The organism is Novosphingobium cyanobacteriorum (assembly GCF_029436685.1).
Classification (GTDB): Bacteria; Pseudomonadota; Alphaproteobacteria; order Sphingomonadales; family Sphingomonadaceae; genus Novosphingobium; species Novosphingobium cyanobacteriorum.
In genome coordinates this window covers 1-85231 of the sequence record NZ_JAROCY010000018.1, presented here as the reverse complement: position 1 = coordinate 85231, position 85231 = coordinate 1, and the positions used below count along the sequence as shown (strand labels likewise).

76 protein-coding genes are annotated in these 85231 nt (G+C 63.4%); 33 read left to right on the top strand and 43 right to left on the bottom strand.

Features of this window, described 5'->3' with window-relative positions; all coding sequences use genetic code 11:
- Window positions 1-79 precede the first annotated feature (79 nt).
- Both POM99_RS17305 and POM99_RS17300 read right to left on the bottom strand, forming a co-directional pair.
- Entirely contained in the window at window positions 80-979 is a 900-nt protein-coding gene (locus POM99_RS17305) for a cytochrome P450 (RefSeq protein ID WP_277279739.1), read from the bottom strand.
- Window positions 980-1332: 353 nt separating this feature from the next.
- Complete coding sequence (locus POM99_RS17300) at window positions 1333-2577, bottom strand: cytochrome P450 (RefSeq protein WP_277279738.1); 1245 nt, start codon at window positions 2575-2577, stop codon at window positions 1333-1335.
- A gap of 232 nt (window positions 2578-2809) precedes the next feature.
- Between POM99_RS17300 and POM99_RS17295 the strand changes: the two genes are divergently transcribed.
- Both POM99_RS17295 and POM99_RS17290 read left to right on the top strand, forming a co-directional pair.
- Window positions 2810-3907, top strand: a complete 1098-nt coding sequence (locus tag POM99_RS17295) for an acyl-CoA dehydrogenase family protein (RefSeq protein ID WP_277279737.1) — start codon at window positions 2810-2812, stop codon at window positions 3905-3907.
- Window positions 3907-5109 (top strand): acyl-CoA dehydrogenase family protein, encoded by a 1203-nt coding sequence (locus POM99_RS17290; protein WP_277279736.1) that lies wholly within the window; start codon window positions 3907-3909, stop codon window positions 5107-5109. Before POM99_RS17295 ends, POM99_RS17290 begins: the two co-directional genes overlap by 1 nt.
- An 80-nt stretch (window positions 5110-5189) precedes the next feature.
- Here the strand turns inward: POM99_RS17290 and POM99_RS17285 are convergent, their stop codons facing one another.
- The 12 genes from POM99_RS17285 to POM99_RS17230 form a co-directional block, all read right to left on the bottom strand.
- Window positions 5190-6530, bottom strand: coding sequence for an aromatic ring-hydroxylating oxygenase subunit alpha (locus tag POM99_RS17285; RefSeq protein ID WP_277279735.1), 1341 nt, complete (start codon window positions 6528-6530; stop codon window positions 5190-5192).
- Between the two features lie 181 nt (window positions 6531-6711).
- On the bottom strand, window positions 6712-7515 hold the full coding sequence (locus tag POM99_RS17280) for an enoyl-CoA hydratase/isomerase family protein (protein ID WP_277279734.1): 804 nt from the start codon (window positions 7513-7515) through the stop codon (window positions 6712-6714).
- A 191-nt stretch (window positions 7516-7706) separates the two neighbouring features.
- Window positions 7707-8459, bottom strand: coding sequence for a nuclear transport factor 2 family protein (locus POM99_RS17275; RefSeq protein ID WP_277279733.1), 753 nt, complete (start codon window positions 8457-8459; stop codon window positions 7707-7709).
- Window positions 8460-8486: 27 nt separating this feature from the next.
- Window positions 8487-8930, bottom strand: a complete 444-nt coding sequence (locus POM99_RS17270; protein WP_277279732.1) for an acyl-CoA thioesterase — start codon at window positions 8928-8930, stop codon at window positions 8487-8489.
- A gap of 11 nt (window positions 8931-8941) precedes the next feature.
- The gene (locus tag POM99_RS17265; RefSeq protein ID WP_277279731.1) at window positions 8942-10132 is read right to left on the bottom strand and encodes a cytochrome P450; all 1191 of its coding nucleotides are present in this window, start codon (window positions 10130-10132) and stop codon (window positions 8942-8944) included.
- Window positions 10133-10248: 116 nt separating this feature from the next.
- Entirely contained in the window at window positions 10249-11268 is a 1020-nt protein-coding gene (locus POM99_RS17260; protein WP_277279730.1) for a zinc-dependent alcohol dehydrogenase family protein, read from the bottom strand.
- A gap of 56 nt (window positions 11269-11324) precedes the next feature.
- A complete protein-coding gene (locus POM99_RS17255; RefSeq protein WP_277279729.1) occupies window positions 11325-12230 on the bottom strand; it encodes an SDR family NAD(P)-dependent oxidoreductase in 906 nt (301 codons plus the stop codon).
- Window positions 12230-13126: an enoyl-CoA hydratase-related protein gene (locus POM99_RS17250; protein ID WP_277279728.1), complete on the bottom strand. Its 897-nt coding sequence runs from the start codon at window positions 13124-13126 to the stop codon at window positions 12230-12232. Before POM99_RS17250 ends, POM99_RS17255 begins: the two co-directional genes overlap by 1 nt.
- A 113-nt stretch (window positions 13127-13239) precedes the next feature.
- A complete protein-coding gene (locus tag POM99_RS17245) occupies window positions 13240-14880 on the bottom strand; it encodes an MFS transporter (RefSeq protein WP_277279727.1) in 1641 nt (546 codons plus the stop codon).
- Window positions 14881-14953: 73 nt separating this feature from the next.
- Complete coding sequence (locus POM99_RS17240; protein ID WP_277279726.1) at window positions 14954-15463, bottom strand: nuclear transport factor 2 family protein; 510 nt, start codon at window positions 15461-15463, stop codon at window positions 14954-14956.
- On the bottom strand, window positions 15460-16656 hold the full coding sequence (locus tag POM99_RS17235) for an NADH:flavin oxidoreductase/NADH oxidase (RefSeq protein ID WP_277279725.1): 1197 nt from the start codon (window positions 16654-16656) through the stop codon (window positions 15460-15462). Before POM99_RS17235 ends, POM99_RS17240 begins: the two co-directional genes overlap by 4 nt.
- A 209-nt stretch (window positions 16657-16865) precedes the next feature.
- Window positions 16866-18092: a CaiB/BaiF CoA transferase family protein gene (locus POM99_RS17230; protein WP_277279724.1), complete on the bottom strand. Its 1227-nt coding sequence runs from the start codon at window positions 18090-18092 to the stop codon at window positions 16866-16868.
- 207 nt (window positions 18093-18299) lie between these two features.
- Between POM99_RS17230 and POM99_RS17225 the strand changes: the two genes are divergently transcribed.
- Both POM99_RS17225 and POM99_RS17220 read left to right on the top strand, forming a co-directional pair.
- Window positions 18300-20384 carry a 3-hydroxyacyl-CoA dehydrogenase NAD-binding domain-containing protein gene (locus POM99_RS17225; protein WP_277279723.1) on the top strand — a complete coding sequence of 695 codons (2085 nt, stop codon included), beginning with the start codon at window positions 18300-18302 and terminating at the stop codon, window positions 20382-20384.
- The gene (locus POM99_RS17220; protein WP_277279722.1) at window positions 20381-22039 is read left to right on the top strand and encodes an AMP-binding protein; all 1659 of its coding nucleotides are present in this window, start codon (window positions 20381-20383) and stop codon (window positions 22037-22039) included. Before POM99_RS17225 ends, POM99_RS17220 begins: the two co-directional genes overlap by 4 nt.
- 26 nt (window positions 22040-22065) lie before the next feature.
- Here POM99_RS17220 and POM99_RS17215 read toward each other — a convergent pair whose 3' ends face one another.
- Genes POM99_RS17215 through POM99_RS17195 form a run of 5 tightly spaced genes read right to left on the bottom strand, consistent with a single transcriptional unit; the run spans window position 22066 to window position 26911 of the window.
- Entirely contained in the window at window positions 22066-22965 is a 900-nt protein-coding gene (locus POM99_RS17215; RefSeq protein ID WP_277279721.1) for an NADP-dependent oxidoreductase, read from the bottom strand.
- 41 nt (window positions 22966-23006) lie between these two features.
- On the bottom strand, window positions 23007-24104 hold the full coding sequence (locus tag POM99_RS17210; RefSeq protein WP_277279720.1) for an acyl-CoA dehydrogenase family protein: 1098 nt from the start codon (window positions 24102-24104) through the stop codon (window positions 23007-23009).
- Window positions 24105-24110: 6 nt separating this feature from the next.
- Window positions 24111-25271: an acyl-CoA dehydrogenase family protein gene (locus POM99_RS17205; protein ID WP_277279719.1), complete on the bottom strand. Its 1161-nt coding sequence runs from the start codon at window positions 25269-25271 to the stop codon at window positions 24111-24113.
- Window positions 25272-25286: 15 nt separating this feature from the next.
- Entirely contained in the window at window positions 25287-26072 is a 786-nt protein-coding gene (locus tag POM99_RS17200) for an enoyl-CoA hydratase (RefSeq protein WP_277279718.1), read from the bottom strand.
- Window positions 26073-26113: 41 nt separating this feature from the next.
- Complete coding sequence (locus POM99_RS17195; protein ID WP_277279717.1) at window positions 26114-26911, bottom strand: helix-turn-helix domain-containing protein; 798 nt, start codon at window positions 26909-26911, stop codon at window positions 26114-26116.
- A gap of 190 nt (window positions 26912-27101) precedes the next feature.
- Here POM99_RS17195 and POM99_RS17190 point away from each other — a divergent pair, with 190 nt between their 5' ends.
- Window positions 27102-27905 carry a crotonase/enoyl-CoA hydratase family protein gene (locus POM99_RS17190; protein WP_277279716.1) on the top strand — a complete coding sequence of 268 codons (804 nt, stop codon included), beginning with the start codon at window positions 27102-27104 and terminating at the stop codon, window positions 27903-27905.
- A gap of 37 nt (window positions 27906-27942) precedes the next feature.
- Here the strand turns inward: POM99_RS17190 and POM99_RS17185 are convergent, their stop codons facing one another.
- Window positions 27943-28704 (bottom strand): GntR family transcriptional regulator, encoded by a 762-nt coding sequence (locus POM99_RS17185; RefSeq protein WP_277279715.1) that lies wholly within the window; start codon window positions 28702-28704, stop codon window positions 27943-27945.
- Window positions 28705-28778: 74 nt separating this feature from the next.
- The gene (locus tag POM99_RS17180) at window positions 28779-29885 is read right to left on the bottom strand and encodes an epoxide hydrolase family protein (protein ID WP_277279714.1); all 1107 of its coding nucleotides are present in this window, start codon (window positions 29883-29885) and stop codon (window positions 28779-28781) included.
- Window positions 29886-30051: 166 nt separating this feature from the next.
- Here POM99_RS17180 and POM99_RS17175 point away from each other — a divergent pair, with 166 nt between their 5' ends.
- From POM99_RS17175 to POM99_RS17160, 4 genes are all read left to right on the top strand, one after another.
- Window positions 30052-30930 (top strand): metal-dependent hydrolase, encoded by an 879-nt coding sequence (locus POM99_RS17175; protein ID WP_277279713.1) that lies wholly within the window; start codon window positions 30052-30054, stop codon window positions 30928-30930.
- A gap of 51 nt (window positions 30931-30981) precedes the next feature.
- The gene (locus tag POM99_RS17170; RefSeq protein WP_277279712.1) at window positions 30982-31752 is read left to right on the top strand and encodes an SDR family NAD(P)-dependent oxidoreductase; all 771 of its coding nucleotides are present in this window, start codon (window positions 30982-30984) and stop codon (window positions 31750-31752) included.
- Between the two features lie 69 nt (window positions 31753-31821).
- Complete coding sequence (locus POM99_RS17165; protein WP_277279711.1) at window positions 31822-32622, top strand: enoyl-CoA hydratase/isomerase family protein; 801 nt, start codon at window positions 31822-31824, stop codon at window positions 32620-32622.
- Between the two features lie 88 nt (window positions 32623-32710).
- Window positions 32711-33718 (top strand): alcohol dehydrogenase catalytic domain-containing protein, encoded by a 1008-nt coding sequence (locus POM99_RS17160; protein ID WP_277279710.1) that lies wholly within the window; start codon window positions 32711-32713, stop codon window positions 33716-33718.
- Between the two features lie 84 nt (window positions 33719-33802).
- Here POM99_RS17160 and POM99_RS17155 read toward each other — a convergent pair whose 3' ends face one another.
- From POM99_RS17155 to POM99_RS17140, 4 genes are all read right to left on the bottom strand, one after another.
- Window positions 33803-34267 carry a nuclear transport factor 2 family protein gene (locus tag POM99_RS17155; protein WP_277279709.1) on the bottom strand — a complete coding sequence of 155 codons (465 nt, stop codon included), beginning with the start codon at window positions 34265-34267 and terminating at the stop codon, window positions 33803-33805.
- A 15-nt stretch (window positions 34268-34282) separates the two neighbouring features.
- The gene (locus POM99_RS17150; RefSeq protein WP_277279708.1) at window positions 34283-35059 is read right to left on the bottom strand and encodes an SDR family oxidoreductase; all 777 of its coding nucleotides are present in this window, start codon (window positions 35057-35059) and stop codon (window positions 34283-34285) included.
- 78 nt (window positions 35060-35137) lie between these two features.
- Window positions 35138-36547, bottom strand: coding sequence for an acyl-CoA reductase (locus POM99_RS17145; protein WP_277279707.1), 1410 nt, complete (start codon window positions 36545-36547; stop codon window positions 35138-35140).
- On the bottom strand, window positions 36544-37884 hold the full coding sequence (locus POM99_RS17140) for a hypothetical protein (RefSeq protein WP_277279706.1): 1341 nt from the start codon (window positions 37882-37884) through the stop codon (window positions 36544-36546). Before POM99_RS17140 ends, POM99_RS17145 begins: the two co-directional genes overlap by 4 nt.
- A 95-nt stretch (window positions 37885-37979) precedes the next feature.
- On the opposite strand from POM99_RS17140, the gene POM99_RS17135 reads away from it, so the two are divergent.
- Window positions 37980-39002, top strand: a complete 1023-nt coding sequence (locus POM99_RS17135) for a GlxA family transcriptional regulator (protein WP_277279705.1) — start codon at window positions 37980-37982, stop codon at window positions 39000-39002.
- Window position 39003: 1 nt separating this feature from the next.
- On the opposite strand, the gene POM99_RS17130 is transcribed toward POM99_RS17135, so the two are convergent.
- Window positions 39004-40212 (bottom strand): DUF1214 domain-containing protein, encoded by a 1209-nt coding sequence (locus POM99_RS17130; protein WP_277279704.1) that lies wholly within the window; start codon window positions 40210-40212, stop codon window positions 39004-39006.
- Complete coding sequence (locus POM99_RS17125) at window positions 40209-41504, bottom strand: sulfotransferase family protein (protein ID WP_277279703.1); 1296 nt, start codon at window positions 41502-41504, stop codon at window positions 40209-40211. Before POM99_RS17125 ends, POM99_RS17130 begins: the two co-directional genes overlap by 4 nt.
- A 297-nt stretch (window positions 41505-41801) precedes the next feature.
- Here POM99_RS17125 and POM99_RS17120 point away from each other — a divergent pair, with 297 nt between their 5' ends.
- The 3 genes from POM99_RS17120 to POM99_RS17110 all read left to right on the top strand — a co-directional run bounded on the left by POM99_RS17120 (window position 41802) and on the right by POM99_RS17110 (window position 44120).
- Window positions 41802-42197, top strand: a complete 396-nt coding sequence (locus tag POM99_RS17120) for a Zn-ribbon domain-containing OB-fold protein (protein ID WP_277279702.1) — start codon at window positions 41802-41804, stop codon at window positions 42195-42197.
- The gene (locus tag POM99_RS17115) at window positions 42194-43345 is read left to right on the top strand and encodes an acetyl-CoA acetyltransferase (protein WP_277279701.1); all 1152 of its coding nucleotides are present in this window, start codon (window positions 42194-42196) and stop codon (window positions 43343-43345) included. Before POM99_RS17120 ends, POM99_RS17115 begins: the two co-directional genes overlap by 4 nt.
- 94 nt (window positions 43346-43439) lie before the next feature.
- On the top strand, window positions 43440-44120 hold the full coding sequence (locus POM99_RS17110; RefSeq protein WP_277279700.1) for a FadR/GntR family transcriptional regulator: 681 nt from the start codon (window positions 43440-43442) through the stop codon (window positions 44118-44120).
- 169 nt (window positions 44121-44289) lie between these two features.
- Here POM99_RS17110 and POM99_RS17105 read toward each other — a convergent pair whose 3' ends face one another.
- The 6 genes from POM99_RS17105 to POM99_RS17080 form a co-directional block, all read right to left on the bottom strand.
- The gene (locus tag POM99_RS17105) at window positions 44290-46617 is read right to left on the bottom strand and encodes a TonB-dependent receptor (RefSeq protein WP_277279699.1); all 2328 of its coding nucleotides are present in this window, start codon (window positions 46615-46617) and stop codon (window positions 44290-44292) included.
- Window positions 46618-47183: 566 nt separating this feature from the next.
- Window positions 47184-48236, bottom strand: a complete 1053-nt coding sequence (locus POM99_RS17100) for an NAD(P)-dependent alcohol dehydrogenase (RefSeq protein ID WP_313792147.1) — start codon at window positions 48234-48236, stop codon at window positions 47184-47186.
- A gap of 216 nt (window positions 48237-48452) precedes the next feature.
- A complete protein-coding gene (locus POM99_RS17095; protein ID WP_277279697.1) occupies window positions 48453-49874 on the bottom strand; it encodes an MmgE/PrpD family protein in 1422 nt (473 codons plus the stop codon).
- An 11-nt stretch (window positions 49875-49885) separates the two neighbouring features.
- Complete coding sequence (locus POM99_RS17090) at window positions 49886-51310, bottom strand: MmgE/PrpD family protein (RefSeq protein WP_277279696.1); 1425 nt, start codon at window positions 51308-51310, stop codon at window positions 49886-49888.
- A gap of 69 nt (window positions 51311-51379) precedes the next feature.
- Entirely contained in the window at window positions 51380-52318 is a 939-nt protein-coding gene (locus tag POM99_RS17085; protein WP_277279695.1) for a LysR substrate-binding domain-containing protein, read from the bottom strand.
- A gap of 135 nt (window positions 52319-52453) precedes the next feature.
- Window positions 52454-53053, bottom strand: coding sequence for a TetR/AcrR family transcriptional regulator (locus tag POM99_RS17080; protein ID WP_277279694.1), 600 nt, complete (start codon window positions 53051-53053; stop codon window positions 52454-52456).
- Between the two features lie 369 nt (window positions 53054-53422).
- Here POM99_RS17080 and POM99_RS17075 point away from each other — a divergent pair, with 369 nt between their 5' ends.
- Window positions 53423-54709 carry a cytochrome P450 gene (locus POM99_RS17075; protein WP_277279693.1) on the top strand — a complete coding sequence of 429 codons (1287 nt, stop codon included), beginning with the start codon at window positions 53423-53425 and terminating at the stop codon, window positions 54707-54709.
- Between the two features lie 83 nt (window positions 54710-54792).
- On the opposite strand, the gene POM99_RS17070 is transcribed toward POM99_RS17075, so the two are convergent.
- The 9 genes from POM99_RS17070 to POM99_RS17030 form a co-directional block, all read right to left on the bottom strand.
- Window positions 54793-55530 carry an SDR family oxidoreductase gene (locus tag POM99_RS17070; RefSeq protein ID WP_277279692.1) on the bottom strand — a complete coding sequence of 246 codons (738 nt, stop codon included), beginning with the start codon at window positions 55528-55530 and terminating at the stop codon, window positions 54793-54795.
- Between the two features lie 39 nt (window positions 55531-55569).
- Window positions 55570-56529 (bottom strand): TauD/TfdA dioxygenase family protein, encoded by a 960-nt coding sequence (locus tag POM99_RS17065; RefSeq protein ID WP_277279691.1) that lies wholly within the window; start codon window positions 56527-56529, stop codon window positions 55570-55572.
- 119 nt (window positions 56530-56648) lie between these two features.
- Entirely contained in the window at window positions 56649-57647 is a 999-nt protein-coding gene (locus POM99_RS17060; protein ID WP_277279690.1) for an NAD(P)H-dependent flavin oxidoreductase, read from the bottom strand.
- A 125-nt stretch (window positions 57648-57772) separates the two neighbouring features.
- Window positions 57773-59950: a molybdopterin-containing oxidoreductase family protein gene (locus POM99_RS17055; RefSeq protein ID WP_277279689.1), complete on the bottom strand. Its 2178-nt coding sequence runs from the start codon at window positions 59948-59950 to the stop codon at window positions 57773-57775.
- A gap of 2 nt (window positions 59951-59952) precedes the next feature.
- The gene (locus tag POM99_RS17050) at window positions 59953-61188 is read right to left on the bottom strand and encodes a cytochrome P450 (RefSeq protein WP_277279688.1); all 1236 of its coding nucleotides are present in this window, start codon (window positions 61186-61188) and stop codon (window positions 59953-59955) included.
- An 86-nt stretch (window positions 61189-61274) separates the two neighbouring features.
- Window positions 61275-62069 carry an aspartate/glutamate racemase family protein gene (locus POM99_RS17045; RefSeq protein WP_277279687.1) on the bottom strand — a complete coding sequence of 265 codons (795 nt, stop codon included), beginning with the start codon at window positions 62067-62069 and terminating at the stop codon, window positions 61275-61277.
- Window positions 62070-62082: 13 nt separating this feature from the next.
- Window positions 62083-62847 carry an SDR family NAD(P)-dependent oxidoreductase gene (locus POM99_RS17040; protein WP_277279686.1) on the bottom strand — a complete coding sequence of 255 codons (765 nt, stop codon included), beginning with the start codon at window positions 62845-62847 and terminating at the stop codon, window positions 62083-62085.
- A gap of 125 nt (window positions 62848-62972) precedes the next feature.
- A complete protein-coding gene (locus tag POM99_RS17035; protein ID WP_277279685.1) occupies window positions 62973-63749 on the bottom strand; it encodes an enoyl-CoA hydratase/isomerase family protein in 777 nt (258 codons plus the stop codon).
- A 6-nt stretch (window positions 63750-63755) separates the two neighbouring features.
- Window positions 63756-65324: an AMP-binding protein gene (locus POM99_RS17030; protein WP_277279684.1), complete on the bottom strand. Its 1569-nt coding sequence runs from the start codon at window positions 65322-65324 to the stop codon at window positions 63756-63758.
- A gap of 243 nt (window positions 65325-65567) precedes the next feature.
- Here POM99_RS17030 and POM99_RS17025 point away from each other — a divergent pair, with 243 nt between their 5' ends.
- The 15 genes from POM99_RS17025 to POM99_RS16955 all read left to right on the top strand — a co-directional run bounded on the left by POM99_RS17025 (window position 65568) and on the right by POM99_RS16955 (window position 80056).
- Window positions 65568-66455: an isocitrate lyase/PEP mutase family protein gene (locus POM99_RS17025; RefSeq protein WP_277279683.1), complete on the top strand. Its 888-nt coding sequence runs from the start codon at window positions 65568-65570 to the stop codon at window positions 66453-66455.
- 1 nt (window position 66456) lies between these two features.
- Complete coding sequence (locus POM99_RS17020; RefSeq protein WP_277279682.1) at window positions 66457-67344, top strand: alpha/beta fold hydrolase; 888 nt, start codon at window positions 66457-66459, stop codon at window positions 67342-67344.
- Window positions 67345-67481: 137 nt separating this feature from the next.
- Complete coding sequence (locus tag POM99_RS17015; RefSeq protein ID WP_277279681.1) at window positions 67482-68393, top strand: SDR family NAD(P)-dependent oxidoreductase; 912 nt, start codon at window positions 67482-67484, stop codon at window positions 68391-68393.
- Window positions 68390-69034, top strand: a complete 645-nt coding sequence (locus POM99_RS17010) for a glutathione S-transferase family protein (protein WP_277279680.1) — start codon at window positions 68390-68392, stop codon at window positions 69032-69034. Before POM99_RS17015 ends, POM99_RS17010 begins: the two co-directional genes overlap by 4 nt.
- Window positions 69035-69138: 104 nt before the next feature.
- A complete protein-coding gene (locus tag POM99_RS17005; protein ID WP_277279679.1) occupies window positions 69139-69822 on the top strand; it encodes a TetR/AcrR family transcriptional regulator in 684 nt (227 codons plus the stop codon).
- Between the two features lie 134 nt (window positions 69823-69956).
- Window positions 69957-71372, top strand: a complete 1416-nt coding sequence (locus tag POM99_RS17000) for an FAD-dependent oxidoreductase (RefSeq protein ID WP_277279678.1) — start codon at window positions 69957-69959, stop codon at window positions 71370-71372.
- 13 nt (window positions 71373-71385) lie between these two features.
- Window positions 71386-72216, top strand: a complete 831-nt coding sequence (locus tag POM99_RS16995; RefSeq protein WP_277279677.1) for a fumarylacetoacetate hydrolase family protein — start codon at window positions 71386-71388, stop codon at window positions 72214-72216.
- Window positions 72213-73190, top strand: coding sequence for a cupin domain-containing protein (locus POM99_RS16990; protein WP_277279676.1), 978 nt, complete (start codon window positions 72213-72215; stop codon window positions 73188-73190). The genes POM99_RS16995 and POM99_RS16990 overlap by 4 nt, the downstream gene beginning before the upstream one ends.
- A gap of 32 nt (window positions 73191-73222) precedes the next feature.
- Window positions 73223-74878 carry an FAD-dependent monooxygenase gene (locus tag POM99_RS16985; RefSeq protein ID WP_277279675.1) on the top strand — a complete coding sequence of 552 codons (1656 nt, stop codon included), beginning with the start codon at window positions 73223-73225 and terminating at the stop codon, window positions 74876-74878.
- Window positions 74879-74980: 102 nt separating this feature from the next.
- A complete protein-coding gene (locus POM99_RS16980) occupies window positions 74981-75775 on the top strand; it encodes an enoyl-CoA hydratase/isomerase family protein (RefSeq protein WP_277279674.1) in 795 nt (264 codons plus the stop codon).
- A gap of 146 nt (window positions 75776-75921) precedes the next feature.
- Complete coding sequence (locus POM99_RS16975; protein ID WP_277279673.1) at window positions 75922-76704, top strand: helix-turn-helix domain-containing protein; 783 nt, start codon at window positions 75922-75924, stop codon at window positions 76702-76704.
- Window positions 76705-76721: 17 nt separating this feature from the next.
- The gene (locus tag POM99_RS16970; protein WP_277279672.1) at window positions 76722-76943 is read left to right on the top strand and encodes a hypothetical protein; all 222 of its coding nucleotides are present in this window, start codon (window positions 76722-76724) and stop codon (window positions 76941-76943) included.
- 107 nt (window positions 76944-77050) lie between these two features.
- On the top strand, window positions 77051-78082 hold the full coding sequence (locus POM99_RS16965; protein ID WP_277279671.1) for an aldo/keto reductase: 1032 nt from the start codon (window positions 77051-77053) through the stop codon (window positions 78080-78082).
- Window positions 78083-78117: 35 nt separating this feature from the next.
- Window positions 78118-78849 (top strand): enoyl-CoA hydratase/isomerase family protein, encoded by a 732-nt coding sequence (locus tag POM99_RS16960; protein ID WP_277279670.1) that lies wholly within the window; start codon window positions 78118-78120, stop codon window positions 78847-78849.
- Window positions 78815-80056, top strand: coding sequence for an oxidoreductase (locus tag POM99_RS16955; RefSeq protein ID WP_277279669.1), 1242 nt, complete (start codon window positions 78815-78817; stop codon window positions 80054-80056). The genes POM99_RS16960 and POM99_RS16955 overlap by 35 nt, the downstream gene beginning before the upstream one ends.
- A 113-nt stretch (window positions 80057-80169) precedes the next feature.
- On the opposite strand, the gene POM99_RS16950 is transcribed toward POM99_RS16955, so the two are convergent.
- Entirely contained in the window at window positions 80170-80820 is a 651-nt protein-coding gene (locus tag POM99_RS16950) for a helix-turn-helix domain-containing protein (protein ID WP_277279668.1), read from the bottom strand.
- Window positions 80821-80892: 72 nt separating this feature from the next.
- Here POM99_RS16950 and POM99_RS16945 point away from each other — a divergent pair, with 72 nt between their 5' ends.
- From POM99_RS16945 to POM99_RS16930, 4 genes are read left to right on the top strand one after another with little or no spacing between them, the layout of a single operon-like run.
- Window positions 80893-81936 carry a phosphotransferase family protein gene (locus tag POM99_RS16945; RefSeq protein ID WP_277279667.1) on the top strand — a complete coding sequence of 348 codons (1044 nt, stop codon included), beginning with the start codon at window positions 80893-80895 and terminating at the stop codon, window positions 81934-81936.
- Window positions 81933-82670 carry an SDR family NAD(P)-dependent oxidoreductase gene (locus tag POM99_RS16940; protein WP_277279666.1) on the top strand — a complete coding sequence of 246 codons (738 nt, stop codon included), beginning with the start codon at window positions 81933-81935 and terminating at the stop codon, window positions 82668-82670. Before POM99_RS16945 ends, POM99_RS16940 begins: the two co-directional genes overlap by 4 nt.
- Before the next feature lie 15 nt (window positions 82671-82685).
- A complete protein-coding gene (locus tag POM99_RS16935) occupies window positions 82686-83912 on the top strand; it encodes an acyl-CoA dehydrogenase family protein (protein WP_277279665.1) in 1227 nt (408 codons plus the stop codon).
- A gap of 18 nt (window positions 83913-83930) precedes the next feature.
- The gene (locus tag POM99_RS16930) at window positions 83931-84968 is read left to right on the top strand and encodes an alcohol dehydrogenase family protein (protein WP_277279664.1); all 1038 of its coding nucleotides are present in this window, start codon (window positions 83931-83933) and stop codon (window positions 84966-84968) included.
- Window positions 84969-85231 lie beyond the last annotated feature (263 nt).

Here is an 85231-nt window from a genome sequence, read left to right as displayed (position 1 = left end):
AATTGTCGCTCGACGGTTGCTCCTCGCAACAGCAAATGGTAGCCAGAATTCACCAACCGGCGCGGCCACCTATCGGCCATCAAAATTGACGCCGACCGGACACCGTAATCGTCGCGCTACAGCCGTTGACCATGCCGGTCGCCATTTCCGGCGAGGTTCCCGGCTTGATCCGGAAGTCAGGAATGCGGCTGAGCCATTCTCGCAGGAAAATGCGCAACTCACGTCGCGCCAGAATCGCCCCAGGGCAGGCGTGCGGCCCGTTGCCGAAGGCAGCGTGAACCCCGCCGGTGCGCGCAAAGTCAACGGTGAACGGATCGCTGTTCAGCCGATCGTCAAGGCCGACCAGCAGGTTGGGCGGCAACAGGCGGTCCCCCTTCTTGAAGGTCAGGCCCTTGTACTCGAAATCGTGGGTCACCACGCGGGCCGTGTTCGCCATCCCGTGGCGCCGGATCAGTTCTTCGATTGCCGTCTTGAGAAACGCATCGTCATCCAGACGGGCCACGATCTGGCGGCGGTGTTCTTCATGCGTGGCGAGGAACCGCGCGAAGAACGAGAGCATTCCCGCAACGGTATCAAGACCGCCGAACAGGACCAGCGCGGCATAGGAAATTGCATCGGGGAACGAGATCCGTTCACCGGCTATTTCAACGTTCACGATCTGCGAGAGCAGATCATCGCCCTTGGTCTCCCTCCGTTCCGCCACCCATCCCTGCAGGTAGGCACCCATGGCCTGTTGCGCCTTTGCCCGTATCTCGGCAGTCCGCCCGCGCACGGAATCCTCGGCGATCGGCAGAAGAAGTGCCTTGTCCTCCAGCGGGAGATTCACCATCCGCAGAAATACGTGAATCGGGAGGACCTTGGCAAAGTCTTCAACGAATTCGCATTCGCCGCGCGGAACCAGGGCTTCAATGGTGTCGACGGCAACCCGGTGAACGCCATCTTCCAGCTTCGCCACGGCGGCAGGGACCAGCGCCTGCATCAGGGGCCGCCGATAGTGTGCGTGGATCGGAGGATCGAGTTCCAGCGGGATCTGGATCGGGGCATCTTCCGGCATCGGCGGCAGGGTGATGTGCCGATAGGAAAAGCGGTGATGATCCTTCTGCATCACAAGAATATCTTCCGCACGGGTGGCGACCCAATGTCCGCCATTCCGGGGCGTCCAGAAGATGTCCGGTGCCGATCCCTGATATGCGGCATAGGCCGCCTGGATATCCTTGTCCGAGCCTGGAAGGTTGTAGAAATCGAAATCGACAACCGCCTCCGCAGGCACATGAGCAGGGCGTTCAGCCAGCTGCATTTCCATGTGTACCTCTCTCCCGATTACAGCTTTTCTTATGCCGAGCGATCAAACCTGACGTGGATATGGGCCGGCACGCGCATCATGATGCCCCGGATTTCCGGCGCGGGCTTGTCCGGATCGAGGCGCAGGTTGTGCAGGTTGTCCATTACCGCGTGAAGCGCACGAGTCATTTCCACGCGGGCCAGATGCTGCCCTACGCAAATGTGTGGCCCGCGCGAGAACGCATAGTGCGCACGGCGAGTGCGGAAGATGTCGAACTTGTCGGGGTCCGGGTAAATCTCGGCATCGCGGTTGGCGGCGCCGGCCACCACGTCGACATAGGCCCCAGCGGGGATCGTCACCCCGCACAGTTCGGTATCGTTGATCGCGCAGCGCAACTGGGAAACCACAGGCCCATCCCAGCGCAGCGCTTCCTCGATGGCGGCGGGGATAAGCTCGCGATCGTTGCGGATGGCTTCGAATTGGTCAGGGTTCTGTAGCAGCGCCGTGAGCAGGACGCTTGTACCGCGATAAGTGGTATCGCCCGCGGCGTTCATCAGCTGTCGCAGGAACGATACGAGCACCAGTTCAGGCAGATGTTCGCCGTCCACCTCGGTCGTGGCAAGCATGCTGACGAGGTCGTCGCCCGGGTTTGCGCGGCGGGAGTCGATCAGCGACTTGAAGTATTCGCCAAGCTTGACCCCGGCTTCCTGCGCCTTTGCCATGTTCACGTAATCGGTCTGCCCGATGGCCAATCGCTGGAACGTGTGGACGTCGGTTTCAGGCAGGTTGAGTTGGTGATAGATCACCTCGAACGGGTAGCGCTGGGTAAACTCTACAACCAGATCGGCCTCGCCCCGGTTGATGAACTTGTTCATCAGGCCATGCACCACCGGATCGACGATCGTACCGCCCCAAGTGCGGACATATTGCGGCAGGAAGATCTTCTGGAAGATCTTGCGCCAGCGCCCGTGCTCCGGATTGTCGAGCGTGCTGATGCTGCCCATGCCGAATGTGGCGCCCAGCGTCGGGCGATAGCCAGAATTGGAGTACTTCGCCGTATCGGTCAGAACGATTTCGGCTTCCTTGTTGCCAAGCACGGTGAACTTGGGGACGCCGCTGTAGAAGCAGGGATACCCCATGTTCTCGCGATAGGAGCCGGGCAGTACAGCGCCCTTTAACCTCAGAGCATGGATACGCGGATAAGGATCGAGATCATCTCCGAAATTCACCTCGTCCGAAAGGAACGGGTCATAGGTCGGGTCGTCGAATTCCTGGATCTGAAAGGCAGTCGCCATGTTCGCGCATCCTATTATGTAGCGCTCACTATATAACTACTAACCTCGCCCGGTCAATCGTATGTGAGACAGATCGCAGGCTTCGCCACGCTACTATTCCCTTATTGTGCCACAAGTTGGCCAACGGGCGCTTCCGCCGGGCGATGCATCGGTCCTGCGATGGCTGAGGACTCATGCTTGTGGCGGTGCAGCAAAGACCCATTTTCGAACGTGAACATTTTCTGGGGGTCCGATGGACGAGACGATCGATCTTGGCGCACTGCGTGACAGCATACGCGACGTGCTGAACGCGGAATGTCCGCGTGAACTGATCGTGAAACACGCGCAGCATAATGACGGAATGGACCGCGAATTGTGGTCCAAGGCCGTCGAACTGGGCTGGACCATGCTCACGATTCCCGAAGATCACGGCGGGCTTGGGCTTGGCATTGAAGCACTGGCCGTTCTTCACGAGGAACTTGGCCGTGCGGCCGCACCGCTGCCATTTCTCAGCTCGCTGCTGGCCGCAAAGGCGATCTCGGATTCAGCAGATGCGGCGATCTGCGAAGCCTGGCTGCCACGTCTTGCCGCTGGCGCAGTGGCATCGTTATCCCTGCCGATGCCCCTTGGGAGTACAAAGCTTTCGGTAAACTGCGTGGGCGACAGTCTGGTCCTGACCGGCGCTGTGCTCAACTTGCTGGATGGAGCCGACGCCGAGATTCTGGTGTTGCTGGCCAAGGACGAGCATGGCGAGCTTGTGCGTGTGGTCCTTGACGTCACCGCCGACGGGATACAGCCCGCACGGACCACGCTGTGGGACCGCGGCCGCAGCCTTGCGAATCTTGGATTGGACGGGCTGCATATCCCTGCCGAACGCGCGTGGCCGGCAACGGGCGCGCAAGAAACTGCCCTGGCCAACCATGCTGCCATCGCCCTGGCTGCAGACAGTGTCGGTGGACAGGCAGCTGTGCTGGACATGACGATAGACTATCTGAAGACACGCCAGCAATTCGGGCGTCCGATCGGTTCGTTCCAGGCCCTGAAGCATCGTGTTGCAGACCACCGTACCCGGTTTGAGGGCGACATCTGGCTATTGCGCAGCGCGGTAAGCGCCGTGGCGGGCGATATGGACCATCGTGCCACCGAAGCATCAGCGGCAAAGGCGCTTGCAACGGCCAACTACGTCGGCCTCGGTCGCGATGCCATTCAGCTTCACGGTGGCATCGGCTTTACGGCGGAATATCCCATCCACGTCTTCGTCAAACGCGCGCTCCTCAATGAGCAACTGCTTGGCAACCAGGCCGCGCACCTGACCCGCGCTGTCTCCCGGATCGTGGAAGGAGCCGCATGATGACTGCGCCGATTGACAGCCCACTTGCCGCTGCTGGCGATCTTGATGCCTTTCGCCGGGCTCTGAGGGGCTGGCTGCCCAAAGCCATTCCACACGATTGGCAGGAACGCATCCGGCAGGGCGGTGAACCTGCATATGTGGACGTGCAGCGCGAATGGTACAGGGCGCTGGCAGACGCTGGACTGGCCACGGCGCACTGGCCGTCCGCCTGGGGGGGAGCGGACCTTTCGCTCGACGCCCAGATCGTGTTCTATTCGGAGCTGGCCCGTGCAGATGCGCCCATGGCCGTGATGTATGTGGTGGCGCTGTACCATATGCCCGCCACCATGTTCGCCTATGGCACGCCCCAGCAGCGTGACCGCTACCTCGAAGGCGTGCGAACCGGGGGCGTGGTCTGGTGCCAAGGCTTCTCCGAGCCGGGATCGGGGTCTGACCTTGCCAGCCTGAAGACGCGCGCGGAGCGTCGCGGTGACAAGTATATCGTCAACGGCCAGAAGATCTGGTCGTCCGGCGGGCAGAACTCCGATTTCTGCCTCCTGCTGGCGCGGACCGATTCAAGTTCTGCACGCAAGCAGGACGGAATTTCCTATTTCATCTGCGATCTGCGGACCCCGGGAATCACTGTCCGCCCGATTTCCCAACCGACGACGGAATCTGAATTCAACGAGATCTTCTTTGACGATGTCGAGATTCCGGCAGAAAACCTGATCGGCGCAGAAGGTCAGGGTTGGCAGATCGCGCAGACCACCTTGACCACGGAGCGCGGGCTGCTGATCTTCGAATGCGTCGAGCGGTTGGCTCAGGCCTATATCCGCGATGCTGCGGCGGGACAGGACACTTGGTTGGCTGACCCGATCGTCGCGCACGAATTTGCGACCTTCTACCCGCGCATTCGGGGCATTCAGGCAATGGTTGCCCAGCTGCTGTCCGAACTTCGGGATGACCCTCACGGCGGTGGGGTCATGGCAACATACGTGAAGCTCTACTGGGGCCCGCTGCTGCAGGATTACACCCTGTTCCTTACGCGGGCCCAAGGCCTGGCGGCGCAAGTCTTTGTAGAACCGCAGCGCTGCGCCGGGCACAACAGCGGCGATGCCTTCGTCGACTTCATGTGGAGCTATGGCTGGACGATCGCCGGCGGGTCAAACGAGGTGATGCGCAATATCATCTCCGAGCGTTTCCTCGGGCTGCCCAAAGGCTGATCCGGGGCACATCGCAGCTGTTGCATGCAAAAGGGCCGGTCCGCTTGGCGGGCCGGCCCTTCTTGCAACTCAGCACCCGATCAGGGCCGGCGCTGGCCCAGCACGTACTGCTCCAGCGTGCGGTGGAAATTCGTGATTTCCTCCTCTTGCACGGGGTTGGGCCGCGCGTACGAGAAGGCCCGGCTTTTCATGCCCTTCTGCACCAGCTTCATGTTGGCAATGTCCTGATCGACGATCAGGCCGAAGCTCTTGCCGGTGATATCTTCGTGCACTTCGGTTTCCACCTTCGGCTCCTTGCCGGGGCCGTAGCGCTTGAGGGACCAGATGTTGAAGATGCACTTGTCCGGGTTGTCACCATCGGGCCGCGCACGATACCAGACGGCACCGTCGAAATAGGGTAAAGTCACGCAGTTCGGGAACACGTGCCAGTCGGTCCCGGCCTTGAACATGGCCTCGGGCGTGAGGTTCGGGGGATAGCCACAGCCCTCCTCTTCGGCAGCGCGGCGGCCCAGTTCGATCGCCATGCCGAACACGGTCATCGGATCGGCATCGGCCGGAACCTCGTCCATGATCTTCTTGGCCGCCTCGAAATCGCGGTCGGTGAAGATCGCGGCGAAGTCTTCTTCCATCTGGCGGAAGAATTCGATTACCCCGGGCCGGGTGTCCGCAGGGGTTTCCCGCTTCAGCCGCGGTGAAGGGGTGCCCGCTGCCTGGGTCGCCTGCCAATAGCCGAAGTGGGCGTGCTTTCCGTGCGAAGCGCTCTGAGTGTAATCCTCACCCTGAACCGGTAGAAGCTGGGTGTGCGTAGCCGCTACGTGATAGCCTTCCATGAAGGCTTCCAGCGCGACCTTCCAGTTGCACGGCAGATGCAGTTCCAGCGCCCAGCGGAAGCGCATGTTCTCGTACTCGAACGGATCGAGGTAGTCCGGAACCGGGCTCAGGTATTCTTCCAGCGATTCGGATTCCGGGTCCATGTTGATCCACACGAACCCACCCCAGGTCCCGGTCTTCACCCGGTGAAGGTCGATGTTCTCACAGTCGAGCGTGCCGTTCCAGTCTTCCTTGTCCTGCACCACCACGTTCTTGCCTTCGAGATCGAAAGTCCAGTTGTGGTACTGGCAGCGGAAGTTCACGGCATGGCCGCAGCCTTCCATGATCTGGCGGCCGCGATGGGGACAGACGTTGAAAAAGGCGCTGAAACTCTCGCCATTCTTGTCGCGAACGACGATGATGCTTTCATCGGCGACGTCGAACACGATGTAGTCACCGGGATTGGGAATCTGTTCGGCACGGCAGGCGACCTGCCAGACTTTCGGCCAGAGGTTCTGCTTTTCGAGCTGCACGAATTCGGCAGACAGATAGTTATCCCGCGATACGCGTATGACATCCTGGGTGCGGGGCTTGTCCGAAACGGTCGCCATCTTGATCTCCATCTCCACTTTATGCAGTACTTACACCACAGGGGTGTCTGACGCAACTTGCAGCGTCGGTGCACCATGAACATCGGGCAATTGCTTCAGGCCGAAAGAGGCCTTTAATGCCTGTCCCTGAATTGCTGCTCGGTGAATTCAGGACGATTCCCAAGTGCCTAGGCGCCTTCGCTCAGTCCCCGACAAAGCGCGGCTTGCGGCCCTCGCCTCGGGCCTTGCCAGCTTCCTGCCGGTCAACGGTGGTCGAGTTCAGCGCCTGTCCGGCCATCTCCTCGCGCATCATGGTGTTGAAATCGGCTTCGAGCGACCGGCGGTAGTGACGCTTGGCCAAGCCTAGGCTGCGTGTTGGCTGGTCTGCCAGTTTGCGGGCAAGTTCCATCGCAGTATCGAGTTCAGCCCCTGGCTCGACCAGCCGGTTGATCAGGCCCCATTCGCTCAGGGTATCGGCCGTTACGGCATCGCCCAGCAGCGCAATCTCGTTCAGGCGGTGAAAGGGTATGATCCGGGGCAGGAAGAAGGAATCGCCAGCGTGCGGGATCATGGCCTGGCGGACGAAGACATGGGTCCAGCGGCTGCCCTTGGCGGCCACAACCAGATCCGCCAGCAATGCCAGCAGCCAGCCCACCCCGGCTACCGTGCCGTTCACGGCGCTGACCACCGGTTTTTCGACTTCCCAGATTGCCTTGAACATGGCGATGTGCGGCAGGGACGTGAACCGGTAATCCATCTGCGTGCGGGCCGGCGGTTTGGGGACGAGACCGGGCGCGCCGCCAATGCTGAAATCCTTGCCGGTGCTCGTCAGCACGATGGCGCGTACGTCCGGGTTCTGGTTCGCTTCCTCGAAGAACCCGGCATATTCAAGCGCCACATCCTCGCGGATGCCGTTGCGGATCGATGGGCAATCGAGCGTCAGGGTGGCAATCCCGTCCGCAATGGAAATGCGCAGGCCCTCTGTGTTCTCGCTGGCGTCTGCCATGATCTGATCCTGCCTTTCCTGCTTATGCCAATGTTCCGGGGCCAGCTTTAGGTTTCAAGTGCAAGGGCAACAATGGAGGAGAGGGCGCGGGCGCCAAGATCAGATAGACGATCACATCGGCGGCTCCGTGGGGCGTGAGTGGATCAGCCTCGCTGATCTCGCGTGGAGATAAGGCAATGCGATCCACCGCTTCAGGCGTCACGCCGTTTGCTGAACGCGAAGTCCATGGCCACCACACGCCGTTCGCCACGGCGCATCGAATCGATGAAGGCATCGCGCGCAGGTTCGGGCGCAATGGCAGTGTCCGGCGCGTCATCCTTTTCCCAGAATTCGGCCCATGATGGGAAATGGGCATGCCATGACCCGAACCGGTCTGGCGCCCCTGGCCAATGAATGATGCCCGGTTGCGGCCGCTCGAGAACGTCGGCTCCGTAGAGTTCGCTCGGATTGCGCCGACGGAAGTACCAGCGGCCGTTCTCGCGGCGATAAAGGTCAAGATAGTAGAGATAGACCGGCACCCACTGGCCGCCAACCTCATGCTCGCACCGACAATATACGATGCCGTGGGCATTGTCGGGATCATCGAACTCGATCACGTGGCCACCGATGTGATGAACCGATGCCCGGAACGATCGCAGCACGGTCGCGAACGAAGCCTTCAATGCCTCTCGTCCGCTGGAGGATCGCGTAACCTTCACGTCGGCTACGTAAAGATTCACGATCGCGTCGAGGTCGCGCATGTCAACGGCGAGCGCATACTTGGACGCAAGCTGACGGATCGCATCGAGCGACTCCATCCGGTCCAGTCGTTCAGCCAGATTCTCGGTCATGCGCTTACTCCGGCCAAGCCGGGACGGATGATTGGATATCGGCTCAGCTTGTACAAGCGAATCGCGCTTAGGCGGCGGATCAATTGCCTGCGTGATAAAGCTCTGGCTTGTCATCTGCCGCACGGAGCCGGCAGGATTCGATCAAGTCTCCGGAACGAGCAGAGGCGCCAGACCAGCCCGCTGTTCGGGCGTGAGCGAGACCGGCCGGCGTGTCTGCCGATCCACATAGACGTGGACGAAATGCCCGGTCGCCGCCGGGTCGTCATGTCCGGGCCGGAACAGGCCGATCTCATAACGCACGCTCTTGTCGCCCAGCCGCCCCACCCGCAGACGAGCGTCGACCACTTCGGGAAATTCGATCGACTGGTGGAAATCGCAGGCGCTGGCCACGCACAGGCCGATCGACGGCGAAATGCCCATCGCAATGACGCCTGCCTCCACGATATAGACCGTCACGACCTGATCCATCATCGCATAGTAGACGGCATTGTTGACGTGCCCGTAGGCGTCCAGATCCATCCACCGGACCGGGATCGATATGGAATAGCGGTAATCGTCGCGCGTGTCGGTCTTGCGGTCGGTCATGAGGGTCCTGTTCAGTTCCAGGCGGCGGGAAAATGGCGCACGATCCAGAAGTTGATCGCATCGTAATACTGTACCGGCGCGGTCAGCCGCAACTTGGGCAGGCGCTTGATGAAGATCCGCAAGGCAATTCCCGCCTCGAGCCGCGCGGTCCAGGCGCCCGGGCAGAAATGCGGGCCGATGCCGAAGGCGATGTGCCGTTCGCCCTTCCGGTCGAGCCGGAACGTGTCAGGGTCCTTGAAGTACTGCGGATCGCGGTTGGCGCTGAGCACCGAAAACAGCACCCGTGCGCCTTCCGGGATCGTTTCACCGGACATCTGCACCGGGCAGGGCGTGCCCCGGAACATGCCCATGGCGGGCGGCTGCAGGCGTAGCGATTCCTCGATCGCGGCATCGACGAGGTCCGGATCGTCCTTCACCTGTTCCCACAGCTCAGGCTGTTCGAGCAGGCTGTTGAGCGTGTTGAGCATCAGCGCGCCGGTCGTATCCACCCCGCCGACGAAAAAGCCGCGGATGGTCCGGCGCAGTTCGTCGTTGGTAAGGTAGCGTCCCTGGTAGGGGCTGGTCATCAAGACCGAAGTCAGGCTGTCATCCAGCACGGTGCCGACATGTTCGCGGCTCGGCTCGGTTATCCCGGCATCGCGCAGCTTCTGCCGTTTCATTTCGAACTGCTCGTCAAAGAAGGCGTACATCTCGGCGATGACGCGCTGCTGTTCTTCCGGATCGCGGATCATCGCGTCGAGGAAGGAATCTGTCCAGCGGCGGTACATCTCCACCGGTTCTTCCGGAAAACCGATCGCACGGGCAGCCACCTTGGCGGGCACGGGCTTGCCAAACAGCTGCTGGAGATCGCCTGATCCCAGATGCTCGAAGCCGTCGATCACTTCATTCGCGATCCGGGTGCAGTCAGCCGCCCAGCGCTTTACCCCGGCAGGAGACATGTAGGCGTTATAGATGCGCTTGAATTCATTGAACGTCGGCGGATCCTGGTTGAGCGCGATGCCGCGCTCCATCGGCGCCAGCTGGCTGCCCCACTCCTTGGAGAAATGCTGCGTGTTTTCCAGAACTTCCTTCACGTTGTCGAAGCCGGCGGCATAGTAGTATTCGCCGCCCTGCGCAGCTGACACGCCATACTGACGCAGCTGGTGGTGAAAGGACGGACGGTCTGCAAGAGCAGCCGGGCTGTTCGGGTCTACCGTTTGCATCGCTCTCTTTGCCTCCTTGGCCCAGCACCGGCGCAAGGTAGAAAGCCAGCCCGGCGCCGGTGCAACATCTTGCGCACAAACATCGCGACAACGATGCTGCAAAGGAGCGGTTGCCCTCAGTCGACCCGGATCACGACCTTGCCGATCCGCGATGCCGAAGCGAAATAGTGAAACGCCTCGGCAGCTTCGTCAAAGCCGAAGACCCGGTCGATCACCGGCACGATCCGGGCCTGCGTGATGGCGCGGTTCATCTGTTCGAACTGTTCGCGGCTGCCGACCCGGGTGGGGTTGAGGTTGATGCCTCGCCGCATGAACAGCGAGGGCATGTCGCCCATGCTGCGATCCAGCGCGCCGACAAGGCTGATCCGCCCGCATTCGCGCGTGGCCTTGATCGTTTCGGCCCAGCCCGAGGGTCCACCCACGTCCAGCGCGATATCGACGCCCCTGCCGCCGGTGGCATCCAGGATGCCCTGGCTCCACCCTGCCACCGAACTGTCGATGACCACATCGGCGCCCAGTTCGCGCAGCCGGTCCTGCTTTGCCGGGGTCGTGGTGGTGGCGATCACGCGCGCGCCTGCCGCCTTGGCCAGTTGCAGCGCGATGACGGCAACCCCGCCGGTGCCCATGACCATCACGTCGTCGCCGGGCCGCAGGCTGACCTGCCCCTGCAGCGCCGCCCAGGCGGTGACGCCCGCACAGGGCAATGTGGCCGCTTCCTCGAACGAGAGGTGATCTGGAATGATCACGATCTCGCTCTGATGCACCTTGGTGAACTGGGCAAGCAGGCCATCGTTAAGATGGCAGCTGCGCCCGAGCACGTTGAAATCGTCCGGAATGCGGCCAGCAATCCAGGTAGGATGGAACGTCAGGGCGACCCGGTCACCGGGTCTGGCGCGGGTTACCCCCTCGCCCACGGCCACCACTTCGCCGGCGCCATCGCACATCGGGATGTGGTTAGGGGCCATTCCGGTTCCGATCTGAAGCAGGCCTTGGAGCCCGATCAGGTCACGAAAATTGATCGAGGTGGCGCGGATGCGGACAATGACCTGGCCGGCAACCGGGGGCGCCGGATCCGGCTCTTCGCAAAGCGTCAGGCTATCCGGGCCGGTGAACTTGGGAACACGATAGAGTTTCACTTTGCTTCTCCGGGAATGGTCGAAATGGCGCAGAGGCTCCGCATCCGGGTAGGACCTCAGCCGTTCATGGTTGCGCCAAGCTCGCTCAGTATTTCGATTTTCTGCACTGACCGGCCCAGAGGCAACTGGTGGTCGGCCAGACCTGCCTCGACCACACGGCCCACTTCGAACGGATCCAGGCCGGGCATCCATACGCTGGGGGTCGTAATCGCAGGATGGCTCATCAGCGCGACTTCGCCGTCCACCGCCATGAATACCTGGCCGGTAAAGCGCGAGGACAGGTCCGACAGCAGATAGACCGCCAAGGGAGCCACACCTTCGGGCGGCATGCCCTTGTTGGTATCGGGATGAACCACCTGCGCGCTGCGCGTGGCGGCGCGCGGGGAGATGGCATTCACCCGGATGCCATGCGGTGCCATGTCCATCGCCCAATTGTATGTCAGCGAAGCGATCCCGCCCTTGGACGCGCCATAGGCCGCCATCTCGAGCAGGCCCGACTGGGCGCCGGACACCGTGTTGAGGATGGCCCCGCCCGTGCCCTGCGCCTTCATTGCGCGCGCCGCAGCCATTCCCACGAAGGCCGTGCCCATGAGGTTGACTTCGATGGTCCGGCGGAATGTTTCAGGATCTTCGTCGAACGGCGTGGCCATGGTGAACACGGCGGCATTGTTGCACACCGCATCGATCCGGCCGAAAGCCTCGACGCAGCTGTCGATCAGTCCGCAGGCGGCGTCCCACGTCGAAATGTCGCCTGGGTGTGCAACGGCTTTGCCGCCTTCGGCGCAGATCGCCTCGGCAACGGCCCGTGCCACCGCGCCATCAACGCCGTTGACGACCACGCTTGCCCCTTCGCGGGCGGCGAGATGGGCGTAGGCAGCCCCGAGTCCCCGCCCCGAGCCGGTGATCACGATGGCCTTGCCCTCAAGCATCCCGGGGCGTCCCACCGTGCTATTGTCCTGCATCAGGCAATCCTCCCTGCCGCTCTTGCGGTTGAAGTCGGATCGTAGGGCGGCGCCTCCCACCCGACGAACTGCTCTTTGAGCGCTTCCGCGACAGACCCGGAAAACTCGGGTGGTCGCTTCTCCATGAAGGCGCGGGCGCCTTCGCGCGGGTCGCCGCTGCGCTGCATGTAGACCAGTGCCCGGCTTTCATGGCGGTGAGCGACCATCGGATGAGGCGCGGCCATGCCCTGCCAGACCATGTGGCGGGCCAATGATACGGCCAGGGACGAAGTCCCGTCGGCGATGCGGGCCGCCACCGCCAGCGCAGCCTCCATCAGGTTTACAGGGTCCACCACCAAGTCTGTCAGCAGTCCGCTCTCCAGCGCCTCCTGCGCCGGGACCGGGCGCCCTGTCTGAAACCATTCGAGCGCGCGGTTCACGCCCACGATCCGGGGCAGGAACCAGGAAGAGCAGGATTCAGGCGCAATTCCGCGCTTCACATAGGGAAAGATGTAGCGCGTCTCCGGGGTGCCGATGCGATAGTCCATCGGCAGCGTCAATGCCGCGCCCATTCCGGCGGCAATGCCGTTTACCGCGCCGATGACGGGCTTGTGGCAGTCGAACAGCCGCAGCACGATCTCGCCGCCCTTGTCACGAGGCGACAGTTCGCCCGGCGTTGGAGCCTCGGCAGAATCGCTGGAGATGCGGCTGAAGCCGGATGCGAGGTCAGTTCCGGCACAAAAGCCCCTGCCCGTCCCGGTGAAGATCAGGGCGCGGACCGCATCGTCACGGTCAGCCTGATCGATGGCGTCGCGAATGATGCCATGCATCTCATAGGTCAGGGCGTTCAGCTTGTCTGGGCGAGTGAAGGTGACGGCTAGCGCCGAGCCGATCCGTTCCACTGTCGCGTCCGCCATGCCCATCCTCCCGGTGACCTCTCTCGTCACTTGGGGATTGCAGGGGTTAAGCGGCAAATCAAAGGGCTGACTGCTCTCGCGTCAGTTCTGATCGTGAATATGATTGTCCCGGATCAGCCTGACTGCCCATTTATCGGCAGGATTAGGCCAGGGTCCTGGCTCTCCGCGCGCCACCGGACAGAGCCGACCGGCCGCTCCAGCAGGCGCCGGATGCGATCGGCCCGCTGGTCGAGGGTTTCGGCAGCGGCCCGGTCGAGAATCGCCTGTTCCCCGGCGGTCATCCGTTCGCGCTGGCGCAGGTAATCATGCCAGGTCGGGCAGGAGAACCGTTCCATCCAGCATTGCTCGTTGGCGATGTCCCTCGCCAGCGACCACATGAAGGCGCCATTGCGCTGCCGGAAACCCTGCACTTCCAGCATGGCGTCATAGAACTGGCGGGCATTGCCCGGATCGACCAGATACTCCACTTCGATCACGATCGGGCCGCTGCGCCCGGTCAGGCCCAGCCTGACTTCCGGTGTGGCAAGCGGCCTCGTACGTTCGCCGATGTTGGCGGCTTCATGATTGAGTGGCCAGATCCGGCTGGCGGCCACACAGGCCAGCATTGCCACGCCCGAACAGGCGATGGAATTTGCCGTTCCGATCAGCCCTCCGACATGGCCCCATAACCATGCGCCGCTGGCCAAGCCGCCAGCCATGGCTGCCTGAAAGGCAGCGAGCGCGCGCCCGGTGACCCAGCGCGGAGCCTGAGTCTGGATCACGATGTTGAACTGGGTCAGCGGTTGCATCCACAGGACGCCAGCGACAAACAGCACCGGCATCGCCGTCAGCCGTGAACGCGTGAATGACAGCGCGATGATGGCAAGTCCGAGCAGGGCCGTGCTGGCGCCGATGTGCCATTCGCCACGGAGCCGGTCACGCAGATGGGGCATCAGCAGGGCACCGCTGACTGCGCCGAGCCCGAACACGCCCAGCAGCAAGCCGTAGGTTGCCGCCGTGCCGCCGATCAGATCACGCGCGATCAGCGGCATCAGCGATGAAATCGATGCTCCGGCAAGGCCCGTCAGGATGGCACGGATTATGACCGAGCGCGTCGCGCCGGAATGCATGACATAGCGCACGCCAGACACGATCGCCCAGCCGATCCGTTCTGGCGGAAGGCGCGGCACATCGCGTTCCCGGCGCCACAGGAACAGTGCCAGCAGGATGGGCAGGTAACACAGCGCTACCGCGCCAAAGGCGGCGACCGACCCGGCAGTCGCCACGATCAGGCCACCAACCGCCGGGCCAAAGCTGCGCGCGATGTTGTAGCTGACCGAGTTCAGCGCTACTGCCGGCGCGAGGTCTTCGGCCGGCACCTGTTCGCTGACCGAAGCCTGCCACGCCGGACCGAACATCGCATTGGCGGTCCCGCTGAGGAAACACAGCAGCAGAAGCAGTTCAGGCGTCAGCACTCCGGTCAGCGCGACGCCGGTCAGCAGCAGCGAGCTGCACAGGGAGAAGCCCAGCATGCTCATGCTCACCAGCCGCCGGTCGTAGGTATCGGCAATGGCCCCTGCCGCCATCGCGAACAGCATGTATGGTAGCATAAGCGCCGTCTGCACCAGCGCCACCAAGTCGGCGCGCGCGCTGAGGTCGGTCATCGTCCATCCGGCCGCGACGCCATTGATGAGCAGGCCGAAGTTGGACAGCAGGCTGGCCAGCCAGATGCCCCGGAATGCCCGGTGCCGCAGCGGTGCGAACGATGATTTCATGCCAGCCCGACCAGGATCAACGCCAAAACTTCACGCAAACCGGGCGCATAGGTAACAGTCGGGCACTTAGCAATCACGCATTGGCCTCTAGCCCATTGGCCAGCAGGCTCCGGGCCAGTTCCGACCCGTTCAGCAGCCGGTTGACCCGGCGCTCCACGCGCCAGCCGCCATCGCTTGCGCGCACCAGTTCCCAGCGGTTTGCCGCCGCCCGCACCACTGCCCATGTGGTCCCATGGCGCTGGTAGACGCGGGAGTAATTCGTAGCCACCGCCGTGTCCCCTTGCAGGGTGACGACCGGGTGGCTCATCACATGGGCGCAGCCCGGTTCGACGAAGCCAAGGTGCATCGGGTCATCCACGATCGCACCAACCTCATCCGCGCCCCGGAACACGTGATGCTCGGTCTCGTAAGTGCCGTGTGGCGTCCACATCGCGCGCAGGGCAGCCCGCCTCATCCCGTCAACCGCCGGGCCATAGCGCGCGATCAGCTGGCATATGGCGGCGTGGTCCTCCAGTTCGCGGACCCTGGCCTCGAGCGCGGCCAGCCGCGCCAGGACGCCTTCATTCGCCCCCTCTCCGATCACGGTGCGAGCGTTTCATAGCGCGTCATCGGCGTCTCCCCTGCCTCCTTCAACTTGCGCAGCGCTCCGACCCGCTTGTCCAGCCACCAGCCAGATTCCTGCGGCCAGTCGTCGTAGCTTTCCCCGTTCAGCGCGCTGCGGGCATGATGAGGCCAATTGGGATCTTCGAGCAATTCGCGACCGATCGCCACCACGTCTGCATCCCCCGCCTGCAAAACCGCTTCGGCCTGGTGCGGATCAACGATCAGCCCCACGGTCGCGACAAGCCCGCCATCAAGATTCTGCCTCAGCTTGCGGGAATAGGGCGCGTGAAAGGCATAGCCGCGCCTCACGCGAACATCGCTCGATCGGTCGGAGATTGCGCCGCCGGACGAACAGTCGATCAGGTCCACCCCTCGTGCCAGCAGCTCGCGGCAGAACACCAGGCTGTCGTCCTCGGTCCAGCCGCCTTCGATTCCGTCCAGCACGGACAGGCGATAGAAGAGGGCGCAATCGTCCGGGATCGCTGCCCGGATCGCGCTCACCACCTCGAGGGGATAGCGCATCCGGTTCTTCAGGCTGCCGCCATAGGCATCGGTCCGATGGTTCGATATCGGCGAAAGGAACGCGTGCAGGAGGTAGCCATGCGCGCCATGCAGGTCGATGATCCGGAAGCCGGCCTGCGCCGCCCGTCGTGCCGCCGCGGCCCACAGCGCCACGTTCTGCACGATCTCCGCCGCCGTCATTTCCCGTGGCACCGACCAGCCGGACCCGGGCGAAATCGCGCTCGGCCCGATCGTCTCCCACGGCTCCTCGCCCCGCGCCGTGTCAGCCTCGGTCAGTGGCCCCATGCCATCCCACGGCGCCTGCATGGACCCCTTGCGGCCAGCGTGGACCAGCTGGATTCCGGGGATCGACCCCTGCGAGGCGATGAAGGCGGCGATGCGCGTCAGCGGAGCCACCTGCTCGTCCGACCAGAGCCCCAGATCCATGTGGCTCATCCGCCCGATCGGCTCGATCGCGGTCGCCTCGGCAATGACCATGCCCGCCCCACCCATCGCAAAACGGCCGAGCTGGACGAGGTGGAAGTCGCTCGCCCGGCCGCTGTCGTCACTGGCATATTGCTGCATGGGCGAGACCATCACCCGGTTGGGTGCGGTGAAGCCCCGGCATGTCAATGGAGTGAACAGCAAGCTGGCTTGGGCGGATTCAGACACGGACGGCGCTCCCGAAACAGATGCTGCCGGTTTCCCGCCTTGGCCAATCGACTGCAACCCTCCCGGGCACTGATCGGCAGGGCGATGCCTCTTCGCTTGGAGACTTGTCACGGGAGGGGGCATGTCATGGGGGCGCCAGCCGCCCGTGCGGAAGCCATGACGGAAGAGCCTTTCGATCACGTCATCGCGCTTGCCGCCCCACGGACCGCCTAAAGCACTGCAGCATCCTTCAGGGCCGCGATGCGCGCCTCGTCATAGCCGAGCAGGTCCTTCAGCACTGCCTCGTTGTCCTGCCCCAACATCGGTGGAGGGGTTGCCTCGCCGATCGGGGTTCCGGACATGCGGATCGGATTGCGCAGCAGCGGCATGTCGCCGGTCACCGGATGGTGGGCATGGGTCAACATCCCGCGATGCTGAACCTGCGGATTGTCGAACACCATCGACACGTCGTTGACCGCGCTGGCAGGCACGTCAGCCGCCTCGAGTTCGGCGAGCCACTCGTCGGCCGGACGGGTGGCGAACAGCGCATCGAGGATGGCCAGCAATTCGTCGCGGTTCATGATCCGCTTCTGGACCTGGTCGAAGCGAGGGTCTGTTGCGAGTTGCGGCTTGCCCAGCACTTTCATCAGTGCGCCGAACTGCTTGTTGGTGCTGGCAACGATGAAGATCTCACGATCGCTGCACTTGAACGTCTGCGATGGAATCCCGCCGAAGCCGCCATTGCCGCGCCGTTCCGGCACCACCCCGGAAATCAGGTAGTTCTGGACATAGTGCGACAGCGACGCCAGCCCGCAGTCGAGCAAGGCAAGGTCGATGAACTGGCCTTCCCCGGTCAGGTCGCGGTGGCGCAGGGCAGCAAGGATCGCGTTGGAGGCATAGAGCCCGGTCAGGATGTCGACCATGGACACGCCAACCTTCATCGGCCCGCCGCCGGGCACGCCATCGGGCAGGCCCGATACGCTCATCATGCCGCACATCGCCTGGAACACGCCGTCGTATCCCGGCCGCGCAGCAAACGGTCCGTCCTGACCGAACCCCGTGATTGAACAATAGATCAGGCGCGGGTTGATCGCCTTCAGGCTTTCGTAATCAAGGTCATACTTGGCCAGAACCCCGGTGCGGAAGTTCTCGATCAGGACATCGGACTTCGCCACAAGCTCGCGGATCAGGGCGGCGCCTTCCGCCTTGGAGTGATCGACTGTCATGCCGCGCTTGTTGCGATTGCAGCTCAGGTAGAATCCGGCGTCCCTCGTCGGATTTCCGTCCCGGTCATGCAGGAACGGTGGGCCATAGGAGCGGCTGTCGTCGCCAGCGCCGGGCCGTTCGACCTTGATCACCTCGGCACCAAGATCGCCCAGCAACTGCGCGCAGAACGGGGCGGCCAGAATCCGGCTGAGGTCGATGACCCGGATGCCATTCAAGGCTTGTGACGGCATGAACTCCCGCTCCCCGCATATCTCTCTGGCTTTATCCATCACCGCGTTTGGCGCGGCAGGACAACGTCGCAGGGCGGCACATCGTAACAGCGATATGTCCGGTCGGGCACCCTCGCACCGCTCGCCTTATCGGACCGGTATTGCCAAAGGAGCGCTCGAGGCCCCGTCCGGCCGCTCTGATCAAATTGATACCAACCGGAGACTGGCATGAGCGCAGTTGCATACGAGGTCGATGGCGAAGTCGCCGTTCTGACGGTCAACTATCCCCCCGTGAACGCGCTGAGCGCCGCCACCCGGACAGGCCTCGGTGAAGGGATCGAACGTGCGCAGGCTGATGAAGCGGTCAAGGCGATCGTGATCCTTGGCGGCGGCAAGACTTTCATCGCCGGGGCTGACATCACCGAATTCGGCACGGAGAAGAGCAAGGCCAAGCCCCAACTCAAGGATCTCCAGAAGATGCTGGAGAATTCGCCAAAGCTGACCATCGCCGCAATCCATGGCACTGCGCTAGGCGGCGGGCTGGAGCTGGCGCTCACGGCCCACTCGCGCGTGGCGGTGGCCTCGGCCAAGGTGGGCCTGCCCGAAGTCAACCTCGGCATCCTGCCCGGCGCTGGCGGCACGCAGCGCCTGCCCCGTCTCACCGGCGTCGAAGTCGGCATCGATCTCATCACTTCGGGCAAGCATGTCCCGGCGGCAAAGGCGCTGGACCTGGGCGTGGTCGACGCCATCGTCGATGATGTTCGCACCGGCGCCATCGCCTATGCGCGCGAAGCACTGGCGAGTGGCAAGACCTTCGTGCCGGTGATCGAACGCAACGAAAAGATCACCAATGTCGACCCCGCCGTCTTCGCCGAAGCACGCAAGACGGTGGGCAAGAAGGCCCGCGGCAAGATCGCGCCGATGGTGATCATCGACTGCATCGAGGCCGCCTGCACCCGCCCTGCCGTTGAGGCGCTCGCGTTCGAGGCGGAAAAGTTCCAGGAACTCTACGCCAGCGACCAGCGCGGCGCCCTGATGCATTACTTCTTTGCCGAACGGCAGGCGCGCAAGATCCCCGGCATCCCGGCGGATATTCAGCCCAAGCCGATCAATTCCTGCGCCATCATCGGCGCCGGGACCATGGGCGGCGGCATTGCGATGTCGTTCGCCAACGCAGGCATTCCTGTCACCATCCTCGACCTTAGCCAGGAAGCGCTGGATCGCGGCATGGGCGTGGTGACCAAGAACTATGGCATCTCTGTCTCGCGCGGCTCGATGAGCCAGGACAAGATGGACAAGGCCCTGTCGCTGATCACGCCGACCACGAATTACGACGATCTCGCCCAGTGCGACATCGTGATCGAGGCCGCGCTGGAACGGATGGACGTGAAGAAGGAAATCTTCGCCCGCCTCGACAAGCTGATGAAGCCGGGCGCAATCCTTGCCACCAACACCAGCTACCTGTCGATCGACGAGATCGCCAGCGCCACCACCCGCCCCGGCGATGTGGTCGGCTGCCACTTCTTCTCGCCCGCCAACGTGATGAAGCTGCTGGAAAACGTGCGCAGCGCCGTCACCTCGCCGGAAACCATCGTAACCGTGATGGAAATGGGCAAGCGCATCGGCAAGGTGCCGGTCCTCGCCGGCAGCACCGAAGGGTTCATCGGCAACCGCATGCTGCAATACTACACCGGCGAAGCGGAATTCCTGCTGGAACAGGGCGCCACGCCCGAACAGATCGACCGCGTCGCCACCCGCTTCGGCATGGCCATGGGCCCGCTGTCGATGCGCGACATGGCCGGGATGGACATGGCTGCCGTCTCCCGCAAGGAGCGCTCGGCCAACATGCCTGCGGGCGAACGCCTGTCGCCGATCCTGGAGCGTCTGGTCGCCGCCGGACGTTGTGGCCAGAAGACCGGCAAGGGCTACTACCGCTATGAAGGGCGCGAGAAGTTCTCGGACCCCGAAACGATGGAAATCATCGAGGGCGTGGCCAAGGAATTCGGCATCACCCGCCGCGAATTCACCGATGATGAAGTCGAAGCCCGCCTGTTCGCCCCGCTCGTGAACGAAGGAGCCAAGGAGATCGAGGACGGCACCGCCATTCGTGCCAGCGACATCGATGTCACCTGGGTCAACGGCTATGGCTTCCCCGTCCACCGGGGCGGACCGATGTACTGGGGTGAAAAGTACGGCCTCGACAAGATCTACGCGATGGCGCTCGAGGCTGAAAAGCGGAACGGTCCGCGCTGGGCACCGGGCAAGCTGCTCGAACGCCTCGCCAAGGAAGGCAAGGGTTGGGACGCGGCGTGACCGATCAGGCAGGCACGAATCCGATGGCGGTAACGGACTGGGACGAAAGCCGGTTTGATCCGCTGGACGGGCCTGCCACCATCCCCGCGCAGTTGCGGGAAACGGTCCGTCTGTGCGGTGAGCGCCTGTTTCTTGCGGGGGAAGACGGTCGCCGCCTGACCTTCGTCGAAGCCGAAGGCGCGGCGCGCCGCATGGCGCGCGCGTTCATCGCCTCGGGCCTCACGGCGGGCGATCGCGTGGCGATCTGGGCGCCGAACAGCATCGAATGGATCATCGCCACCCTTGGCGTGCAACTGGCCGGCGGCATCCTCGTCCCCCTAAACACACGGTTCAAGGGTGAGGAAGCAGCCTTCATTCTCGAGAAAAGCCGCGCGACCTTCCTCTGTACGGTCGGCAGTTTCCTCGGCAACGATTATGCCGCGATGATCCGCGCGGCGCGTGGGGGTTCCGGCGATGACCGTCCGGTCAACGGCCTCCCCCACCTGCGCGAGATCATCCTGTTCGATGCCGATCCGCTGAACGCATTCCTCGCGTGGGCCGAAAGCACGACCGAGGCCGAACTCGACCAGCGGATCGCCGAGATCGGCCCCGGCACGATCTGCGACATCCTGTTCACTTCAGGCACGACCGGCAACCCCAAGGGCGCCATGTTCAGCCACCAACAGGCGCTGGGCACCGTCCGCAGCTACAATTTCGTCAACCGGCTCGAGGCCGGTGAGCGGATGGTGATCGTCAATCCGTTCTTTCACAGCTTCGGCTACCGCGCCGGCTGGGTCAGCTGCATGATCGCGGGATTGACCGCCTATCCGGTGGCCGAGCTCAAGGCCGATGCCCTTTGCGCCTTGATCGAGCGCGAGCGGATATCCGTGCTGCCGGGGCCGCCTGCCCTGTTCCAGACTCTGGTTGACCAGCCCAGCACCCACGACATCTCGTCTCTGCGCATCGGAATCACCGGGTCGGCCAACCTGCCGGTGGCGCTGATGCAGGCGTGCAAGGACCAGCTCGGCCTCGAGCTGATCCTCACCAGCTATGGCCTGACCGAAAATACCGCCATGGGCACCAGTTGCCGTTTCGGCGACGATGCCGAAACGCTTGCCACGCGCGTTGGCAAACCCTTCCCCGGCTGGGAGATACGCCTCGTTTCGCCGGAAAACGCCCCGGTCGGAGTCGAGGAGCCAGGGGAGATCTGTTTCCGCGGGTTCAGCGTGATGCAGGGCTATTTCGAGGACCCTGCCGCCACCGCCGAAGCGGTCGATGCCGAAGGCTGGCTCCATACCGGTGACGTCGGTATCATCGATGAACGCGGTTATCTGCGCGTGGTCGATCGGCTCAAGGACATCATCATCGTCGGCGGTTTCAACGTCTATCCGGCCGAGGTCGAGAACATCCTCGTCAATGCTCCCGGCGTTGCCGAAGTGTCTGTCGTCGGCATGCCTGATCACCGCATGGGCGAAGTGGCCGCCGCTTTCGTGGTCCCCACCCCCGGCACCACGCTTGATCCGGTCGAGCTGACCCGCTGGTCGCGCGAGCACATGGCCAACTTCAAGGTCCCGCGCCGGTTCGTTTCCCTGGCAGAATTGCCCAAGACCCCACTCGGCAAGGTGCGCCGCGTCGAACTGAAGGCGGCGGCTAAGGCTCTCGTCGAAACGGATTGAACCGGCTCCTGACCGGTCCCGACCGGTCAGGGCTGCAGGATGATCTTGCCCCGGTTGCCTCCGGCAGCCACGGCCTGCTGCGCCTCGGCCGCCTGCTCGAGCGGAAGGACCTTGCCGACCGGAACCGGCAGCGCACCGCTTGCGACCGCCCTGACCAGTTCGGCCAGTTGCGCGCCATCGGGAATCACGCCGTCGAATTCCGGGGTGGCGGGCAGGTCGTCTGCCGGGATGGGCACGTCCGATGCCGTCACGATCCGTCCGCCGGGCCTGAGATGGCGCATCAGCGGCGCCACGTCCGCCCCGCCGATGGTGTCGATCGCGTGGTCGAACGGTTCTCCGGTCCAGTCTTCGCCGATCGCTGCTACTTCTGCTGCCCCCGCCGCCAAGGCTTCTTCGGCCCGGTCAGCCCGCACCGCCGCGATGATGTGCACTCCGCGCCGCGCCGCCGCAAACAGAGCTGAGCGCCCAACGTTCCCCAGCGCCCCGGTGATCAGCACGCGCTGTCCCGCTGCCGGCTGCAGGCGGGTCTCCACCAGTTGCAGCCCGGTGAGGTTGGCACAGGGAATTGCCGCCGCCGTGGCAAAGCTCATGTCGTCCGGGATCGTTGCAATGCTGGCCGCGCTGACCACGGCAAACTCGGCATAGCCGCCCTTGGTGAAAGGGTGCAGCATCGCCGCGACCCGCGTACCAGCGGCAAAGCCCTCCCCGGAAACGACCGTTCCGGCCACGTCATAGCCCAGAACATGCGGCATCGGCACCGGAGCAAAGGCCTGGTAGCGGCCTTCCCGCCACTTGCCGTCCGCCGGATTGACGCCGATCGCTTCAACCTTGACCAGCACCTCGCCTTCGCCCGGCTGGGGAACTGGAAGGTCGGTAAGCTTCAGGACTTCGGGACCACCATAAGCGGGAATGACAATTGCGCGCAACGGGCAGGCTCCCTCTCGTCCGGTTCGGTCAGGTCACCCTGTCAGGCGGCTGCGAAATGCGGCTCGGGACCGGTAAAGCCACCCAGTTTCGCCAGTCGCGCGATCTGGCTTTCCGTATCGCCGAGCAATATGCCGATTGCAGTGAGTCGGCGGAAATAGTGGCTGACAAGATGCTCTTCGCTGACGCCGATACCACCGTGCAACTGCACTGCATATTGCGCAATGAACCGCCCAGCCTTGCCGATCACAACCTTGATGGCCGCATAGCCTGCTGCCCGGACATGTTCGTCCTGCTCATCGGCCAACAGCGCCGCATACATTGCGGCAGACCGGGCCTGCTCCACTTCGACCAGCATTTCCGCCGCGCGATGCTGCAGCGACTGGTTGACGCCGATCGGCTTGCCAAACTGCTCGCGGGTCTTGAGATAGTCGACCGTGAGATCGAGCGCCGCCTGCATCGCACCCAGCGCCTCTCCGGCCAGCCAGGCGATCCCGGCCTCGACCGCGCGAGCGCCTGCGCCATTGCCGCCCAACCTGCTCTTCTCGGGCACCTTGACACCGTTCATTGCAAGATCGGCCGCGGTGCCGCCGCCGTGCAGCCGGTAGCCCCGGCACTCCAGCCCTGCCACATCGCTCGTAACCACGAACAGGTCCTCACCCGCCGGGACGACCAGCAGGCTGGCGCAATCGCCGCCGAGAACGACCTTGGCCGTACCGTCCAGCACCCAGTCGCCGCCGTCGCGGCGGGCGGTGATGGCGGAATCGGTCACCAGTGAGGCGATGGTCTCGCCCGTCATGATCCCCGGCAGCAGGCCCGCCTGCTGGTCCGGCGTTCCGGCCTCGCTGATTGCGGTGCCGGCCAGTACGATCGAGGGCAGATAGGGTTCGACCACCAGACCCCGGCCAAATGCCTCGGCCACGATCATGGTCTCCACCCCGCCAAGGCCAAGTCCGCCCTGCTCTTCCGAAAAGGGCAGCATGGTCAGGCCCAGTTCGGCAAAACTTTTCCACATTTCGGCCGACCAGCCATCGGGTTGGATCATGTAGCCGCGGCGCTGGTCAAGATCGTACTGTTCGGCAATCAGGCGGTCGACGCTGTCCTTCAGCATCCGCTGGTCGTCGGAAAGTTCCAGGTCCATCGTTCGTCAAAGTCCCAGCTGTGTCTTTGCCAGGATGCCCTTCTGGACTTCGCTGGACCCACCGAAAATGGAAGCTGCGCGCAGGATGCCGTAGTTGGGCATGACCGAGCCGATCCATTCGCCCGCGTCGTCGAGGGAAAGCGGCGCATCGTCATGCTGCACCTCAAGGGCGGACGGACCTGCCACGGACAGCAGCAGTTCCGAAGCGGCCTGGCGCAGTTCCACGCCTTTCAGCTTGAGGATGGAGGACCGCGGATCGGCCGCGGTAGACCGGCGCTGCCCGTCAAGTATGCGCAGCTGCGTGATCTCAAGGATCTTGAGTTCCGCTTCCAGCGCGGCGGTCTTGGCTAATACCGATTTGTCGCCCTTGGCCAGGCGCTTGATCCGGCGGATCAGGTGCTTGGTCATGCCGATCCGGGCGATCCCAGTCCGCTCGTTGGACAGCAGGAACTTGGTAACGTCCCAGCCCTTGTTCTCTTCACCGATCAGGCAGTCAACCGGGACGCGAACCTCGTCAAGGAACACCTCGTTCACCTCGTGCCGCTCATCGAGAGTGATGATCGGACGGATGGTCACGCCGGGCAGGCGAAGGTCGATCAGCAGGAAGGAAATGCCCATCTGCTTCTTGGGCGCCTGCGGATCAGTGCGCACCAGCGTGAACATCCAGTCAGCATGATGGGCCATGCCCTGCCAGATCTTGTGTCCGCTCACCACGTAGTGGTCGCCCTCGCGCCGGGCCGAGGTGCGCAGCGCGGCAAGGTCCGATCCGGCGCCCGGTTCGGAAAAGCCCTGCGCCCACCAGATGTCGAGATTGGCCGTGGGCGCAAGGAACCGTTCCTGCTGGGCCGGCGTGCCATACTGGATGACCACCGGACCAAGCATGGAAACATTGAACGAGACCGGCTCGGGCGCTGGCGCCTGATGCAGTTCGTCAAGGAAGATATAGCGCTCGACCGGGGTGAAGCCCGGCCCGCCATGGGACTTCGGCCACGAAGGAGTAGCCCAGCCCCGGCTGTTCAGCGTGCGCTGCCAGGCGACGATCTCTTCCCGATCGGGGATCCGGCCTTCCACCATCTTGCGGTGAGTGACCGGATCGAGATTGTCACGGATGAAGGCGCGCACGTCCTGCCGGAACGCCTCCTCTTCGGCGGTGAACCGCAGGTCCATGGCGGGTGCTGCCCCTTACTTGCCGGTGAAGACCGGCTTGCGCTTTTCTGCGAAGGCACGAATGCCTTCCTTGTAGTCTTCCGAAGCGTAGCAGATCTGGAACAGCTCTTCGCAGCGGTCGGTGTCGCGCTTGCTTTCGTCCTGGGCGTAGGTCCACAGCGTGTACTTGACGTCCTCGGCCGTCAGCGGCGCGCCGATCGAGATCGTTTTGATCATCTTGTCGATCCACGGCTGGAACTCCTCGTTCGGGAGCACGCGGCCGACCAGCCCCTTGATATAGGCCTCCTGAGCATCGAACCGCAGGCCACCCAGCAGCATGTCCTTGGAAGCACCGTAGCCGATGATGTCGACCATGCGGCGCAGCGAGGAATAGCGATAGCCAATGCCGATGTTCATGGCCGGCTGGCCGAAGCTGGACTGGGCCGAGCAGTACCGCAGGTCGCACACCAGCGCGACAGACACGCCGCCGCCGATGCAGTAACCATCGATTGCCGCAACCGTCACCTTCTTGGACCGGTAGATCGCCTGCAGCGCGTCTTCGCCGGTCTTGGCGTAATGTTCCTGCGCGTCCTTGTCGCCGCGTTCCTGTTCATACTTGCCCACGTCGGCCCCTGCCACGAAGGCCTTGCCGCCAGCGCCCGAGAACACGATCACGCGCACTTCGTCGTCGTTCTCGAACTGCGCCATGGCGTCGCTCATGCCCTGCCACATCTCAAGGCAGATCGCGTTCATCTTTTCGGGTTTGTTGAACACGACGTGTCCGATCGCGCCTTCCTTGCGCGTGACGATATACTGGGTCACTGGAAACCTTTCTGGAGATAGATGGGAAGGTCGCCCCGTCCTCAGTGGACGGCAGCGATCTGCGCCCGCTCGACTTCGCGCAGTTCAGGGCGGGTCCGAGGGACAAAGCGGTTGGCGATGGCCCCGCGTAGGGTCTGGACAAGCTGGCCGCACGATGCGTGGATCCGCTCGCTCGAACCGGCAATGCCGATAACAAGCTGCTCTTCGCCAAGGCGCTGCGGCAGCAGGACGACAACGGCGGCCACCCCGTTGCCCAACTCGCCAACGACATATCCCTGCTTGCTGGCGCGATTCAGCTGCACTTCGAGGTCGCTGTAACGGACGTGCAGCGATGGATCGCTCTCCGCGTTCAGCCGGTGGACCAGTGCACGCACGTTGCCACGGTACATGGCGGACAGCAGGGCAATGCCGAACGGCGAATGCAGCACGTGATGCTCGGTCCCCGAAGCGAGCGCTTCGGGCAGACTGTCGCCCACTACGTGGACGTGCTTGATGTCGAGCCCGATCATCGACGCCAGCACAACGCCTTCGCCGGTTTCTTCCTGCAGGCTGTCCATCATCGGCAGCAGGCGGCCATGGCGGAACAGTTGGGGCTGAACCCATGCGCCGAGCAGGGCGACTCGTGCGGTCGGCCGAAAGGTGCGGGCAGCACGGTCACGTTGCAGATATCCCCGTCGGACCAGAGAACCGAGCAGTTCGGACGTGCTGGACTGGGGAACGTTGAGCGTGCGTGCCACATCCATGACTGTCACTTCCTGACGGTCGGCCGAGAACATCTCGAAGATTTCAAGTACTCGGTCGGCGGACTTGATCTTCTTTTCGCGCAACACCGTAGCCATTAGCCGATCTCCCGCAAGGCACCAACCTGTCAGCAGTTGTTATGCCATGTTATGATGTCATCATATGCTACCAAGTTGGCACCTTGGCAAGCGAAACGTTCGCCCCTGCGATGATCGATCGCGAGGCTCGCAAAAATGCCACAACCGAATAGAAACGGCGCATTCCCGCCACTGCACAGGAACGCAGCACATGTCCTCATTTATCCAGATGGAGCGGCGCGGTCGCATTGCCATCCTCACGCTCAGCCGCCCCGATTCGCTCAATGCCATCGGAACGCATGACGATTGCCGCGACCTCGTGAATGCGATCGAATCGCTGACCGACGACCGCTCGATCTCAGCTGCCGTTCTCACCGGAGCCGGGCGCGCTTTCTCCGCCGGCGGCAACCTGAAGGCGATGAAAGAGAGGAACGGCATTGGTCCGCTCGACCAGCCAGACTCCACGCGCCACAACTATCGCCGTGGCGTGCAGAAAATTACCGCAGCCTTCATGGATTGCGAGGTACCCCTGATTGCCGCCATCAACGGCCATGCCGTTGGCCTTGGCTGCGATCTGGCGTGCCTCTGCGACATGCGCATAGCTGCAGAGAGTGCCAAGTTCTCGGCCAGCTTCATCAAGGTCGGGATCGTTCCAGGTGATGGCGGCGCCTGGTCGCTGCAGCGCGTCGTCGGGTATGCTCGCGCCGCTGAAATGTTCTTCACTGGCGACCGCTACACTGCGCAGGAAGCTCTAGCCTTCGGATTGGTCGGAAAGGTCGTGGCGGATGAATGCTTGCTCGACGAAGCAATTGCGCTGGCTGAAAAAATTGCCGCAAACCCGGCACGAGCTCTCCGCCTGACCAAGCGCCTTCTTCGCGAAGCGCAAACCCAGCGAATGTCGGAGATTCTCGAACTGTCGGCAGCCTATCAGGCTCTTGCCCACGAAACGGAAGACCATGCCGAGGCGCTTGACGCGTTCATGGGCAAGCGAGATCCAGTCTTTAAAGGTAACTGAGTTTGTGCGGCCCGCCGTCCCAACGGTGGGCCGCCGATCACACGCTGTACAAGCTGGCTTTGAGGTCCACTTCATAACGATAGCGTGCCGGATGGTAGCGTTGCCGCGCCACTTCGATCAGTTCACCGGCAGTCGTGTAATATTTGCGCTGTGTGCCCAGCACAGGTGTACCCTCTGCCAGGTCCAGATATTTCACCGTGGTACCGGTCACCTGATAGGGCTCGATAACCTGCGTTGCACGCCCCACTCGCACGCCCAGCTTGCGTTCGACAATGCGCACGATCGGCTCACTCCCGATAATATCGTCAGCCGTCAGCTTGCCTTTCATCGCGGGAGTGAAGAAAAACTCCGAGTGGGCTGTCGGCCCTTCCTTGGTCTGGCTGATCAGCTCAAGCCGCAGCAGAGATTCCCCAGGAGGCAGCCCGAAGTCAGCAAGAACCTCATCAGGAGCGACGCGCTCCTCGAGGGAGATAAGGGTCGGCTCAAGTTCATAGGCCGACATCAGGAATGCATCCAGCGACCCGCTCAACTGAACGGCGTGAAAGCCGGACGATCGCTCGGCAACGAACGAACCGACCCCGCGCCTGCGTTGAATCAACCCCTGCGCATCGAGCGCTTCAAGGGCACGGCGCACCGTGATGCGGCTCACACCATAAGCCGTGCCGATTTGCTCTTCTGTGGGCAGCATGGTTCCTGACGCAAACTCGCCAGAGCTGATGCGCGCCTTGAGATCCTGTTCCAGCTGGTGGTAAAGCGGGATAGGACCGACCGCGAGTTTCATGGCCGACAACTGGGTCATTCTTCAGCCCTTACCTGCAGAATAGAGGCAAGCCAAGCGTAGAGCCTGCAGGATCACCGGTGCGATAGGCTGGATCAACGCCCATATTCATCAAAGAAGGCGATGACGTCCGCCGCAAATGCCACCGGTTCTTCCATTGCGGCAAAGTGGCCACCGGCCTCCATCTTGCTCCAGCGCTTTACGTTGTATGCCTGTTCTGCAAGGCGCCGGCTCGGCATCGGATAAAACTCGCCCGGAAAATGAGCGAGACCGCAAGGCACCGTCACCGGCCCGGGATGCCGCGCTTCGTGATTGCTGGCATAGTACATCCAGAACGACGAGATGATGTTATCGGTGACGAGGTAAGTCATAAGGTTCGTGATCAGGTGGTCCTTGTCGAACCTGCTCTCAATGTCGCCTTGGGTGTCGCCCCAACGCCAGAATTTCTCTACCACCCAAGACGCCCAGCCGACCGGGTTGTCGTGCAGCGCAAGCCCGATCGTCTGAGGCTTAGTGCCCTGTTCGTGATGATAGCCACTCTCGGCCTGCATCAACTGACCGACTGATCGCCAATAGTCCGCAAGCTCCGGATCGTCACTCGATCCCGGCGGCGGCCCCATGAAGAAGTTGACGTGAATGGCCGCGACCACGTCGGCATGTGATGCGCCAAGCTGGAAGGTCACAGCGCTGCCCCAGTCACCGCCCTGCGCCAGGAAACGCGGATAGCCCAGCACGTCGACCATAAGCTTGCGCCACATGGCCGCTACGCTGGCAGGACCGAGAAAAGCCTTTGGCCTGCCCGAAAAGCCATATCCCGGCAGCGAAGGGACAACGAGTGTGAATCCCGCCTTCAGCAGCAGTGGAATGGCAGCCTGGAATTCCAGTACGGATCCAGGCCAGCCATGGGTCAGTATGATGGGCAGTGGGCGTGAACCATCGCCTTGTATGTGGTAAAAATGAATGTCGACCCCATCGACCTCGGCCATGAACTGAGGCCACTGATTGAGTGCGCGTTCATGCACGCGCCAATCGTAACAGTCCCGCCAGTAGTCGATCAGTTCAGCGAGATAGACGCTGTCCGTACCGTAGTCCCAGGGCCCGCCCATGTTTGGCGCATATCCGATCCGGGCATCGGCTACCCTCATCGATATTCGATCAAGGACAGCTTGCGGTACATCGACGCGAAAGGGGCGCGGACTCATCAGCATTTCTCCTTCAAACCGACTAGTAAGCGTCGGACCTTTCGCGAGCGATAGGCTAGACTTGGCTATCGCTGCTGCGATGATGCCACGCCAGGGCAGTTACTTTCCATCGAACCGGTCTATGCAAGAGGACCTCAGACCATGTCCGCTGGCAGGCACAAGACCGATGGCCCTTACTGTACGTTTTCCCAAGATCGATTATTCGGCTGTCCAAGCGCATTGGGCGCGCAGCCACGCATTTTCGCAACACCGCAATGCCACCTCGTTCATCCCGACGCCAATCGAACCGTGGCTTATCAAGGTGCTGCAGAATGCCCGGCCTCTGATTCCGGCGACCGAGACCAGGTTGCTTGAGGACATCGACGGTTTCATCGCCCAGGAGTCCCAGCATTTCCGCCAGCACCGCATGTTCAACAGGCGGCTGGTCGAACAGGGTTATCCCGAAATGGCGGTCATGGAGAAAGAGCTTGAGGACGATCTCGACGAATTCCTGAAAAACCGCTCACTGAAGTTCCAACTGGCCTATGCAGACGGATTTGAATCTCTCGGCGCGCTTTCAGGCTGGGTTTGGTTCGAAAAAAGCGACGAATGGCTGGCTGGGGCTGATCCCGAACTGACTGCGATGTGGAAATGGCACATGGCCGAAGAGTTCGAGCATCGTCACGTCTGCTTTGATCTCTACCACACAATATACGGCAAGGGGTTCTGGAACGCCATTTTGAACGGCTATTTCTACCGCATATACGGCCTTTTGTTCGCAATCCGGCACCTCACTACCGGCTACATGAACCGCATGTACGAATACCTCATGACCATCGACAGGGCAAAAATGAGCCCTGAGGAGCTCGAGGAGTCCAAAGCCGACGAAAAACGCTTCAAGAAATTCCTTATGAGCACAGCCTGGCCACTACTCGCCAACCTGCTACCTTGGTACAATCCAAGCCGTAAGCGGACCCCACGCGGCCTGATGGAGTACCTGAAGCGGTTTGAAACAGGCGGGGACTATTCTCGCACTTCGACGAGGGCAGAAGCTGCTACTGCCTGAACCCAAGTCGCATGATCTGCCTGGATCCATAATCTCCGAGAGACATTACCCATGGCTAACTTTCCCGATCTTTCCGGCCGAGCGGTCCTTATCACCGGCGCATCCTCTGGCCTTGGCATAGAGTTTGCCCGCGCTGCAGCCGCTGCGGGAGCGTCAGTTGCCCTCGCCGCCCGCCGGTTGGATCGCCTTGCAGCGCTCAAAGCAGAAATCGCCGCTGCAGGCGGCAAGGCAGTTGCCGTGGAAATGGATGTCGAGGACGAAGCGTCGGTAAGCCGCGGCTTCGATGCAGCTCAGGCCGCCTTAGGTCCGATCATGTCGGTAATTGCCAATGCCGGCATGAACCAGCCTGCCTCTGCTCTTGGCATTGCGATCGAAGGTTTTGACCACGTGGTGTCGGTCAATCTACGCGGTGTCTTCATTACGGCCCGCGAAGCGGCGAAGCGTATGATTGCGGCTGGCTCACCTGGAAGTGGGGCGGGCCGCATATTGTTCATCGGCTCGGTTGGCTCGCATCGCGTGCTTGATAAGCTGGTCGCCTACAATACGACAAAGGCTGGCGTTCTGATGATGGGCAAGGCCCTTGCTAAAGAGTGGGCGCTCAAGGGCATCAACGTTAACACGATCTGTCCCGGCTGGATCAAGACCGAACTCAATACGGATTGGCTCGAAAGCCCGGCAGGAGAAGCGCTGATCGCCAGCTTTCCGCGCAAGCGGGTCATGGTCCCGGCCGATCTTGCCGACATGGCCCTTTTCCTCCTGTCAGACGCAGCGCGCACGATCACCGGCGGCAGCTTCGAACTGGATGATGGCCAATCTCTCTGATCAGACAGGCGCTTTGATCTCAGGCGCCCTGATCATCCTGCACCACCATACCCGGAAAGAGGACGAGCCATGGACCATCTCCTGATTGACCGCCCAATCGAAGGCGTGGTCCGGCTCACGCTCAACCGGCCCGATACCCTCAACAGCCTGTCGCGCGAACTGGTGAAGGACTTTTCGGACGCGCTCGACGATCTGGCCGACGATGCCTCGTGCCGCGTCGTGATCGTCACGGGTTCAGGCCGCGCCTTCTGTTCCGGGCAGGACATGCGCGCCGCCGCGCACCGCCAGACCCCCGGGGTCAGCTCCAGCGTCGAGAAGATGGGCTGGCAAAGCCGCTTCGCGGGCATGTCGCAGCGAATGCGCCGAATGCCGCAACCGGTGATCTGCGCGGTCAATGGCGTTGCTGCGGGCGCCGGCATGGCGATTGCGGTCGGCGCAGACATCCGCATCGGCACGCCTCAGACCCGCTTCCTCGTCGCCTCGGTCCGGATCGGCCTCAGCGCGGGAGAAAGCGGTATCAGCTACTTCCTGCCGCGCTGGATCGGTGCTGCGCGCGCCTTCGAGATCATGCTGACCGGTCGCCCGATCGATGCCGAAGAGGCGCTCCGGACCGGCCTCATCTTGCGCATGGTCGAAGCCGAGGCCCTGGCCGAAGCTGCGCTCGATCAGGCCCGCGCAATCATGGCCAACAGCCCCTTTGCCGTGGCCCAGACCAAGCGGATCATGTGGCGCAATCTCGATGCGTCCAGCCTCGACCTTGCCCTGGATATCGAGAACCCGACCCAGATTGTCGCCAATACCACGGCTGACTACAAGGAAGCGCTGACCGCCTTCAACGAAAAGCGGGCGCCGCGATTCACGGGTGAGTGACGGACGGTCGCGCTCATCCCCAAGTGGGGATGTTTGCTGACCGACTGCTCCCTAACATGTCGGGCAAGATATAACGCGGGAGAGTTAAATGCGCGCAGCTGTATTCAAGGAAGCCGGCAAGCCCTGGGTGGTCGAGGAACGGCCCGATCCCACGCCCGGCGAAGGCGAGGCGGTCATCAAGGTCGGCCGCTGCGGCGTGTGCGGGACCGATCTCAACATGACCTCGGGCAAGGGCTACGATTTCCCCTGCGACACCATCCTCGGCCATGAATTCGCGGGCGAAGTGGTGGCGATCGGCAAGGGCGTGACCACGCTCAAGGTGGGTGACCGCGTGACCGCCCTTCCCTCGGCCGGCTGCGGCGAATGCGAGCTGTGCCGCGCCGGGCAGGTGGTGATGTGCCCGAACATGTCGCCCTATGCCGGCGGCTATGCGGAATACATGCGCATTGCTGAACGCACGGCGGTCAAGCTGCCCGCCGCACTCAGCATGAACGATGGCGCGCTGGTCGAGCCGCTGGCCGTTGGCCTGCACGGCGTACGCCTCGCCAATCTGCCGCTCGGGTCCAAGGTGCTGGTGCTCGGCGCCGGTGCAGTCGGCCTGGCCACCACCTTCTGGGCGCGTCGGCTTGGCGCAGGGCGCGTCGTTGCCGCGTCTCGCTCGGAACGTCGCCGCGACTTGGCCCTTGCAGTTGGCGCGCATGACTATGTGCAGACCGGCGAGGGCGAAATGGAGCGCGTGACCGAAGCACTTGGCGGCATGCCTGACTACGTATTCGAGGCCGCGGGTGCGGTCGGCCTGCTTCAGCAATCGGTCAACCTGGTCAAGCCCAACGGCCACGTGATCTCGCTCGGCTTCTGCATGGCGCCCGATCCGGTGATTCCCGGCATAACCACCTTCAAGCAGGTCAAGATGACCTTCTCGATGGCGTGGACCGTCCCGGAATTCCAGTACGCGGTCGATACCCTCGATGCCGGCCACGTCGAACCGCGCCACATGATCACCAGCAACGTCGGGCTCGATGCCCTGCCCGCGATGATCGAAAAGCTGCGCGGCACGCATAACGAAACCAAGGTCCACGTAGACCCCTGGGCCTGACGAACGAGCGCTGCGTGAGGGGCCGGGCGCTACTGCGTCCGGTAGCCTCCCCGACTATTTCAGCCCGGCGATGTCAGCGGCACTTCAGGCCGCAGGCCGTTCGCCCAGTACCCGACCCCAAAAGGCCTGTGCATTGGCATCGAGCATGTCTGCGCCATAGCTGATGAGGCCCTGCTCCACCCGGAACAGCATGGCCCATTCATAGCGTATTTCCTCGCCGCTGGCCTTGCTTTTCCGCCACGCCCGCCCGTGAACGAAGGCGCCTTCGGCATCGACTGGAACGATCGCGAGGATCTCGTCCGAACGATCGGCCAGAGCAGCGGCACAGCCGGTCACGAAGTCGACATAGGCCGCCTTGCCCACCAGTTGCTCCTTGGTGCCGGTGGGGCCGAACATGCTGAACCGCGCGTCGGGGTGAATATTGGCAAAGGGATCGGTGCCCGGTCCTGCATCATTGCCGAACGCATCGCGGGGCGGGATCCCGGGACCGAATCCGAACTGGCGGCACAGCATCTCGGTCGCCGCATTGCCCTTCGCTGTCCCGGTCATTTCCTCTCCCTGCGATCAGATGACGTCAGGCCGGAAGATCGCCTCGGTCCCGCCGTCGACATAGATGATCTGGCCCACGAGATAGCGTCCGGCAGGAGTGGCGAGGAATGCGATGACCTCGGCAACTTCAGCCGGATCGGCATGAAAGCGGCCAGGCAGGCTGATCGGCGTGACCTTGGCCATCATCTCGCGCCCTTCCTCGGTGGCGAAGAACTGCTCGGTCATCGCAGTCAGCACCGATCCCGGTGCAACGCCGTTCAGCAGGATCCCCGATCCGCCCCATTCGGCCGACACCGCGGCCTTGCGCAACCACTGCGCCAATCCGTTCTTGCTGGAGGCATAAGTGTTGCCCATCAGCGGCATGCCTTCGGCCAGGGCCAGCGCGCCTGCCTCGTCGCGCGCCAGGCATGCGTCCACCAGTGCCTGGTCATAGTCCATCAGCGCCGCCGTCGAGATCACCGCGACCGCGCAGGGCGCAGGGGATCGCAGCAGGAGCGGGCGCAGCAATTCCAGCGTTGCCACCGCGCCAAAGAAATTGACCGCAACCACGGTCGGGGGTGGGACCGGTGGGGAAACGCCGGCGACGGCGATCACGCTGTCCACGCCATCCGGGGCCAGCGCGGTGACCTGCGCCACCATGGCCTCGCGCCCTGCAGGCGTCGCAAGGTCTGCCACCACCTCGGCATTGCGCAGGTCAACCCCGATGACCCGGTGACCGGCAGACGCAAGCGCCTCTGCCGTAGCGCGACCCATGCCTGAAGCGGCACCTGTTACAACGATGGTTCTCTTCATGCCCGACACCATGACCATGTCACTGATGCGATCAATCCCGCCTGACCGGGCCAGGGCAATAACCGCACCTGTGATGGCTCAGCCTGCTGCGCTTGGCAGCCCGTCCTCGTCATTGACCCAGCGGATGAACCGCCCGAGCGGCAGGAACCCGTCATGCGGCAGCCCGGCCTCGACCGAGCCTGCCGCGCCCAGCGCGGTGACACGCTGCACCCCCTGCGATGCCAGCACGTCGCGCAGCTGGCGGCGGCGTTCGGCGGGCCAGATGCCCACGGTTTGCGTCGCGACATTGGCGGCGCCGATGGCATCATCCAGCCGGTCTACCCGCACCACGTTGACCACGCGTCCATCGGGATGGAAATCCACCGGCTCATCGGACCGGACCACGATGCCCCGCCCGTCGAACCGGCCGAACACGCGGTAATCGGGCTCCAGCATGGCCAGCGCCTCGATCTCGTCGCGCATTTCGCCCTGCGGCGCGGTGCTGCAGGCAGACGTCACGAAGCGTTCGACGCCAAGCCGCTCCTGCAGGGCGGCGCAATAGGCATCGACCTCTTCCACAGTGCCCTCCACGAACTGGAACCGGCTGGAAACGCAGGCCTGCTGGTCCATCACCGTCGCGTCTGCGGCGGCAAGATCGGCCACCTCGCGGCGTACAGCGTCGTCCGCGTGAACCTCGCGCCCGATCATGGAGATCGAGGTCTTGGGGTCGAACGACACCAGCTCGAAGCCCGGGCCGATGTATTGTTTGGCGGATCGCAGCGCCGCCTCCCCGCCCCAGGCGACCAGCTTGTCGAAGAACTGCGGGCGGAACAGCATCGATTCCACCCTGGCATCGCCACCGCGCCAGTATGCCGCAGAGAACGAACGCGTGACTGGATGGCCGGGCGCCACGGTGGCCAAGCCACCCAGCACGGCAGCGGCGGTGAACAGATCATTTGACGGCAATTTCAGCAGGTGGACGCCCTTGGTCAGCGCGCCGCGCGCCACGGTCATCGCGGTCACGCCAGGCGCGTTGCCCGCCACGATATGGACCAGACGCGGCGGAAAGGCGCGGATCGCGGCCTTGCGCCCCATCGGGGTCGTCACCTCGCGCCAACCGTCCAGCACGTCGGTCCCGCCCAGTTCCTGCTCCACCTGCCAGCTAAGCGAGGCCCGGTCAAAACAGTGGCTGAGCGACCGGAACGACCGTTCCAGCACGCCCTTCTCCAGCGGATTGGTGCCGGCCGAAGCCATGAAGGCCCGCTCCACCGCGCCCGCAGGATCACGGTCCAGCCAGCTGCCCAGCGCCTCGAGGATGTCGAGGATCTCGGCCACCGGCACATTGGCGGCAGGCGGCGGCGCAGCGCGGGACCAGACCAGCTGGTTAAGGTCCAGTGGCGGGGTGATGAAGCGGCCGTGGTCTTCCCCCGGCCCGCCCTGCCATTCGACGAGTTCGCCCTTGACGAAATGCGGCACCGCCGCGCGCAGTCCCTGATCCATCACGGTCATGACATGGCTCCTCGTACATAACTGTCGATCGTCCCGGCACAGCCGATGTGGTCTTCCTCCCCGGCCTGGGCAAAGCGGCTGATCGTATCGAGGATGGTCGGCCCGGGCCGCCCACAGGGGCAGGAATCGCTCCAGTCGATCTCCACCTTGTCACCGCTGATGCAACCGCCCCACCGGCCCGTGAACAGCAGGTCAAGGAAGGCAAAGCGCCCTTCGACCACGCCCTCCCTGGCATTGATCAGGTTCTCGCCCGGCTTGTCCAGTTGCAGCCAGATCAGCCCCGGTGGCCGGTGGTATCGCCCGCCCGGGCAGATCGGCATCGGCTGCGCCATCTCGGTCATGCCATAGGCGCCGGGGTAGCGGACGTCGCCATAGAACCGGCGCACCCGTTCCTTGTAGTCTTCGGGCAGGACCACGCCCTTGATCCCGCCGCCAGCGCTGACCCGGCTTTCCGGGTGGAATTCGCCGTCCTTGACCCCGCGGGCATAGGCCATCTCGATGATCTGCAGATGCTGCGCCCACAGGCCAGAGATCTGGATCGGTTCGTGGCGGTGGGCCAGCAGCGTGTCCACGAATCCCTCGATCCCGGCAGACATGCGCGCTGACGCGGCCTTGCTGCGCTCCTCGAAGGCGGCGATCTCGTCCGGGCTCGCCGTGCCGCTGCGCATCTTCTTCATGAAGGCAGCGCCCGCGCTCACGTCGGTGATCCGCAGTGGCTCGCTGATCAGGTTGTAGAACGCGCCCGGCTTGGCCCACAGGTCGCGCTGGATCTGCCCGGCCTCGATCGCGCTGTTCGGGCCCTCGATCGGCCCGGTCCAGAAGGAGATCATCTGGTTGTTCGCCACCGTGTTCGGCCACCCGGTCGAGTGCTTGAAGTGGCGCAGTTTCAGTGCCTTGTCTGCACTCGACGCGGGCAGGAACGAACACTTCCCGCTCGATCCGCTGGTCGCCAGCACCATGCAGCCGGCGGCCTTCAGCCGGCCCAGCCATTCGTCCGCGTCAGTCACCCCTGCCACGTCGATCCCGGTCAGGTCATCGGCCGAAAGCGTGGTCAGCCAGGCCAGCATCCGGTCCCAGCGGCCCTTCTCGATGAAGCTTTCGGGGTAGGACTTGTAGACCGTGTGGGCGAACAGCAGCGGGACGATGTCCTCGAACCGTTCGATCCGCTCGATCCCGGTCTCATTCGCCCGCCGGTCAAGCACCGGAATCCGTGCCCGCAGCATCTGGAACAGCTCGTCCGCCGCCTGCAGCTGAAGCGCCTCGATCTCGGCGCGGGGGTGGTCGAAGGCGTGGTCGGTTACGATCAGGTCGAGCAGCTCTTGCCGCGTGCTGGCCATGGGCAAATCCTCTCTCGGGCTCTGTTTTATGGCCCCATGCTATGCCTCGCTTTGCCTTGTCAGACAGTGACATATGGGGTTATCACCATGGCCATATGGGTCAGGCATCGGTCGGAGAGGTGATGAATGTGGCGGTGGTGGCCCCGCCGTCTGCCTGCCTGTCCAGCATTGGCGCCATGGTCGATTCGATCCGCCTCACCCGCCGCTACATCTATCGCCAATATGGCGCGGTGGACGTTCTTCCCGCGTCGGAACGATTTGATCTTGCCGAGTTGCATCTGCTCTCTATCGGCACGGAACGGACGGTCACGCTGGAAGGGATCACCCTTGCCGCCGAAGGCCGGGCCATTGCCGGGCAAGCGCCTGACCTGCTGTTCGTGGCGGACTACATCCCCCCGGGCGATCAACCGGAGATTGCCGCCGCTGCGTTCGCAGACTGGTTGCGCGAACGCGCCGGCGCTGGCGCGACCATCGCCGCGTCTGGCGCCTCGGTTGCGCTTCTGGCCAGCACCGGGCTGCTTGATGGGCGCCGGGCCAGCGCGCCGTGGTGGATGATCGACGCCTTGCGCGAACTGTACCCCAAGGTTGCCTTTACTGCAGCCGATGCCGTGGCCGAGGACGGACGCCTGCTCACCTCAGCCGGGGCGGCGGTTGATCATCTACTGTGCATCCGCCTGATGGACCGGATCGCCTCGCGCAATTCTTCGCGCTGGTTGCAACGTCGGCTGTTTCCGCAGGACACCATGCTGGCGCCCTCGCCAGCCATTGCCGACCACGACCTGCTGCTCGCGCGGGCGCAGCAATGGCTGACCGAGCATTTGTCCCAGCCGGTGACCGTGCTTCAGCTTGCAGAAGCGCTGCAGGTCAACCGGCGTACCCTGCACCGCCATTTTGTCGACGGTACCGGCCTTTCACCCCATGCCTGGCTGCAGATGTTGCGGATCGAGGCGGCCAAATCGATGCTCACCCGCTCAACCTTCAGCATCGAACGGATTTCCGGCCTTGTCGGCTATTCCGATGTGTCGTTCTTCCGCCAGATCTTTCGCCGCGAAACCGGGTCAAGCCCGCTCCGCTGGCGCAGCGATACCCGCCGCGCCGGGGCAGGACGACAGGGGTAGATCAATACCCCCACCGCGCCAGCGAAGCCCTGGCCCGGGCCAAAACCTCGGCCTTGCGCTCTGCCGGTGACACGCGCCGGGCTTCGGGCAACCGCCTCGCCACTTCGGCCAGGGCGACCTTCTCCACCTCGGGCGGCTCATCGACTGATCCATCGTACCAGCGCATCTGCACCAGCCCGCTTGGCGTGCCGATCGGGTCGAGCCAGTTGGCGATGCCGGGGTCCTCAAGGCTCAGCACCAGCCGCACCTTGCCATCCGGGTCGCGTTCCGCCTGATGGCCGTTGAGCCCGCTCTGGTGATAGCTGAAGTCCAGCGTCATCCACCACCAGTCCACCAGCTGGAACGACCAGTAGCGCGCCTGCGGTTCGTCCAGCGTGATCACCAGCGCCTCGCCCGGCGCGATGTCCCAGACCATGCCGCCATAGCCGGCCCGGCCAGATGCGCCGTGGTCGGTGGACCCGGCCCCGTTGACCAGCCCGAAGGCATTGTCCCGCCCGCCCGCCAACTTGCGGCTCATGTTGGCATAGCCGATCGCGCGGGCGACCATGCGTTCCAGCAGGCGTCCTGACCGCAGCAGGCGGACATGCGTTTCCGCCGTCGGCACGATCATCGAATCCGGAGCGGGATCAAGGCATTCGACGTGCAGCTCGGTCCCGCGCTCACCCGCCCAGTCCCACCAGGTATCGCGCAGCTGGCCGCAGATGAACGGCTCTGTGGCGTCAAGCGGCAGCCAGTCGCCCCCATAGCCAGTGGGCCGCTCGGCCGAGGCGATGAAGCTGAAGCTGCCATCGGCCGCCGTTGTCAGGCTGTCAAAATCGAGATTGCCGAGACCACGCTGGTCGTCCCGTTCGAAATAGCCGTTCCACAGCTGGAGATCGGTGAACCGGGTCGTCCCGCTCTTGCCATGGACGCGATAGGTACGGCGGCCATCCAGGAAGATCCACGCATAGACCATGTCCGACGAAGGCCCACCGAACGGCGTCTCGTAGGGGCTCCAGACCGCCTGCCGGTAGAAGGCCGGGTAGTCGGGGCGATGCAAGACATGGAAATGGTGGCACCCCGCCTGCATGGCGACGAGCGCATACTCCGCCTGATCGCGCACCTGCTTATGCGCGATCGCTTCGGGCCGGGCCAGCATCCGGTCACGCGCCTTCTGCACCAGCGCATTGTATTCGGTCCATACCAGCGCACCGGAATCGACATCGCTCATGACGGAAACCTCGGATCGGGAGTAATGCCGAATTTTTCGTAGTAGGGAGCGAGCTTCCTACGCAGCGCGGCCACGTCAATCCCGAAATCCGCCGGGGCGTAGCCCACCGGTTCGCGCGGCTTTTCGTTGTTGCGGGCAACATAATCGGCCATGCCGTTGGGTACCGCATCGGTCACCTCCAGCCCGGCGCGCTCCAGCACGTGGCTGGCCAGCGTCAGCGGGTCACGCATCAGGTCGGCGAAGGGCACGCTGACGAAGTGCGGATCGCCGTCCGGTCGGTCGCGCAGATAAGACAGAACCAGCCGTTCAATTATGCCGGCAGAAGCCTCACCGGCTGCGAATGGGTCGGGAGCATCGGTGCGCAGCCGCTGGCCATAGCAGCACAGGTTCGCATTGCTGGCCGCCGCCGTCAGCGGATCACGCAGCGTCTCGACGATCACCGCATCCGGGAACGCGCTGCGCAAGGGGCCAAGCTGCTCCATGTGCTGCGGCGCCTTCAGCAGCCAGCGCCGCCCACCGCCACGCATCCACTGCAGCGTCTGCAAGACCTGGCGAAAATGCTGGTAGCCCTTGGTGTGGTCTGCCGCGGCATACCACCGGGCAAAGGACGGCAGGATATAGACCCATTCATAGACCATCGAGGCGAACCCCGGTCCAAGCAGGTAAATCTCCTCTTCCGGCTCTTCGGCCGCCACCTGATGCAGCGCCAGCAGGCCCGGCGCAAACTTGCGCAAGCCTTCGACATTGCGCTCGGCCTGTTCGATCAGCGGGCGATCGTCCGGCGGGCGGATGGCCGGGTCATGCTGCGGCAGGGGGGCAAGGTTTTCCCAGAACGGAACTGCCCGCAGGCCCGGATGCTGGGCAAGCAATTGCTGGAGAAAGGTTGTGCCCGAACGCGGCAGGCCAACGATGACGATCGGCGCTTCGATCGGTTCGTCGAGGATTTCCGGGTGGCGTTTCCACAGGTCCTGAAAACGCAGCCGCTGAACCAGATGGTCAAGGATCTGGCCATAGAGGTTGCGCCGTCCGACCGGACTAAGTTCAAGGTCCTGCTCGGCCGAATGGCAGAGCCGGTCCAGCGCCTCGTAGAAATAGTCGCCGCCGAAGTCGGACAGACCAGTCTGCTCACGCGCAGCCGCGAGCAAGTGCGCGGGGTTGAACGGCCATCGGGCTTCGGCAACGTGCCGCAACCGTTCATTCGACGCACCCAAGCCTTCGGGCAGTTCAGGAAAGGCCAGCGCGTGCCCCACCTCGGTGAGCGCCTGCGGATCCACTTTACGATCCTTCAGCATTCATCGTCTCCCACATTCTTCCTCATCAGCCAAGCTAGACAGCACCGGGCATCCGGCAATGGCCGAGGCATTCGCAACGCAGGAGCGATGATACGGCTCACCACTTTGAAGCTTGTAGGAAAGTTTCCCCGGGGAAACTTTCCTACAAACTTCGTGATCTCCCCTCGTGGGCGAGCCAACATATCGGCATATCGATCATCGCTCGGTCAGGAAGCATCAGACCGTCTGCAACCTCGACAAGCGAACCTGGTAGAGACAAGGGTCATGGGTCGAAACAGGTGCGCAACAGGATTTCCGATGACCAACTCCTCCGCCCAGGTGAAACCGGACGAACAATTCACCGCCTTTCTGGCAGAAGGCCGCTTCATGATCCAACGGGGGGTGGACACCGGGACCCACGTGTTCTTCCCACGCGTTGTCGCGCCGTTGACCGGCGAGGAGCTTGAATGGGTGGAGGCGTCGGGTCTCGGAACTGTGCATTCGACCACCGTGGTGCGCAAGCGCCCGCCTGAACCCAGTTACAATGTTGCGCTGATCGACCTTGCCGAAGGACCGCGGATGATGAGCCGGGTAGAGGGAATCGATGCGACCGAAGTCCGCATCGGCATGGCCGTGCGCGCGCTCATCGTTGATGCAGAGGATGGCCCGCTGGTCGTCTTTGCCCCTGCCGACCAACCGGAGCAAGCCGCATGAACGTCGGCCTCTTCCCTCGCGGCACGACCGCCATAGTCGGCGTCAGCACCTTTGGCACCGGCCGGGCGCCGGGTTATGAAGCTCACGACCTTGCCGCCATTGCTGCCCGCAACGCGCTGCGCGAAGCAGGGCTGACCTTTGCCGACGTAGATGGACTGTTCTATACCAACAGCAGCGATACCTTTGGCGGCGGCACCAGCTTTGCCCAGTACCTCGGCATCCAGCCCAAGGTGATCGACAACAGCCGCCCCGGTGGCAACGTCTTCGAAACCTGGCTCGAGCGGGCGGCCTGGCTGCTCGATGCCGGACTGATCAATTGCGCGCTGATCGCGTTCGGCTCCAATCAGGCATCGGCTTCAGGCAAATTGGCCCGCACCTCTCAGCCATGGCCCTACGAGGCGCGGTACAATCCCGTCTTGCCAGTCAGTTCCTATGCCATGGCCGCAGCGCGGCACATGCATGAATTTGGCACGACCAAAAACCAGTTGGGCGAAGTGGCCGTGGCCGCCCGCCAATGGGCGATGCTCAATCCCGAAGCGTTCAAGCGCGATCCGATGACACTGGACGATTACCGCGCCTCGCGGCTGGTTTCAGATCCGCTTTCAGTCCTTGATTGCTGCCTTGTCACTGATGGTGGTGCAGCGATCGTGATGACCCGGGCGGACAGGGCTGCGGACCTGAAGGGCACGCCGGTCAAGGTTCTGGGCGCCGCCAGCAGCACCACACATCACAATATCTCCAGCATGCCCGACCTTACTCGAACCGCTCTGGCCGAATGCGCTCCACGCGCCTATGCTGCGGCCGGTCTGGGGCCAAACGATATAGACGTGGTTCAGCTCTACGACGCATTCACGATCAACACGATCCTGTTCCTTGAAGACCTCGGATTCTGCCCAAAAGGTGAAGGCGGACCGTTCGTGGAAGGGGGCGCAATTGCGCCGGGTGGCAGGTTGCCGGTCAATACCAATGGCGGTGGCTTGTCATGCACCCACCCCGGGATGTACGGACTTTTCACCATCATCGAGGCTGTGCGCCAGTTGCGCGGCGAATGTGGTGAACGCCAGATCGCGGGCGCTCGGACTGCTATTGCGCAGGGCAATGGCGGCGTCTTGTCCGCCCAAGCTCTGGCGATCTTGGCCACGGACTGAAAGGCGGCTACTGGGAGAAATGGCAATTCCGTCCGTATCGCCGGGACTTCAACCCGATTTCCGTCCCGTTCGATCGGTCCGGACATTCGAAGGCGTGGTCGAACGGATCCGCGCTATGATCGTCGAAGGGCATCTAAAGCCCGGTGACAAGCTTCCGCCCGAACGTGATCTAAGCGTGCGGCTTGGAGTCGGGCGCAATGCCGTCCGGGAAGGGCTGCGGGCTCTGGAGCAGGCCGGAATCGTCGATCTGCGGCCGGGCAAGACCGGCGGGGCCTTCGTCACATCCGGCCGCCCCAATGTAATCAGCGAAAACATGCGAGACCTGCTCTCGCTGGGAAACATCTCGTTTGACGACCTGTGGGAAACTCGCCTGCTGCTGGCCGACGTGGTGATCCGGCTTGTCGTTGAGAATATGACGGACGAGGACCTCGCCGCGCTGGAAGCCAATGTGGCGCGCGCAAGGTTGCACTATGAATCGGGGAGGCTGCGGGAGAAATCGCGTTGCAACATCGAGTTTCACGATGTTCTCGCAGCTGCCACACACAATCCATTGCTGGGCGTGTTCATGACCAGCATTGCCGATCTGGTGCGCCATTTCACTGAGCAGCTCGGCTCTGATCCGGGGCAGGAGACCCTGCGATCACGAGAACGCCTGCTTGTAGCGTTGAGGGCACGCAATGGAGATGCTGCCATCGCCGAAATGCGCCGCGACCTCATCCGGGTGCACGAATTTTACAAGAATCTTGCCCGCTCTAGTAGCGTGCCGCCAAGCTGATAATTCTCGGCCAGATTGCGCAGCGCCTATCGCACCAGCCTCGTTCAAGTTGGGTGAGCAATAACGCATTTCTCGGAACAAAAACGTCCCCTGACCAAGGCCAGAGGACGCTTCAAAGGCTTTCCATGTTTAACGGGTGGCGGCTTGGCTTGCCGCCGCCCCATCAAGATCAATAGGTGACGCGCAGTTCCACGCCGAACATGCGGGGTGGGGTGACGAACGCGGCAAAGCCCGCGCCCGATGCCGCCCCATCGAACCCATAGATGTAGTTCGTGTCATCGAGCAGGTTCTTACCCCAGACCGAAAGCTCAGCAGCGACACCGCCCATCTTGACGTTCTGCAGCGAGATGCGCCCGTTCATCATGTTCGTTTTGGCTTCAGGTCGCTTATAGGTCGGCCCGAGTGAAGCGACCAACAAGCCGCCAGGTGTTGCCATAAAGCTCGATGCGAACGAGTAATCGACATGGAGCGCAAGGTTCCCGATCCCAAAATCAGGTGTCTTGTAATCGGCTGCGACGTTGCCCTGTATTTCTGGTGACTGCACCTGATAGAAGCGTGTCAGTGGCGCTCCAGCTGCAATCGGGTTTGGAATTTCGAAGTACTTCGGTGCATCCATGTAGGCCAGTGACCCACTGAAGTTCAGGCCTTCGGCGGCACGGATGGTGGTTTCAAGTTCGATGCCCTTGATGGTATAGGCGAACGGCAGGTTCACCGTGTTGGTGAGAGAAGGATTGGTGGTCGGTGCTTCCTGAACAGTCTGCTGCGCGTTCTTCAGGCGGTTGCTGAATGCCGCGAGATTAAGCGTGACGCGGTTGTCTGCGAAGCGGGTCTTCAGTCCCAGTTCCCAGCTCTCCACCTCCTCCGCACCATACCCGAGGAAGTTCGACGAACGAACGTTGGCACCGCCTGCGCGGTATGCCGTTGCATAACGAACATAGGCGTTCACAGCCGGGCTGAAGTTGTACTTGACAGTGATCGCCGGATCCCACCGCTTGGCGGTGAACAGCGCCTGCGGCGGAAGTACGCCCGATGGCGTGGCTTCGGTATATGGCGGGAGAAGGCGAGGTGCGATGAAGGTGCGATTTGCCACCTTCTTGTCATCCGAGTAACGGATCCCCGCAGTCAGCTCCAGCTTGTCGTCAAGTAGGCGATAAGTGCCCTGCGCGTAGATGCCGTAGGAGTCGGAAGTGGCTTCCTGGATCGACTTCGCAGTAAGGCAACGCTCAAGCCCGACACAACCTGCCAAGGTAGCAGGGGCGATGCCGAGCGCACCGGCCGCAAGGCCTGCACCGGTGATGTAGCTGCGGCGGGCATCCGTGACATCTTCATGGAAATAGGTGCCGCCAACCGTCAGGTCAAAGTGCTCCCACGAGCCAATGGCCTGGATTTCCTGATACACCTGCCACTGATCCACGTCCTCGCGGGCGTTGGAATTGAGGATGCCCTTGGACGAACCACCAGCAACCAGCGCATGTCCAAGCGTGCTCGATCCGTGGCGACTGGCCTCGCGGTAAGAGCTGATCGATTTGAGTGTGATCTCGTCGCTCGCCTGGAACTGCGCGGTCAAGGCATGACCATTAGCCTTGGTCTTGAACGCTTCGTTAAAAAGCGGGCCGACCGTCTCGCGCGGATAGTAGAGGCCGGATGGCATGGGCGAGAACGGCGTGCGACCAACGATGTCTACCGGGAGCCATGACATGTAAGGCTGCGAGTCTGTCGTATCCGAATTGTCATAGGTATAGTTCAGACGGATACGGTCAGTCGGATTCCACTCTGCCGCTATCCGGAAGCCGTAAGAGTCCAGCAATCCATAATCGGTCTGGTTGCTATAGACGCCCTTGGGCACGTTCCTGGTAAAGCCATCATGCTGATTGTGCGTGAAGGCCACCTGCAGCTTGATGTTGGCGAACTCCGGGAGATCGAGCCGCACCTTCTGGTGGTTTAGATTGAAGCTGCCAAACTCGACGCTCGCCTGAGCATGCAGTTCCCCTGACGGGCGGCGGGAAACGAACTGGATCGCCCCACCTTCCGCATTGCGACCAAAGAGCTGGCCCTGAGGACCGCGCAGAAATTCCACGCGCTCCGGATCTATCAGCTCAAGCCCCAACCCCTGCGCGCGACCCAATGGAACGCCGTCAATGTAAAGCGGCACGACGAGTTCCTGGGTGCCCTGTGTCGGATCGGAAATACCGATGCCGCGTGCGGAAATGGCAAGAATGGATGGCGTTCCGGCGAACGAGGCGATCTGCATGCCCGGAACCGCGCCGTTGGCAAGATCGCCGAGGCCGTTCACGCCCTTGGCGGTCAGCGCTTCGGCCGAAACAGCCGAAACAGCAAGCGGAGTGGCCTGCAGGGTAGTTTCGCGACGGGTGGCGGTAACAATGATTTCAGCAGCATTGGGCTCATCTTGCGCAGCACTTTGCGCCCAAGCGGTGGAAGCATCGGTATAGTTCAATACGCAGCAAGTAGCCGCGCCGACAAGAAGCCGGTACTTCATGGTATTCCCTCCCAATTCCCTTCGTGCGCGCTGACCATGCCATTTGGACACGCTCTTGAACCGCGCCAAGGATAGCTGAGGGTAACGAAACTGGAGGCCTCACCACAAGGTTGCTGCAAATGCCGCCATAAATACGATATCGCCAACCTTGGCGACAAAAGCTCTTGACAGTTGAGAAACACTTCTTAGCAAATGTGCTAAATCAAATATTTTCTTTTAAAAGCATGTTGTTGCATGGGCCGTCCAGTCAAGGATAGCCCCCTCGACATGCTGTTTGGTTTCATGAGAATGTGAGGAAAATCCCAACTCACAAGCAGAGATCATAGAAATCAGGCTACTGCGACAGAAGGCTTTCCCCGTCGGATTCAAATCTGAATCAAGCCAGATCTCTCATGACCAGCCTTGAGTCCCAGGGACTTGTCGAATGCAGAATAGAATCGCAACGCTACGGCCGTCTGAAACGGGTCGCTGGGCGCGACTCTTGGTTGATAGGTGCCTCCTGCCCAACATTGCCTCCAGCTGGGTACTCATCGCTGCTCGAAGGGAGCCCCAGCAGGAGGCAGGCCTCACCTTTCTTGGAGAGTGTTCATGTCAATCACAAAACGGTACTTCACGTCGGATCGCTCCATCCGCTCAAACGCCTCATTGATTGATTGCATGCTGATCGTCTCGCAATCCGGCAGCACACCCTTTTCCGCGCAGAAGTCGAGCATCTCCTGCGTTTCGGCGATGCCGCCGATGATCGATCCGGCCAGTGTCTTGCGGCCCATCAGCAGCGACCCGGTGTGGAAGGACGGCAACATGTCGATCGCGCCCAGCACGACGGTCGCGCCATCGAGCGCAGTGATGCCGAGATAGGGTGCAACATCATGGCCGACCGGGATGGTGTCGAGCACGAGGTCGAAGCGATTGCGCGCTGCGGCCATCGCCGCCGCATCGGTTGACAGCAGTACGTCGTGCGCGCCGAGTGCCCGCGCGTCATCAGCCTTCGATGCCGATGTGGTGACGACGGTCACGTCGGCTCCCAGCGCGACGGCCAGCTTCACCGCCATGTGGCCCAGCCCGCCCAACCCGGCCACGGCCACGCGCTTTCCGGGCCCCGCGTTCCAGTGGCGCAGTGGCGACCACGTGGTGATCCCGGCGCAGAGCAGCGGCGCAGCGCGTTCCATGTCCAGCCCGTCGGGAACGGTCAGCACGAACTCCTCGCGCGTGACGATGTGATCGGAATAGCCACCATAGGTGAGGTCGCCGGTAACGCGGTCCTTGCCGTTGTAGGTCGCGGTGGCATATTGTTCACAGAACTGCTCCAGCCCGTGCTGGCAGGGCGAGCAGACGCGGCAACTGTCGACCAGACAGCCGATCGCAACCTTCGATCCGGGTGCAACTTTCGTCACCTCCGGCCCGACGGCGATCACCTCGCCGACGATCTCGTGGCCGGGAACGCAGGGGTAGGCGGTGTTGTGCCAATCGTTGCGGGACTGGTGCAGATCGGAATGGCAGACCCCGCAGTATTCGATCCGCACGGCCACGTCATTGCCCCGCAGCTCCCGCCGCTCGAAGTTGAAGGGCGCCAAGGGAGCGCCGGCCTCGTAGGCAGCATAACCAATAGCCTGGGTCATCATTCTCTCCTGTTGCCGTGTGCCGGGTGTGTGGTGCAGCCACTGCTTCCCCGAGTTATAATCTTGCCCGGATTACAATCGCCCTGCCTCGCAACAACAAGGGTCATATGGGCGACTTTCGCGGCCATCTGTGACAGACGCAAAGCATCACATCTGCGCACGGAAAAGGGCGGCGGCGCATCAGCGTCACCGCCCCTGTCATTCTGGAACAGGCATTCAGCCGCCTACGAACGGTGCCAGCAACCAGTCCACATCGGCCTCGCGTTCGAGCTGCATGACCCGGTCGCAATAGGTGGCAATATCTGTTGCACTCATCCGGTGGCCGACCAGCCGGGCGAACTTTTCGCGCACGCCCTGCTCGCCCAGCGGATTGTCCGGAGCGCCGCGCGGCGCCTTGCCTTCCACCGTCACCACCGCGCCATCGGCTTCCTCAACCTCGATCCGGCATTCGGCATAGTGGACGAACGAGGGCTCCAGCACGAGCGAGATGCGGCACATCAGGTCTGCCACGGCGGGCGTGAAGAAATCGTCGAAGCGGTTGCTGTGCTCGGGCAGGATCACGTCGATCCCGGTGCCGGCAAGGGCCGCGCAATAGTTGATGTGGAACCGCGCATTGTTGGGACTGGTCGGCGGCGCGGTCTTGACCACGGCGGGCATGATATAGGCCGGCACGGCGATGCGGATCGCCCGGGCGGCGGCAAGCCGTTCCGGCCCCATCTCGCGGAAAAGGCGGCCCATCAGGTCGATCGCCATGTGGGTATAGCCGCAGGACGCATGCAACTTGCGGCGCGGCTCGTCGAGGTGGAAGCCTTCAGGGTTGACCAGCGCCCAGCGCTTGTACCCGCGCCCGATCGTCGCATAGAGCCCGATGTCGCTTTCCATCAGGGTGCGAGGGCCCGTCATCCCGCCCATGGCATAGCGGGCCGAGGTCACGCCGACGCTGGCGGGCATCGATCCGTGCAGCATCGGCTTGACCGTGCCGCCATCGCCAAAGGTCAGTTCCGCCGGACCCCATGTGGCCAGGGCCATGCCGATGCCCATGGCATTGCGCACCTCTGCCTCGCCCGCGCCGGAGATGATCGCCGCTGCCGCTGCCGAGCCCATCGCATTGGGGATCGCGGGCGGCGTGATCGCCATCTCGGTATAGGGCTTCATGTGTTCGTAATAGGCGAAGTGGATGCGGGTGGTGGACTCGATCCCGGCGATGCAGGCCTTGAGCAGGGTCTTGCCGTCGGGCCTCTCCTCGTCGGCCACGGCCAGGGCGGCAGCGACGGTGGCGATGCTGGCATGGCCGCCGATCAGGTCATTGAGTTCGAACAGATCGCCGAGGTAGCCGTTCACGCGCGCCGCGCCTTCCGGGCTCATTGTCTCGGTCTGGCCGACGACCCGCGCCGCGCCGCCCGGATCGCCCGCCATTTCGGCGGCGAACAGGCGCAGGCCATCAGCCTCGGTCGCGCCCGAAACCATGCAACCGATCGTGTCGAGCAAGCACAGCTTGGTCTGCCATGAAACGCGCTCGGGCACGGCATCGGGCCCGACATGGGCAGCAAATGCGGCGATGTGATCGATCAGGGTCGGCTCGCCTGCGGGGAGCGTGGCGGGTGCGACGGGGCGGGTCAGTTCTGCCGGAGCGGTCATGCTGGCTTCCTTCACAGGGCGGCCGCCCGTTCGAACGGGCGATAGAGGGCGTCACAGTCAGGCAGGCTCTCAATATCGGCGATCATCGCGATATAGGCGTCCGCTTCGGCAGTGGAGAGCAATCCGGCGACATTGGCCCGGAACTTGGCTTCGACCATTTCCGCAGTCATCGGATTGGCGGGCGCGCCGCGCGGCGGCTTTCCCTCGCGGTGGATGGTCTCGCCAGCGGCAGTGACCACGTCGACCGCGCATTGTTCGTAGTGGGTAAAGCGTTCGTCCACGACGATGCGGATCTTGCCGAGCATGGCCTGCATGTCGGCGCGGGCCAGCCACTGCGCCACGTCGCGGCCGTGCTCGGGCTTCACCCCATCCTCGCCCAGCGCGCCAAGGGCTGCGGCGAAGGGCAGGTGGAAGCGGGCTTCGGTGGGCGTGGCAGGCGGCTGGGTCTTGGCCACGGCGCGGTGCGTGTAGAACGGGACGTGGATCACGATCTCGCGCGCATCGGCCAGCACCTTTCCGCCCAGTTCGCGGTACAGGGCGACCAGGGCATCGGCCCCGGCATGAGTGTAGCCGCAGGCCGCGTGATACTTGCGGCGGGGATTGGCGAGGTGCCAGACGCCGGGGTTGCTGACCGCCTCGGCCTCGTAATGGGTGGCGAGGGTGGCGAACAGACCCATCGGCGCCTCCAGCACGGCGACCGGACCGGTCATCCCGCCAGCGGCATAGCGCGCAGCCAGCACAGCGATCCCGGCAGGCCATGCCCCGTGCAGCAGCGGCTTGACCGAAGCGCCATCGTCATAGACCGCGCCGACCGGGCACCAGCCTGCAAGGCCACCGCCGATCGCCATGGCTTCCAGCGTGGCGGCATGGTCCAGCCCCATCAGCATGGCGCAGCCCGCTGCCGAACCGATCGTGTTGATGATCCCGGGAGGGGCGATGCCCACGTCCATGTAGGACTTCTTCCAGGCGTAATAGGCCACATAGAGCCGGGTGACGATCTCGGTCCCGGCGATATAGGCGCGCAGCAGGTCCGCACCGGTCGATCCACACTGGTCGGCCACGGCCATGGCCGCCGGGAGGGTGGCAATGCTGGCGTGGCTGCCGACCAGGTCGTTGTGCTCGCTTACATCACCGCAATAGGAATTGATCCGCGCCGCCACTTCGACCGGGAAACGCTCCTCGTGGCCGATCACCCGCGCGCGCGGCCCGCGCTGGGCCCGCCGTTCCATGGCGATCAGGCTGCGCGAATCCTGCTCCCTCACCCCGGCAGCGATGCAGCCCAGCGTGTCGAGGATATTGAGGCGGGATTGCCGCAGCACCTCGGCAGGCAGGGTGGCCAGATCCAGCCCATGGGCGAAGTCGGCCAGCGGCAGCATGAGCGTGGGTGCGCGCGTGGTGCGGCCCGTGGTGGACGTCGCCTCGGCGATGGCGGACATCGGCGTCTCCTCAGTTTTTTGCGTGTCTTTTCCCGCTGGATATGAGGCCGCTTAAGACTCAGCCAATATTTATCGAGCGGGCTGTGATATGTGGGAAGTATCAATGGCCGACGTCATCCCGCCCCGCCACAAGGCCGGGTCCTGCACCATGGCCAGCAAGGCGCTCAACACCGGCGGACGCACATCGCGGTGCCAGGCAAGCGAAACCTCGATTTGCGGAATGTCGTCAAGAATGCGCAGGTACACCACGTCGCTGACGCGGATATGGCTCACCGTGGCAGGGGCGATGGAAACCCCCAGGCCCGCGCCGACCAGGCTGATGATGCTGTGGATCTCGGCAATCTCGCGCGTGATATTGGGCACGATGCCAAAGCGGTCAAAAGTGCCCAGCACATGCTGGCGAAAGCTGGACTGGAGGCCGATCCCGGACAGAAGAAAGGGATATGGCGCCAGATCGGCGACGTGGATCGCCCCGCGTGAAGCCAGTTCGTGCCCGGCCGGTACGACTGCAACGATCCCTTCGCGAAACAGCAGCCGGGTCTCGATCCGCGCATCGTGGATGGGCGAGCGCAGGATGCCGACGTCGATCGTGCCGCTGGCCAGGGCGTCCAGTTGCTGCTGCACGGTCATCTCGGAAAGCTCGACCGAGATATCGGGATGCTGCACGGCAAAGGCGCGCAGCATCTGCGGAACCACGGCATAGATCGCGGAGTACACCGCACCCAGCCGCAGGGTGCCGCGTTGTCCGGTCCCGATCTCGCGCGCCAGGGCAACGCCGCGTTCGAGCACGCCCAGCACGCGCCGCGCCTCGATCAGGAACGCCTCGCCCGCCTCGGTCAGCTCGACCCGGCGCCGGGTGCGCAGGAACAGGGTGACCCCGATCTCCTCCTCAAGCTGGCGGATCTGCGTGCTGAGCGGGGGCTGCGCGACATTGAGCCGTGCCGCCGCCCGGCTGAAGTGCAGTTCCTCGGCCACGGCAATGAAGTAGCGCAGGTGTCGCAGTTCCATGGAGCGCCAGTAATTCCTGTGTAAAGGGGGTCACCATGATCCCCGCCCCGCCCGCTGACAAGGCATTGGGGGGCGGACCTCAAATTCGGGAGGATCACTGGCAAGTTGCACCGCCAGTGCCCAGTAGCACTGCTGCTACGCATCGTTCATCGAACAGGCCGTCTCGAACGACGCCAGATAGGCCGTCAGAACATCTGGAATGCGCTTGATGATCACGTCGGGCGCCAGTTGCCGGTGGTTTGCGACATATCTCAGCGTGCCGGTCGATACTGACACCAGCGTCTGCGCTACGTCTTCGCTGTTCTCACTGCTCATGCGATGCCGCAGCACTTTTGCGACGATCGTGCTGAAATGAGGGAAGCTCAGGTCGCGCGTGTCGGAATGAATGAAAACGGCATCAGGGTTCTGTGCGAGATATCCGAGCACGCGGCCAAACAGGCTGTCGATGATCTCTTCGGCCGACATGGACCGCCAGGGTTCTGGCGAATCCAGGGAATATGTCGGCATAAGCTTCACCAGTTCGGTCATGTGCCGCTCGAACAGCGCGTCCATCAGCTCGGCGCGATTGCTAAAGAAGTGATACATCGACCCGGTCGAGGCCCCGGCGCTCATCGCGACCGCCTGCATAGAAACGCCTTTTTCGCCTAGTTCTATAAGGATACGTGCCGCGGCATCGAGAATTTCGTTGCGCCGTTCGCGCCCACGATCCTGCTTTGGCAATTTCGCGTCACGCATCGATATCACACATGTAGAACCCCGGAAACCCGATCTGGTTTAAGATCAGAATCCTGTTGTTTTCTAGAGGCTGCTGTCTAGTTTTTCGTCATCCAGTCGGCAAGGCATGGCCCAGCGACCAATGCGCTCTGCGCGAACGGCTCGACCTTGCATGGCGAAAATACAGGACGCTGCCAAAATGCGTTCGTTCAAGGAGAGTAGCGTGAGCGCCCCAACCCTCACGAAGCACGATGTGCCAGCTCCTGTCCCGGCGAGCCTGGTGCGCGTGGATCAAGCTGCCAGCTTCGCAGACCTGACGATCCAAGGCGAACGTCCAAGCCGGCCGCGAGGCCGCCAGTCGACTCGACCTGAGTGAGGGGAACGCAAGCAATGAGTAGCAATCAGGCAAGCCATATCGACCAGATGGTCGCCGACTATGAGATGGTCACGCGCAGCAACACCGGGCGCTCCCCGGTCGATATCCATCCGCTGATGACGGAAATGCGCAACAAATGCCCGGTGATGCACGGCGACATCCAGCAGCAGCATGGGACACCGAGCCAGGCCGACTATACGCTGTCCGGTCGGCCAGTGGTGACGCTGTTCCGCTACAACGACGTGCACACCGTTCTGAAGAATGCGAAGGACTGGGAAAACCATCTCTTCGGTGACGGCTTTGGCGATGCGGTGGACAATCTCCTGATCGTCGCGATGGATGGTGAGGAACATGCCAAGCTGCGCGCGACGCTGCTCAAGCCCTTTACCCGGGGCGAGGTCCGCAAGCAGATGGACAGCATGATCCGCCCCGTGGTGATGGACGAGTTCCTTGCCAAGATGCGGCCGAAGGGCAAGGCGGACCTTGTCCGCGAATTCGCGCTGCCCTTCCCCATCCGTTCGGCCTACGCCTATTTCGGTTTCCCCGACGACGAGGAGCTGAGTTCCAACCTTGCCAGTTGGGCAATTCAAGTCGTCGGCGCGCCGCAGGTCGATCCTGAACTGGCAGCGATCACGGTGCCGCGTTCGATGGTCGCAGGCCAAGCCATGTATGACGCGATCCTGCCGGTGGTTCAGGCTTATCGCCAGCGCGGTGAGATGCGCCAGGACATCATCGGCCACCTGATGCAGGTGGAGCATGACGGCAGCCGCTTTACCGATGATCAGATCAGCAGCCTTGTCCGAAGCCTGCTGCTGGCGGCCGGGGAAACGACGACGCGCAGCTTTGCCAACATGATGGTGCAGCTGCTTGAGCATCCCGACGTGCTGGACGAAGTGCGGCAGGACCGTTCGCTGATACCCAAGGCCGTGTTGGAAACATTGCGGCGCGATCCGTCGACTGCCTCCATCGCCCGCATCGCCGCGCGCGACCTGGAGATTGGCGGTCACTCGATCCCCAAGGGGACGGGTATCCTGTGCGCCGTGGCATCGGCCAATCGCGACCCGGAAGTCTACGAAGATCCCGACCGCCTGTGGATCAAGCGGCCGATGCGTCCACTGCTTACCTTTGGTTTTGGCCCACACATGTGCCTCGGCATGAACCTGGCGCTGGCGGAACTGGAAGTGGCGCTTGATGCCATGCTGGACCTGCCCAACCTGCGGCTGGATCCGGCCTATCCGCGCCCCGTGATCCGGGGAATGAACCTGCGTGGACCCGACGCAGTTCACGTTCTGTGGGACTGATGGTGCCGGACGCCGTCCACAGTGACGGCACCAGATGGATCTGCAGCAATTGAGTGCCGTGGTTTGGGAGAGGATAGCGCCGCCTAGCGCCAGCGCCCCCCGGCAACGGTCAGCACCTCGCCGGTGACATAGCCGCTCTGCCGGGCGCAGAAATAGAGCACGGCATCGGCGATGTCGGCCTCCTCGCCCAGCCGGTCCATCGGGGTCAGGGCCAGCGCCCGCTCCTTGAGTTCGGCATAGTGCGGCAGGCTGCGCGGGCGTTCGCCATCACAGAACCCCGGCGCGATCGCGTTGGAGGTGATGCCCGACTTGCCCAGTTCCAGCGCAAGGGCCTGGGTCAGGCCGACCAGCCCGGCCTTGGCCGCCGCATAGTTGACCTTGTTCCTGTCCCCCTCCCGCGCGCGGGACGAGATATTGACGATCCGGCCATAGCCGGCAGCCTTCATTGCCGGCACCACGGCGCGGGTGACGTAGAAGGCCCCGGTCAGGCAGACGTCGAGCACCGATTGCCACGCCTCGTCGCTCATTTCATCAACCGGGGCATCGCGAGAAAAGCCGGCGCAGTTGACCAGGATCTGGATCGGCTCCAACCTTGCCACGGCTTCGCGCACCGCCGCACTGTCCGTGATATCAAGCACCAGTGCTTGCGCCGAACCGCCTTTCGCGACGATCTCATCTGCCGCGCTGCGGGCAAATTCGGCATCGCGGTCCAGCGCGATGACATGCACACCCTCTCCCGCCAGAGCCTTGGCAATACCGCGACCGAGCCCACGCCCGGCCCCGGTCACGAGGGCGTGCTGCCCTGCGATTCTGAGGTCCATGTCTGTCCTGTACCTGTCAGCTGGAAACGTGCGCGCCGATCAATAGTCGACCATCGCCATGGCCTTGTTGATTTCCTTCGACGTATCGGCATCCAGCCCGATCGTGTTCATCGTGCGGCGCGGATGGAGCGGGATCGGCACTTCGCCTTCGGCGGAGATGTGCCACATGATGCGCACCTTGTCGGCGTCCCAGCCCTGGCGGCTGTGGACCGTGGCGCTGTTGTCCCAGATCAGGAAGTCGTCCGGCATCATCGCATGGCCGACCTTGAACGGGCAGGTATCGACGAAGTCCCACAGTTCGGTCAGCAGGGCGCGGCTTTCCGCCTCGTCCATGCCGGGAATCAGGCTGTCACGCCGCGTCGGCAGGTAGAGGATCGGCTTGCCCGTGCCGAGATGGCGCCGCACCAGCGGGTGGAGAGTGCCGATCTTGCGGTCTTCCAGCGGCTGCGACGGGGCGTTCAGGTGGATTTCCGGCTCGATCTGGCGCGGGAACCAGTGATGGATCACGCGGACGTTGGCGATCCGGTCCTTCATCTCCTGCGGCAGGGCTTCATAGACCTTGATCATGTCCATGAAGTAGGTTTCCGGCGCGGGGTCCACCGTCTGGCGGCAATAGAACGCGATGTGGCCGACCGGCGCCTCCCACGGGGTGGAATCGGTGTGCCAGATCTGGGCCGAGCTGTTGCCATCGCCAAGCAATTGGCCATCGGCGGTCTTGCCGTTGGAAATGACCTTGATCCATTCCGCCTCAGGCACGTGCAGCGCACCGCTGCCCTGGCGCTTGATGTCAAGCAGCGGGCCGAAGTTGCCGGTGAATTCCTGCGCCGTCACCGGCTGGATCTTCTGCCCGCGGATCAGGACGAGACGGTGTTCGTCCAGCAGGCGCTTCATCAGGTCGATGAACGGGCGGGTTGGGGCCATCGCCTCGAAGTCCACGCCCTTAAGTTCAACGCCGATCCCGGCTGACAGCTGTTCGACGACGATCTGCTCGATGCCCATGCCCACACTCCCATCCGCGCCGCAGCGCGGGTTGTGATTCCTGATTGCCGCCAACCTAGGCCCTTCTTACGCGCGCGTATAATATCGTTTTGGCGGGACTAATACACCTGAAGTATCAATCAGCGCACCAGGGTGACCTGACCAATGCGCCGCGTGGCTGCTGCGGCATCGTCGATCAGGCGGTCGAAGATCGCCTCCACCGGCTCGATCCGGTCAGCGAACACCGCCGAATGGCCCCAGTCATAGGTGCCGGTCGAAAGGTTGCCGGTCTTGTAGCCTTCGCGGGTCAGGGCGCCGGTCACGTGTGGGCGATAGGCCTCGAAGTCTGTCACGCCCTGCTCTTCCAGCGCAAGCACGGCAGCGGTGGATTCGTTCGCCATGACGCGGTGGTTGTCGCGCAGGATCTTCTTGATCACGACGCTCTCGGTGCCGTTGGCGGCAACCATCTGTTCCTTGTAGGCGCGGCTGGGCCACATTTCCTCGGCCACCATCATGCGGGTGCCCATGACCACGCCCTCGGCGCCCATGGCCAGTACGGCGGCGATCTGGCTGCCGGTGCCGATGCCGCCGCCGATGATCACCGGCTTGTCGATCTCCTGCGGCGCCTGGGCCGCCTGGACCATCGAACCGATCTGGTAGATGCCGGGATGCCCGCCGCATTCGTTGCCGACAACGATGATCGCATCGACGTCGGTCTTCGCGACGGACCGCGCATAGCGCACGCCGGGCACCTTGTGGATCACCTTGATCCCCGCCTCGCGCAGGGCAGGCAGGATCGGTGCCGGGTTCTGCCCCGCCGTTTCCACCACCACGCAACCATGATCGACCAGTTGCGGGATGCGTGCGATGATCTTCTCGACCGAACCGGGCACGCGAGAGATATAGAGGTTGACGCCGAAGCCCTTGCCGCCGGTCAGCTCGCGGCAGGTACGCATCTCGTCGATGAACTGGTCGGGGTCCTCGTAACCGACATGGACGATGAAGCCCATGCCGCCGGCATTGACCACGGCTGCAACATAGCGGCCGTCCGATACGCCGGGGCCAAGTCCGCCGGCGAGAATGGGGTGACGGATGCCCAGGAGGTCAGTGAGCCGGGTCTTGAAGATCTGATCGCGCATGAGTCCTGCCTGTATTGGGTCGCGCCATGCTATGCGCGAAGTGATCCTCCCCTGTCATGATGCCTGCAGAACCCATCGTATATTCGTTGGGGCAAGCCGCACCGCCTTTTGCAAGGGTTGACGGGTCAGGCCTCGACCGGGGCCACCATGACGTCGAATGCCGTCAGTACCGGCATGGCGTTGATCGGATCGCGGCCGATCCTTGTGCTGGTCAGCCGGTTGACATTGGCCGCGCCTGATCCCGGCAGGTCGTCCCAACCGTGCGCCATGGCCAGTACCCCCGGACGCAGGTCGGGATCGGCCCGCGCCACGGCAATCACCTCACCATGTGCGGAACTGATGCAAATCCGCTCGCCCGGCGCGATGGAGCGGGCAGACAGGTCATCGGGATGAAGGAAAGCCGGGTTGAACGGCACGCGCTGCGCAATCGTCGGCAGGTGGTGGTAGGCGGTGTTCTGCACCTCGCGCATCCGGCGGCAGGCAAAGCGCAGCGCACCGGGAACAGGACTTGCCACCTCATCCCGCACCTCAGCCAGTTCGGCGATCACGTCGGCAGGGGCGAGCGCGAAGCGGCCCGTTGCGCCGGGCACGGCAGGCTCCACCCGCTGCGGTGGGACGGCGAACACGGCACCACGCTCAGCCGCCCGCACCACGTCGAACGGAATGGTGCTGCGGCGTGTCATCAGTTCCATCAGGGCGAGCGGATCGGGGCGGCGGGCCATGTCGATCGGCTCGCCATCGATGCTGAGGGACAGCCCCATCCGGCTCGCGATTTCCCACAGGATCGCCCAGTCGTCCTCCACCTCCGCGCCCTCGGGCGGCGAGAGAATCGGCGCGGTATAGTGCGCGAAGGGGGAGAACGTGACGATCGCCTCGTAATCGCGCCCGCTCAACTCGTGCCGTTCGAACACCATGCGCGGTGGCAGGACATAGTCGGCGAGGCGGGCCGTTGCAGTCAGGAACGGGTCGATCACCACCAGCAGGTCCAGCGCTGCGAAGGCCTGCTGCGCCGCCGCCGTTTGAGGCAGGGCCAGCACCGGATTGCCCGCCGCGACGATCATCGCGCGCAGCCGATTCGGCGCGTCGGTCAGCACATCGTCAGGCAAGGCGCCCGACATGCGCTCGCCAAAGATCCGCCCGAAGCCGGACGGGGCAGGCTGGGGATCATGCTCCCATCCGCGCCGCGGCGGCACCACTTGCGCAAGGCGCGGCTGGCGCGGCCCGACCACGCCGGGATTGACCACCGGATCGCCTTCACGCGCATAACGGCCGCAGACGACGTTGAGCGCTTCGACCAGATGTTCGGCCAGATTCGAATGCGGCGCCATGTTCGGCCCGGTCCCCGATGCGGCGGTGCCCCGCTTGCGGCGAAGGACCGCGCCATCGGCCACGGGCCGGGCAAACAGCTCTGCCGCTGCACGCAGCAACGCCGGATCGACCGCCGCCCGCGCCGCGGCATAGGCTTCGTCGAACGGCTCCACCGCCGCCCGCAAGGCCTCCAGCCCGTCGACATGGCGCTCGCAGAATTCAGGATCGTGCCAGCCTTCCGCCAGGATGATCCGCAGGATCGCGGCGAGCACGGTCGGGTCCTCGCCCGGCAGGGGCTGGATGAACAGGTCGGCATGACGCGCCGTCTCGGTCCGGCGGGGGTCGATCACGATCAGCTTGAGCCCGCGCGCCCGCGCCTCGCGCATGGACTTGACCGGGTTCTGCAGCTGGAAGTTGAAGGTGGAGAGCGAGACGATCGGATTGGTGCCGATCATCATCAGCACGTCCGACAGGACGAAGGGATCCTTGCCGCCGGCCCAGGCCCCCAACCGTTCGACATTCACCCACTTGGCCGACTGGTCGACCGTCATCGTCGAGTAATAGGCGGTCGAACCCAGGGCGGAGAGAAAGGCCGGGAGCATCGCGTTGGACAGGAAATTGCTGTAGTTCAGCGTGCCTTTGAACGCGCCCACGCTGTCTGGCCCATGGTCGCGCACCAGGGCGGAGAGGCGGGCCGCGATATCGTCGAGCGCCTCTGCCCAGCCAACTTCGGCAAAGCTGCCGTCCTCCTGCCGCCGCAGCGGGCGCAGGATGCGGCGTTCACTGTGGTGCGCCTCGTGCAGGGTCAGCCCCTTGATGCAGGCATAGCCGCGCGAGACCGGGTTGCGGCGATCCCCCCGGATCGCGACGGCCCTTCCCTGCGGGTCGATTTCCACGTCCAGCCCGCACATGCCCGCGCACAGCCGACAGGCTGACTGCGCGATCCGATTGCCTTCCGCAGGCCGCAGCGTTGAACCGGCGCGCTCCTCGTCCACGGTCAATCCCAGCGCAGCGGCAGCGACTTGCGGCCCCAGTACATCCAGGTCGCGATCCGCTCCCCTTCCCCGGCCAGGCGCAGCGCGGGAAAGCGGTCGAGCAGCATGTTGAGCGCAACCTGCGCCTCGAGCCGGGCGACCGGCGCGCCCATGCAGAAATGGATGCCGTGCCCGAATGACAGGTGCCGCCCCACTTCCGATCGCTTGCGGTCAAGGCGGAAGCGGTCGGGATCGGGAAAGCGCGCCGCATCGCGGTTGGCCCCGGCGATCGAGAACATCAGCTTGGCATGATCGGGCAGGGCATGGCCGTGCATCTCCACCGGGTGCAGGCTGGTGCGAAAATGGGCCAGCACGGGCGGGTCGAACCGCAGGCTTTCCTCGATCGCGATGGTCACCAGTGAACGGTCGGCCCGCACCTGCTCCCACAACTCGCGCCGTTCCAAAAGGCGCCAGATCATGTTGCCGAGCAGGTTGGTCGTCGTCTCCTGCCCTCCGGTCAGGAAGGTCACGCAGATGTTGACGATCTCCATGTCGGTCAACGGCCTGCCCTCCACGGTCGAGACCACCGCCCGCGACATGAAGTCATCGGGCACCACGCTGCCCAGCAGGCTCGGGTCGGGCTGGTCGATCCCGGCTTCGCGCAGCATCGACCGCCGCGCCTCGATCATCTCGATGCAATGGGCATAGATCCTGGCGAAGATCGCCTTGTGCGAACCGCGTTCGGCATCGTGGAACATCAGTTCCTGGATCTCGTCGGCCCAGAGCTTGTAGGTGCGGTATTCGTCCTCCGGCAGGCCCAGCATCAGGCACATCACCTTTGCCGGCAGCGGCAGGGCAAACAGGTCCTGGAAATCGCCCCCGGCCAGCTCGGCCATGCTGTCGCACAGGGCGGCGGCGATGCGCGTGACCTCGGGCTTCAGCCGCTGCATCGCCGCCGGGGTCAGGCCGGGCAGCAGAACGTTGCGGAATGCGTTGTGAAACGGCGGATCGGTGACGATGCCGGTATCGTGCGCGGTGTCCTTGGCCGCATTGCCCCATTTGAACGACCAGTCCGGATTGTCCGACAGCACGGCATCGCGGATCTCGGCATAATCGCTGGTGATCCAGAACCGGTGCTGCGCGGTTTCCAGCGCATGGAACGGGGCGCGGCGGGCGAGTTCGCCGTACGTCGCGCCGGGATCCTGCATCACCTCGGGCGAAGTGGGATCAAACTGGTATGGCTGGTCCTGCGGGCTCATGGCGGCCTCCTGTTCCCGCACAGACAGTGCGATCACTGCCCCGCGAGTGGCGAGGCCGGGCACCCAATCATCGTATCGGCGATGGCCTAAAGCGGGCCGAAAAAGCCGCTCAGCCGGTCCATCAGGTCCGCCGGTGGCCGGGCATGGTCCCAGCGACGGCCCACGCCAAGGCCGCAGCGCTGGCGCAGGGTGACCATCATCTCGGTATAGGCGAGGACCACGGCCACGCAGTCCATCACCGCCGCGCCGTCCAGCCGGTCGATCTTTTGCGCCGCCAGCACTTCGGTGAAGACGCCCTCGGCCGGAATGATCAGGTCCGCACCATCGGCAATGGCCCGCCGCGCGGTCTGGCTGAAGGCATCGACCACGCCCTGCGGTTCATTGAAGGCGGCGGCGAGGACAAATTCGGTCACCGGCGGATCAAGCGGATAGATCCCGGCGATGCGGTCACCCAGCCCGTGCCGCTCGACCTGTTCCGTCAGTCGGACGCGGTTTTCCGGGGCGAGCGTGATGAGAGCGATCTTGCGGGCGAGCGAACAGCCGACCAGCAGCGACGATTCCACCATCGACGTGACCGGGATGTCCACGATCGAGCGGCATTGCTGCAACAGCGGCTCGGCAAAGGTGGCAAAGGCCACCGCATCGAACCCCTCGCGCTCGGCCTGGGCGACGAAGCTCAGGGCCTGATTGTGGATCAGGTACTTGGCATAGGGATAGCGCAGGACGGCGGCTGGCGGCTGGCCGGCATAGCTTTCTGCCGGAACGCCATGGATCACCACTTCGGTCCCAGGCGAGACGAGGCCGGGCAGCCGCTGTTCCAGCGCCGCGCCATAGGCGCCGAGCGATTCCAGCGAGGCCATGGACTGATGCCAGATGCGCATGGGAACGTGCCTCTCAGTAGGTCGACCGGCCCCCGGTCAGGTCAAAGACGAAGCCGGTGGTATAGGAACATTCATCCGAACACAGCCAGGCCGCCATGGCTGCAAACTCGTCCGGGTGCCCGGCCCGGCCAAGCGGGATCTTGGCCTTGATCGCATCCATCAGCCCCGGTCCAAGCCGCGCCTTGGATACCTCGTGCATCGGCGTCTCGAAGATCGTCGGCGCTATGCAGTTGACCATGATGCCGAACGGACCCAGCTCCTTGCCCAACGACTTGGTCAACCCGATCACGCCCGCCTTGGCCGCGGAATAGGCCGCCTGCTGCGGGTTGCCGTCCTTGCCCGCGGCCGAGGAAACCAGCACGATCCGGCCAAACGAATTGGCCTTCATATAGGGGATCGCCGCGCGACAGATATAGAACGCGCCAGACAGGTTGACCCGCAGCTGCTGGTCCCACAGCTCGAACGGTGCCTCGTCGCTGGGGCAGGACAGGCCGGAAATCCCGGCGCTGTTGACGATCAGGTCGATTCGCCCCTCGGCCGCGTGAATCGCAGCCATGCCTTCGGCCACTGCCGCCGGATCGCCGATATCCACCACGGCACCGCTGACGGCACCATCGCCTGCCAGCTCGGCCACCACTTCGGCAACGCGCGCTGCATCGCGGTCCCAGATCGTCACCCGCGCGCCCGATGCGGCAAAGCGCCGGGCCGTGGCCAGGCCCAGCCCGCTTGCCCCGCCGGTCACCAGGGCCACCCGGCCCTCAAGGTCGATACGGTTCACTCGTCCTGCTCCCACTGGTCTTCGCGCCAAGCACGTAACAGCGCCAAGGGGCGGGCGGAACGGGCAAGCGATGCGGCAGCGATGTGATCGGGCATACGATCACGCTCCCCGATCAAGCATCTGCGTCAGTCGCCCTTGAACTCCGGCTTGCGCTTGGCCCGAAACGCGGCGACCGCCTCGGCGTGGTCGGCAGTCTTCTGCATCAGCGGCTGACCGACCAGTTCGAACTGCGCCGCTGCCTCAAGCGAGGTGAACCCCTGGGCAAAAACCCCGCGCAGGATGGCGGTGGTCACCGGCGGCATCGCGGCATATTCCCGCGCCACCGCGCGTGCGCGCTCCAGCGCGGTGCCCGGTTCGACCACCTCGTTGACCAGCTGGATGCGATGGGCCTCGGCAGCATCGAAGGTCCGGGCGAGTGCGAACAGTTCCTGCGCCTTGGCCAGCCCTACCCGCCGGGGCACGATCCAGTAGGCACAGGTATCGGGCAACAGGCCAACCCGGGCAAAGGCAAAGCACAGCCGCGCGTCGCTCGCCGTCACCACATAGTCGCAGGCAGCCGCCATGGTCAGCCCCGCGCCCATCGCCGCACCCTCGATCGCGGCGACGATCGGCTTGGCCCCGGTCAGCAGCAATCGCGCAAGGTCCGTCACCACCACCAGCCGCGCCCGGGCGACCATCTGGGTGCGCTGCTCCATCTCGGATATGTCGCCGCCCGAACAGAAGGTGCCGCCTGCCCCGGTCAGCACGATGGCGCGGCATTCCGGATCTGCGTTCAACGTGGTGAACACCTCGACCAGTTCCTCGCGCATCCGCTTGGAAAAGGCGTTGCGCTTGGGCGGATCGCTCAGCGTAACCGTGGCGATGCCGTCCTGCTGTTCGACCAGAACCAAAGGGTCAGCCATGAGTGCTCAGTCCATCGCCCGGAGTTCGACCTTGGCCACCTTGCCCGTCGCGTTGAGCGGCAGGGCATCGAGGAACCGCACCGAGCGCGGCACCTTGTAGTTCGCCATTTCCTTGCGGCACCAGGCGATGACGTCCTCTTCGGTCAATTCGGCCCCCGGCGACTTGACGATGAAAGCCCGGCCCACCTGGCCCAGCCGCTGGTCGTCCACCCCGATCACCGCCACCCGCGCGACGCCGGGGATGCCCTGCATCATGCCCTCGATCTCCGCCGGATAGCAGTTGAACCCGCCGACAAGGTACATGTCCTTGATCCGGTCGGTGATCGAATAGTTGCCGTGCTCGTCCACCCAGCCCGCATCGCCGGTGAGGAAGAAGCCGTCCTTGGTAAAGGCAGCGGCGGTCGCCTCGGGGTTGTTGTAATAGCCCTTCAGCACCTGCGGACCCTTGACCACGATCTCGCCCACCTCGCCCACAGGCAGCTCCTTGTGATCGGGGCCGACGATCTTGACCTCAAGCATCGACAAGGCGCGGCCCACGGTCTTGGCGACCACGGCAGGGCCGTCCTCCGGCATGGTCGAGGTGACCGAACCGGCGGTTTCGGTCAGGCCATAGCCGGTCTGGACCTGAGTCCCGGGACCGAAGGCATCGCGCAGTTCCTCCACCTGGCGCACGGGTATCGTGGTTCCGCCGGTAGCGACGATGCGCACGCTGTTGAGGTTGACGTTGGGCCGGTCCGGATGGTCGATGATCCCCTGGGCGACCGGCGGCGCGGTTGGCAGGAAAGTCACGCCCTCGCGCTCGATCATCCGCAGCAGGTCACCGGGGTGGAAGGTGCTGACCGGCAGGATGCGCACGCCATAAAGCACCGCCACTTGCCACCCGGCGCGATAGCCCGCGTTGTGGGCAAAGGGATAGGTGATCGCGAAGACGTCATCGGGTGTGAACCGGGTCAGTTCGTTGCGCTGCGCCTCGCAGGCGATCAGGCTCTGCTCGCTGGTCATCGGCACGCCCTTGGGCTTGCCGGTGGTGCCGGAGGTGAAGATGATGTCGACGATATCGTCGCCGGTCGCCTCAGCGATCCGGCGGTCCAGCGCGGCTTCTTCCACTTCGGCCGACCGGGCGCGCAGGGCGGCCAGGCTGATGACCTTGCCGCTATCTCCGCCGCTGCCGTCCAGCACCACGATGGTTTCAAGCGACGGGATGTCCCGCTCCAGCAGCGCCTCGACATAGCTGAAGTCGCCGAACTTCTCGTCGCAGAACACGATCCGGGCGGCGGCATCGTTGAGGATGCCTTCCGCCTCGCGCCCACGCAGGCGGGTGCCGATTGGCACCAGCGTCGCCCCGGCGCCCTGAATGCCCAGCCCGGCCTCTGCCCATGGCTGGCTGTTCACGCCCCAGATCGCGATGCGGTCCCCCCGCTTGATTCCCAGCGCCATCAGCGCCCGGCCCAGCTCGCGGCTGGACTGCTCCAGCCCGGCATAGGTCAGGTCACCCAGCGCGGAACGGATGGCGATGCGGTCGGCATGGGTTCGGGCCGACTGCTGGAACCGACGGTAAATCGACTGGTCTGTCATGCTTGTCCCATAAGGATGATCGGCGGCACTGCGGTCTCGCCCGAAGAAGGCCCCGGGTCTCGCCGCCGGGCAGAGCCGCTGTCAACTCATGCCTCAGGATGATCAAAAGGGCGATGATCGCCATTCGCGCGCTTGCTGCCATCGGATTCGCGATGGCCGTTGCCCGCCCTGCGATTGCCGCTGCCGTTGCCGCGTTCTACTCCTATAGGCGTGCTTCAGCCGCCACCCGACCGGAGAACGAAGATGACCGACCGCGAACTCAGCCGCAAATTTCTCAGCCTGCTTGAGGAACGGCGCGGGTTGCTGCTGCCGGGGGCTGGCTGTGCCCTTGCCGCGCGGGTCATCGCCGCCACCGGGTTCGAGGCACTGTACATCACCGGCGCCGGCCTTGCCAACACGCTCCACGGCGTGCCTGACATCGGCCTTGTCTCCTTGTCGGAAGTCACCGCCAACATCACCTCGATGCGCGAGGTCTGCCCCGACCTGCCGATCTTCGCCGATGGCGACACCGGCTTCGGCAACGCGGTCAACATGTATCGCACGGTCCAGCTCTATGAACGCGCCGGTGCCAACGCGATCCAGATCGAGGACCAGCTGTTCCCCAAGAAGTGCGGCCACTTCAACGGCAAGGCCGTGATCGACGCACGCGAGATGGTGGACAAGGTCAAGGCCGCCGTCGATGCCCGCCGGGACGAGAACTTCGTCATCGTCGCGCGGACCGACTGCCGCTCCATGCTCGGCATCGATGCCGCGATCGAGCGCGTTCACATGTACCACGAGGCTGGCGCCCAGGCGACCTTCGTCGAAGCGCCGCAGTCGCTGGAAGAGATCGAACGCGTGGCCAGGGAAACCCCCGGCCTGAAGATCCTCAACATCGTCCACGGCGGCAAGACGCCGATGCCCTCGATGGAACAGATCAAGGAATGGCAGTTCAGCGGCGTGCTCTATGCCAATGCCGCGCTGCAGGCCTCGATCCGCTCGATGGGCAACGTGCTCGGCCACCTGCTCAAGGTCGGCTCGCTCAGCGGCGTGGAAGGCCAGCTGGCCGACTTTGCCGAACGGCAGGTGGTGGTCAACAAGGACCACTTCGACGCGCTCGAAGCGCGCTACGCCACGCCGCCTGCCAACTGACATGGCTCAGGCGGCGATCCGGGGCGGCTATGCGGACTGGGACGCCGGGCAGGTCCATTATCGCCACGCTGGACATGGCCCCGCCGTCATCCTGCTGGGCGGTGCGCCACGCAGCGGGGCACAGTTCGAACCGGTGATGGCGCAGCTGGCGGCGGCGGGTTACCTCGCCATCGCGCCCGACATTCCCGGCTTCGGCGCATCCTCGCCCGCTCCCGCCGGCTTTGCCATGGAGGAGGTGGCCGGCTTCCTCCTGCCGGTGCTGGACGCCCTCGGGCTGGACCGTGTTGCCCTGTTCGGGCTGCACTCCGGCCACAAGGTCGCCGCAGCCTTTGCCGCGAAATGGCCGGACCGCACCGCCGGGCTGATCGTTGCGGGCAAGAGCCACAGCATCGGCGCCGATCAGGAACACCGCAACGCCACCGTGCGCGGCGCCGTGGTCGAACGCTATTTCGCCAATGGCGCTGACGAAGTGGACGGGCCCGATCCACTGCGCGGCTGGGCCGCCCAATGGCGCAACCTCACCAAACTGTGGTGGGACGATGCCCTCCATCTGGCGCAGGACAAGGTCGCCCTGCTGAAGGCACTCGAAGCGCGGATCATCGATGACCTGTCCGCCCGCCGCACCGTGCGCGATTTCTACCGCGCCAACTTCGCCTTTGACCTGACCGGAACGCTGGCGCGGGTTCAGGCGCCGGTCCTGCTGCTCGAAATCACCAGCGCTGGCGAGGACGGCGCAATCGGTCGACAGGGCGCCGCCCTCGCCGCGCAGATCGGCGGCGCTCGGCTGCTGGAGGTTCCGGAAACCGATCCGCTCGGCCTGTTCTTCCACATCGGCCATGACCGGACGGCTGAGATCATTGCCGAATTCCTGGCCGAAGGTGCGAATTGACCCAATCGTTCAGACACCATCGCAGTGATGATGTTTCGCGCGTCCAGACCTTGCATCTGGCATATCCGCCCGAACGGGAAGAAACCTTCGGCTGACGACAGCCCCGAGGTGAGGGCGACGCGCAAGAGGATGGATTGATGCAGCAGGCAGGGTTTCTGGATCAGCGCGCGAAGCTGGGCGGCCGGGTGGCCGTGGTGATCGGCGGCGGCGGCGGCATCGGTGCAGCGATCACCCTCGCGCTGGCCGGGGCGGGCGTGGACGTGGCCCTGTGCGACATTGACGGAACCGAGCTGGAGGCCACGGTGAAGGCTGCGACGGCAACCGGCCGTCGCGTCCATGGCGACGTGCTGGATGCCACCGATCCGGCCGCGCTCGACGCCTTCTATGACAGCGTCACCACGGTCTTCGGCCATGCCGACATCGTCGTGAACGTAGTGGGTGGCACATTCCGGACCGCCTTCATGGAGATCGACCGGGCGGGCATTTCCGCCGATATCCAGCGCAATTACGGCTATGTCGTCCAGTCCGTCCAGCGCGCCGTGCCCCTGCTCCGCGCAGGCGGCATGCGCGGTGGCAGCATCGTCAACTTCACCACGATCGAGGCGCACCGCGGCGCTGCCACCTTTGCAGTTTATGCCGGAGCCAAGGCGGCGACCACCAATTTCACCCGCTCCATCGCGGTGGAACTCGGCAAGGAAGGCATCCGGGTCAACTGCATCGCGCCCGATACCACGCCCAGCCGGGGCAACCAGGTTGCTATGCCGCCCGAAGTCGGCGCGCGGTTCGCCAATGTCCGGCCCGAGGCGATCGGTGAGGCCATGGCCATGTACATCCCGGCCGGTTCCTCCCCGCCAGTCGATGCCCTGGCCGATGCCGTGCTGTTCCTCGCCTCGGACCTGTCTGCCTTCGTCAGCGGGATGACGCTTCACGTCGACGGCGGGACCATGGCGGCGGCCGGTTTCCTCGACTGGCCGCACGGCGATGGTTTCGTTCCCGTGCCACTGGGCGGCACCACCCCACTGATGTTCCCCGGAGAGGACAACACATGAAGCTCTACGCCCTCACCCTGTCACCGTTCGCCGCGCGCGTGCGGCTGGCCCTGCGGATCAAGGGCGTGGACTATGAACAGGAAGCGCCGCCCGGTGGCAGCACCCGTTCGCCCGAGTATCTGGCGATCAGTCCCATCGGCAAGCTGCCGGTGCTGGTCACTGACGACGGCCTGGTGATCGCGGAATCGGAAACGATCATCGACTATCTGGAGGATCACTACCCCCAGCCATGCCTGATCCCCAAGGACCCGACTGCCCGCGCGCAGATCCGCAATGCCGTGCGCACCACCGAACTTTACGTGGTTCCCGCCCTGCAGCGCCTGTTCGCCCAGCGCGACCCGGCCACGCGCAACGATGTGATCGTCACCGCCGAACTGGCGCAGCTGCGCAGCGGCCTCGCGCTCGTCTCGCACTATGTCGACAATGCCACCTTCGCCGCTGGCGGGGTGATCAGCAAGGCGGACTGCGTCGTCCTGCCCACCCTGCTGCTGTGCGGCATTGCCGGGTACATGTTCGGCGCACCGGAAATCCTCGGGGAATTCCCGAAGCTGGCCGGTTACGCCGCCAAGGCGCAGACCCATGCCGACATGGGCGCCGTCTGGGCCGAAACGCAGGCAGCGCTTGCGGCCCTGATGGCCTGATCATTACTGCCGCGCATCCATGACGCGCATTCATGCCATCGGGGCCTTGCGCACAGCGGTCCAATGGATCATGCCGATGGACCTGTTCCGGAAAGACTGATCCTTTGGGGGGCCAAGCAATCGCCACATCGTCAACCCTGATCGCCCCGCCGGGGCACGCGGCGGAGCCGGCCAAGCGGCGGCGGCGCACCCGGGCCGACGTGACAGACCGGATCCACACGGCCGCGCGGGAGCTGTTTGCCGAGCGCGGTTACCAGGGCGCCACGACCAAGGAGATCGCCCGCCTCGCCGACGTGTCGGAAACCCTGCTGTTCCGCTACTATGGCAGCAAGGCGGCGCTGTTCGATGAAGTTGTGGCGCAACCGTTCAACCGCCTCCTGCTCGATTTCCTCGCCAAGCGCCCTCATGCGGCAGACCCGCAGGCGGCCGAGCACGGCATCTTCATGGCGGTCTACGATCTGATCGACCAGAACCGCGCGCTGTTCACCGCGCTGCTGTCAGCCAAGGGCGCCACGGGAGAGGACGGAGCAGGACCGCCGTTCAACGGCCTCCTGCCCTTTTACCGCGCGGGCGCGGCCGAGCTGACCCAGAAATACACGGAACTTGGGCAAACCCCGCCGTTCGATCTGCAGATTGCGCTGCGCCTTGCCTTCGGCATGCTCGCCTCCTCGGTGCTGCTGCGGGACTGGCTGTTTCCGGACGGGGTTCCGCCGGGCGAGCAGATCGTGGGCTTGCTGGAACAGGTCGTCGCTCGCGCTCTCGAACCGGTGCCCGTCGAGCCGCGCTGACCGGTCAACGCTTTCCCTCCGCGCAAGCGCAGGAAGGGCAATCCACCACAACCACGATGGATTGTGAGCTGTGGCTTTTTTGGTAGGACCATACTCCGAGGCAGCGGCTATAGCTGCACGCCAAGGAGTGAATCATGCGTCTTGTCGAATGTGATGTTGCAGTAATCGGCGGCGGGCTGGGCGGTCTGACTGCGGCCTTGCGGGTGGCCGAGGGCGGGCGGAAGGTCGTGGTGTTCGAGAAATCGGGCGAAGACCGCTATGTCAACAACACCCGCGTCTGCGCGGGCGTGTTCCACCTTGCGCTGACCGACATCACGGCTGACGAAGACGCGCTGGTAGAGAAGATCACAACGATCACGGGCGGCATGGCCGAACCGGAACAGACCCGCGCCGTCTCGCGCGATGCGCGCCGTGCGGTGAAGTATCTTCAAAACCACGGCGTGCGCTTCATGCGCGGCAGCCCCGAGCCTCATCACAACTATGTACTGACCCCGCCAGCGCTGATCCGCGTCGGCCTGCAATGGGAAGGCCGCGCCGGCGACGTGCTGATGCGCACGCTGGAAAGCGAACTGACCAAGGCTGGAGGCAATATCGCGCGCGGCCACCACGTGACGGCCATCACCCGCGATGCCGGCGGCGCGATCACCGGGCTGGAAGGTACCGATTCCGACGGCCCGTTCACCGTTCATGCCGCCAATGTCGTCGTCGCCGATGGCGGCTTCCCTGCCGATCCGGAGATGCTGCGCAAGTACATCACCCCGGCGCCCGACAAGGTGCTCCAGCGCAACACCCGCAAGGGCGCAGGCGACGGCATCCGCATGGCCCAGGCCATCGGCGCCGCCCTGTCAGAGCGGATGGACGGCTTCTATGGCCACGTCATGCATCGCAATGCGATGACCAACGACAACCTCTGGCCCTACCCGTGGTACGATGACATCTGCACCAATGCGATCATCGTCGGCGACGATGGCAAGCGCTTCTGCGACGAAGGCTTTGGCGGTCCGCACATTGCCAATCGCATTGCCGCGCTCGACGATCCGCTCTCGACCTGGGTGATCTTTGACCAGGCGATCTGGGAAGAAGGCGGCAAGGCCCGCTCTTTCCCGGCCAACCCGCACATGGAGGCGAACGGCGGCCCGATCGAACGCGCCGATACGCTGGAACAGCTGGCCGAAAAGATCAGCATACCAGCGGAAACCCTGATGGCCACCGTCAATGCCTACAACGCTGCGGTGGACGCCGGGACGACCGAGCAGCTCGATCCGCCCCGCGCCACCTTCCGCTACAAGCCCTGGAAGATCACGCAGGGTCCGTTCTACGCCGGTCCCGCCTGCGCCGGGATCACCTATACCATGGGCGGCCTGCGCATCGACGGGCTGTGCCGCGTGCTCGACACCGGCGGCGCAGTGATCCCCGGCCTCTATGCGGTCGGCACGTCGACCGGCGGGATCGAGGGCGGCGATCGCACCGGCTATGTCGGCGGCCTCGCCAAGACCGCAGCGACGGCCCTGCGCGCAGCCGAACACATCACCGGCGACCTGGCCGCCTGAGGGGGATGTTCCGATGAAGCTGTTCCGCCTTGAAGGCAATCGCATCGGCGTGATCGCGGATGACGTCTGGCACGACGTGACCGATGCGCTCGACACCAATCCCGCCGCTTGGCCGCCGACCCAGATGGTCAGCTTCATCGCCAGTCTTGGTGAACGCACGCTCCAGCAGGTGCTGGCCGATCCCGCCGTGCGCCGGATCGATCCCGCGCCGGAAAAGCTGCTGACTCCGGTGGAATGGCCGAACAAGCTGATCTGCTACCCGGCCAATTATGAAAAGCACCGCGAGGAAATGAACTCGCAGAACCGGGCCGACAAGAACCGCTTCTTCCTCAAGGCCAATTCCAGCCTGAGCGGCCCGAACGACCCGATCGTCATGCCCACGGTCAAAGGCCGCGAGGTTCACCACGAGTGCGAGCTGGGCATCATCATCGGCAAGCGCGGCCGCCATATCACGCGTGAGGACTATGCCGAATACATCTTCGGCTACACCTGCCTGATCGACATGGTAATTCGTGGCCCGGAAGAACGCGTCTGGCGCAAGTCGTGGGACAGCTTCTGCCCCAATGGCCCGTGGATCACCACCGCCGATGAAGTGCCGAACGTCCACGCGCTCGACCTCAACCTGTGGGTCAACGGCGAACTGCGCCAGTCCGCCAATACCCGCGATCTCCTGCTCGACATTCCCGGCATGATCGCGATGGCCTCTGAAGCCGCCACCCTGATGCCGGGCGACATCATCGCCACCGGCACGCCCGAGGGCGTCGGCCCGGTCCAGGCCGGGGACCATGTCCGCATCGTGGTCGACCACGTTGGCGAGATGAACCTCAAGGTCGTTGCCCCGTGACGACGGCACCGGTCGCCGACCTCCCCTCCGCCTTCGCTGCCGCGCCCGATCTCGACGCGGTGAACGCGCTGCTGCCTCAGGCAGGAGTCGGGCCGGGCTGGGCCAAGCCCAAGCCTTCGGTCTATCCGCAGCCGCATAAGGTGTTCGTCCCCGCGCACTGGCGTGCGGCGGAAACCCGTTCCGCGCTCGATTCCGCGGCCCGCTATGTCGACACGCACATGTCGGAGCGGCGCAACCTGATCCTTGTCAACCCGCACGAGGGCAACGACTACGCAACCGCGCGCACCCTCGTCGCGGCCTACCAACTGGTCCTTGCCGGAGAGACCGCGCGCAGCCATCGCCACTCGCCCAATGCCCTGCGCCTTGTGCTCGATGCGGCACCCGGCGCTTGCACCATCGTCGATGGCGTGCGCGTGCCGATGGAGCCGGGCGATGTCCTGCTGACCCCGAACTGGGCTTGGCACGGGCATGACAACGGCGCCAGCGCCGATGCCTTCTGGATCGACTTCCTCGACGTACCGTTCATCCACCTGATCGAACCGATGTTCTTCGAACAGTACCCGGACTGGATCGAGCCTGCGGGCGAACCGAACCCGGAATCGCCCTACCGCTTCGCCTTTTCGCAAACCGGCCCGGCAGTGCGTGCCGCCGCCGAAACCCGCCAGGGCGAGCGCTGGCTGGAACTCGGCCCGCCGCACATGACCACGATCGGCCTTGCCCTGCGCCACCTGTCCGCAGGGTCCGTGCTGCACGATCCGCGCACCACGATGAACGCGATCTACGCCGTGCTCGAAGGGAGCGGCGAACTGACCGCCGAAGGCCGAAGCTTCCCGTTCGCGCGGGGGGACGTGCTGGTCGTGCCCGCCTGGACCCCGGCCGACTGGATCGCGCGCGGTGAAGCCACCCTGCTGCGGGTCAGCGATGAACCCATGCTCAGGGCCTTGGGCCTGCTTCGCAGCGAAACTCCTGCCTGAACCCCCGCGGACAGCTGGCGAAAGACATCTGCATGAAGACCCCTTTGGAAACGCCTGTCCTGATCATCGGTGGCGGCCCGATCGGGCTTGCCCTGGCCGGCGACCTTGGCCGGAGGGGCATCGTCTCCGTGCTGATCGAACGGCAGGATGGGACCGATATCCTCCAGCCCAAGATGGACCTGCTCCACGCGCGGACCATGGAGATAGTCCGCCGCTGGGGGCTGAAGGACAAGGTCCATGCCGCCGGTTTCAACCGCGACCATTCACAGGACTATGCTTGGGTCACGGCGCTGACCGGCGGCTGGGAACTTGGGCGCGAGCCCTTTCCCACCAATGCCGCCTCCCCGCCCGAGCCGCAGAGCCCGGAACACAAGGAGCGCTGCCCGCAGAACTTCTTCGATCCCGTGCTGCGCGAATTTGCGCTGGCCACCGGCAATGCGCGGCTGTTCCACAGCACCGAACTGGTTGATTTCGAGGAGACCGATAGCGGCGTCCTCGCCACGGTCCGCAATCTTGTTTCGGGCGAAACGTGGCAGGTCCGGGCCGACTACATGCTCGGTTGCGATGGCGGGGCCAGCCCGGTGCGGACAAAGCTCGGCATCACGCTCAGCGGCAACGCCTTGCTCACCAACACCACCAACATCATCTTCCGTTCGGACGAACTCGGCCCGCTGATCGAGATCGCCCCCCATGCCTACCGCTACATCTTCATCGGCCCCGAGGGCACCTGGGCGACGATCGTCTGCATCGACGGTCGCAATACCTGGCGCTTCTCCTTCGTCGGTTCCGCCGACAAGCCCGCCCTGACCGAGGCCGAGGCCGCCGATGGCATCCGCCGCGCCGTGGGCCGGGATTTCAGCTTCGAGATCATCTCGTCGATGCAATGGAGCCGGCGCGAGCTGACGGCTGACAGCTATGGCCGGGGCCGCGTGTGGCTCTGCGGCGATTCCGCGCACCAGCTTTCGCCCACCGGCGGCTTCGGCATGACCACCGGGATCCAGGAAGCGGCTGACCTCGCGTGGAAGCTCGCTGCGGTGATCCAGGGCTGGGGCGGCCCTGCCCTGCTTCCCTCCTACGAGGCAGAACGCCAGCCCGTGGCCAAGCGCAATGTAACCGAGGCTGCCGTCAACCTCGGTCGAATGCTGTCCACTCGCAAGCAATTGCCCCCGCAAGAGATGTTCGAACATGGTCCTGCAGGCGATGCGGCGCGCAAGGCCTATGGTGAAATGTATACCGAGACGATGAAGCCCGAATGGTTCACCCTCGGCATCACCATGGGATATCGCTACGACAATTCGCCAATCATAATTCCCGACGGCACCCCACCCCCACCACTGGAAGTGACCACCTATACCCAGACAGCGCGCCCCGGCGCCCGCGCTCCGCACGTCTGGATGGGCGAGGATAAGTCAACCATCGACTTATTCGATTTGGACTTCGTCCTATTGCGCATCGGCAGGGCAAACGATCGTTCGCTTGCCGATGTCACGGTGCTGGAGTTTGCGGCTCATGCCGCCGGGGTTCCTCTGCGCACGGTCGATCTCATCAATGATGAGGTGGCAGATGCTTATGAAAGGCGCTTGATTCTAGTCAGACCCGACGGCCACGTTGCTTGGCGATCCGACCTGGTCCCTGACACTGCGGAAGCCAGACGAATTATCGATATCGTTCGCGGCGCCGGGGTCTGAGCCCAACGCATTGCCGATATCAAAGGCTGAGCGTGCATCCTCGCTGGCCAGCCCAAGGCCTGCTCTTCTACCGTGTCACGAAGGCTTCATCGGGAGGATCCCATGTACGACTACTGCGAGAATGTTAAAGTTGAGCGGCGGACCGACGGCATACTCGTGGTCACGCTGGATAATCCGCCTACCAACGCCTTTGATGATCCGATGCATGACCAGCTTCGGCGACTGCTCGAAGATGTAAACCATGACAAGCAGACCAAAGTAATTCTTCTCACCGGTGCCGGCGAGAAGGCATTCTCCGCTGGAGGCGATATCCAGCACATGCGGGACCTGCTTGATCAGCCGCGGCAAACGCTTGAAGCTTTCGTGGAGGCTCGCCGCCTGCTCAACGCCTTGCTCCGTCTGGAAAAGCCGCTCATAACCCGGCTGAACGGTCATGCCATCGGCCTTGGTGCTACGATCGCACTGTTTTCCGATTTGTGTTACGCAGTAGAAACGGCCCGCATCGCAGATCCTCACGTGGCAGTAGGCTACGCCGCGGGGGATGGCGGCGCGCTGATCTGGCCACAGCTGATCGGCTATATGCGCGCGCGCGAATACCTGCTGACCGGCGATCCGATCCTTGCCCGCGACGCAGCCGAACTTGGTCTGATCAACCAGGCAGTGCCAATGGCCGACCTCGACGATATTGCCTATGGCATGGCAGAACGCTTGGCCAAGGGAGCAACAGTGGCGATCAACCTGACCAAGCAGGCAATCAACTTGCCCCTGCGCCGACAGTTCGAAGGCATGGTCGATGCCAGCGTCTTCTTCGAGGCGATCTCGGCCATGTCCGACGACCACCGCGAAGCCGTGATGGCCTTCTTGGAGAAGCGCCCGCCCCAGTTTACCGGAAATTGATCCCGTTCAGAGCCGATCTGCATCGCATGGGTGAATTTCCCACATTTACCTCTTGCGCGTGACCGGTTTTTTTGGTCCTACCATTAAACAGGACGGTCGCAAGGGGGAGCGACCGTCGTCCACCGAGCGATCGAAAGGGCGACGACATGACCAGAGGGCTGGAAGGCAAAAGCGTCAAATCGGCACGCCGCGTTCTCGAAGTACTGGAGTATTTCAGCAGCGGCCCGACTGAAGCAACCGTTATGGAAATGGCCCGTGCGTTGGACTATCCGCAGTCCAGCACTTCGGAACTGCTAAGCAGCCTGGTTACTTTGGGCTATCTCAATCATGATCGCCATCGACGCACCTTCCGACCCACCGTCAGAGTGGCGGCGATTGGCAGTGGAGTCGGCGCTGACGTTTTCCGGCGTGGTGCAATCCTCGATCTGGTGGAGGACGTGCACGAAGAAACCGGAGCAGTTGTCATCGTCGGCATGGCCCAGCGCGGCGTATTGCATCATGTCCATATGGCAGGATGCACTCACCCTGTGCGAGAGCGCAGCCCCGGCCCGATGCTTCATTCAGCGCTCGGTCAAGCCTTGCTCGGGGCAATGACTGATACCGAAGTCCGCAGACTGCTTCACCGACTGAACGCCGATGCCGAACCCGGTGAGGTGGTTGTCGCAAGCGCCTACATCGAAAAGCTCAATGTAATCCGCCAGCGCGGCTACGCACTTGCACCGACCCGCGATGGGCAATTGATGCTTGCGAGAAACGTACCATTCGCGCAGCCTGATCCCTTGGCAATCGGCGTGATCCTGCCCGTGGCGGAACGAGAGTCGCGGCATAAGGACGTGCTCGAAAGTCTGAACGGGGCTTTCCGGCGCCATCTTTCACCGACGCCATCGGCAAGGCAGGGCCGGATGGAAATAGCTGCGGCGCTCTCCTGAGTGCCAACGGAGGCCCAATGCAGACTTACCCGATGATCGACTTTGTGGTGAAGCGCAAATCCCCTCTGGCAATCGGTGCCGGAGTTCTTGTCTTCCTGCTTTTTGCCGCGGCAGCGGATGTTCTGACTGCTCCGATTCTGCTTGCGCCGGGCGTGATCTTGGCGGGCCTAGCCTGGTTCCTTTTCAACCTGCTTGGTGAAATCGTCCAGGTGATCGCGGAAACGCTACTCCCTCGTTGACCCTATCACACCCGCGATGACGGTACGCAGATGCCGCCAGCGCCTCGCCTTGCCCGTTCTGAGGTGGCAGAACCGTGTCACGGTTACGGCCAAAGGACGTAGGTACAATGCGATACGGTCTGTTCGGGCGATCTGGCCTTCGGGTGTCAGAGTTGTGCCTTGGCACAATGAACTTCGGCTTTGAGGGCTGGGGCATCGAACCTGCCGCAAGCTATGCGATCATGGAAACCTACGCCGCGGCGGGCGGTAACTTCCTCGATACGGCTCATATCTACGGGGACGGGCAAAGCGAGCGGGCGGTAGGCGAATTCATCCGTGCCGACCGAGACCATTTTGTCGTCGCGACCAAATACACCCCAAGTCTCGGCACAGACATACTCAAGGCCGGCAACAGCCGCCGCACCATGATCCGTAGTGTCGAGGACAGCCTGAAGCGTCTCGGCACCGATTATATCGATCTATTCTACATCCACATGTGGGACTTCACCACGCCGCTGGACGAGATCATGCGCGGATTCGACGATCTCGTGAGTTCCGGCAAGGTGGTCTACGTCGCCGCCTCTGACGTCCCCGCGTGGCAGATTTCGCGGGCAAACATGCTGGCTGACATGCGTGGCTGGGCACCATTCATAGGGATCCAAGTGGAATACAGCCTCGCCAGGCGCACGCCTGAGCGCGATCTCCTTCCTATGGCAGCCGAACTCGATCTTGGCGTGGTCGCGTGGGCTCCACTGGCGGGCGGCGCGCTGGTCGGGGGCAGCGGACCACGCAACGCCCTGCGCGCCGCCAATGCAAGCCCGCAGGTTCAGGCCGTGGCCACCGTGGTCAGCCAGATTGCTGAAATGACGGGCCACTCGGCCAGCCAAGTTGCGCTCGCCGGGCTTCGCCAGTTGGGGCACCACCCCCGTGTCCTCCCAATCGTGGGTGCCAGCAGCGTCGATCAGTTGCGCAGCAATCTCGCCTGCCTCGAAATTACCCTTGATAGAGAACACATGGCTGCGATCGACCAGGCAGGTCGCGTGGATCTCGGCTTCCCGCACGAATTCCTTGCCTCCCCGTCAATCCTGAAGCTGACCACAGGCGATAATGCCGACCGGTTCGACAACCATCGCGCACCAAACCGGGCGCCCCGATGGTGACCGCCAGTCCCCTCCTGATCGAGCGCGAAGGCCCGATGGCGATCCTCACGCTTAACAACCCGGCCCGGCGCAATGCCCTGTCGATCGCAATGCGCGATGCGCTGACCAGTGCCATCGTCAGTCTTGGCAACGATCCCGACTGCCGCGCGATCGTTCTTACCGGTGCGGACGGCCACTTTTGCGCCGGCGGCGATTTCCAGGACTTCCCTCAGACCTCGGTTTATGCCGCTCGTGGCCGTCTTGAACAGGGTAGCGCCACCTTGATGCGGGCCATGGTCGCTGGGCGCACGCCGATTGTCGCTGCCATCGAGGGGCATTGCGTCGGTGCCGGGGTCTCGCTGGCTGCGGCGTGTGATCAAGCAGTCATGGCCCGCACCGCCCGCCCCCGTTGCGCATTTGTCAGTGCCGGGCTGTTCCCCGATCTTGCCGGCCTCTGGGCCATTCCGCGCCGAGTCGGATTGGGCCAAGCCAAGCGGTTGACGATGTTGGGACGCGCGATCTCCCCCGAAGAGGCCCTGCGCATCGGATTGGTTGACGAGTTGGCCGACGAAGGTGGCGCCCTTGCAGCAGCCAAGGCCATCGCCATTGAACTCGCTGCCCAGCCGCCGCTGGCTCTCGCCATGATGAAGGCCATCTATGCCGATGGGCTGGACGAGGTCTTGCGCCAAGAAGTCGGTCTCCAGCCGGTCCTGATGACAACGCAAGACCACCGCGAAGCCATAGCTGCCTTCTATGACAAGAGGGCGCCCCGATTCACCGGGAAGTAACTGCAAACACCTGTATTACTTTGGGATTTCATATATGACCTCTGCTACCGCAGCCATCCAGCCGGTTGATTTGTCACCCCTGTTCAAACCGCTCGCCATTCGCGGTGTCACCCTTTCCAACCGTTTCGCCATGGCGCCGATGACCCGGGGCTTCTGTCCTGACAACCTGCCCGGCGATGACGTTGCGAGCTATTACCGCCGCCGCGCCGAAGGCGGTACGGGCCTCGTCATCACCGAGGCAATCGGCACTGATCATCCGGCCGCTGTAGGTGACACCGGGCTCGGCGAAACCAATCTTCCTGTCTTCAATGGGCCGCAGACGGTCACCGCCTGGGCCAATGTTACCGCCGGTGTCCATGCGGCGGGTGGGAGCATTTTCGCGCAGATATGGCACCAAGGTCCGATGCGGATGCCCGATGGCGTGAACCACGCCTTCTCGCCATCCGGTCGCTATGGCGATCCGGCAACTGCGGCTGACTACTATATCGAGAAAGCGAAAATCATTTCTGCTGCGCCAATGCCGGTGCCCACAGACGAGGAGATCGCCGACGTGGTCACAGGCTTTGGCCGGGCGGCGCGCGATGCCGTGGCAGCAGGGTTCGACGGTCTCGCTCTGCACGGTGCGCATGGCTACCTGATTGATGCGTTTCTCTGGGCAGAGACCAATCAACGGCCCGCGCCGTGGGGCGGTGATGCCGTTGCCCGCACCCGGTTCGCCGTCGAGGTGATAAAGGCCTGCCGCGTCGAACTGGGCGAGGATAGACCGCTGATTTTCCGTTTTTCCCAGTGGAAGCAACAGAATTTCCGGGCCAAGCTGGCACAGTCGCCCAGCGTGTTGGAGGCGATCCTTGGCCCACTCGCCGATGCGGGGGTGGACTTGTTCGACGCCTCGGTCCGTTACTTCAACACCCCGGCCTTCCCCACCGAAGGCGAACTTTCGCTGGCCGGGTGGGCCAAGAAACTGACCGGCAAACTGACCGGCGCAGTCGGGGGAATCGGCGTAGTCAAGGGCATGTATGACACGATGTCCGCCACTGCTGATGCCGCCAACAACCTCAGTCTCGTACTTGCGCGGTTTGAGGCAGGTGAGTTCGACATTGCCTCTGTTGGTCGAATGATCCTCCACGATCCGGAATGGGTCGACAAGGTCCGACGGGGTGCGCCCCTGCCTGCCTTCGATCCGGAAACACTCGGTCGGCTGACATGACGAGATTCTCTTCGGTGAACGGTGGTGCGGCGATCCATTATCGTACCGGCAGCCCTCCAACATCATCGAATACGTGCATGGTTGGACAGTAAATCAACCCGAACCGATCGGGATCATTGTCCGATACTACGGTTTTCCACGATGGCGGTAAGTGCTTGGGCTACTGCGTCGAGAGTATCGGGACTCGACCACATCGGGTGTTCGCGCGTGCGGTCCGCGAGTTCTGCCTCGCGAGCAGCAAGAATGCCGCCAAGCGCCGAGCCCAGAAACACGAAGCGCTGGTTCAGCACCTCACTCGGCAAATCAGGCATCAAACGTCTGATCTCGTTAAGAAACGTTACATATCCCGTATTCCACTCACCGCCAACCACTTCCATAAAAAATGCGCGGTTCGACATCTGCAATCCAACCACGAAACGATTGTAACACTCCCCCCAGGCGGGTGGATCGGGATCGATTGATGTCACGACCAGCCCCTGAACCACTTCGAAGACAGTTGCGGGACCGCCCCTTTGGGCCCGAAGGTTGATCCAATCCTTGCGCCGTTGATCAATAGCCCTCGCCCCATCGACAATCAGTTCACGAATCAGGGCGTCCTTTGACCCAAAATAATACGTCAGCGCGTTGTGATTCTTCTGACCGGCGGCCTCGGCAATTTGCCTCACGGTCACCCCGTCAATGCCCCGCTCGGCGAAGAGTTTGAGGGCCACAGCCTTCATATGCGCCGCTGCGCCACCCCGGTGCGGCGAACTCGAATTCATCATCAGTCGTATTTGGCATTGACAACTGCCGCCGTCAAACCTCATTATCCATATGGATAAGAAAGGTCAGGTGGAATGATCGGGAATGTCGACCTCGTTGGGCTGGCTGGCTGGATGGACGCGCAGGGCCTGGGAAAGGGACCGATCGACGACGTTCGGATGCTGTCTGGCGGCACCCAGAACATTCTCATGCGATTTCGCAGGATGGGCGAGAATTACGTTCTGCGACGGCCTCCGTTTGCGCTTCGAGATAATTCAAATGAGACGATGCGACGCGAAGCACGTGTCCTCAAGGCGCTCGATGGTTCCGGCGTGCCGCACCCGCGGCTGATCGCCGCCTGCGCGAGTGAAGACGTCATCGGATCAGCGTTCTACCTCATGGAACCGGTCGAGGGGTTCAATCCCGCCGAAGGGTTGCCCGCGCTTCATACCAGTCGCCCCGAGCTGCGCCATCGCATTGGTCTGGCGATGGTAGAAGCCATTGCAGCACTCGGGGCGATTGATTGGCAGGGCGCGGGCCTGACCGGTTTTGGCAAGCCTGAGAATTATCTGGAGCGACAAGTTGGAAGGTGGAAAGCACAGCTTGTCAGTTATCAGCAGCTGGCTTGCTGGCCGGGTCCCGCCAATATCCCTGGAATAGAGCGAGTAGCCTCGTGGCTGGAGAAAAACCGCCCGACCTCATTCACACCTGGCATCATCCACGGTGACTTCCATCTGGCGAATGTCATGGTCCGGCCAGACAACGGCGATCTCGCCGCGGTCGTCGATTGGGAGCTCAGCACGATCGGCGATCCTTTGCTGGATCTAGGCTGGTTGCTGGCAACCTGGCCGGAGGGTGAGACGCCTGCTTCAACCGACGTGGCCGTGTTGCCATGGAGTGGCTTTGCCACGCCCGACGAACTGACCCATCATTACGCAAATGTTACCGGGCGAAGCCTCGAGAACCTCGATTGGTATGTGGTGCTGGCCTGCTTCAAGCTTGGAATAATACTCGAAGGCACGTTCGCCCGCGCTTGTGCAGGCCAAGCCCGGATGGAGGTTGGCAATCAGCTTCACGCCCAGACGATCGACCTGTTCGCTCGGGCACTTCGCAGAATCGACAAGAAGGATTGCAAATGAGGAGTGATACGGACTTCACCGGCAAACGCGTGCTGGTCGTTGGAGGTTCGAGCGGAATTGGCAACGGAATCGCGCATGGCTTCCGCATCCGAGGTGCGGATGTTCATGTCTGGGGTACACGCGCTGATGCCAGCGAATACAAGCGCGAAGACGGTTCCGACCTTGACGGCCTAGGCTACAGTTGTGTGGACGTTGGCGATCCCGATGCAATAGAAGCGGTCGCCTCGCCTTTCGCGACACTCGACGTACTGGTCCTTTGCCAAGGTACGGTTGTCTATCGTCGCGGAGAATTCGAACGAGCAGGCTGGGATCGAGTTATGGCTGTCAACCTTGACAGCCTGATGCACTGCGCGCGCCGATTTCGTGGTCAACTCGCCGAGACTAAGGGCTCGATCATCATAGTCAGCTCGGTCTCAGGCTTTCAGGCGAACATCGGCAACCCGGCCTATGCCGCGTCTAAAGCCGGCGCCATCAGCCTAACGAAGACATTGGGACAAGCATTCGGTTCAGATGGCATCCGAGTGAACGGGATGGCACCCGGTGTTGTTGACACCAAGTTGACCAAGATCACCACCCAGAACCCGGCACGCCTGGAAGGCGCACTCGCCCGCGTCCCGCAGCGGCGGATGGGAACGCCCGAAGATATGGCAGGTGCGGCGATCTTCCTAGCTTCACCCCTCGCATCATATGTCACAGGCCACACACTTGTGGTCGACGGCGGCTTGACCCTTTGAAAAGGCAGTAATCTCATGAACTTTGAATACAGCGCAAAAGTCGTCGACCTGCTGAACCGTGTAGAGGCCTTCATGGAGGAGCACGTCTATCCGCAGGAGCAGGCCTATTACGACTTCGTCAACGATCAGAACAATCTCTGGCAGGAATGGCCGGTGATGGAGGAACTGAAGGTCAAGGCGCGCGCGCAAGGCCTTTGGAACCTTTTCCTGCCGCATGAATACGGCGCGTTTTCGCCAGGCCTAAGCAATCTTGAATACGCACCTTTGGCAGAGGCGATGGGTCGCGTGCCTTGGTCGAGCCAAGTTTTCAACTGCTCGGCGCCGGACACAGGCAATATGGAAGTCCTGGCCAAATTCGGGTCCCCTGCCCAGCAGGAGCAATGGCTGAAGCCATTGCTAAATGGCGAGATCCGATCAGCTTACGTGATGACAGAGCCGCAAGTCGCCTCCTCGGATGCGACAAACCTAGAACTCTCGATCATCCCCGATGGCGACGAATACGTGATAAATGGCCGAAAGTGGTGGATTTCCAACGCCATGCACCCGCGTTGCGAGATCATGATCGTCATGGGCAAGACCGACTTCAACGCCCCTCGTCACGCCCAGCATTCCCAGATCCTTGTCCCGCGCAATACGCCGGGTGTCAGGGTTGTTCGCCATATGACGGTGTTCGGTTCAACCAATTCACCGGGCGGCGAAGTCGAGCTGGTCTTCGAGAACGCAAGGGTGCCGAAGGAGAACCTGATCCTTGGCGAGGGCCGCGGGTTCGAGATCGCTCAGGGCAGACTGGGGCCCGGCCGCATTCACCATTGCATGCGTTCGATCGGTCAGGCGCAACGCGCGCTGGAGCATATGGCCCGGCGTGCCGACAGCCGTGTCGCCTTCGGCCGCAAGCTGGCTGAGCAGAGCAGCATCCGCCAAGACGTGGCGAAGAGCTTCTGCGAGGTCGAGATGGCAAGACTGCTCACACTCAAGGCTGCAGACGCGATGGATCGTTACGGCAACAAGCAGGCAAAAGACCTCATCGCGGCGATCAAGGTCGTGGCTCCCACCATGGCTCAGACCGTCTCGGATCGCGCGATCCAGGTGCATGGCGGCATGGGTGTCTGCGATGACACGCCCGTCGCCTACTTTTTCACGCTCAACCGTTACGTGCGTATCACCGATGGCCCTGAAGAGGTCCATATGTCTCAGCTCGGCAAGCAGAAGATTGCCGAGTACGTCGCCAGCAACCGCCGTTGAGAGAGAGGTAGACCCGATATGAAGGCGCTGCGCTATTTCGGCCCCCGCGAAATCCGGTATGAAAGCATGGACGATCCAACGCCGAAGGATCGTGGCGATGCCATCATCAAGGTGGAGGCCTGTGCGATCTGTGGCAGCGACCTTCATATCTATCACGGCCACGGTTTCTCGAATGACCTGGGCTTCTGCGTAGGCCACGAAGCCGTGGGCGAAGTCGTGGAGGCCGGCAGTGCAGTGTCGCAGCTAAAGGTCGGCGATCGGGTGATGATCCCGGCGTCGGTCGGTTGCGGCGCGTGCCGCCAATGCCTTTCCGGGGTAGTGAACCTATGCGAGCAGGGCAAGGCGGCCTGCTACGGGCTTTCTGCCGAACTGCAGGGCTCGCAAGCCGAAGCCGTGCGGGTGCCTGCGGCCGATTTCAATGCGGTGAAGATCCCAGAGGGAATATCCGACGAACAGGCCTTGCTGTTGACCGACAATCTCGCAACGGCATGGTTCGGCGTACGCAATGCAGGCGTCATGCCGGGGAATAGTGTTGCGATCGTCGGACTCGGCCCGATTGGGCTGATGGCGGTCGACAGTGCATTGGTGATGGGCGCCCACGTGGTCTTCGCGATCGATCCGGTGCCGGAGCGCCGAGCCTTGGCGGAACAGGCAGGCGCCATTGCCCTTCACCCGGAAACAGCAATCGAGGCCGTCAAGGAGGCGACCAAGGGTCGCAAGCTCGATTGTGTGGTCGAGGCTGTCGGCAGGGACGAAGCGGTCGATCTTGCGCTGCGTCTCGTCCGGCCGCGTGGCACCGTTTCCGTTATCGGCGTGCAGCAATCGCGCCGCTACGCTTTTCCCCTGGAGCGCTTTTTCGCAGCCGGTCTCACGTTCCGCGCGGGAACTTGTTCGGTAGCCGAGGAATTGCCCGCGCTCTTTCCGCTTGTCCAATCGGGGAGGTTGAAGCCGGAAAAATATGTCAGCCACCGTTTGGCATTGAGCGCAGGTGCCGAAGCCTACAGGCTGTTCGAAGCACGCGAAGCCGGTGCCTTGAAGATGGTCCTCACACCTTGATTCCCCTGCTCTGGCGCATCAGCTGACGGGCACTGACGTGAAGGCGCTGCCTCACATAGCGAGAGACAGCGCTGGGATCGCCATAGCCCAGGCGATGCGCCAGAAACGCGAGGTTCGGCCTGCGCTCGGTCTTCATGTAATGTCAATCGGCGTTCAAAGTTGACCCCCTGATCGGCGCGTAAAACTGACCCCCCTATCGGTCTGGCAGGCGGTTATCCCGGTAGTCCATGGGAGGGGCCCGCGCATGCCGTCGCGCGCCGTCA

Excerpts from the sequence above, each read along its gene's own strand:
- POM99_RS17280 (WP_277279734.1), bottom strand. The coding sequence starts at position 7,515 with ATGGCAGACGCCAGCGAGAACACAGAGGGCCTGCGCATTTCCATTGCG.
- POM99_RS16950 (WP_277279668.1), bottom strand. The coding sequence starts at position 80,820 with ATGATGAATTCGAGTTCGCCGCACCGGGGTGGCGCAGCGGCGCATATG.
- POM99_RS17080 (WP_277279694.1), bottom strand. The coding sequence starts at position 53,053 with ATGCGTGACGCGAAATTGCCAAAGCAGGATCGTGGGCGCGAACGGCGC.
- POM99_RS17180 (WP_277279714.1), bottom strand. The coding sequence starts at position 29,885 with ATGAGTCCGCGCCCCTTTCGCGTCGATGTACCGCAAGCTGTCCTTGAT.
- POM99_RS17300 (WP_277279738.1), bottom strand. The coding sequence starts at position 2,577 with ATGGCGACTGCCTTTCAGATCCAGGAATTCGACGACCCGACCTATGAC.
- POM99_RS17105 (WP_277279699.1), bottom strand. The coding sequence starts at position 46,617 with ATGAAGTACCGGCTTCTTGTCGGCGCGGCTACTTGCTGCGTATTGAAC.
- POM99_RS17045 (WP_277279687.1), bottom strand. The coding sequence starts at position 62,069 with ATGCGCATCTGGCATCAGTCCATGGCCTCGCTGGAATCGCTCGGCGCC.
- POM99_RS17050 (WP_277279688.1), bottom strand. The coding sequence starts at position 61,188 with ATGAGCCCGCAGGACCAGCCATACCAGTTTGATCCCACTTCGCCCGAG.
- POM99_RS17035 (WP_277279685.1), bottom strand. The coding sequence starts at position 63,749 with ATGGCTGACCCTTTGGTTCTGGTCGAACAGCAGGACGGCATCGCCACG.
- POM99_RS17175 (WP_277279713.1), top strand. The coding sequence starts at position 30,052 with ATGGCCCTTACTGTACGTTTTCCCAAGATCGATTATTCGGCTGTCCAA.
- POM99_RS16940 (WP_277279666.1), top strand. The coding sequence starts at position 81,933 with ATGAGGAGTGATACGGACTTCACCGGCAAACGCGTGCTGGTCGTTGGA.
- POM99_RS17100 (WP_313792147.1), bottom strand. The coding sequence starts at position 48,236 with ATGACCCAGGCTATTGGTTATGCTGCCTACGAGGCCGGCGCTCCCTTG.
- POM99_RS16945 (WP_277279667.1), top strand. The coding sequence starts at position 80,893 with ATGATCGGGAATGTCGACCTCGTTGGGCTGGCTGGCTGGATGGACGCG.
- POM99_RS17160 (WP_277279710.1), top strand. The coding sequence starts at position 32,711 with ATGCGCGCAGCTGTATTCAAGGAAGCCGGCAAGCCCTGGGTGGTCGAG.
- POM99_RS16980 (WP_277279674.1), top strand. The coding sequence starts at position 74,981 with ATGTACGACTACTGCGAGAATGTTAAAGTTGAGCGGCGGACCGACGGC.
- POM99_RS17030 (WP_277279684.1), bottom strand. The coding sequence starts at position 65,324 with ATGACAGACCAGTCGATTTACCGTCGGTTCCAGCAGTCGGCCCGAACC.
- POM99_RS17010 (WP_277279680.1), top strand. The coding sequence starts at position 68,390 with ATGAAGCTCTACGCCCTCACCCTGTCACCGTTCGCCGCGCGCGTGCGG.
- POM99_RS17250 (WP_277279728.1), bottom strand. The coding sequence starts at position 13,126 with ATGGCGGACGCGACAGTGGAACGGATCGGCTCGGCGCTAGCCGTCACC.
- POM99_RS17135 (WP_277279705.1), top strand. The coding sequence starts at position 37,980 with ATGGGTCAGGCATCGGTCGGAGAGGTGATGAATGTGGCGGTGGTGGCC.
- POM99_RS17000 (WP_277279678.1), top strand. The coding sequence starts at position 69,957 with ATGCGTCTTGTCGAATGTGATGTTGCAGTAATCGGCGGCGGGCTGGGC.
- POM99_RS17170 (WP_277279712.1), top strand. The coding sequence starts at position 30,982 with ATGGCTAACTTTCCCGATCTTTCCGGCCGAGCGGTCCTTATCACCGGC.
- POM99_RS16970 (WP_277279672.1), top strand. The coding sequence starts at position 76,722 with ATGCAGACTTACCCGATGATCGACTTTGTGGTGAAGCGCAAATCCCCT.
- POM99_RS17165 (WP_277279711.1), top strand. The coding sequence starts at position 31,822 with ATGGACCATCTCCTGATTGACCGCCCAATCGAAGGCGTGGTCCGGCTC.
- POM99_RS17230 (WP_277279724.1), bottom strand. The coding sequence starts at position 18,092 with ATGCCGTCACAAGCCTTGAATGGCATCCGGGTCATCGACCTCAGCCGG.
- POM99_RS17140 (WP_277279706.1), bottom strand. The coding sequence starts at position 37,884 with ATGGCCAGCACGCGGCAAGAGCTGCTCGACCTGATCGTAACCGACCAC.
- POM99_RS16955 (WP_277279669.1), top strand. The coding sequence starts at position 78,815 with ATGACAAGAGGGCGCCCCGATTCACCGGGAAGTAACTGCAAACACCTG.
- POM99_RS17015 (WP_277279681.1), top strand. The coding sequence starts at position 67,482 with ATGCAGCAGGCAGGGTTTCTGGATCAGCGCGCGAAGCTGGGCGGCCGG.
- POM99_RS17125 (WP_277279703.1), bottom strand. The coding sequence starts at position 41,504 with ATGCTGAAGGATCGTAAAGTGGATCCGCAGGCGCTCACCGAGGTGGGG.
- POM99_RS17285 (WP_277279735.1), bottom strand. The coding sequence starts at position 6,530 with ATGGCGACCGTTTCGGACAAGCCCCGCACCCAGGATGTCATACGCGTA.
- POM99_RS17295 (WP_277279737.1), top strand. The coding sequence starts at position 2,810 with ATGGACGAGACGATCGATCTTGGCGCACTGCGTGACAGCATACGCGAC.
- POM99_RS17060 (WP_277279690.1), bottom strand. The coding sequence starts at position 57,647 with ATGCGCGATCAGATCTTCAAGACCCGGCTCACTGACCTCCTGGGCATC.
- POM99_RS17025 (WP_277279683.1), top strand. The coding sequence starts at position 65,568 with ATGACCGACCGCGAACTCAGCCGCAAATTTCTCAGCCTGCTTGAGGAA.
- POM99_RS17225 (WP_277279723.1), top strand. The coding sequence starts at position 18,300 with ATGAGCGCAGTTGCATACGAGGTCGATGGCGAAGTCGCCGTTCTGACG.
- POM99_RS17115 (WP_277279701.1), top strand. The coding sequence starts at position 42,194 with ATGAACGTCGGCCTCTTCCCTCGCGGCACGACCGCCATAGTCGGCGTC.
- POM99_RS16960 (WP_277279670.1), top strand. The coding sequence starts at position 78,118 with ATGGCGATCCTCACGCTTAACAACCCGGCCCGGCGCAATGCCCTGTCG.
- POM99_RS16935 (WP_277279665.1), top strand. The coding sequence starts at position 82,686 with ATGAACTTTGAATACAGCGCAAAAGTCGTCGACCTGCTGAACCGTGTA.
- POM99_RS17075 (WP_277279693.1), top strand. The coding sequence starts at position 53,423 with ATGAGTAGCAATCAGGCAAGCCATATCGACCAGATGGTCGCCGACTAT.
- POM99_RS17130 (WP_277279704.1), bottom strand. The coding sequence starts at position 40,212 with ATGAGCGATGTCGATTCCGGTGCGCTGGTATGGACCGAATACAATGCG.
- POM99_RS16930 (WP_277279664.1), top strand. The coding sequence starts at position 83,931 with ATGAAGGCGCTGCGCTATTTCGGCCCCCGCGAAATCCGGTATGAAAGC.
- POM99_RS17145 (WP_277279707.1), bottom strand. The coding sequence starts at position 36,547 with ATGACCGTGATGGATCAGGGACTGCGCGCGGCGGTGCCGCATTTCGTC.
- POM99_RS17270 (WP_277279732.1), bottom strand. The coding sequence starts at position 8,930 with ATGACCGACCGCAAGACCGACACGCGCGACGATTACCGCTATTCCATA.
- POM99_RS17265 (WP_277279731.1), bottom strand. The coding sequence starts at position 10,132 with ATGCAAACGGTAGACCCGAACAGCCCGGCTGCTCTTGCAGACCGTCCG.
- POM99_RS17290 (WP_277279736.1), top strand. The coding sequence starts at position 3,907 with ATGACTGCGCCGATTGACAGCCCACTTGCCGCTGCTGGCGATCTTGAT.
- POM99_RS17275 (WP_277279733.1), bottom strand. The coding sequence starts at position 8,459 with ATGACAAGCCAGAGCTTTATCACGCAGGCAATTGATCCGCCGCCTAAG.
- POM99_RS17190 (WP_277279716.1), top strand. The coding sequence starts at position 27,102 with ATGTCCTCATTTATCCAGATGGAGCGGCGCGGTCGCATTGCCATCCTC.
- POM99_RS17185 (WP_277279715.1), bottom strand. The coding sequence starts at position 28,704 with ATGACCCAGTTGTCGGCCATGAAACTCGCGGTCGGTCCTATCCCGCTT.
- POM99_RS17070 (WP_277279692.1), bottom strand. The coding sequence starts at position 55,530 with ATGGACCTCAGAATCGCAGGGCAGCACGCCCTCGTGACCGGGGCCGGG.
- POM99_RS17210 (WP_277279720.1), bottom strand. The coding sequence starts at position 24,104 with ATGGACCTGGAACTTTCCGACGACCAGCGGATGCTGAAGGACAGCGTC.
- POM99_RS17065 (WP_277279691.1), bottom strand. The coding sequence starts at position 56,529 with ATGGGCATCGAGCAGATCGTCGTCGAACAGCTGTCAGCCGGGATCGGC.
- POM99_RS16995 (WP_277279677.1), top strand. The coding sequence starts at position 71,386 with ATGAAGCTGTTCCGCCTTGAAGGCAATCGCATCGGCGTGATCGCGGAT.
- POM99_RS17195 (WP_277279717.1), bottom strand. The coding sequence starts at position 26,911 with ATGGCTACGGTGTTGCGCGAAAAGAAGATCAAGTCCGCCGACCGAGTA.
- POM99_RS17090 (WP_277279696.1), bottom strand. The coding sequence starts at position 51,310 with ATGTCCGCCATCGCCGAGGCGACGTCCACCACGGGCCGCACCACGCGC.
- POM99_RS17120 (WP_277279702.1), top strand. The coding sequence starts at position 41,802 with ATGACCAACTCCTCCGCCCAGGTGAAACCGGACGAACAATTCACCGCC.
- POM99_RS17095 (WP_277279697.1), bottom strand. The coding sequence starts at position 49,874 with ATGACCGCTCCGGCAGAACTGACCCGCCCCGTCGCACCCGCCACGCTC.
- POM99_RS17150 (WP_277279708.1), bottom strand. The coding sequence starts at position 35,059 with ATGAAGAGAACCATCGTTGTAACAGGTGCCGCTTCAGGCATGGGTCGC.
- POM99_RS16965 (WP_277279671.1), top strand. The coding sequence starts at position 77,051 with ATGCGATACGGTCTGTTCGGGCGATCTGGCCTTCGGGTGTCAGAGTTG.
- POM99_RS17020 (WP_277279682.1), top strand. The coding sequence starts at position 66,457 with ATGGCTCAGGCGGCGATCCGGGGCGGCTATGCGGACTGGGACGCCGGG.
- POM99_RS16985 (WP_277279675.1), top strand. The coding sequence starts at position 73,223 with ATGAAGACCCCTTTGGAAACGCCTGTCCTGATCATCGGTGGCGGCCCG.
- POM99_RS17155 (WP_277279709.1), bottom strand. The coding sequence starts at position 34,267 with ATGACCGGGACAGCGAAGGGCAATGCGGCGACCGAGATGCTGTGCCGC.
- POM99_RS17085 (WP_277279695.1), bottom strand. The coding sequence starts at position 52,318 with ATGGAACTGCGACACCTGCGCTACTTCATTGCCGTGGCCGAGGAACTG.
- POM99_RS17255 (WP_277279729.1), bottom strand. The coding sequence starts at position 12,230 with ATGCAGGACAATAGCACGGTGGGACGCCCCGGGATGCTTGAGGGCAAG.
- POM99_RS17205 (WP_277279719.1), bottom strand. The coding sequence starts at position 25,271 with ATGGACCTGCGGTTCACCGCCGAAGAGGAGGCGTTCCGGCAGGACGTG.
- POM99_RS17245 (WP_277279727.1), bottom strand. The coding sequence starts at position 14,880 with ATGAAATCATCGTTCGCACCGCTGCGGCACCGGGCATTCCGGGGCATC.
- POM99_RS16975 (WP_277279673.1), top strand. The coding sequence starts at position 75,922 with ATGACCAGAGGGCTGGAAGGCAAAAGCGTCAAATCGGCACGCCGCGTT.
- POM99_RS17305 (WP_277279739.1), bottom strand. The coding sequence starts at position 979 with ATGCAGGCGCTGGTCCCTGCCGCCGTGGCGAAGCTGGAAGATGGCGTT.